The sequence below is a fragment of the Halococcus salifodinae DSM 8989 genome, assembly GCF_000336935.1.
GTDB lineage: Archaea > Halobacteriota > Halobacteria > Halobacteriales > Halococcaceae > Halococcus > Halococcus salifodinae.
Genome location: NZ_AOME01000015.1, coordinates 1 through 112,613, shown reverse-complemented (window position 1 = coordinate 112,613; position 112,613 = coordinate 1). Strand labels below are relative to the sequence as shown.

Below are 112,613 nucleotides of genomic sequence, written 5' to 3'. Positions count from 1 at the left end.
GCGCGACGAGTCGATCCCCACTGAAGAGCTGATCGAGCTGTACGATTCGCATGGAATCCAGCCCGACATGGTCGCCGAGATCGCCCGCGAGAAGGGTGCCGCAGTATCGGTGCCCGACGACTTCTACAGCCTCGTGGCCGCACGTCACGGGGAGGAAGGCGTGGACGAGGCCATCGAAGCGGGAGTCGACGAGCGGATCGCCGATCTCCCCGAGACCGAACAGCTCTACTACGACGATCAGGAGCGCACGGAGTTCGAGGCGATGGTGCTCGACACCTTCGAACGCGACGACGGCTACGACGTGGTGCTCGATCGGACCCTCTTCTACCCGGAGGGTGGCGGTCAGCCCGCCGACATCGGGTCACTGTCGACCGACGATGTAACGGTGGAAGTCGAGGACGTCCAGCGTGAGGGCGACGTGATCGTCCACCATGCCGACGCGAACCCCGGCACCGGCGAGTTCGTCCGCGGCCGCATCGATGGCGGGCGACGGCGACAGTTGATGCGCAACCACACCGCGACCCACATCGTGATCCACGCCGCGCGTCAGATACTCGGCGAGCACATCCGTCAGGCCGGCGCGCAGAAGGGTGTCGAGCGCTCGCGGATCGATGTCCGCCATTACGACCGGATCGACCGCGAGCAGGCGAAGGCGATCGAACACCGTGCCAACGCGCTCGTCCGCGAGAACGTCTCGGTCACAGCGGAGTGGCCCGACCGCCACGACGCCGAGGACGAGCACGGGTTCGACCTCTACCAGGGCGGGATCCCGCCGGGCGAGCGCATCCGGTTGATCCACGTCGCCGACGACGTCCAAGCCTGCGGGGGGACCCACGTCGCTCGGACGGGCGACATCGGCACGATCAAGCTCCTGAATACCGAACGGGTTCAGGACGGCGTCGAGCGGCTCGCGTTCGCGGCGGGCGAAGCGGCGATCGAAGCGACTCAGGACACCGAGGACGCGCTCTCGGGTGCGGCCGAGGCCTTCGACGTCACGCCGAGTGAGGTGCCCGAGACCGCCGACCGCTTCTTCACCGAGTGGAAGGAGCGCGGCAAGCGCATCGAGGACCTCGAAGCCCAGCTCGCGGAGGCGCGCGCAGCTGGCGGTGTCGGCGAGGAGGTCGACCTCGGGGACGCGACGGCCGTGATTCAACGGATGGACGCCTCGCCCGACGAACTCCAGGCGACCGCGACCGCGATCGTCGAGGGCGGCGATGTCGCCGTCGTCGGGAGTGCGGCCGACGGCGCACAGTTCGTCGTCGCCGTTCCGGACGGGGTCGGGATCGATGCTGGCGACGTCGTCGGCGAGCTGGCTGCACGGGTCGGCGGCGGCGGTGGCGGCCCGCCGGATTTCGCCCAGGGCGGCGGGCCACAGGCCGGGGAGTTGGACGCGACGCTCGAGGCGGCTCCCGACGTGCTTCGCCAGGTGCTGAACGCCTGAGCGGTTGAAATCGAGTTTCTCTGTGATCGAGCACGCGTCCAGTGGTGACACCGTCTCGGCCGCTCGTCGATCTCAGTATCGCTCTTCCAGGGGCGCTGCTCAGCGATATCGGGGCCGGAGGAAGGCCGCAGATCGGCCGATAAATCGTTTATCGCGATAGAAAATCTCTGTGACGGCCGTCCTGAGGTTCGGCACTCGTATTTCTGGGGAACACCCAGCCGAACAGGTCAGATGATCGAATACACTGAATAGGTCGGTGTGGCCGCTCCATTCGGCAGATCGTTCTACTGTTATGGGCCGAGGACGCTCTGTTCACCGGTATGTCGAAGTCAGAATGGGAATCGACGGCGAAACGGCCGTGAAAGTCGCCGCGTAACGCGCTTTTCGTTCTCACTGTGCTGTTCGTGGCTCGCGCATACGAGACGGTTCAATCCGAACGTCAGAGCAGGCTTCGTGCGGGCTGGCCGAGGGATTGCTACGAGCGATCACCGTCGTATTCCGAAAAAATTCAGCAGAACCGCCACACGTCCGTTGCTCGCTCGAAGTTCACCCTCAGACGCCGATACCGGTAGCGATGAGTCGGATTCCGATGACGACCAGCAACACCAACACGAATCCGTCGACGTATCGCTCCGGCAGCAGGTGGCGGATCCGTTGGCCGCTCGCCACGCCAACGAGTCCGACGAGTGCCACACCGACCGACAGCCACACGAGCGCTCCCGAGCCGTAGAGGTCAAGCAGCCATGCCGCGCCGACGCGAATCGACGAAATCCCGAGGAAGATCAGGGCGAGCACACCCACGAAGATCGATCGCCTGAGGTCGAGGCTATCGAGATAGGCAACCATCGAGACGCCGACGTTACTCGCCCCGAAGATCAGTCCGCTACCGAAGCCGATTCCGATCTGGGCGTTCGGGTACTGTTCGAAGGCGTTCGATGTGACGTATCCCTTGCCCGGAATCGGGACCGCGTCCTGCGTGAACACGACGTAGCCCACCGTGAACACGCCGAGCGCAAGCGTGAGCAGCGCGGTCGGAATCCACTGGAGGATGGCCATCCCGACGACGGTTCCAACGGCGGCCGCCACGATGAACGGCGTAAATCGACGCCCGCAGGTCCGCAACTGTTCGCGGCTGAGCTCACGCACGAGGGGGATGTTCGAAACGAACACGGGGATGATCATGAGAACGACGGCCTGCTGTGGTTCGAGGACGGCTGCCGATCCGACCGTTCCGATGAGCGCATAGCCGAACCCGGTCACGCCGGTAACGGCGCCGGCGAAGAACACGACGATCGCGATGAGAACGAGGACGTCCGTCGAAAAGCCGAGCACCATGTCGCTACAGCGTTCCTGCTCGGTCGTTCACCGATCGACCACGGAGAGAAACAGCAGAACGCTCGTGAATCATCGGTTGTAGTGCGGTGTCACTGATTGGATCGTGCTTCGGTCGAAAACCCGGACGCTGCGTGTGTTCCGTCACAGAACGGTTGGTCTGTGAACCGCCACAGCGACACGGAACGGTGTCGGTGTCCCGAACCGTCGAGTCGGCGTCCGCGGCGATCCACGGCGACTCGTCGGGGTCGAACACCGCGAGTAACCCACGGACGCACTCTCCAGCGAGAATCCATTGCTGCACGTCGTAGCTGCCCTCGGTTGCCTCGCCGGAGTACTGGTAGATGTCTTCGTTCATCGTGGATTCGCCTCGGTTGGTAACTTTACTCATGGCGTCGAGATGTCTTAACAGTGAGGACATTTCGTCCGCCATACCGCTGCAAACAGCGCCCTATCGCTGCAAGTAGCGCCACATCGCGCGTTTGTCCGTGTGAAGGACAACGGAAACCGAACGCAATGGGGGTCGAGTCTCGCCTTTCGTCGTCCGAGAGAGAGCCTATCGAACGGGCTACTGACGACGGGTCGTCCGCTTCGTGTCTACCGAAGCCGAAAAGCACACCAACGGAAGGATACGCAGCGCAGAACGGCCGCAGTGAGAGCAGTGTTCCACGAGAACACGTCCTCGAACACCAAACGCTTAGTTCCACTGTGAACATCGTCCGGCAATGGCCGACACAGACGACCCTGATCCGGAGGCAGTTCGAGATGCCATCGAACGGTCCAGAAGCGGTGCCCCGGCCGCCGGGGCGGTCGTTCGCGATCGGTTTTCCACGGACGAAGTTTTCCAGCGAATCATCGCCGAAGCCGACGAGGAGGTCACTTCCGGCAGGCGTGAACTCTTCTTCAGCGCGCTCGCCGCCGGCTTCGCCATCACCATCACGTTCTTGCTCTATTCGTCGATGACGGCGTCCACCGACAATGACCCGGTGTTGAGCGCTCTACTGTATCCTCTCGGATTCGTCTACATCATCATCGGCGGCTACCAACTCTACACGGAGAACACGCTTCCTCCTGTTGCGTTAACCCTCGAACGGCTGGCCAGTGTTCCGACACTGCTGCGCCACTGGCTCATCGTCCTCGCCGGCAACTTCACCGGGGGTGCGCTCGGTGCGGCCGCACTCACGTGGGGCGGCGTGTTCTCACCCGAAGCGGCGCAGGCGGCCTTCGACCACGCCCAGCACGGCATCGAGACGCCAGTGTGGGCGCTGTTTTTCAAAGCCGTCTTCGCCGGGCTGATCGTCGCCGGCGTCGTCTGGATCGTGTACGCCTCGCGCGATACGATCTCACGGCTCGTGGTCGTGTACATGGCCTTTCTCGCGATCCCGCTGGGCGACCTCTTTCACGTGGTCGTCTCGTTCACCGAGATGCTGTATCTGGTGTTTGCGGGTGATCTCGGTCTCGTCGTCGGAATGACGCAGTTCGTCATTCCAGTGCTGCTCGGCAACACCCTCGGCGGCATCGTGTTGGTGACCGTCGTCAACTACTTCCAGACGACCGAACACCGCCTCGAATCCGCCCGGTTCGAGGGCGCGGGCCGCCAGCTCTCGATACGGGAGTGGGCGCTCGGCGGTTTCGCCGGTCGTTCGTACGTCCCGATCCTCGATACCGCGGAAGGGACCGTGCCCGATGACGCCTCCTACCGTGTACTGGTCCCGATCGGCAACCCGCGCACCGAGTCCGGAACCGTCGAGCTCGCGTGCAGCCTCGCCAGCGAGCGCGCGCCCGCAACCGTTCACGCCGTTCACATCGTCCAGACGCCACAGGCGTCGATGAGCTACGATCGCGACCAGCACGAACGCATCGTCGCCGACTCCGACGAACGAATGGAATACGTGCGCGAGACCGCGGAGTCGTACGACGTCCCCTGTGAGACCTCGACGATCGTCTCCCACCGCTCGTACGAGGAGATCTTCGACACCGCGGCGCGCGACCACGCGAACCTCGTGGTGATGGGCTGGGGGACCGACCGGCCGTGGGGAGCCGCTCGCACGGAGCGCCCGCTCGACGAACTGACCGGCCAGCTCTCCAGTGATGTCCTCGTTCTCAAGGATCGGGGCCACGACGCCTCACGGGTTCTCTTGCCGACCGCGGGCGGGCCGCCATCCGATCTGAGCGCCGAGGTCGCGCGAGCGCTCCGCTCGGCCGTCGGTTCGGAGATCACGCTGCTCCACGTCGTCGACGGTCCTGACGAGCGCGAGGCGGGCGAGGAGTTCCTGGAGGACTGGGCTGCGGACCACGACCTCACCGACGCCGTGCTCACGGTCGATGATTCCGGCGACGTCGAGGGTGCAATCGGCCGTGCGGCCGTGGACCACTCGCTCGTTCTCATAGGGGCGACCGAGGAAGGGTTGCTCTCGCGGCTCGTGACCGACTCACTGTACTTCGACGTCATCGACGAGGTCGATTGCTCGGTGTTGCTCACCGAGCGGCCGGGCGGCCGTACCGTTCTCGAACGGCTGCTCGGGCGGACGTGACTGGTGTCCCAAACGCCGTCGAAATCGGTCCGAAAGTCTCTATTTGCTGCTGGATCGGTGGCTGCGTCCGCGCTGGGCACGAGCGGAGGTAACGAACGTCGGACACCGTAGTCGCTGGACTCAGTCGAGTGCGGACTCCGGCGATCGCCCGCGGAGCATGGCTCGGAACATCGCTTCGAAGCGAGCGTTGTCGAAGGACTCCACGACGGTCGTCCGCGGTTCGCCGTCCGTCACGTCGTTCTCGTCGACCACCGAGTACCCGCGCGTGAGGCCGTCGCGATCGTCGACCTCGACGTGATACCTGCCGGCCTCCACAACGAGCGACGGCTCGATGACGGCTGCCATCATCCCGGAGTCGGGCTGTGTAGTCGTGTCCTCGCCGAACGATTCCCGGTTGAACGCTCGTACCGACGTCGCTACTTCGCCGAAGAACTCACCGAGGTCGGTGTCGATCCCCGCCGTGAACTCGTCGAGTGTGTCGCCGTCGAAGGCGGTTTCCCGAACGGTGACACCCCAGTCGAACAGCGTCATATCCAGTTCGTCGACGACCATCTTTGCGGCGTGAGGATCCACCCAGAAGTTGTACTCGGCAGCCGGCGTGACGTTCCCACAGCAGTTCGCGTTACCACCCATCACCCAGACATCGTCGAGGAGATCACCGAGCTTGGGTTCCTTCTGGAGCGCCAAGGCGACGTTCGTCAGCGGCGCAATACAGACGAGCGTCAGTTCCCCGGGATTCGCGCGGGCCTGTTCGACGATGAAGTCGGGACCATACTGGTCACCCGATGGAATCCCGGTGTCCGGGAAGCGCTCGCCGCCGAGACCGCCTTCGCCGTGAATGTAGTCCGCGTAGTCGTGGGTGGCGAGCAGGGGTTCGGTGGCCCCCTCGTAGACGGTAACGTCGTCAGCGACTCCCGCGAGATCGAGCGTGTATTTGGCGTTCTCGACTTGATGTTCGAATTCGACGTTTCCCGCACAGATGGTGATACCCTCGACATCGAGGCGTTCGGAGGCAGCGGCGAGCAACAACGCTTGCGTGTCGTCACCAGCAGTGTCGGTGTCGACGATGACGCGACGCGTCTGTTCGGTCATGCGTCCACTACCGACGAACTCGGCAAATAGATGACGACGAGTGGTTCTCAGATCACCCGAGAATAGCGATCTCTTGTGCCTGCCGATATTTTTCAATTCTCCCGTCGCTCTGGACACCGATAGCTGGAGTTTTGATACGGACTTTCCGTGGATCGATAAACAAAAGAGATCATCCGGAGCCAGCAGGGCCCACCACGTGGTAGATCGTGGAACCGATGCTATCCGGTTGGATCGTGCGAAAAGTGTGATAGTCCTGGGAGGATTCGAACCTCCGTCGTGAGCCCCAGAAGCTCACATGATTGGCCACTACACCACAGGACTGCAATCACCCGTTGGAATCGTCTCTACTTATCCCTGTTGGAAGCGTCTCGTGCTGAAACCGGATCGGGGATCGTGTAGTGCCGTTTGCGGTGGCAGTTCGCACAGAGTATCTCGCACTTTTCGATCTCCGCCAAGAGTCGTTCCTTCGAGTAGCCGTACGATATCATGCTGCTGATCGTCATTTCCTTTCGTTCCGTGTCGGTGTGATGGAAGTCGAGACACGCGGGATCGTCCTCGACGCAGCGGACACACCCGCCGTCTGCTCGTTTGTACTCGTGGGCCCACGCACGGAGTTCGGCTCGTCTGTCGAGCGTCCGCTCCGTGTTCCAGTCGACGTTCCGATAGTGCCATCGTTGATCGACGGAGAGACTCGCCCACGTGACGTTCTTCGGCAGCGTCACGTCGTCGGGTTTCGGTCCGGCTCGTGATCCCGTGGAAACGTACGTTTCGAGCCCGGCTGCTGCTTTCGCCGTGTTCCATCCGTTCATGACCCGGATGATCGTTGCCGAAGCGGGCGTCAGTCCGAGCTCCTCGTACGCCGCTTTCGTCGGCGACTCACCGAGTCGTTCGGCCGCACGCTGCAGTGCGTCGAGGCATTCGGTCTCGGTCGTTCGCATGGATCGTCTGCTTCGTGATCGGCAATGAACGTGCGGCCATATCGAGAACAGCGAGAACCGTACTCACCGGAGCGCCCGGTTCGCAAGGCCCGCCCGGTCTCGGCCGAGTTATCGATCCTCATGGACCGATGTGTACTTCCGGACGAGGCGTGGAGGGCGGGTATGTACGTCGGACGGTTCGTCGTCGTCGGTCCCGACATCGGCGCGTATCGGGTCTCCTCGCGGTCGTTCCCCGACCGGAAGATCGTCGACCGCGACGGCAGCCTCACCGTGGTTCCGACCGCCGCGGCCGACGAGACCGACAACCCCTACGTCTCGTACAACTGCGTGCGCTCGACCGACCGCGGAGCCGTGCTCGGCAACGGCTCGCACGTCGATCCGATCGCCGAGAAACTCGCCCGGGGCTACCCACCGCGCGACGCGCTCTGTCTCGCCTTGCTCGCGCTCGACTTCGAGAAGGACGACTACGACACCCCACGGATCGCCGGGATCGTCGGTGGGTCGGCGGACGGACGGGCATCCAGCGGGGCGGTCGACGGCGGGAGCTACATCGGGATCGTCCGCCGAGACGGGATCACCGTCGAAGAAGTCACCGAGCCGACGCTGGTGGCGACCTACGAGAAGGATCGGCCGGAGGCGGTGGCGTTCGATGCTGCGGATGCCGGCGGAACCGAGGACGATGCGGAGGCTGCGACGGCGCGCGCCACAGCGGCGGCGCGAGCGGTCTACGAGTGCGAGTTCGAACACCGGGTCTGTGCGGCCGGCGTCGCACGCGCTGAAGCGGGGTTCGCGACCGCCATCGAGAACGGCGACGGGTGATCGGTACCGAGAGCCGCGTTTGAAGTCGCTGGGGGTCAACGGTCGCAGTATGCAGGTCGGTGTCGTCTCCGATATCCACGCGAACCGGGTGGCGCTCGACGCGGTGTTCGAGGACATGCCGCCGGTCGATGGGCTGGTCTGTGCGGGCGACGTGGTCGGGTACAACCCGTGGCCCGGCGACTGCGTCGATCGGGTGCGCGAGCGCGAGATCCCCACCGTGATGGGGAACCACGACCGCGCGGTGGCGAGCGGAACCGCGTTCGCGTTCAACGGAATGGCCCGCGCGGGCGTCGAATACGCGCGCGAAGCGCTCATCGACGACCAGCAGGACTGGCTCGACTCGCTGCCCGACGAGCGCACCGTGTTCGATGGCCAGGTGAAGATCGTCCACGGCCATCCCGACGATCCCGACCGCTACACGTATCCCGATCTGTTCGGGGCTGAGCTACTCGACGACGAGGACGTGCTCGTGCTGGGCCACACACACGTCCAACACCACGAAACCTACGACGCGGGGATCGTCATGAACCCGGGCAGCGTCGGCCAGCCCCGCGACGGCGATCCGCGGGCGGCCTACGCGATTCTCGATCTCGACGAACTGACTGTGGAGGAACGCCGGGTCGGGTACGAAATCGAGCGCGTCGAGCGCGCGGTGACGGAATCAGGGTTGCCCGAGGAGATCGGGACGCGGCTCAGGAAGGGACGCTGAACGTCTCCTGGATGGCCGACAGCGTGTCCTCACGGTCGTCCCAGTCGACGAACACCGCGACCGAGGTCGCGCTCGTGATCACGTCGTTGGCCGTGATGTGTCGATCGGCGAGCGACGCGGTCATCTCGTGGACGATGCCGGTATGGGTCGGGAGGTCGCCACCGGTGACGCGGATCGCCGCACTCTCCTCGCCGACGGTCACGCTCGACAGCGCGCCCTCCTCGATCACGGTCTCGTGGAGGACGGTCTCGGCCGTGGCGGCGTCGTCGGTGTAGACGTAGAAGGTGATCGAATCGAGCCCGCTCGCCACTGCGTCGATGTTGATGTCGGCTTCGGCGAGCGCGCCCGAGAGCTGGGTCATGATCCCCTGCCGATTGCGGATCGCGCGGCCCGCGACCGTGAGACACGCGAGCGGCGTCTCCTGGAGGTCGATCAGGGTCTCGAAAGTGCCCTCGATGTTCGTCCCGCCCTGGAGGAGATCGCCGTGCTGGTAGTGGACCACCCGGACACCCAGTTCGGCGTCCTTGTAGTTGAGCGCGCTCGGCGCGATCACCTCCGCGCCGCGGAAGGAGAGGTTTCTGAGTTCGTCGACGCTGATCTTCCCGACGTTTCTCGCCCCCTCGACGACACGGGGATCGCCGGTCATCACGCCCTCCACATCAGTAACGATCACGACCTCGTCGGCGTCCATGTAGTTGCCGAGCATCACCGCGGAGGTGTCACTCCCGCCGCGGCCGAGGGTGGTGACCGAGCCCGCGCGGTCTTCCGCGAGGAAGCCAGCGATGACCGGAACGACGCCGCCCAGTTGGTCCGCGAGAGCCTGGGCGCGACGGGTGGTCTCCTCGACGTCGACCTCGCCGCGCGAGTCGGTGACCACCGGCCAGTCGTCGCTACCTGGTTCGAGGAACACCGCGTCGACCCCGCGGGCGGCGAGGGCGGCCTTCACCATCCGTGCGGAGGTGCGCTCGCCCATGCTCACGATCTCGGCCCTGTCGGCCTCGTCGGCGTCGAACTGGATCTCCCGGAGGAGGAAATCCGTCGTGGAGCCCATCGCGCTGACCACGACCGCGATCTCGTGGCCGGCCTCGACCGCGGCGGCCACCGAGTCGGCCGCACGGTTCACCCGGTCGCCGCTGCCGAGGCTCGTCCCCCCGAACTTGGCTACGACGCGCATCGACATCCCTCGTGGCAGTCAGTCGGCTTCGTGCGAGATTGGCACATGATCGGCGGGTAGTTCTGGCTGGGGATAACTGCTTCCATCCCACGCGTTGGCGCGGGCGGGAGTCCGGAATCGACCAACACGGGCGAGTGAGGTTTACGTCTCCCAGCCCAGGGCGGAGTATGGAGGTGCGCGAGGCCGTCGAGGCCGACGCCGGACGCCTGGCCACGCTGGCGGATGCGCCGGCCGATACGATGCGGAACCTCGTCCACGACCGGACGGTTCGGGTCGCCGACGAAGGCAGCGAGATCGTCGGGTTCGTCAGTTTCGACGCCCGCCGCGACACCGTTCACGTGACCCAGCTCGACGGCACCACCGAAGTGGCGGCACGACTGCTCGACGAGCCGGCGCGGTTTGCACGTGTCGAAGGGATGGCCGCCGAGCTCCTGGTCGAGGAGTCGCGGGACGAACTCCAGCGCGCCGCGGCGGCCGCTGGCTTCGAGCGCGCCGGCTCCGGACCACGGTTCGAGGGCGCGCCGACCGTCCGATTTCGACTCGAACCGTAGTTCGCCGGGCTCGATATCACGAGGGCGAGGCGGACGGCAGTCGGATCGACAAAAGGAACGACGGCCGGATCAACCAAGCGAACGACGGCCGGATCAACCAAGTGCCCGTGAGCGCTACGGGTCGGCACTGAAGCGACTCATCATGAACGAAGGCGAATTTCCAGGTCATTGGGGATGGATCGGTTTGGAACAGAGCGACCTACAGACGCCGGAGGAGATGGTGTGGAGCGACGAAGAGGTGTTGGAGCCAACTCAGCAACTGGACGGGTTCGAGAACCCCCAAGGAATACAGATCATCCAGAAAAAGCGCCGCCATCGGTCGGCCAGCGGCTCGGTGTTGGACCAGCACTGGATCGACATCGTCGACGCTGCCACCGCCGATCGGGAACTACTGTTCACTACGGCCGAGATCGATCCCCGAGAGTTGAACAGGCTCACTCGGGAGTACATGACGCTCGTCGACGGGCTTCGTCGGAGCGACTGAAAGGGTTTCTCAGAATGTCTCCCATATCCTGAATTTGTTGCAAGAAATCACGTATGCGTTTCAGAGTCATGGGAGTTGTCGTGCAACACACTCGATCGAAGTATTTTTGTTATATTTAGGAGTATGATTCGGGGTGACGAACCATCTGCAGCGAGCGTGGCGACGATATCGGTCGATACCGATCGTGTATCGCATCGCCGTCGCGTTCGTCCTCGGTTCGATCGTCGGACTTGCGGTCGGGTCACCGGCCCAGCGCCTCCAGCCGCTCGGTGACCTGTTCGTTCGACTTCTCGAAATGATAATCATTCCGATCATCATTTTCACACTGCTGATGGCAGCCCGAGAGCTGTCCCCAGCAAACCTCGGAAAGATCGGCGGACAGGTCGTGCTCCTCTATTTCGCCACGACAGCTATCGCCATCGCTCTCGGGTTGGGCGTGAGCAACCTCATCGAACCCGGGTCGAGCGTGACGCTCACGAGCGGTAGCGTGAACACAGAGCAAGCGCCGCCGCTCGGCGAACAGCTGTTCAGTATCGTCCCGTCGAATCCGATCTCCGCGATGGCAGAAGGGAACATCCTCGCCATCATCTTCTTTACCTTGGTGTTCGGTCTCGGGATGACGATGGTGAGAGCGGAGGCCGAACCGGATTCCTCCGTTCGGAACGGCATCGACACGCTGTTCGAGACGGCCGAAGCGGGTGCGGAAGTGATGTTCAAGGTCGTCTGGGGCATCATGGAGTACGGTGTGATCGGCGTGTTCGCCTTGATGGCGTCGCTGTTCGGCGAAATCGGACTGGAGGCCCTCAGAGCGTACGCTCTGCTGGCGTTCAGCCTCGCCCTCGCCATCGGCCTCCAGATATCGATCGTCTACCTCCTCGTCATCATCCGCGGGTTGGTCGGTGCGTCGCCGCTCGCATTTCTCCGCGGTATCAAGGAAGCAATGGTGACGGCGCTCAGCATCCGTTCGTCCAGTGGAACACTCCCCGTCTCGATGTCCAACGCCGACGAGAACCTCCGTGTCGACGACGGAGTGTACAGCTTTTCGTTGCCGCTCGGTGCCACCATCAACATGGACGGAACGGCGATGTATCTCGGTATCGTCGCCGTCTTCGCGGCGAACATCGCCGGCGTGTCGCTGACGCTCGGCCAGCAGTTCTCGATTCTGGCCACCGCCCTCCTCGCCAGTATCGGCACTGCGGGCGTTCCGAGCGCGAGCCTCGTGATGATGACCGCCGTGTTGACGCAGGTCGGCCTCCCGCTCGAAGTCATTGCGATGATCGCAGGGATCGATCCCCTGCTCGATCGTCTCCGCACGATGAACAACGTCGTCGGGGATCTGGCGGTGAGTACGGTCGTCGGGAAATGGAACGACGCTCTCGACCTCACGTCCGGCGTCTGGGTCGATGACCCCGGCGAGGGCGGTAGCGTTCCGAGCGAAACGCCGACCGACTGATACGGAATCGTCACTCTGACACAGAGTCGTCAGTCGGCTCGTCCATCGAACACAGCACGCCGAAGAAGCCATCGTCGTCGTATCTATCGAGGCGAAAGTCGAGATGGGGCTGCGGTGGCGTCTCGGTACTGGCCACGGCTCAGAACTTCTGGATCGTCAGGTCGAGCGTATCGAGATCGAGGATCGGCGCGTAGCCCACGTCAGGATCGATGTTGACGCTTTTCTGGAAGCTGGTCTGTTCCTGCCAGCAGCCCGAGTTGATCGCGAGCACGTTGTGGTACTTGCCGTAGCCGAGTTTGTGGACGTGGCCGGTGTGGAAGACGTCGGGGATCTCCTCGATCACGAGGTAGTCGCGTTCTTCGGGGGCAAGCCGGGTGTGACCGCCGTACTGGGGGGCGATGTGGCGCTTTTTCAGGAGTTGGTACATCGCCTTGTGGGGTTCGTCGTAGTTGGCCTTCTCCTCGGGGAGTTCGGCGATCACTTCGTCGAGGCTGACGCCGTGGTACATCAAGATTGTGACGCCTTCGATCGTGACCGTCGAGGGATTGCCCGAAAAGTGCGCGTCGTGGACACTCATGATCTCCCGGAGCTCCTCGTCGAAGCCTGGCTGGGGCTCGGCGAGCCGGACGGCGTCGTGGTTGCCCGGGGTGAGGAGGATCTCCATGTCACCGGGCACCTCCTTCAGCCGTTCGGAGAAGGCCTCGTACTGCTCGTAGATGTCGACGATGTCGAGCTCCTCGTCCTGGTTCGGGTAGACACCCACCCCCTCGACCATGTCGCCCGCGACGAGGAGGTACTCGACCGCCGCCGCGTCCTCGGTGTGGAGCCAGTCGGCGAACGCCGACCACGCGTCGGCCGCGAACTCCTGGCTGCCGACGTGGACGTCCGAAATGAGGGCCGCACGGACGTGGCGGTCGGCGGTCGAGGGGCGATAGGTCCGAGGAACGTCGGGGAAATGGAGTTCGTCGACGAACAGGATGCCGCCGTCGCCCGCGAGCGTTCCCTCGACTGCGACGAGCTCGTCGAGCAGGAGTTCGTCGACGACGCTCGCGATCTCGCGGTCTTTGAGAACGAGACAGGGAAACGTTCCGGTGGTGTCTTCGAGCTCGACTAGCCAGTGGCCGTTCGCAGTCGAGCGGATGTCGGCGATCATCCCCACGATCGCGGCGTCGCTCCCGCCGGCCATCGCGTCGACCGCCTCGGTCGGCCGGTGGTTGACCCGCGAGCGCAGGAGACCCGAGAGGCGCTCGTACCGATCCCGGAAGGTCGCGACGAAGTCGGCGTACTCGCCCGTTCCGGTGCTCCGACCGGTGATGTCTCCCTGCACGTCGAGCGAGCGCAGTTCCGGGTCGGCCGAGCGCTCGATCGTCTCCTTTTCTCCTTCTACTGTCCCACCAGTCGACCCCTTCGTTTCGACTGGAGAGTCGGTCGTTCCGTCAGTTCCATGTGAGAGAGTTCCACTCGAAACAGAGGGGTTGGCAGTCGACGTATCGGGTGTATTATCCGGATCAGCGGGAGGATCCGAGGATTCGAGGGCTGCGACAGCGGTCTCGACGTCCTCGGCCGAGAGGATGAGCGTGTCGTCCGAGACGGTCTCGGTCGCCCGCTCGATCGCGCGGTCGGGATCGTCCGCGCGCGCAAGGAGCGTCACGGCCTCGCGCTCGGCGTTGTAGCCCCGGCTGGCGAGTTCGCTCACGACCCGGACCGGCGTCGGACGCGGCACGGGGAAGGGTTTCGCCGGACGGAGCAAAAGCGTAGCGGACGGAAACGGTCGTCGGCGAAACCGCCGTGGACGGTTCGCGACCGACGGGATGGTCCATGATGGATGAGTATGGAAGACAAAGTTGAAGCGACCGCCGGGAATACAGAGGGCAATGGGTTCCGGCGACGGCTCCGATTCGTGGTCAGATCAAGACGGTTGGGAGACCGCCGCCGACGACGGTGAAACAGAACGCGGAGCGGACGGTAAACGCGAGCACGGAGGCGAACGAAGACACGGAGGGAATGGTGAGGAAGGGGACGGGAGTGGAGACGAAGGAGGGGTGATCGCGCGTGCGCGGTGGCTCGCGACGACCGACCACGAGGCGGTGGCGTTCGTCCGGGAGGTGGCGTCGAGCCTCGCGATCGTGGCGGCCATCGGTCTCCTCCTGTTCGCCGTCAGCGGACTGTGGCCGCCGATGGTCGCGATCGAGAGTCCGAGTATGACGCCGAACCTCAAAACCGGCGATCTCGTGTTCGTGATGGAAGAACACCGCTTCGCCGGCGGGGCGGCACAGGCCGGGACGGGTGTAGTCGGCTACCGTGCTGGGGAGCAGGCGGGCTACAAGGAGTTCAACAAGTACGGCGACGTCATCGTGTACGAACGGGACGGCAACGCGGACGTGACACCGATCATCCATCGCGCTCACTTCTGGGTGAACGACGGCGAGAACTGGTACGACAAGGCCAATCGAGAGTATCTCGGCGGTGCGGGGAGCTGCGAGGCGTTGACCAACTGTCCGGCACCACACGATGGCTTCATCACGAAAGGCGACAACAACGGACAGTACGATCAGGTGGGTGGTGGGTTCATGGGACCGATCAGCGCGCCGGTCAAGCCGTCGTGGATCACCGGCACTGCGGAGTTCCGTATCCCGTGGCTCGGCGAGATCCGACTGCTGTTCGGGATGGTGAGCACGGGCGCGAGTGCGCTCGCAGAAACGGCAACGACAGCAACGACGGCAGCGGCGGCCGGTTTCCCGATCGTCGGTGCGCTCGCTGGCGTCGGAATATTCCAGGCTGCGCGATGATCGTTTGATCGGGACTGCCGCGTCGGCGAACTAGCTGTCGAAGCGCGCCTGGACGAACGGCTGGACGTCCTCGATGTCACCGAGTCGTGAGTCGCTGGTGAGAACGGCTTCCGTTTCGTCGATCGGCACTGAGAGGTTCATCTCTTTGGTGCGACCGTATCGACCCTTCGAGACGACCACCGCGTTGACGATCCCGAGCATGTCGAGTTCGGAGATGAGGTCGGTGACGCGGCGCTGAGTGAGGACGTCGGCGTCGATCTCGTCGCAGAGTCGGCGGTAGATGTTGTACACCTCGCCGGTGTTGATGTTCTGTGCGCCGTTGCGTTCGAGGAGGATCACCGCGAACAGGACGACTTTCGACTGTGTGGGGAGCGTGCGGACGACTTCGACGACACGATCGATCTCGATTTTCTCCTGGGCCTGCCTGACGTGATCCTCGCCGACGCGCTCGGTCTGGCCCCGTTCTGCGAGTTCGCCCGCCGTTCGGAGGAGGTCGAGCGCGCGCCGGGCATCGCCGTGTTCCTGGGCGGCGAACGCCGCACAGAGCGGGATGACGTCCTCAGTGAGGGAGTCGGGTTCGAAGGCGATGTCCGCGCGCGCAGCGAGGATGTCTCGAAGCTGTGTCGCGTCGTAGGGCGGGAAGACGATCTCCTCCTCGCCGAGACTCGATTTGACGCGAGGATCGAGGAACTCGGTGAACTTGAGATCGTTCGAGATCCCCATGATCGACACCCGTGAGTTGTCGAGCTCGGAGTTCATCCGCGAGAGGTTGTAGAGGGTGTCGTCGCCGGATTTCTCGACGAGCTTGTCGATCTCGTCGAGCATGATGACCACGACCCGTTCGTGGTAATCGACCGCGTCGAAGAAGGTCGAGTAGACGCGATCGGTCGGCCAGCCCGTCATCGGGACGGGTTCGAACGCGTCGAGATCGGCTTCGAGTTCATCGATTCGGTTCTCGACCGCGGCGATCGAGTCGAAGTCAGCTTCGTCGGCGAAATGAGCGCTTTCGTCGCCGTCGGCGTTCGCTGCATCCTCGGTTTCCCCGGTTTCCCCGGTTTCCTCGACGTTCCCGGCAGTGTCAGTGCTCTCGACAGCGTCAGTACCTTCGGCGATGTCGGTACTCTCAGTGGTGTCGGTACTCTCGTCGGTGGTGTCATCGAGGGTTGCCTGGCCGCCGGTCGCGCGCTCTTTCAGCCCACGGAGGCTGGCGAGGCGTGATTCGATGTAGCGCTCGTTGGCTTCGATGAACGTGTTCGCGAGCTGGGCGAGCACGCGGTACTGGGTGTCAGTGACCTCACAGTTGATGTACTCGACCTCGCAGGGCACGTCGTACTTCTGGGAGGTGGTTTCGAGCTCGTTGCTCACGAACTTCGCGCTCGCGGTCTTCCCGGTCCCAGTCTTGCCGTAGATCAGGATGTTCGAGGGAGTCTCCCCACGGAGCGCGCCGACGAGGATGGTCGCCATATCGTTGATCTGATCCTGACGATGGGGGAGCTGATCGGGCGTGTACGAAGGCCGGAGCACGTCCTTGTTCTCGAAGATAGGCTCGCCGCTGAGGAGGTCGTCGAACAGCCCCCCTTGAGGAGTGTCGGACTCCGAGGGATCGACCGCCGCGGACTCGTCTGCGTTCGCTGTCCGGGTCGAATCGGTCGAATCGGTCGAATCGGTCGAATCGGGCGAATCAGTCGAGTTCGATGGATCAGCCGAATCGGCTAGATCGGACGGGTCACCGTCGAGATCGTCGATCGAGAGCTCATCGAGATCGATCCCGGTATCGGCGGACGGAGCGCTATCTTCGGCGTCCCCCTCGTCGCGATCGTTCGGCGTGGTGTCGTTTCCTCCCATGTTCGGCCTCGGCTCACCCCCTTCTTTCGGATGGAGGAAACGTCACGCGCCGCCGGAGAGTGACGTTTTCCACCGATAGAAGCCGTTTCGACCGGCCTGAGCAGCCAAAGCACTGCCAGCCCGCACGTGAGTGGTCCAGCGGAACCAGAGGTGGGGAGTACATTAGTCTTTTTGGTTGCTGGAGTTCGGCCGGTCAAAGAGGTCAACGTTCCACAAGATGTGCTGTTGCACGAAACGATAGTGGCCGATAGTAGCGATGTTTCTATCGTACCAACCGATTCGTGTTGGATCCACGAACAACGTCGAGAGCGTTTCCGTCACCTGAGGCTGTACGGTTCACCCCACGACTCGATCCCTTTTCATCAAACGGTTGGTCGATTCGTGCGACTTGGTGGATGGCGAGTTGGCCAACACCCCCACCCCTTCGTTTCAGGTGGAGCGCGAGAATAAGGGGTGGAGGGACTCAGCATCCACCTAGAAAGAGGTGGATTTAATACAGATGAATACGAACTACACCCGAGGGGTTGAGAAAGATGAAGTTCGTTACAACGACTAGAACACTAGACGTCTAGGCTGTCAGTTATTCGAACACTCTACCGGTTTCACCCGCCTACATCTATATAGACACCTGCAGAACTACCTCTTCGATCCTATCGTTCGTCCGTTGTCCGTATCTCCTCAGCGGTGGATCTCATTTCACATCCGGTCCTTTGCCTCTTTCCACCCGAAACGAAGGGGTGGGGGTCGCCCACTTCCAAGACCGATAGAAACCCACTCCGAAAACAAAACCTGTTTTGTCACGACGATCTAGTCAGTAGATTGACTGCTGAACCGCACGTGGGTTGTAGCAGCACGCTCTGTCCGATCGTCGTGAACGACGAGTCCCTCGGTCTCTCGTCGAATAGCAAGTCTGATACGCGTCTGACGTGGTTTTAAGTGTATGCGCCGATGCTGTCCGTTCACGATTCGTCCGGCTCGCGAGGGGTGAGATATCAGGATGGGACTGCTTACGGGACTCAGAAACAGCATTGCACGGATGACATCGAGCCTCTTTGCGGGGGGTGAGCAGCAGCGCCGAATCGGGATCTACGGACCACCGAACGCCGGCAAGACGACGCTCGCGAACCGGATCGCGCGCGACTGGACCGGCGACGCGGTCGGCCCGGAGAGTCACATTCCCCACGAAACCAGGCGCGCCCGCCGGAAGGAGGACATCGAGATCGAGCGCAACGGGAAGTCCGTCTCGATCGATATCGTGGACACTCCCGGGGTAGCGACGAAGGTCGACTACACCGAGTTCCTCGAACACGATATGGAGGAGGACGACGCCGTTCGCCGGTCGCGCGAGGCGACCGAAGGCGTCGCGGAGGCGATGCACTGGCTCCGCGAGGACGTCGACGGCGTGATCTACGTACTCGACGCGGCCGAAGATCCCTTCACCCAAGTTAACACGATGCTGGTGGGGATCATCGAGAGCCAGGATCTTCCTGTACTGATCTTCGCCAACAAGATCGACCTCGACGAGGCGAGCGTCCAGCGCATCAACAACGCTTTCCCCCAGCACGAGACGGTGCCGCTCTCGGCGCTCGAAGGTGACAACATGGACGAGGTGTACGACAAGATCGCGGAGTACTTCGGCTGATGTCCGAAGCACACGACGATCCCGGCACTGACGGCGACGGTGGGGGCAACGATGCCGACACCGACGTCGACGCCGAAAACGATGGCGGCAACACTGGGGACGGGAGCGGCGTCCAGATCGACATGATCAGCGGCGAACGGATGGACGGACTGACGAGCATGGAGAAGATCCGGCTGATCCTCGATGGCGTCCACGAGGGAAACATCGTTATTCTGGAGGAGGGCCTCGATCCCGACGAGGAGTCGAAGCTCATCGAAGTGACGATGACCGAGATCAGTCCCGACGAGTTCACCGGTATCGAGATCGAGACGTATCCGGGCACGGAACAGCAGCAAACCGGTGGGTTCTTCGATCGGCTGTTCGGTCGGGAATCACGCACCAAGCTCACCGTCATCGGACCGGCCAACCGACTCGAAACGCTCCACAAAGACGAAACCCTGATCAGCACGCTCGTCACCCGCCGATGAGAGCATGATCGCACCCCTTCGTTTCTAATGCCCCACCAGTGTACGGAGTGCGGTCACGTCTTTCCCGACGGCTCGAAGGAGATGCTGTCCGGCTGTCCGGACTGTGGCGGGAACAAGTTTCAGTTTCGGCCCGCGAGCGATGCACGCGACACCCGGAGCGATTCGGATCCGTCGACTGAGTCGGATCATTCCAGTGAATCGGACTCCTCCACCGAACCCGGAACAACAGCCAGCGACACGTCAGCAACGCTATCTTCGTCTCCAGATTCATCCGGTTCCGAACCGTCTCCAACTGAGCCCGAGTCATCCGCAACCGACACGGAGTCGTCCCCGCCCGAGGACACGGCTCCATCGGCGTCCACGACCGAAACCAGCGACGGAACCGACGCTGGACCAGCCACCGACTCCTCGTCGGATCACGACGATTCTCCACCTGAAACGATGGGGGATGACGAAGTTCGTTCCGAGCAGACTGATCCGACCGAGTCCGACGACTCGGAGATGGCGTCGCTCCGGCGAGAGCTCAACGATCAGTTCGAGAGCATCAAGATCCTCGAACCGGGCCAGTACGAGCTCAACCTGATGGAGCTCTACAACCGCGAGGAGCGCATCATTGCCCTACAGGAGGACGGCCAGTACGTCATCGACGTGCCCGATACGTGGCTGGGTGACGACGACTCCTGAAGAAACGACGAACTCACCGTAACACCGGAATCGTCGCGAAACCCGATTTCAGGCGCTCCGGCGCTCGCGTGCCTTCCGTCGGAGGTTGCCGTAGCCGCATTTTCGACAGTTCTTGGCTCGGGTAGCGTTGCGCGCGTTACACCGCATGCAGATCTGCTTCGCGAGAATGCGTTCTTCCGCCTGCTCGAATCGTGCCATGGACGAGGCTGGCACGCGGCGGGTTTAACGGTTGTGAGTCACGCTCATTCCACAGCGAGAGTGTGGGCCGCGTTCACTCCGCCGCGAGGTACTCCTCTTGAACCGCGACGACCCCACTCGAATCCTCACAGTCGGCGTACCGCCGGAGCGGTTCGTCGTTGAGTTCGAGGAAGGTGTGCCCCCATCGGAACTTCGCGAGCAGCCGCTCGGCGTGCTCGCGATCGCCGAGGATACAGCATGCGCCCGCGAGCGCCTCGACCGTCGTGAGTTGAAACGGCGTGCCGTAGTTCACGGGGTTCGCCGCGACGAGAAAGGGGAGCGCACGATGCTTCCCCCGGATCGTAAACTGCTCCTCGCGGGCGGTCTCCCACGAGCAATCGAGCGCGATCACCCGCTCCGTGCGATCGGCGGGCGAGAGCGCGCGCTCGGCGTGAGGGTTCAACACCACGCCGGGCGGCGTCGCGCGCGCCGATCGGTGGAGTTCGGCGAGATCGAAGCGCGCGAGCTTCCGGGCGGTGCATTTGTCGGGATCGTCGTCGCCCTCGTACCGAACGTGTACCTCCACGGGAAACGGTAGGCGACGGACGATCAAAAGCGGCCCGCGTTCGGAAGAACGAAAGAACGGATCTGGTTGACTGCCTCGGTTAGCTGATCGTCTCGTACTGGTCGGCGAGCTTGTCGGCCGCCTGACCGAGCTGTTCGCGCTCGTACTCCGAGAGGTCCCAGTCGACGACCTCGGCTCCGTCGCTCGTGAGCTTCAGCGGGACCCCCAGCCCCACGTCGTCGTGACCGTACTCGCCGTCGAGCACGAGCGAGCCCGGAATCACAGCGCCAGTATCCCGAAGAATCGATTCGACCACGTGGCCCACGCCGGTCGCCGGCCCCCACTGGGTCGCGCCCTTGCGCTCGATGACGTTCATCGCGCTCTCCTGGAGACTCTCCAAGATGTCCGTGCGCTCGTCGTCCGAAAAGTCGGGATCACGGCCGTCGACGCGCACCTTCGAGAACACGGGCACCTGGGCGTCGCCGTGCTCGCCGATGATCGACGCCTCGACGTTGCCGACCTGGGTGTCGAAGCGCTCTCCGAGCACGTACCGAAAGCGCGCGGAGTCGAGCCGCCCACCGAATCCGATCACGTGCTCTCTGGGCCGATCGCCGGTCTCGTAGAGGTGGCGATTCAGGAGGTCCACCGGGTTCGAGGTCGTGACCGAGACGAACTCGTCGTTGTGTTCGGCGAGCGACGAGCCGATGTCCTCCATGATCGGCGCGTTGTCCTCGCCGAGATCGAGCCGGGTCTGGCCCGGTTGGCGTGGGATTCCCGCGGTGATGACCACCACGTCCGAGCCGGCGGTGTCCTCGTAGGTGCCCTGGCGAACGGTGGTGTTCGTGTCGTAGGCCACGCCGTGGTTGACGTCGGCCGCCTGGCCGATCGTGGTGTCCTCCTGATCCGGGATATCGACGAACACGAGTTCGTCGGCGATGCCACGCAGCGCGATGTTGTACCCTGCGGCCGCACCGACCGTTCCCGCCGCGCCGACCACGCTGACTTTCACCATAACACCGTGCATCACCCGCGGCACGGGTTAAAACGCTTCGACCCACCTTTTTACTTCCCCCGTTCGCGCGCTTCGCGCGCTCAGGGTCCTCGCAAAAATCTGGACCAAAAACACCCGCTCACTCGCTGTCTTCTCGCGGGCCGAGGGCCCGCTCGAACGGTCAGCGGCGCGTAGCGCCGCTCGACGCTCGCTCGCGGTAGAACTGCTGGCGCTCTCCGCGACCACAACCGCACAGCACCGCCGAAGCCCTCGACCGCTCGTTTCACTCGCGGCCTCGCCCTTCATCCACCAGGACCGCCACCGCCTGCCACCGTCCCACCCCACACCGCTCCGCCCCGCCACCGCGACCGCCGGCCGGCGGCCGCGGAGCACGCCACCCGTCACGATTCCATCGACAGCGGCTGCACTGGACACGTCGATAGTCGACGACACCGAACGAGGGATCATTCGCCCCGAGCGAGCGCGTCAAGTGGCTTCGGCCCCTCCATCGTTCAATGAGTGACACCCAGTCCGGCCCGCTCCAGCCCGACCGTCCCGGGAAGGACCGTCCGTTTCGGGTGGACGCGCCGTTCGATCCCGCGGGCGACCAGCCCGACGCCATCGCACAGCTCGCCGAGGGGTTCGAGAACGGGATGGACGAACAGACCTTGCTCGGGGTCACGGGCTCCGGGAAAACGAACACCGTCTCGTGGACGATCGAGGAGATCCAGAAACCCACCCTCGTGATCGCCCACAACAAAACCCTCGCGGCCCAGCTCTACGAGGAGTTTCGGAATCTCTTCCCCGACAACGCCGTCGAGTATTTCGTCTCTTATTACGATTACTACCAGCCCGAAGCGTACGTCGAGCAGACCGACAAGTACATCGAGAAGGACGCCTCGATCAACGACGAGATCGACCGACTCCGCCACTCCGCGACCCGATCCCTCCTGACTCGCGACGACGTGATCGTGGTCGCCTCCGTCTCCGCCATCTACGGCCTCGGTGACCCCGCGAACTACGAGGAGATGAGCCTCCGCCTCGAAGTGGGCCAGACGATCGATCGCGACGAACTCCTCGGCCGACTCGTCGATCTGAACTACGAGCGCAACGACGTCGACTTCACGCAGGGCACCTTCCGAGTACGGGGCGACACCGTCGAGATCTTCCCGATGTACGGCCGGTACGCCGTCCGGGTGGAGTTTTGGGGCGACGAGATCGATCGCCTCACCAAGCTCGACCCCCTCGAAGGCGACGTCAAAGGCGAAGAGCCAGCCTCGCTCGTCCACCCTGCCGAACACTACTCGATCCCCGAGGACCGCCTCGAAAACGCCATCGGCGAGATCGAGGACCTGCTGGACGAACGCGTCTCCTACTTCGAGCGCCAGGGCGACCTCGTGGCGGCCCAGCGCATCGAGGAGCGCACCACCTTCGACCTCGAAATGCTCGAAGAGACCGGCTACTGCTCCGGGATCGAGAATTATTCCGTCCATCTCTCCAACCGCGAGCCCGGCGACGCGCCCTCGACACTCCTCGATTACTTCCCCGAGGACTTCCTCACCGTACTCGACGAGTCCCACCAGACCGTGCCCCAGATCCGGGGTCAGTTCGCGGGCGACAAATCCAGAAAGGACTCCTTAGTCGGCAACGGCTTCCGCCTCCCGACGGCCTACGACAACCGCCCGTTGCGCTATCCAGAGTTCGAAGAACGCACGGGCCAGACCCTCTATGTGAGCGCGACGCCCAGCGAGTACGAGCGCGAACACTCGGACCAGATCGTCGAACAGATCGTCCGCCCCACCCACCTCGTCGACCCCAGCGTCGAGATATCGCCGGTCGACGGCCAGATCGACGACCTCCTCGACCGGATCGACGACCGCGTCGAGCGCGACGAACGCATCCTCGTCACCACGCTCACCAAGCGGATGGCCGAGGACCTCACCGAGTACCTCGAAGAGTCGGGCGTCGCGGTCGAGTACATGCACGACGAGACCGACACCCTCGAACGCCACGAGCTCGTTCGCGGTCTCCGGCTCGGGGAGTTCGACGTGCTCGTGGGGATCAACCTCCTCCGAGAGGGCCTCGACATCCCTGAAGTATCCTTAGTGGCGATCCTCGACGCCGACCAAGAGGGGTTCCTCCGCTCGGAGACCACTCTCGTCCAGACGATGGGGCGGGCCGCCAGAAACGTCGCCGGCGAGGTCGTGCTCTACGCCGACGACGTGACCGATTCGATGCAGTCCGCCATCGACGAAACCCAGCGCCGCCGAGAGATCCAGCAGGAGTACAACGACGAGCACGGCTTCGAGCCCCGGACCATCGAGAAGGAGGTCGGCGAGACCAACCTGCCGGGATCGAAGACTGACACTGGCGGGACGGCGGACCTCGAACCCGACGACGCCGACGCGGCTGCGGAACTGATCGAGGACCTCGAAGACCGGATGAACGAGGCGGCCGAGAACCTCGAATTCGAGCTCGCGGCCGACATCCGCGACCGAGTACGGGAAATCCGCACCGAGTTCGATCTCGCGACCGAGGACGGCGTCCCACCCGAGGAGGGCGTGCCGCCGGAACCGGAACTTTAATTCACGCGTTTTCTCCGGCCGTGCCGGCAGCGCCCTCGCGCTCGCTTCCGTTCGGCGGTTCCGTTTCACCCACCAGCTTGCCTGTAGCGGCCTGGTCGCGCGCCATCGCGATTCCGAAGAACAGCCCCGTCCAGCCGACGCCGAGCACGAGCAACTCAAGCGCGAGTCGCAGCCCGCCCGAGACGGGAAGGGACGCACTCACCCCAACGAACGCAGCGATCATCACGAATGCAGTTGCTGCTCCGTTCCAGCGAACTGCCTGCCAATCGTCGCCGTAAATCAGTCCGGGCATGGTGGATCCATACTCGACCAAGAGCCGCGTCCCAACGGTGTAGACGAGCGCGAGCGTGAAAGCGAGAGTCAGATCGCTGACGAGCCACGCGAACGTCCCGCCCCCGACGCCGATCCCGACGACGGCCGCGAGAACCCACGCACGGAACCGATTCATGTCGGCTGTTGTACTGTTTGAGTGATAACTGTTCGGTGTCGGTAGCTATCGCCGGTTTGCACTGATCACAGTCCTCGTGTGCTACTCTCGGCCTGCAGTCGTCTTTCGTCCGCCAGCGCCGGGCTCTCTGTCGCCCTCAGAGTCGCGCGCGGAGCGTCGTCGCGGTTTTCTCGCCGACGCCGGTGACCGCCTGCAGCTCCTCGGCGGAGGCCGCACGCACCCCGTCGACGCTGCCGAAGCGCCGGAGCAGCCGCCGCCTGGTCTGCGGGCCGACTCCGGGAACGTCGTCGAGCACGGTCGAGACCTCGTCACGGACGGTTTGATGATACTGAACCGCGAACCGGTGGGCCTCGTCGCGCACCCGCTGGAGCAGGTGGCGTTCGGGCGCGTCGTCGGGCCACTCGAACGAGCCATCCGGAGTGACGACGCGCTCTTCGGCCTTCGCCAGCCCGATCGCCGGCACGTCCCAGCCCACGTCGGAGAGCGCGTCGCGTGCGGCGTTCAACTGCCCCTCGCCGCCGTCGATGAGCAGGAGGTCCGGGTCCGGGCGTTCGTCACGGCCCTCCACCGCTCGGCGGGCGCGCCACGCGACGAGCGCGCACATGTTGGCGTAGTCGTCGTTTGCGTCGTCGAGTTTCTTCCGGCGGTAGTCGGCCTTCTCGGGATCGCCGTCGAGAAAGGTGACGTCGCTCCCCACCGCAGCCCGGCCCTGTGCGTGGCTCACGTCGAACCCCTCGATCCGGTTCGCACTGTCGAGCCCGAGCGCGTCGGCGAGTGCGGCGGTGCCGTCCGCCCGCCCCCGTCCGCGACGGGCGTTCTTGAGCGCGAGTTCCACGAGGGTCGCTTCGCGTCCCGCACCCGGAACCCGCACCGCGACCGCCTCACTGTCGAGCCACGCGTCGAGTTCGTCGTCGTCGAACCGTTCGGGCAGCAGGAGCGCGTCGGGCAGCGACCGCTCGGCGTAGTACTGGACGATGAAGGCCGCGAGCACGCCACCGATCTCGCCGGTGTCGTCGTCGGGCACCGAGAGCGTGTGGCGGTCGCGCTCGACGAGCTGGCCGTCCTCGCTGTGGAGGCGGGCGACGGTCGCACGATCACCCTCGATCACCGCGCCGAGCACGTCGACCCACTGCTCGTCGGCCGCCGCCGCCACCGCCGCACCACCACCGTCGTGAAACGATTCGACGACATCGAGCTTGTCACGACAGTTCGCGGCCCGCTCGAAGTTCTGCTCCTCCGTGGCGCGGTCCATCTCTCGGCGGAGTGGATCGGCGAGGACGCCCGTACTTCCCTCCAAGAACCCTTCGACCGATTCGACGTCTCCGATGTACTCTCCCCTACTGATCTCGCCGGTGCACGGCGCGGTGCAGAGGCCGATGTCGTGGTCGAGACACGGTCGATCCCGTCCCGCGAATTTATGCTCCGAACAGCCACGGACTCCGTAGGTCTCCCGGAGCGCCTTCACGACCGTCTCGACCCGGCCGCGTTCGGTATAGGGACCGAACGCCGTCGCGCCGGGTTCGGGATCGCGGGTGATCTCGATCCGGGGGAACTCGTGGTCGGTGAGCTGCACGAGGGGGTAGGATTTGTCGTCCTTCAGCCGGACGTTGTACCGCGGCTGGTGGCGTTTGATCAGGTTCGCCTCCAGAAGGAGCGCCTGTGTCTCGGTGTCGGTCACCGCCGGCTCGATCTCGACGCTCCGCTCGACCATCCGTTCGATCCGGCGCGAACGCGGGTCGGCGTACGATCGCACCCGAGCACGGAGATCGACCGCCTTCCCCACGTAGAGCGTCGCGTCGTCGTCACGGAACTGGTAGACTCCCGGCTCGCGCGGAAGGTCGTTTGCACGCTCGCGAACGCTCGCCCCGTCCATCGCGTGAACGAAGGGTCGTGACGCGCTTCAGTCTGACGCGTTCTCCTCTGGGGGTTCCTCGTGTGGCGACCGCGCGGCTTCCGGCCCGTGGCCGTCGAGGCTGACGATGTTCTCGCGACCGATCGAGAGCTTCTCGACGGTGCCCTCGTCGTTCATCGAGGAGAGCAGCCGGCTGACCTTCGCCTTCGACCAGTCGGTCTCCTCGACGATCCGTGTCTGCTTCATCCGTCCGCCATGCTCTCGGAGGAGTCCCTGCACCCGATCCTCGTCGGTCAGCGGCTCCGGCGCTGGCTCGGGTGTCGGCTCCGGTTCCGGTTCGTCGGGAGCCACGCCGTCTCCACCGTCCGGGTCCGATGGACCTCCGTTTTCGACGGCCGCCCTCCCGTCACGGTCGCGCCACCACCGCCGAAAGCGCGTCCCGCCGACGACGATCAGCCCGCCGACGAGGACGACGAGCCCCACGAGCCAGATCGGCGTCAGCCCGCTCGTCGGGTTGGTACGAAGGAGATTCAGCTCGGTGCCATCCGAGAGCCAGTCGCCGTCGGTGTCGGTGGCCGAGGGGTCACTGCCGACTTCCAGCTCCTCGCCGTCACGGACGCCATCACCGTCGGTGTCGGGGTTCTGGGGGTTCGTGCCGTACCGGTTCACCTCCGGACCGTCGTTCAGGCCGTCGCTGTCCATGTCGGGGTTCGAGAGGTTGTACCCCTGCTCGACCTCCTGCTGGTTCGACAGCCCGTCCGCGTCGACGTCACCCGTCCGGGTGATGACCGTCACCGGGACCGTCTTCCGATCGAGCAGCGTCGTGTTGTACTGATTCGAGAGGCCCTGGAGTTCGACCACCAGTCCCTGCTCGCCGGTGACGTTCGACGGCCACGTGACGTTGGTAAACTCGCTCGTGCCGTTGGTTTCCGGCGAGAGCGGCTTGCGGTCGCAGTCGACGAGCTCCTGGGGTGGTGCGTCCGCGCGCTCGTAACCGAGACAGACGCGATAGTTCGTGAATTCGGGCGAGTCCTGGAAGGTCGCGCTTACGTCGATGGGGTCGTCCTGCCAGACGTAGTTCGAGTCGTTGCCGGCGGCCGAACCGGTGACGACGCCGCTGCCGGTCACGCTCACGTCACCGATCCCGCCAGCGGACGCCGACTGTCCGCCGACCGGAAGGCCGGTGCCGACGAGCACCACCAGGCAGAGCACACCCACCATCACGCGTGCGCGATCGCTCATCCCTCGTCCGTTGTCGTCACGCGGTCGGTATTACTCTTTGCGTCCGCGATGCGCTCCTCCCACCGGAGCGCGAAGCGAGACGCTGGCGAGTCGTGCTTAATAAAAATTCGCGCGCCACGGCGGCGCGTGTGGGAGTATCCGAGTGGGTGGACGGACGTCGGCCGATTAGGCTTCGGTCGTCGTCATGTTGCCGGACATGTTGCCCGACATGTTGCCGTCCATCTCGGTCGTCATGTTGCCGGACATGTTACCGTCCATCTCGGTCGTCATGTTGCCGGACATGTTACCGTCCATCTCCGTCTCGTTACCCATCATCTCGGTGGTTTCCTCCATTTCGGTCCCCTCCATCTCGGTGGTTTCCTCCATGTCAGTCTCCTCCATCTCGGTCTCCTCTTCCATCGCGGTGGTTTCCTCTTCCATCGCCGCGGTGGTCTCTTCGCCTGCTTCCGTCGCGTTGCTTCCGTTCGTGCCGTTCTCGCCACCGCTGCCGCCCATACAGCCGGCGAACAGCAGCATTGCGGCGACGAGTCCGACCGCCAGAACGCGCTTCGACGGGAGCCGTGTCCCGAGCGCGTCGAGTTTGCTTGTCATGGTTTCGGCACTCGATACGGAGACACGGGGAGAGCATAAATCACCCCAGCCGTTGCGCACTGTTCCGTATCGTTACGGGTCGTTGGCTATTTTCGACCATGAAAAATACGAAAATACACTCCGCAGCGCTTCCTTTCACGCCGACTCGTCCGAGTGTCCGGTGATCCCCTGCGCTGACGACGTCCTTCACACTGGTTCGAGTATCGCGTCACGGTTTGTGTGACGCCCCGTTCGTCGTCGCCGGCGAAACGCCCACACGAATCCGAACACCGCGATTCCCCGCTGTCTGTGCCGCTACGACTTCGTTCCATCGACGTTGCTGTCGTCTACCGATCCACCGGGCGATCGGCGATCGTTCGTCCGCTGTCACCGGTCCCAGGCCCCGTCCAGCCGACTGTTTCAGCGGTGAAACGGTACGTAATACGATAGTAATGGCGTGTTACAGGGCTGAAACCGAGCGAACTCGTCCGAATTTCCCGAACAACGGGCAGTGTCAGCGTTCGACACCCTGCTCGGCGAGAAGCGTCTCGAACTCGGCTTCGGTGAGTTCGGGGACGTCCTCGGCGGCGGCGTCGTCGCGCTTTCGCTGGCCGGGGTCGTCGCCGATCACGAGATAATCCGTATTGGACGAGACGCTACCCGTACTCCGCGCGCCGTGGCGTTCGACGCGCTCGGTTGCCTCCTCCCGGGTCATGGTCGAGAGTCCCCCCGTAAACACGAACGTCAGCCCGTCGAGTTCGTCGCTCGTGTCGGCTTCGATCGGCTGTGGTTCGACACCACGCCTGCGCAGCCCGTCGATGGTCTCCCGGTTCCGTTCGTTATCGAGGAACGCCCGGATCTCGCTTGCGACCCGCGGCCCGACGTCGGGGACTTCGCGGAGGGCGTCCTCGTCCGCACTCAACAGAGCATCGAGATCGCCGAACTCGCGCGCGAGGTTCGACGCCGTCGTCGATCCTACTTCCGGCACTCCGAGCGCGGTAATGAAGTCGGAGAGCGGGGGGTCGGTCGAGGCGTCGAGTTCGTCACGGAGGTTTGCAGCACTCGTCTCACCCCAGCCGTCGAGCTGGCCGAGATCGGCCACCCGTAGGTCGTAGAGGTCCGGGAGCGACGCGACTAGCCCGGCGTCGATGAGCTGTTCGACGCGCTCTGCGCCGAGCCCCTCGATGTCGAGGCCTTCGCGGCTGGCGTAGTGCTCGACCGCGCGCTGGAGCTGGGCGGGACAGGAGACACCCCCCGTGCAGAACGCGAGCGGTCCGTCGCGCTCGATCGCGCTGTCACAGATCGGACAGCGATCCGGAAACGCGAAGGTCCCTTCGCCGCCGTCCTCGACGACCTCCGAGACGTAGGGGATGACGTCGCCCGCGCGCTTGAGGCGCACCTCGTCGCCGACGTTCACGCCGAGCTCCTCGATCTCACCCGGGTTGTGGAGGGTCGCGCGCGAGACTTCCACTCCGCCGACTTCGACGGGTTCGAGCAGTGCGACCGGCGTTGCCCGTCCCGTGCGACCGATCTGCACCGTAATGTCGGCGACTCGTGTGACCTCGGTCCGAGCGGGAAACTTGTAGGCGTAGGCCCATCGTGGCGCGCGCGATGTCGTTCCGAGGCGCTCACAGGCTGCGAGGTCGTTGACCGAGAACACGGCCCCGTCGATCTCGTAGTCGAGCCCCTCACGATCCTCCCCCAGCCGGTCGCGGTACTCGATGGCATCTTCGATCCCGTCGACGACCGCGACTCGTTCGGTGACGCGGAGCCCCCACTCGGGGAGTTTCGCGTACTGTTCTTCGTGGGTGTCGAACGCGTAGCTCGCATCGAGAACCCCGAAAAAGAAACACGCGAGCGGGCGTTCGGCCGTGATCTTCGGGTCGAGCTGGCGGAGCGTCCCGGCGGCGGCGTTTCGGGGGTTCGCGAAGGGGTCGTCGCCGCGTTCGACCCGCTCGCGGTTGTGGGCGGTGAAGGCCTCGCGCGGCATATAGATCTCGCCGCGCACGGCCAGATAGTCGGGAAAATCTCCCCGAAGGCGCTGTGGCACCGACCCGATCGTGCGGACGTTCGCGGTCACGTCGTCGCCCTCGTACCCATCGCCCCGCGTCGCGGCGCGCTCGTACACGCCGTTTTCGTACACGATTTCGATCGAGAGCCCGTCGAACTTCGGTTCGCAGACGTACTCGACCGTGATGTCGGCGGGATCGTTCTCCCCGTCGCTTTCGTCGCCCTCGCTGTCGAAATCAGCGAGCGAGCGCTGGCCCCCGCCGCTACTGGCGAGTTCACGTCGAACCCGCTCGTCGAACTCCCGGACGTCGTCGGGGTCACCGCTGGAGTCGATCGAGAGCATCGGCGCGACGTGGTCCACAGTATGGAGTTCGTCGAGCGGCTCGCCACCGACCCGTCGTGTGGGACTGTTCTCGGTCGGGAGGTCGAAGGCGTCTTCGAGGGCCTCCAACCGGGAAAACAGCGCGTCGTAGGTCCGATCGCCGATCACGGGATCGCTCTCGACGTAGTAGCGGTGGTCGTGATACCGGAGCGCGGCGCGGAGCTGTCCGGCCTGCTCGCGCGCCGTCTCTTCGTTCAACTCCTCGACCGGTGCAAACTCCGCGTCGGGATCCTCGATGTAGGGGTTGTCGGCGTCCGCAGCCGTGGCGTCCGGGGCTGCCATTGGTTCGGCTACCCCCGCACTCCGCTTATGCTGTTCGTCTCGCTGTGACCTCGTTACGTGAAAACCGGCGCTGACCGTTGGATCGCACAGTTGGCGATCTGTGGTCGCGGTTCATACTTATCCTTCCAGCCCTCCGGCTCCGCAAGGACTGTACGAGAACCTGAAATTATTGCCAAATGGGAAACCATATGCGACGATGGCTCTCGAACGATTCTATGGCCGGTGTAGATCCTGATGAGGAACAGGCACGAGCATGGTGGAACGCTTGGTCAGAGTCGTTCCAGAGCGAAGGCGGTCACTCGATTGCAATAGCGTTTGGTCCGGGTGCCTCAGAGGAAGACGACTTGGGGCTGCTCGGAAACGTATCGGGTACTGACACAGTTGAACTTGGGTGTGGTGGTGCTCAGTTCGGTATTGCTCTTGCTCAGCAGGGAGCGAATGTTACGGGTGTAGACATCTCTGAAGAACAACTCAGCTATGCTCAGGGACTCGCCGAGGAGCACGATGTTGACGTCAACTTCATCCACAATAGTGTAACAGACTTATCGGACATCTCTGGTGGGACGTTTGACCTTGCAGTCTCAGCTTTCGCATTTCAATGGGTTGAGGATCTGGGAGCCTGCTTCTCTGAAGCAGCACGAGTCCTAAGAGACGGAGGAACGCTGGTTTTTAGCGTGGATCATCCGTACTACAAGATCATTGACCCAGAATCCCATGAGTTCAAGAAGAGTTACTTTGATGACTCTCCTCGTCGAGCATACAGCGACTCATTCGACGCTGAAATGGTGGTTTACTCGCGGGGGGTTGGAGAAACGGTTCAATTACTGAATGACGCTGGGTTCAGTGTCGAAGCAATCCGAGAACCGGGGTACGAGAATCCCGAGGAATATGAAGCAGAGTATGGAAGTTTCAAGCCAGAACTCATGGCCAAGGTTCCACCGACAATCGTCTATTCCGCTCGAATATGACTCACCACTGTGACCTCATTTGGTGTGTGATAGAACTGTCTGGGTTCGGAAACAACCCCGACACCCAACCCTGTCAGTAGGCACTTGGTTTCTGACAGGGTGTCAGCAACGTCGGTTCCCTTTGTAACCGAGGAGGCGTCAGCAAGAGGGCTCATCGCGGGTCAATAATCAGGTGGGTTTCGTCGGTGTTGATATGCGATCGGTCGTCGTCGGTTTTCTGGGCTGGTCCCCAGATATTCGTCGTCCGGCTGCGAAATTTTCCGATGCACAGGTCCCGAAACGGAACGGTGATGGCAAGATAGCGTGATACCGGCGAGGTTTATGTGAGCCGAGACGGACACTCGGGTATGACCGACGACGAGTTCCTGCTGCTCAATCCCGGGCCAGTGCCCGTGACCGATGCAGTCCGCGAGGCGATGGACGCGCCGATGGTCTCACACCGCTCGGCCGACTTCGAGGCGGTGTACGAGCGCGCACAGGACGGCCTCGATTACGTCTTCGAACACTCGACGCCACAGGAACAGTCGACCAGTGCCGGCGGGACCAGTCTCGTGCTCAACGGAACGGCGACGATGGGGATGGAGGCCGCCGTCGCCAATCTCGCTGGCGAGGACTGCGAGGTCGTCGCGCTCGTCAACGGCAAGTTCGGCCGACGTTTCGCACGGATCGCCGAGCGGTACGCGTCAGTCACGCGAGTCGAGGTCGAGTGGGGCGACTCGCTCGATCCCGATTCGGTCGCCGAGGCCGTCACCGACGACACCGACCTCGTGACGATGGTCCATAACGAGACCAGCACCGGCATCCTGAACCCCGTTCCCGAGGTGGGCGAGATCGCCGCCGCCCACGACGCCCGGTTCGTCGTCGACGGCGTGACCTCGATCGGGGGCGACGTCTTCCGGATCGACGACTGGAACGTCGACATGGCCATCACCGACTCCCAGAAAGCACTCGCCGCACCGCCCGGCGTCAGCGCGATGTACGTGACCGATCGCGTCGTCGAGCATATCGACGGCGAGCGCGCCCCCTTCTACGCCGATCTCGACTGGCATCTCCGGAAGGCCGAGAGCCATCAGACTCCCTTCACGAGCGCCGTCCCGCTCTTTCGGGCGCTCGCGGTGGCGGTCGAGGAAATCGAGTCAGAGGGGATGGAGGCCCGTATCGAACGCCATCGCCAGCAGGCAGCCGCCTTCCGATCGGGATTCGCCGCGATGGGCCTGGAGGGGTTCCCTACGCTCGACGACGCAAGCACTCACTCGAACACCGTGACAGCGATCTCGCTGCCCGCAGCGGTTCGCGATCACCCCGAAGAGTTCTTCGCTGCGGTCGACGAGCGCAACGTCTCGATCAGCGGCGGCCAGGCTCACCTCGGTGGCGACATCTTCCGAGTGAGCAATATGGGCCATCTCACGGACGAACAGGTGCTTCGCGGGGTTCGAACTGTGGGCGAGGCGTTCACCGATGTCGGCGTCGATGTCGATCTCGAAGCGGGGCTCGACGACGCCCGCACACAGCTCGACTGACTGCCGGCTGCCGATCGGTCGATGAGCGGCCCGACGATCGTCGATTACTCCTCGGAGTGCTCCTCGACCTCGATCTCGGTCCAGTCGGCGTCCGCCGACGGCCCTGCGTTGGCTCCATCGAGACCAGCGTCCTCGACCATCGCACCGATCTCGTCGGCGAGCCCGGCGACGTTGCCGGTGGCAATCAGTCCTCGAACCCGTTCGACGGCTGCGTCGGCGTCGCCGTGTTCGACCAGCGCTACCGCGGCCGCCTCACCCGCTCGGCCGCCGACTTCGGTGCCGGCGGTCTCGGTCATGATCCGGCCGAGCAGTCCGGAGTTGTTCACGCCCTTTGCGGCCGCACGACCGATGAGTTTACCGAGCGTTCGACCGAGCCGCTCGTACTCGACGGCGTCGTCGAGCGCTGCTCCCTCGGCGAGTGCGTCGATATCGAGCGCCTCCATGATGTCTTCGAGCACGTCGCTCGCGAAATACGCCGCGAGACCACGCTCGATCGCTTCCTCGGGTGTGTCGTCGGACATGCTGATCGTCCTTTTTCCAGGGCTCCTGCCGAATAGGGTTGTGGTTGGCAGGAGCAAGGCCGCCGCGAACAGCCGACCGACGACTCGACGGATCGGGGACCGGCGACACTTGCCGTAACTCGTGGTTATAGATACCCGTAGATATATGCACCACATACATGACCGACGACGAGCAGCGAGGCTTCGGGACACGATGTGTCCATGCTGGGCAAGCGTCGGATCCGGCGACGGGATCGCGCGCGCCGCCGCTGTACCAGACCACCTCCTACACCTTCGACGACGCCGACCGCGCCGCCGATCTCTATGCGCTCGAAGCGGAGGGCGACGTCTACTCCCGGATCTCGAATCCCACGGTCGCCACGCTCGAACGCCGCCTCGCCGACCTCGAAGGCGGCGTGGGCGCGCTCTGCACCGCGTCGGGGATGGCCGCGCTCGACGCCGCGACCTTCCTGCTCTGCGAGGCGGGCGACAACGTCGTGAGCGCCGCCTCGATCTACGGCGGCACCCACGCCTACCTCAGCCACACCGCTGCGCGCCGTGGGATCGAGGCCCGGTTCGTCGACACGCTCGATCCCGCGGCGTACGACGAGGCGATCGACGAAAACACCGCCTACGTCCACTGCGAGACCATCGGCAACCCCTCGCTAGTGACGCCCGACCTCGAAGCTGTCGCCGCCGTCGCCCACGACAACGACGTTCCCTTCTTCGTCGACAACACCTTCGCCACGCCTGCACTCTGCCGCCCCCTCGAACACGGCGCGGACCTCGTCTGGGAGTCGACCACGAAGTGGCTCCACGGCTCCGGCACGACGATCGGCGGCGCGCTGATCGACGGCGGGTCGTTCCCGTGGGGCGAGCACTCCGAGAAGTACCCCGAAATCGCTGGCGACAACCCCGCATTCCACGGCCTGAACTTCGCCGAGGAGTTCGGCGACCGCGCGTTCACCGCGGCCGCCCGCCAGCGTGCGATCCGGAGCCTCGGCGACCAGCAGTCACCGTTCGATGCGTGGGTCACGCTTCAGGGGCTCGAAACCCTCGATCTCCGGATGGAACGCCACTCTGCGAACGCCCACGGAGTCGCCGAGTTTCTCACAAGCCACGACGAGGTCTCGTGGGTCGCCTACCCCGGCCTCGACGATCACGAGACTCACGACACCGCCAGCGAATACTTGGAGGGAGGATTCGGCGGCATGATCGCGTTCGGACTGGAGGGCGGGTACGAGGCCGGCAAGCGCCTCTGTGAGGACACCGACCTCGCGAGCTTCCTTGCGAACGTCGGCGACGCGAAGACGCTGGTGATCCATCCCGCGAGCACCACCCACGCCCAGCTCTCGGCCGAACAGCAGCGCGCCTCGGGCGTGACGCCCGATCTCGTCCGGCTCTCGGTGGGTATCGAGGACGAGGCGGACATCGTGGCGGATCTCGACGGGGCGATACCATGACTCAAGCGACGCGCGACACCCGGTCGATCGGCGCGTTCGAGTTCGAGTGCGGCGAGTCGCTTTCGGACCTCGAACTCGCCTACGAGACCTACGGCGAGTTCACCGGCGACAACGCGGTGCTCGTCTGTCACGCGCTCACCGGCAGCGCCCACGTCGCCAGCGGCCCGCGCGGGGAGAAATCGAGCCCCCGATCGGGGCCCGATGGCCAGCACGGGGACGCGGCGGGCCAGGCCCGCGCGTGGTGGGACGCGATCGTCGGACCTGGAAAAGCGATCGACACGACTGAGTACTTCGCCGTCTGCGTGAACGTCCCCGGTTCGTGTTACGGCTCGACGGGACCGGCCTCGACCGACCCCGAAACCGGCGAGCCCTACGGAACCGACTTCCCGCCGGTCACCGTGACCGACTGGACCCGCGCCCAGCGCCGGCTGCTCGACGAACTCGGCGTTTCCCGGCTCCACGCCGTCGTCGGCGGCTCCGTGGGTGGGATGAACGTCCTCGAATGGGTGAAACGCTACCCCGAGCGCGTCGAGCGCGCGATCCCGGTGGCGACTGCCGCGCGGCTCGATTCCCAGTGCGTCGCCATCGACGGGATCGCCCGGCGGGCGATCACCACCGATCCGAACTGGGCGGGCGGCGACTACTACGGCGGCCCCGAGCCCGACGACGGCCTCGCAATCGCGCGCCAACTCGGCCACGTGATGTACCTCTCGAAGGAGTCGATGGAAGCGAAGTTCGGCCGGCGCGCCGCGGGCCGGGACGCCGCCCGCGACGCCTTCCCTGCCGATCCGGCCGCTGGCTTCTTCCCCTACCGCGACGTCGAGTCGTACCTCGATTACAACGCCGACACGTTCGTCGATCGCTTCGACGCCAACAGCTACCTGTATCTCACACGCGCGATGGACGAGTACGACCTCGCGGCGGGCCACGCGTCCGACGCCGACGCACTCGCGGGCTTCGACGGCGAAGTACTCTGTCTCTCCTTTACCGGTGACTGGCATTTCACCACGGACCAGGCCGCAGCCCTCGCCGACGCGTTCCGGACTACGGGCGTCGAGACCGCCCACCACGTGATCGACTCCGACCACGGCCACGACGCCTTCCTCGTCGAACCCGAGAACGTCGGCCCGCCGATCGCCGACTTCCTCGCCGATGGTGTCGCCGGCCGAGCGGTGACCGACGCGCGCGCCGACACCGACGGCGACACCGAGTTCGCACCCGTCCACGCCAGCCTGTTCGGCGACTGAATCCGGTTCGACCCCCCCACCGACCTCCATCCGATCAGTCATCAGGCGCGGGGAACAAACCTAAATATGATCTGTGAGAACACTTCACCGATGAGAACTGAGGTCGGCGGGTTCTGTGATATGCTCCTCGCCGTTTCATCGCTTTCTATTGTTGGTGTAGGACTTCTCAGCTACGCGACTATCGGTGGGCCAGAATACATCAGTTCTGCAGAGATGGTTTTCTATGCGGTAATCGGAACACTTCTCTTATCGACTCGATTTTCGGAGCGGGTGCAACGCCACGTTCGCTCGGTTCGTCAAAACCGATACATACAGACCGCTATGGCAATCTTCCTGTTCGCAATTGCGGGATTCTTGTTCGTGATCGGTGGTCATCTGATCGTATTGCTCTTCGGAGTTGCCTTTGCCGTAGCAGGAATCGAAGCGGTCTATAATATGTATCGCTACGGCGGGAGCGCCGACAACGTTCCTATACCGGAGTGATCAGATCAGGGATCGCCAGTACGGATTACTCGGGCGTAGCCGACAGTTGCTGCCCACTCACATTTCGGGGAGCACACCCCGTCTTTCGAGAAGTTCCTGCAGTTCGTCCATCGACGCCACGACCTCGTCACAGTGCGGTTCGACGGCGGGTTTCGGTTCGTAGCCCACCGCGAACCCCGCGACTTCGAGCATCGGGAGGTCGTTCGCACCGTCGCCGACCGCCACCGTGTCGTCGAGTGTGAGGCCGGCGTTGTTCGCGACCGCCTGGAGCGCATCGTCTTTCGTCCCCTCGATCAGCGGTCCCTCGACCTCGCCGGTGAGGTCGCCCTCGTCGTCGAAAACGAGCTGATTGGCGACGATGGTGTCGACCGGGAGATCGTTCCGCGCGAGCGCGCTCTCGACTCCGCGGCCGAACCCGCCGGTGACGATCGCCGTGACCACGCCCGCGTCGTTCAGCGCGCGAACGGTCTCGATGGTTCCGGGTCGTAGCTCGACCTGTTCGAAGGCCGTCTCGACCGCGTCCGCCGAGAGCCCCTCGAGCAGGCCGACCCGCTCGCGGAGGCTCTCCGCGTAGCCGATCTCGTCGTTCATCGCACGCTCGGTGATCGCCTCCATCTCGTCGGCGACGCCGCGCTGTGCACCGAGCAGGACCGTCATCTCCGAGTCCGAGAGCGTGCCGTCGAAGTCGAACGCGACGAGTTTCATGAGGAGGCCTTCGGCGCGCGACGTTTCAACTTATCCGAATCCGGTGATCGCCGAGCTAGTGCGGACGAATCACTCTTCTTCGTGGGCGATGGCGAACGTCCGCGCGCTCGCTCGATCAGTTTCGAGGAGCTCCATCGCTTCCGCAGCGGGTCTGAACGTGACGGTGCCGGCGTACGGCATCGCGTACACACCGGTCACCAGCTCCCGGGCGTCACCGGTCACCTCGACGGTGATCGAGCCGTCACGATTGGCGAGATCACTGCGATCGATGCCGTACCAGACCGCTCCGCCGTCGGCTGTCGATACCGCCGTGCTCGCTTCGCTCAGCGGTTTTCGTCCGTCGTCACCGACCAGACCGAGTTCCTCGATACTTCCTGACTCGCTCCCGTCTTCGGTCGTCGTCTCGGTGGACACCCAGAGGTCGAAGTAGTCGTCGGGGTCGAACCTGTCGCGTGATTCGAGCCGTCCCAATCGCTCGCGCTGTGTGCGGTGATCGGGGAAGACGAGCTCGTCGAGTGGGCGTTGTGGTTCACCGAGTTCCACGCCGAACCGTCGCGAATCGCCGGCTGCGAGCCGTGTGTTCACGCGTTCGTGGCCTACTCCGAACTCGTGGACGTCCGTTCGCGAGCCGTAGAGCTCCGTCGCTGCCGGCTCCGCGAGATAGGTGCTCACGTCTTCGGGCATCGCCAGCACGGCGTCGAGACGCGCGCCGTCGCTGTCGGAGGCGGTTTCGACGGCGACTTCGAGGCTGCCGTCCCGATCGAAGCGCTCGCGCGAGAGGCCCCGGAAGATCGACACCTGATCGCTCCCGTCGCCGTACGGGTAGTCACCGTCGACGTATCCGTCGAAATCCCCGACGAACTGCCACTCGCCCGCCCGGGTTCGCAACGAGAGTCGGTGTTCGTAGAAGTCGAATTCGGAGCCGGCGAGCCAGAGATCGAATCGGCGCTCGGACGCACCCCGACCACCGGCCATATCGCTATCGCGTTTCGCCCGAAGCGCGGCGTAGGCGTACTGGTAGCGGTCGCGAGCGAACGTCAGCGTGCTGGCGCGTGGCCCGTCGCGTGCCGCCGGTCCGACGTTCGGAACGAAGGGGTCGAACCCGTGTTTCGTTTCCTTGTACGCCGTTCTCGCGTACCAGCCGACGCCCTCCGCACCGGCTCCGAGCGCCGCCCGGAGATCCATCCACATCGCCTGTCGGCTCGGGGTGTACTGGGGGTTGATCGTGTGGGGCTCGCCGAGGTAGCTGACCGGCCGATCGTCGGTCAGCTCCCGAGCGTTCGTGACGAGACTCCGAACCGCGGCGTTCGCGGGGCCGGGACCCACGTCTTTGGCGTACCAGCCTCGGTAGAAGTCGGTGAACGTGAAATCGGGCAGCGCGCCCCGGGATTTCAGGTCCGCCGTGAGCGTCTCGAACGTCTCCGGCTGTTTCCCGTCCACGATGTACGGGAAATGGACGAAGATCCCGACGTCGACGTTCGGCGCAACGTTCTCGACGCGTCGTTTCTGCGCGGCGAAGATCCGGGGGCCGAGGCGTTCGAGATTCTCGACGGCGCGATCGTTCCACGTCCCGTCCTCGTTCCACCGCCCGCCGACGGGAGCCTCCTGCCAGAGCACGATCCGCCCCGTTGGGAAAAAGTCCCGATAGCGACGGACGACGGCTTCGAGCCCGTCGAGGTGGCGGCGGCGCTTCGCCCCATCACCGACGAACTCGCTCGGCGTGAGTTGTTTGAGAACGCCGACGTTCAGCCACACCTCGGTGCCGTGGCGGGCGGCCGCAGCCAGGGGTTTTTCGAGTGCCGGAAGATCGTCGGCGTCGGCATCCGCCTTCGCGATCACCACCACGAGATCGTGACGCGCGGCGAACGCGAAGAGGTTCTCGCGCACGCGCTCGTCCCGCCAGATCTTCTGCTCGGCCCAGACGAAATCCGGACCCGCAGGCGCGGATTCGGTGGCCGTCGTTTGCCTCCGCCGCGCGCTGCTGGTCTCCTGGCCGGTTTCGGCCGTATCGCTCGGACTATCCGTCGCGGCTCCGTCTCGATCGCTCTCGCCGGAACACCCCGCGAGCCCGATCATCCCGGCCGCCGCGGCCGCGTCGAGGAACCGCCGACGTCTCATCGGTGGGAGATGGGCGAGGATCCGAATAAGCGCTCGGGTGCAGCCGTGCTGGCTCGCTTTCCTGTTCCGCCGACGGCGCGACCGCTACGAACCATCGTTCGACGGTCGCTGTCTGTCGTCGTCGTTTCTTCCAGAAGGTTCACAACACGATCGATCGTGATTCCGATATGTCCGAAACCGACTCGTCGTCACGGTTCGGGATCGATTCGATCTCGTCGTCGACGGTCGTCACACTCACTGGGTCGATACTCGGTGTTGCGGGAGCCTACATCACTCAAGCGTGGGCTGGCGGTTCGTTCCTGGCGTTCGGTGCGCTGCTGGGCGTGGGTGTCGGGATCCCGACGCTCTACCGCGAGTGGGACATCCAGCTGTCGATCGGACCGGCGTTCGTCTGGGCGGTCGTCGCCAGCACGATCGGCTATGGGTTCTACGCGCTCGTCTTCGTGTTGTTGACTCGGTTCGGCGTGGACGGGGGTCTCGGCGACGTTCTCGCTGGCGGCGCGACGGTCGCACTCGGCATCGCGTTCTCGTTGTACCGCAACTGAGCCGTTCGAGTCACCACTGGCCGGCGATTTGTGCCCGGGAAGCAAAGGTTATGCCCGCCGCGTCGTTCGCCCCGATATGAAAGTACTCGTCACCGATCCCATCGCGGAGCCAGGTCTCGACCGGCTGCGCGAGGCCGGTCACACCGTCGAGACGGCCTACGACGTCACTGGCGACGCGCTCCACGCAGCGGTCGCCGACGCGAACGCCCTCGTCGTCCGATCGGGCACCGACGTCACCGAGGAACTGTTCGCGACCGCCGAGGAGTTGGTGATCGTCGGCCGGGCAGGGATCGGGGTCGACAACATCGACATCGATGCCGCGACCGAGGCCGGCGTGATCGTCGCCAACGCTCCCGAGGGCAACGTCCGGGCGGCCGCCGAGCACACCGTCGCGATGACGTTCGCGGCCGCGCGATCGATCCCCCAGGCCCACGCTCGACTCAAAACCGGCGAGTGGGCCAAAAGCGACTATCTCGGCACTGAGCTCAACGGCGCGACGCTCGGGATCGTCGGGTTCGGTCGGGTCGGTCAGGAGGTCGCAAAGAAGCTCGACGGGCTCGGGATGAACCTCGTGGCGTACGATCCGTACATCTCGGAGGAGCGCGCCGCCAATTTGGGGGCAGAGCTCGTTGAACTCGACGAGTGTCTCGCGAGCGCGGACGTCCTCACCCTCCACACGCCGCTCACGCCCGAGACCGAGAACCTGATCGCCGAGGACGAACTCGCGGCGCTCGACGGCGGTTACCTCATCAACTGCGCACGGGGCGGCGTCGTCGACGAGGCGGTACTCGCTGCCGCAGTGGAGGACGGACCGCTCGCGGGCGCGGCGATCGACGTCTACGCTGAGGAACCCCTCTCGTCGGACAGCCCCCTCCTGGATGTGGAGGACGTGATCGTCACCCCCCACCTCGGTGCGAGCACCCACGCCGCCCAGGAGAACGTCGCGACCTCGATCGCCGATCAGGTGCTCGCCGCGTTCGAGTCGAAACCGGTGATGAACGCGCTCAACGCCCCCTCGATGGACGCGAGCGCGTTCCCCCGGGTTCGGCCGTACCTCGACATCGCCTCGACCGCCGGCAAGATCGCGACCCAACTCCTCGACGGGCGGATCGAGACGATCGAGGTAACCTACGAGGGCGACATCGCAAGCGAGGAGGTCGATCTCGTCACCGCGAGCGCCCTCGAAGGGGTGTTCGAACCGCTCGAATGGCAGGTCAACGCGGTCAACGCCCCGCGAATCGCCGAGGAGCGCGGGATCGAGGTCGTCGAATCGAAGACCCGCACGGCCGAAGACTTCCAGAGCCTCGTCACCGTCACCGTCACCAACGGCGACACGGAGATCGGCGTCTGTGGCACCCTGTTCGCCGGCGAGGACCCCCGGATCGTCCGGATCGACGGGTTCCGTGTCGACGCGATCCCCGCCGGCCACATGCTGGTCGCGCGCAACGACGACGAGCCGGGCCTGATCGGCTTCATCGGCACCGTGTTGGGCGATGCGGACATCAACATCGCGGGGATGTTCAACGCCCGCCAGGTCATCGGCGGCGAGGCGATGACGGTGTACAATCTCGACGAGCCGGTTTCCGAGGAGCTCCAGAACCGGCTGGAGGACGACGATCGCGTGATCGAGACGCGGTACATCGCGCTGAACGGAACGGAGTAAGGGAATCGTATCCGAGCGCCTGCGTTACTCGCGGGCGAGCTTCTCGTAGGTCTCGGCGTGGATCTCGCGGTTGATCTCCGCGAGCCGAAGGATCGCTTCGCGCCGCTCGGTTTCCGAGTCGGCGTTTTTGACCTGCTTGCGGAGCCGCGCTCGCTCCTCCCGGTAGTCGTTTTCGGTGGACTGTGCCATTCTATTCACCTGTACTACGTCACCGCTGGTCTTTATTCTTCAGCCGCGTGGGAATGCTCGCGGTAGTAGTCGATGACCGCAGCATATCGACGTTCGACTGATCGGCCGCGAGCAGGCGCATGAGGTGTGATACCCTCTTGTAACTCGACTCACACCATCACAGATACGCGAGCAACGCGGGTGAAAGCCAGAAGAGGGCGTGTGCGAAACTCGGAACGACGAGGTTCCCGGTTCTCTCGTAGACACTTCCGAAAAGCAGGCCAGTAGCGAACATCACCGCAGCGAGTCCGAGAAAGTTTCCTCCGTAGCCACGATACAGCGCGAACCCGACGTGCATTCCGGCGAAGAGCCCGGCTGCAAGCACTACAGCCGTTATCACGGAGAACGACGATTTGAGGCGTCCCTGTATGATACCCCTGAACAGCAGTTCCTCGGCCGGTGCAGTTATCAGAAACCACCAGACGAAGACGACGACCCACGCGACTGGATCGGTAGTGAGTGCGGGAGTGAGGAACCACGTACTGTCGGGCGCGCTCACGACAGCGATAAGAGCACACAACAGCACCAGCCAGCCGAAATCATGGAGGGACGGGAAACGAAATCGGAGAGAGCGACGTGGCGTGTCTCGACGGATGAGGTAGCCGACTGCGACGAGCAAAAAGCCAATCTGAACCTGTGCAAACTGGATTATTCGGACGAGAACTGTTCCCTGTAGATCGAGAGTGCGGGCAACAGTCCCGATCACAGCCACACTAACGAGTGCTGCCGCAACCGCAGCGATCGTCAATCCGATAGCCGTACCGACGGCGTACGCCTGTGAGAGCGATGGTAGATCGGGACGTATCGACTGATAGTCTCTCATCTCGTCTGTTGTTCATACCTTCCAGTTTCACTCGCCACGCAGGTGATCGAGCACCGCATCGGTGTCGTTCGGCACTGGCTCCGGCTCCGTCCCGGCTGCGGCCGCGGCGTCGGGATCCTTCAGGAGATGGCCGGTCGTCAGGCAGACCACGTCCTCGTCGCTCTCGACGACGCCCGCCTCGCGGAGCTTTCGGAGGCCGGCGACGCTCGCCGCAGAGGCAGGTTCGACCCCGACGCCCTCGCTCGCGAGCGCGCGCTGGGCGTCGGTGATCTCGTCGTCCGCAACGGCGACCGCCGTCCCGCCGGTCTTCCGGATGCCAGGCAGCGCCTTCCGGGCGTTCACGGGGTTGCCGATCCGGATCGCCGTGGCGCGGGTCTCGACCGACTCCCAGCGCTCGATGTCCGCGGCCCCTTCCTCGATCGCCTCGACCATCGGCGCGGCCCCCGCGGCCTGGACGCCGGTGAGCTTCGGCACGTCCTCGGCATCGAGCGCTCCGCTCGCGACGAGTTCGCGGAAGGCTTTGTAGAGCGCTGCGGTGTTGCCCGCGTTCCCCACCGGCAAAACGATCCGATCGGGATACCGGCCGTAGTCGGCCTGGTACCGTTCGAGAATCTCGAACCCGATCGTCTTCTGGCCCTCCAGTCGGAAGGGGTTGAGCGAGTTGAGGAGGTAGGCCTCGCCGCGGTCGGCGAGTTCGGCGACGATATCGAGACACGCATCGAAGTTACCGTCGACTTCGAGGATTCGTGCGCCGTGGAGGCTCGCCTGGGCGACCTTCCCCGCCGCGACCTTTCCTGCTGGGAGGAGCACGAGCGTCTGCATCCCGCCGCGACCGCCGTAGGCCGCGAGCGCCGCGCTGGTGTTGCCGGTCGAGGCGCACGCCAGGCGGCCGACACCCAGTTCAGCAGCGACCCGGACCCCGACGGTCATCCCGCGGTCCTTGAAACTCCCCGTCGGGTTCATCCCCTCGTGTTTGATCCGCAGCGTCCGGGTGCCGATCTCGTCTTCGAGCCGTGGGACGGCGTGGAGTGGCGTGTCGCCTTCCGGGAGCGACACGCCGCTCTCGAAGGGCAGCGACGCGGCGTAGCGCCAGACGCCGCGACCCTCCTCGGCGAACGTCTCGAAGGTGGGATACTCGGCGTAGCGCGCTTCGAGGAGCCCACTACAGTCGGGACATCGGTAGATCGGTGCGTCGAACGGGGCGTGGACCGCACCGCACTCGATACACGCGAGCCACGTGCCGTCGGCCGCGACGTCGGGCGTTGGCTCGTCGCGCGCAAGCGTGAGATCGGTCATCACGCGACGGGACTGCCCGGGCGGGCAAAAGTGGGCCGGTCCGTGAGGTTCGTACAGTCCAGATGAATGGTATTTGGTGGCGAGACACTCGAAAGCACGCCACTTACCCGTCCGAAATCCCTGTCTCGGGTATGGACGACGCGCGGACGACGCGCCGGGCGTATCTCGGTGCGCTCGGGACGGCACTCGCCGCCGGGCTCGCCGGCTGTGGGGGCGCACTCGGCGATCAAACGACGACCAACTCGACGACTGCTTCCTCGACGACCCGCTCGACGCCCGCCGAAACCACGGCCGACGGCCCGGCGAACGCGACTGCCGCCACCGCGGACGCGAACGCGACCGGCGACACCGCGACCGCCACCGACGGCAACGCGACCGCCGGCGACACACCGAGCCCGTACACGCGCGTCTACCGCCAGACGGTCGGCTCGGTCGTGCTGGTCAGCGTGACTGGTGGGATAGGTGGGGGCGGCCAGGGATCGGGGTTCGTCTTCCGGAACGGCTACGTCGTGACGAACGCTCACGTCGTCAGCAACGCCTCGACGGTCGAGGTGCGCTTCTCGGAGGGTGAGTGGCGTTCGGCGTCGGTCGTCGGCACCGATCCGTCGAGCGATCTCGCCGTTCTCGACGTCCGGACCCCGCCCGACCACGCGACACCGCTCCCGCTGGTCGAGGACCAGCCCGCCATCGGAACCGAGGTGGTCGCGATCGGCAATCCATACGGACTCGAAGGATCGGTCACGTCGGGACTCGTCAGCGGCGTGAATCGGTCGATCCCCGCGCCGAACGGCTACACGATCCCCGACGGCATTCAGACTGGGGCTCCGGTCAACCCCGGTAACTCGGGCGGGCCGCTCGTGAACCTCGACGGCGAGGTCGTGGGCGTCATCAACTCCGGCGGCGGCGACAACCTCGCCTTCGCCATCTCGGCCGCGCTCGTCGACCGTGTGGTGCCCGCACTCATCCAGAACGGCGAGTACGACCACGCCTACATGGGCGTGCGGTTGGAGCCGGTCACACCGCGAACCGCCGAGCAAGTGGGTCTCGATCGACCTCGGGGTGTGGTCATCACCCGTGACCCCTCCGGCGACGGACCGTCGGCCGGTGTACTCCGGCGCGGTGACGTCATCGTGGGACTCGGTGGCCAGCGGATCGACACCCTTCAGGGACTCTCGTCGTATCTCGCGCTTCAGGCGTCACCCGGTGATACGATCGACGTCACCGTGCTCCGCAACGGCGAGCGACGAACCCTCTCGCTCACGCTCGGCAGTCGTCCCGAACAGCCGGGTGCAGCCACACAGTCGACGACCACCCCGTGAGCGCTCCTCGCGGACGATTACACCATCTCCTCGCCGAACTCGTCGATCCGCGAGTGGACGTACGCCGTCCACTCGTCGAGCGTGTCGTGCATCAGCTCCTTGGCCTCCGGCAGCGGCGTCGCGGTGTACTGATAGACGTGCCCGCCGCCGTCGAGGAGTCGCCGCCCCCGCTCTGCGAGCCCCTTCTCGCGGAGCGTCGATAGTGATCGATTGACGTTCGAGCGATCCCGCTCCAGCTCCGTGGCCAACTCCTCGACGGTACTGTCCGGCTGATCGAGCAGCGTTCGGTAGGTCCGCGTCTCGTGGCGCTGGATGTCGAACACACAGACCATCACTTCCTCGAACCCCGGTTCAGAATCGAGCATGAGATCGCGAAACCGCTGGGGGCTGGGGTCGGCCTCGGTCATGGTCCCGATTCGACCGCCCGGAGCATAAACCTCGGCCCTCGGTCGTGTGTGGTCCACGCCATTGCGTGCTGGCTGTCAACGCGCAGCGCGGTTATGTCGCTTCGTAGTGTATCACCTCGCGCATGAGCCAAGAAACTCGATCCGAAACGGCGACGACGACCAGCACCGGGCTCGCCGACTGGCAGGCGGGTATCGTCGGTGGCCTCGTCGGTGGCGCGGCCATGGGCGCGATGATCACGATGATGATGCAGCCGGTGATCGAGGTGGCGATCCCGGCGCTGTACGCCCTTGCGCCCCCACCGAACGGGCTCGCGGGCTGGGTCGTCCACATGGCCCACAGCGCGATCCTCGGCGTGGTGTTCGCTGCCGTCGCGACCGGCACCGGCGTCGGGCGGGGTGTCGGCCGGTCGGCGGTGGTCGGCCTCGTCTACGGGGTCGTGCTCTGGGTGGTGCTCGCGGCGGTCGTGATGCCGCTCTGGCTCGGTGCGGTGGGCTTTGCGGGCGCGCCACCGTTCCCGAACTTCGCGCTGCCGGGGAGCCTGCCAGGACACGCCGTCTACGGCCTGCTCCTCGGCGTCGTCTACGCGGCGCTCCGCTGAACCGTCCGAAACGAACTTCGATTTTTCGCCAGCCGTCAGAACGACGACGCCACCGTCACTTCATCGTCACGTAGGTCAGGAAAACGAGCGCGACCGCCTGGAACGCCCGCATCGCCGCGATTACCTGCTGGACGCCCGGGTCCATCGCGTACAGACTTCGCATGGTGAAGAAGTAGTAGAGCGAGACGCCGTTCTCGACGAGCAACACCGCGCCGAAGGCGACCAGTCCGAGCACCAGCGGCGTCCGGAACGTCCGGTAGTTGTTGAGCCACACTGCCGTGAGCGCGAGTAGCATCACGATGCTCACGCCGGAGAGCAAACTGGCGATCGTCATCGTGTCGCTCATCAGGATGGTAGGGAGGGTTGTCATCCGTCGGTCTCCACGTGTTTCGCTATGCGTTCGAACTCATCACGGTTTCGTTCGAACTGGTCGGTGAGGAAGAACAGCGCGGCGTAGTCCTCGTTGCTTCGTTCGACGACGTCGTGATCACAGAGCATATCGAGGTGGTGGCGAGCGGTGGTGTAGGCGATGTCCAACTCCTCGGCGAGACGGTTTGCGTTTTTCGGCCGCTCGGCGAGCGCCCGGACGACGCGGACGCGGTTCACGCCGCCACGCGTCGCCGTAAAGAGATACCACAGCGCCTTCTCCATCTTCGCTCTCGAACCCACTCTCGCGCCCTGGGGATATATGTTGGGCCCCCGTTTCGAGCACGAGACATCGCTCGCCGTGGCAAAAAACGCGGAGCACCCTGAAACCGGCGTCCACATCGCGTTCACTGGGGCGTGATCGTTACCTCGAGGATCTCGCTGGCGTCGGGGATGTCGAAGTCGGGGTGGCGCTCTGCGGCCAACTGTATCGATTCGTCTTCCTTGGGGCCGACGTCCATCGCCTCGGGGTCCTGGACGGGCTTCTGGTCGGGACCGGTGCCCGGCGCGGTGTCGGCCTCGGTGCCGGCGTCGTAGACCGCGATGTGGTCGGTCACGCTGCCAGAAATCGGCTCCTCACCGTTGAACAGCGAGAGCCCCTCGAACCCGTAAAACCAGTCGTTCGACTGGACGAACATCGTCTCCATCGTGAACTGATCGCCCGGTGCGGCGCTGAAGCCGAACTCGACGGACTCGCCCGGACCGAGTGCAGGCGTCTCCAGCGAGCCGCCTGGCGAGGGAGCGACGCCGCTATCGGTGGTGTTCTCGGCGCTCGCCACCGTCTGGGCCAACGTCATCGGGAACCCGTCCTCGGCGACGATCTCGGTTCCCTCGTTGGCATCCTCGCCCGGAACGAACGCGGGGTTCTCGCCGCCGGAGTACACCGCCCAGACGGGCGGCGAGAGCGGCACGACGCCGTCCGCCCGATCGACGTCGAGCGTGCCTGGCGTCGAGACGTTTGCGACGGTCGCGGTGAACATCCGCCCACCGCCACCGTCCGCGCCGGCGACGAACTGGTTGGCGATCGGGAGCACCTGGTCCATCGAGCGCGCGGGATTGAACGCGTCGGGGGCTGGTCGCTGGAGGTGGAGTAGCTGGAAGTACGTCTGGTGTTCGGCCTCCACGCTGTGGATCGAGAGCGCCGGCGGGATCAGGTCGGGGTTCGAGAGCAGCGGTGCCGCGCCCGCGTACGCCGAGACGCCGACGGCTTCGAGCCGGTCGGCGATCGCGACGAACTCCTCCATCGTGTCGTAGGAGAACTCGTACTCGGCGGGTTCGACGGGCGTGCCGCCGAGATCGCCGATCGTCTGTGTCAGCGCCTCGACGTGGGCCTCCTCGTGATCGCGGACGTCCTGGATCTGCTGGTACACCGAGTACCGCAGCGTCGGTCGCGCGAAGTACTTCGCGACGTCCGTGTTCTCGACCTCGCTCTCCGAATGGCTGTCGAGAAAGTCGTTGTAGAACGCGGCTTCGAGGTGTTCCAGCGACAGCGCGTAGTTGAGAACGTCGATGTCGCTGACGTCTCCGCTTCCACCTCCGCTACCGTTACCGCCGTCACCCTCGTGACCCTCGGCTGCCGCCGTTCCGCCGAGCGCCGACAAGGCCAACACGCCGCCGCCCACTGTCGCCGCGTCGGTCATGAACGATCGCCGCGAGGGGAGATACTCGCTTGCGTCCCCCAGTACGGAGGAACTGTCGGTGCGTTCGGTGTCGTCTGGTTCGTTACTCATTGGTCTCGTGTGCGGTGACGCACGAGTCCGAGTGCCACACCTGGATAAATAGTAATTTTTCCAAGTGCTGGTCGAGTCCCGCGTAACTCTCTCGAAATTTCCCGTTCGTATGTGTCGCTATCTGGGTAGTAGCGGCAAACGTCTCCCGTACGATTCCGCCCTCACGGGCGTCGTTTCGGTCTCACAGCGCGTCGAGGAGGAACGCGAGGAGTCCTTTCTGGGCGTGGAGTCGGTTTTCGGCTTGCTGCCACACCGCCGCTCGATCGCTTTCGAGCACGTTCTCGGTGATCTCCTCGCCCCGGTGGGCGGGCAGGCAGTGGAGCACGGTCGCGTCCTCCGGGAGGAGGTTGGCGTTCATCTGGAACCCACTCTCTTCGAACGTGGCGAGTTTCGTCTCGCGCTCGGCTTCCTCGCCCATGCTCACCCAGACATCGGTGTAGACCGCGTCCGCACCGGCGACCGCTGCTTCCGGGTCGGTCGTCACGTCGGGTGCGGTCCCGATCGTTGCGGCGCGATCGAGCACGCCGGGATCGATGCCGTGCTCCGGGGGCGTCGCCACCGTGAGGTCGATCCCGGCGAGCGCACACCCCAGAACGAACGACTGCGCGACGTTGTTGCCGTCGCCGACCCACGCCACCCGCGCGTCGAACCCCACCGTCTCGCGGAGCGTCAGCAGATCCGCGAGGGTCTGACAGGGGTGGGCGTCGTCGGTCAGTCCGTTGACGATCGGCACATCGGCGTAAGCCGCGAGCTCCTCTAAATCCGCGTGATCGAACAGCCGGACCATCGCGCAGTCGACGTATCCCGAGAGGGTTCGGGCGGTGTCCTTGAGAGGTTCGCGCTCGCCGAGCCCGATGTCGTCCGGACCCAAGAAGATCGCGTGGCCGCCGAGCTGGGTCATCCCGGTCTCGAAGGAGATCCTGGTACGAGCGCTCGGCTTCTCGAACACCATTCCGAGGGTCCGCCGTTCGAGCAGGGGATGTGGCTCGTCGTGTTCCACCTGTGTCTTGAGCTCGGCAGCGGTGTCGAGCACCGTTTCGAGTTCGTCGGCCGAGAGATCGTCGATGTCGGTGAAATGACGTGTCATGCGCTGCCTCCGAGCCGTTCGGCGACGTCTTCGAGCACTCTCGTCGAGCGGTCGAACTCGTCGAGCGAGAGGCGCTCGTCGGGTGCGTGGTCGAGGTCCGAATCGCCTGGTCCGTAGGTCGCCATCGGACAGTCCCACGTCTGGTAGATGTTCATGTCGCTCGTGCCCGTCTTGCGGAGCAGGCGCGGCTCGCCGTCCGCCCGCCGGATCGCACCGCGGAACGTCCGTGCGACCGGGTTCCGTGGGGAAGTCATGACCGGCGAGACTTCGTCGTACCACCGCACGGTGCCGCCGTTCAGTTCGCCGTCGGCGGCCTCACGGACTTCCTCGACGGTGAGGCTCGGTGGTACGCGGAACTGGACGTCCATCGTCGCCTCGACGGAGAGCCCATCGTCGCTCGTTCCGCCGTGGACCTCGATGGGTTTGGGCGTCACGCGCTCGAACACGGGTGTCCACTCGTCGCGGTCATCGGCCACCGTATCCCGCACCCGCTCCCACCAGTCGATCGCGTCCTCGATCGCGCTGTTCTCCGGCCGAGAGGTGTGGCCGGACTCGCTCGTGGCAACGTAGGTGCCTGCGAGTAGCCCGCGATACCCGAGCGTGATCCCGTTCCAGCCCGAGGGTTCGCCGTTCACGACCGCGTCGGGCGCGTCGCGGGTCTCGACGAGGTGGCGCGCGCCGCTCGAATCGACCTCCTCGCCGACGACGCCCGCGAAGCTCACTCCGGTGCGGACGGCGGCGACCGTCATCGCAGCCAGGGGCCCGGTTGCATCGACGCTGCCCCGGCCCCAGAGCACCTCGCTTCCATCGCGCTCGTCCTCACCTGGTTCGATCCGTACCGGGATATCGCCAGGCACGGTGTCGATGTGGGAGGTCAGGAGGAGGGAGTCGTCGGCGGGCGCACGGACGTTGCCGACCTCGTCGACGAACACTTCGCGTCCGTGATCCTCGAAGAACGTGACGAGCCGCTCGGCGCACGCTGTCTCCTCACCGGTCGGTGAGGGGGTTTCGACGAGTTCGACGAGCAGATCGCGCGCCGCGCTCGCCGAGACGCCCGTGAGCGCTTCGCTCATTCCGACCGCCCCCCGAGCACGTCCGCGAAGGCGTCAACGATCCGATCTGCCTGGCTCTCGTCGAGAATCAGTGGCGGCAGCAGCCGGACCACCGACCGGCCGGCAGGGAGCGCGAGGATCCGATGATCGAGCGCGAGATCCCGGAGCACACGGTTCGAACCGCGCTTGACCTCGATCCCGATCATCAGCCCCTCGCCGCGCACGTCACGAACCCGATCGCCGAGTGCGGCGTCGAGTTCGTCCGCGAGATACCCGCCGACAGCGGCTGCGTTGGCCGGCACGTCCTCTTCCACGAGCGTCGAAACGGTGGCGTCGATCGCGGCGCTCACCACCGGCCCGCCGCTGAAGGTGGCGTTGTGCGAGCCGTGATCCTCGGCGATCCAGTCGGCGCACAGCGCGGTTCCTGCGGGAAGGCCGTTTGCGAGCCCCTTCGCGGTCGTGAGGACGTCGGGAACGACGCCCGCGCGTTCGCACGCCCAGAGCGTGCCGGTGCGCCCCATCCCCGTTTGCACCTCGTCGAGGATCAGCGCTGCACCCGCCGCCTCGGTGTGTTCGCGCGCCGCCGCGAGATACCCCTCGGTGGGGAGGTTGATCCCGCCCTCGCCCTGGAGGGGTTCGAGGATCACCGCTGCGGTCTCGTCGTCGACCGCCTCCGTGAGCGCGTCGCTGTCGCCATACGGAACGAACTCGACGTCGCCGATCAGGGGTTCGTACGGGTCGCGGTACTCGCTCTCCCACGTGGTTGCGAGCGCGCCCATCGTCCGGCCGTGGAACCCCTGCATCGTGGCGACGATCTTCGAGTTTCCAGTCGCGCTCCGCGCGAACTTCAGCGCCGCCTCGTTCGCCTCCGTCCCGGAGTTACAGAGCCAGACGTTCTCCAACCCGTCGGGTGCGGCGGCTTCGAGCGCTGCGTGCGCCCGGTCGCGCGCGTCGACGGGATAGGACGCCTGGACGAACGTCAGCCGCTCGGCCTGGTCGGTGATCGCCGCGGTCACGTCGGGATGGGAGTGCCCGAGCGGCGCGCAGGCATAGCTCGCCCCGCAGTCGAGGTACTCCGTGCCGTCCGCGTCGTAGAGATGGACGCCGTCTCCCTCGTGGAGCCTGATCGGTTTCTCGTTGTGGACGAACCCGCTCATGCGTCGACCTCCGCTTCGGCTTCGATCGCTGCTGGCGCGAAGTGCGTCCCGTCGCCGTCGAGCGCCGCGAGCACGGGATCGTCGGCGTTCGCATCGGCCACGACGACCGACGCCGCACCGCCGTCGAGCGCCTCCGTCGCCGCCATCACCTTCTTGCGCATGAACCCCTCGGCGGCCGACTCCACCCGTGCGAGCTCGTCAGGCGTTTTCGCCTGTCCGATCAGCGTTTCGGGATCGTCGGGATCGGCGAGCACGCCTGGTACGTCGGTCAGCACCACCAGCGTCGCGCCGAGCGCGCCGGCGACCGCTGCGGCCGCCCGGTCGGCGTCGGCGTTCACGGGGGTGCCATCGTCGGCCAGCATCGGGACCGTGACGACGGGCGTGTACCCGTCGTCGAGCAACCCGGTGAGGAGATCGGCGTTCACCGACGTGATTTTCCCCGAGTGCTCGCCCCGGCGGATCTTCGTCTTGCCGTTCTCGACGACCTTGACGGCCGATTTCCGGGGGCCGGTCAGGAGCCCGCCATCGACGCCCGACAGTCCCACGGCGTCCACACCGGCCTTCCGAAGCGATGCCGTGAGGTCGGTGTTGAGTTTGCCTGGCAGGACCATCTCGAACGTCTCCATCGTGCGCTCGTCGGTGAATCGTCCGACGACGCCCTGGGGCGTCTCGACGTACTCCGGCTCTTCGCCCAACCGTTCGAGCGTCTCGTCGACCGCCGTCGACCCACCGTGGACGACCACACAGCCCTCGCCCTCTCTTGTGAGCGCCGCGACGTCTTCGATCGTTCCCTCTGGATCGACCGCCCGCGCGCCGCCGACCTTCACGACCGTCGTCATGGTCAGGGTGCCCCCACTGGATGGAGTCCCTGAAAGTCGAGCCCTGCGCGCTCGTCGAACCCGCGGGCGACGTTCGCGGCGTGGATCGCCTGGCCCGCCGATCCCTTCATCATGTTGTCGATCGCGGCGAACACCACGATCCTCTCATTATTCGAATCGAGTTCGAACCCGACCTCGGCGTAGTTCGACCCTGCGACCGCCTTCGGTTCGGGGTAGCGATACACGCCCGAACCACCGGCCACGAGGCGGACGAACGGCTCGTCGTCGTAAGCCTCGCGGTAGGCACTCCAGAGGTCGCCCGTCGACACCGGCTCGCTCGGGAAGACGTGACAGGTCGCGGCCGCGCCGCGGATCATGTCGACCGCGTGGGCCGAAAACGCCGTCTCGCAGCCGAACTCCTGCTCGATCTCGGCCTCGTGGCGGTGGCCCGTTGGGGCGTAGGGCCGCACGACCCCCGAGCGCTCGGCGTGGGAAGACGCCTTTCCACCGCCTGCTCCACCCTCCGACGAACCGACTTTCACGTCGACCACGATCCGCTCGTCACCCGCGAGGGTCCCGCTGTCGAACAGCGGACCGAGCCCGAGGATGGCGGCGGTCGCGTTGCAGCCGCCCGCCGCGATCAGCGACGCACCCGTGAGTTCGTCGCGGTGGCGTTCGGGGAGTGCGTACGTCGACTCGTCGAGCAGTTCAGGCCGGCTGTGGCCGTCGTACCACTCGTCGTACTGTTCCTCACTGTCGAGTCGGAAGTCCGCCGAGAGATCGACGATCGTGTCCGCCGCGTCCCGAAACGCGTCGATGTGCTCCATCGACACGCCGTGGGGCGTCGCGGCGAACAGCACGTCCACCTCGTCGAGATCGCTGGGCTCGCTGAACCGCAGATCGAGCTCCCGATGGTTGGGGTGGACCGATCCCACGGTCTTGTTCGCGTACTCGCGGCTGGTGGCCTGGACGATCTCGAACTCGGGATGGCCCCGCAGGAGCCGGAGGAGTTCGCCGCCGGTGAACCCGCTCGCGCCGACGACCGACGCGGTGTGGGTCATGGTGCCGCGACCGCAGTTTCGTTTGTGGTCTCCGCTTTCTCTTCGAGCCAGTCGACCACCTTCGCTGGTACGTCGCCGTTGGCGACGCCGTCGAGTGCCTTGAATTCGACCGTGTGGTTCACCTCGTGGACGGTGTAGGAGTGTTCGGCGTCGGGATCGTCGGTCTCCATCAGGTCGACTCCCAAGAGACCGCCACCCACGGCGTCGCTCGCGCGCGCGACGAGCTCGCGGGCCTCGCTATCGAGGTCGAACTCCTCGGTGTCGGCCCCTTTCGCCGCGTTGGTGAGCCAGTGGTCCGACGAGCGCACCATCGCTCCCACGGGCTCGCCGTCAGTAGCCACGACCCGGATGTCGCGGCCGGGCTTCGCGACGAACTCCTGGACGTAGAACACCTTGTGCTCGTAGTGCCCGAGGGTCGACTTGTGTTCCAAGATCGCTTCCGCCGCGCTCCGGGAGTCGATCTTCGCCAGCAGCCGCCCCCACGAGCCGATCACGGGTTTCACCACACAGGGATACCCGAACCGCTCGATCGATTCCATCGCGCTCTCCTTCGTGAAGGCGACCTCCGTCCGGGGCGTCGGCACGCCGGCCCCCGCGAGCGCGAGGCTGCACTCGGCCTTGTCCGCACACACCGCCGCAGTGTCCGGATCGTTCACGACCGGGATGCCGTACGCGGCGAGGAAGCGGGTCGCATAGCGGCTCCGGCTGGTTGCGAGACACCGATCCACGACGAGATCCACGTCGGCGAACGCCGCTGGCGGCTCGGTGAGATCGAAGCGCTGGTCGCGGACGTCGATCTTCGTCACCTCGTGGCCGCGCTCCCGGAGCTCACCGAGCAGGAGCTTCTCGTCGTGACGGATCCGAGAGTAGAGGACGCCTATTTCCACTCTTACTCCCCCCAGTCCTCTTCGAGCTCGGGGGCCGTCTCGAGGACCGGTGGGGTGGTGTCGATGACTTCGAGCTCGGCTCCGCAGGTTCCACAGTCGATGATCTCTCCGACTTCTGCGTCGTCGTGCAGGGACACCTCGCCCCCGCATTCGGGACAGTTCGCCATGTGCCACCCTCACCCGTGTATCCGCTTAAACCCTTCGAACTTGTTTGATATTTTACAAAACGTACTGTGGCCTCTCGGGGTCGAAATCGGGCAGTTCGAGCGTTTCGTCGTCGCCGACGAGATGAATTCGTCCCCCTCGCGGGGGCGGTCGCTCAACGATACTGACTCACCTCCCGTTCGAGCACTGCGGCGGCGGCGTCGAGCCGATCGCGCCGCTCGTCGTGGCGGTCGGTATCGTCCTCGATTTTCGCCCACGCCTCGTCGAGCGCCGCCGCGACTGCCTCGGGTGCGGGACCGCCGACCGAGTCGCGGCTCGCCACGCTCGCCGCGGGATCGAGCGCGTCTTCGATCGCCTCGCGCTCGACGACCGCCGAGAGCGGTTCGTCGAGTGCCGCGTCGGCGGCCGCTTCGATGGCGGCGTAGTCTCCGTCGTTTTCGGCAGCCTGGGCCAAAATTTCGTGGGCCGTGCGGAACGGTACTCCATTGGCCGCGAGCAGGTCGGCGACGCCGGTCGCAGTTGCAAACCCGTCGCCGGCCGCCGCGTCGAGCGCGTCCTCGTTCCACGTCGCGGTCGCGACCGCGCCCGCGGCCACCTCGGTTGCAGGGGCGACCGCATCGACGGCGGCCCACGCGTGGGGCGTCGCCTCCTGGAGGTCGCGGTTGTACGCCCGGGGCAGCCCCTTCAGCGTGGTCAGGAGGCCGTTCAGTCCCGCGCTCGCGTTCCCGGCCGCCGCGCGGACGAGTTCGAGCGTATCGGGGTTTTTCTTCTGGGGCATGATCGAAGAGGTCGAGGCGTAGTCGTCGTGAATTTCCACATACTCGTCCGCCGCGAACTCGATCAGGTCGGTCGCAAGCCCCGAGAGCGTGAGTGAGCAAGCTGACAACGCGCTCGCCGCCTCGACGAGGAAATCTCGGGTCGAGACCGCGTCCATCGAGTTGTTGAGTACGGAATCGAACCCCAGCAGGTCGGCGGTCCGCTCGCGATCGATGTCGAACGGCGTGCCCGCAAAGGCCGCCGCACCGAGCGGCGAGCGGTTCGTCCGGTCGTAGGCCGCGAGCAACCGATCCGTGTCGCGTTCGAGCGCTTGGGCGTACGAGCACAGGAAGTGTGCAACGGTGGTCGGCTGGGCTGCCTGGCGGTGCGTGTAGCCAGGCATCAGCGTCTCGACGTGCTCGCGTGCCGCCTCGACGAGCGCCTCGCGGAGCACGAGCGTCGCGTCGATGGCGTCGAGCAGCTCCTCGCGCAGCCGATACCGGATGCACGTCGCCACCTCGTCGTTCCGACTCCGGGCGGTGTGCATCCGGCCGCCCGCCTCGCCGACACGCTCGATCACCGCGGTTTCGATCGCGGCGTGGACGTCCTCGCCGTCGAGCGCGTCGTAGTCCGTCGCTTCGACGTCGGCGAGCCCATCGAGGATCGCGCCTGCGCTCGCCTCGTCGATGATGCCCTGTTCGGCGAGCATCACCACGTGGGCGCGGTCGACCGCGAGATCGGGTTCAAAGAGCCGCTCGTCGTGATCCATCGAGGAGAGGAACGCGCGGGCGGGGCCGCCGCTGAACCGATCGCGCCGGACCACGTCGCTCTCCTCTCCGTTCATCTCACTCGTCTCCGTTTTCGTCGTCCGCCGTCGCTCCGTTCTCGCTCTCGGCCGTCGTCCCGCCGTCGGCGACCGCTTCTGCCGTCGCGTTCGCGTCGTCGATGACGCTTCCCGCGAGGCGCGATTGGAAGCCGTGGTACTTCGCGACGCCCGTGGCGTCGGCCTGCTCGATTCCGCCGCCGACGTCCGCGGTGTTGAACGAGGCTGCCGACGCGGAGTACACGCCGTACTCGCTCTCGCGACCGACCGGGCGGGCCTGACCACCTTCGAGTTTCACGGTGACGGTGCCGGTGACGCGCTCCTGGGTCGACGCGATGAACCCTTCCAAGGCGTCGACCAGCGGCGCGGCGAGCAGTCCCTCGTAGGCTTTCTCTGCCCACTCGTGATCGATCTGTTTCTTGAAACTCCGCTCTTCTTTGGTGAGGACGAGCGATTCGAGCGCCTCGTGGGCGTTGAGGAGAACCGTCGCTGCGGGGTGTTCGTAGTTCTCCCTCACTTTCAGCCCGAGCATCCGGTCTTCCATCACGTCGGTCCGGCCGACGCCGTGTGCGCCCGCGACTTCGTTGAGGTGCTCGATCAGTGCGATCGGTTCCATCGACTCGCCATCGAGCGCGATCGGATAGCCGTCTTCGAACTCGATGTCGAGCAGTTCGATTTCTTTCCCGGGTGGCTGGGTCCAGTCGTAGATGTCCTCTGGGGGAACGTAACTCGGCTCTTCGAGATCGCTCCCTTCGACCGAGCGACTCCAGAGATTCGTATCGATGCTCCACGCGCCGCCGTCGCCGCCCTCCACGGGGAGATCGCGCTCGGCGGCGTACTCCTGCTCGAACTCGCGGGTGAGTCCGAGCTCGCGGACGGGCGCGATCACGTCGAGATCGGAGCCACGCCACACGGTTTCGAACCGGAGCTGATCGTTGCCCTTCCCGGTGCAGCCGTGGGCGAGCGCCGCACAGTCCTGAGCGAGCGCGACGTCGAGGATCGCCTGGGCGATCACGGGCCGTGCGAGCGCCGTTCCCAGGGGGTAGCCCTGATAGGTGGCGTTCGCGCGAACCGAGTCGAAACAGGTTGCGGCGAACGCCTCGCGCGCGTCGACCACGTGGTGTTCGAGACCGAGCGCGGTCGCGGTTTCCTCGGCTTCGGCGAACTCGCCTTCGGGCTGGCCGACGTCGACGGTGACGCCGATCACCTCGTCGAAGCCGTACTCTTCTTTCAGGAGCGGGACGCAGACGGTGGTATCGAGCCCGCCGGAGAAGGCGAGCGCGACGCGATCGGTCGATTGCTGTGTGGATTCGGTTGGGGGTGTCATGGTGTCGTCGTTGTTCGGTGTCGTCGTAAATTCGCCCAGCGGAACCCTTCGGGTGGGGGGCTGAGGAGCGAAACGAGTCGGAGAAATGAGTTTGTGCGGGCCTAACGGCCCGGTCGTCGCGGTCGAAGCGAGAGGGACGCGCCGGCAGCGCGGGGCGAGCCGGTGCGGCGGGTCCTCGTCATGTACCTGTAGCTGGGGCGGCGGGGATATTAAACCCTTCTGGGACGGCAACGATTGCACCACTCACTCCGTGCGACCACGCCACGTGACCGTCATCGTCATCACGCCGGCGCGCCGAGCGTGGTCGTGTACAGCCTCAACGTCCCGATTCCCGGCGGGATCGAACGTCTCGCCGCCACTCTCCACCCCCGCCTCGTCGGGTTCGATCGGGTCCGCGAGCGCCACACGCTCGTGTGCAAGCGTTTCGAGGCCGACGACCTCGCGCCGGATCGACTGTTCGAACGGGTGCGCCGTGCACTCGCCGGCGCACCAGCCGTCGAGGCACGTGCGACGGGAATCGACTGGTTCGAGACCCCGGTTCGTGGGCCTGGCCCAGTGGCGTACGTCGCGATCGAGAGCCCCGGTCTCCACGACATCCATCGACGGCTCGTCGCGGCGTTCGACCCGATCCCCGACCTCGAAGGCGACGAGTACGTTCCCCACGTGACCCTCGCCCGCGGCGGCTCCACGGACCGCGCTCGCGACCTCGCGGCCGTCGAGGTCGAACCGATCGAGTGGACGATCTCGGAGCTGGTGCTTCACGACGCACGACACGAAGAACAGGTCAGAACGCTGCCGCTCCCCAGTCACTGACAGCGGCTCGTCGAACGGTTAGGAGTGCCGTCGATACCCGCGAAAAGCCCTATCGCCAGTCCGGAAGCGATGCTGCCCCGTCGAGCGCCATCGCAACCCACGCGTCGTCGCGGGAGATGTCGGCGATGACGAACCGCTCCACACTGCCGTCATCGTCGACCGAGGCCATGATGTCGTCAGCCACGACGGGTGCCGCCGCGGCGGTCGCATCCGGCGTCATACTATGTGAGTACATACCACCGGAATATAAACGCGTCGAACCGATGCTATCGGAACACGTTTTCCCGGTCGACTAATCGTCGTAGAACCGATCGAACGGTCGCTGTTCGATGCCGTTCACTCGATCGCTAATGCGTGACAAGGAGCTGCCCGACGACGCCGTTTCAGCGATCACGCTTCGCCGGTTTCAGATCCTGATGCCGAACACCGTCTCCATGGCGAACGACGCGCCGAGCACGAGCAGACTTCCGACGAACAGCTTCGCGGCGAGCGAGAGCCGGTCGTCGGGGTCGAGTTCGTACCGTCGCAACGGCGGGATCGACTGAACGAACGCCTGGAATCTGGTTTCGTCGTCGCTCGATACGCGTCGCGCCTCGTCGTCATCGTCGTCGTCGTCCTTCCAGGCTCCTTTCGGACGCATTCCGATCGCACCGAGCCCGAACAGCAAGAATCCGATCACGAACAGGAGATACTTGCTCCCGCCCCAACCGGCCCCGAACGCGAAGCTCACGACCGTCGCGACACAGACGAGGACGATCGCGATCGTGAGGCCGTAGAGACAGAGATCGAGCAGCTTGAGCAGCAGTACCGGTGGCTGGTCGCGCCTCGTCGCCCCCTCGCCCGGCCTCTGACGAGGGTGGTCGTCGTTCATCGATCGCCGACGGAGTGTCCCTCGAAGAACGCCGCGGGGCTGTCGTGCTCGGGTTTGTGTCGGTGACAGAGGCTCTGGCGACCCGCCTCGCTGACCTCGTGGTGGGTCGGTGCTTCGAGGTCACACTCGCTGCCGAACGTGTCGCGCAGATGTTCGCGTGCGTCGCTCTCGCTCCCCTCGTGGGCGAGTTCGGCGGCGCGATCGAGCTCGGTTTGGACGCCCGGGGGAACGTCGACATCGTCGAACGTCTCGGCCTCGGCCTCGTCGAGATCCGAAAAGCGCGTCTCCATTCCGAGTAGCTCCTTCGCGCGTTCCGAAAGCGATCGATCGGTGCGCGCCCGCTCACGGAGGACCTCGCGGAACACTTCGATGCGTTCCCAGACGTCGTCGTCGATGTCGGCGTACTCCTCGGGCCGGATCTTCGCCGGACACCGCGTGGTGAACGGACACCCCTCCGGCGGATTGCGCGGGCTGGGCGGCGTCCCGCGGAGCGTGATCCGGTCTTCCATCCTCGTCGTCGGATCGGTGTCCGGGATCGCCGACAGCAGCGAGTGGGTGTAGGGGTTCGCCGGATCGGCGAACAGCTCATCGGCCGGCCCGATCTCCATGACGTTGCCGAGATACATCACTGCGACCCGATCACAGATGTGCCGTACCACCGAGAGATCGTGGGCGATGAACAGGTAGGTGAGCCCGAGATCGTCCTGGAGATCCTCCAGGAGATTGAGAATCTTCGCCTGCACCGACGCGTCGAGCGCGCTCACGGGCTCGTCGAGCACCACGAAGTCGGGTTCGAGCGCGAGCGCGCGGGCGATCCCGATCCGCTGGCGCTGGCCGCCGGAGAACTGGTGAGGGTACCGATAGTAGTGTTGCTGTTGGAGCCCGACGGTTTCGAGCAGCTCCTGCACCCGTTGGCGGCGCTCGCGGCGCGTGCCACGGGCGTGGACGTCGAGCGGCTCGCGGATGATCTCGCCGACGGTCATCCGGTCGTTGAGGCTCGAATCGGGGTCCTGAAACACCATCTGGGCGTTCGATCGCCACTCCTTGAGATCGCCGCCCGACAGCGTCGTGATGTCGGTGCCGTCGTAGCTGACGTCGCCGGCGGTGGCGGTTTCGAGCCGAACGAGCGTCCGGCCGAGCGTGGTTTTCCCACAGCCCGACTCCCCGACCAGCCCGAGCGTCTCGCCGCGACGGATGTCGAACGTGACGTCGTCGACGGCCTTGACCGGATCGCCGCCGAGGATACCGCCGCTCTCGTAGTAGGTCTTCAGCCCGTCGATCTCGACGAGGGCGTCCGAGCGCTGCCGTTCGTCGGTCGCGGTGATCTCCTGGCTCATCGTCGTGCCTCCGTTCGGTTGGCTTCGTCGTCCGTGTCCCCGCGTCCGCGGCGCTCGTGGAGGTCGACTGCGTCCTCGCGCGAGCGGTCGTCGGGGTACAGCAGACAGGCCGTGGTGTGATCGGTCGCGGCCTCGGTGACCGAGACCGACTCTGGATGAACCTGGGTACAGGCGTCGAACTGTTCGGGACACCGGGGCGCGAACCGACAGTCGGTCGCTGGCTGGTTCGGGGTCGGAACGTCGCCCTCGATGGTCGTGAGCCGATCGGCACCCGGATTTCGACCGGGAATGCTTTCGAGAAGCCCTCGGGTGTAGGGGTGGGCGGGATCGGTGAACAGCGTCTCTGCCGGTGCGGTCTCGACGATCTCGCCGGCGTACATCACGTTCACGCGGTCGGAGATCTCCGAGATCACCCCCATGTCGTGAGTGATGAACACGATCCCGAGATCGCGTTCGCGCTGGATGTCGTCGAGGAGATCGAGGATCTGAGCCTGGATCGTGACGTCGAGTGCGGTGGTGGGCTCGTCACAGATCAGCACCTCGGGATCACAAGCTAAGGCCACCGCGATCACGATCCGTTGGCGCTGGCCGCCGGAGAACTGGTGGGGGTACTCCCGCAGCGCCATCCTGGCGTCGGGGATCCCGACGGCTTCGAGCAGCTCCGCGGCTTCGTCGGTCACGCTGCGCCCGCTCATATCTCGGTGGAGCTTGAGCGCCTCCTTGATCTGGTTGCCCACGGTGTAGACGGGATTGAGGCTGCTCAGTGGGTCCTGGAAGATCATGGCGATGTCGCCGCCACGGGTCCGTTTGACGACTTTCTGAGGCGCACGTGCGAGGTCGACGTAGCCGCGGGTTCCGTTCGTCCCCTCGTCGTCGTCGAGGACGATACAGCCATCGCCCTCGGGCTCGCCGTCGCCGTCACGGTACGTGACTTCGCCGGCAAACTGGTCGGCGAGCCGTTCGACGGTTTCGGGGTTGTGGTACTTGATCGAACTCCCATCCAGGACACGGCCGGGGGACTCGATCAGTCCCATGATCGAGCGCGCGGTGACGCTCTTGCCCGAACCGCTCTCGCCGACGATCCCGACGGTTTCGCCCCGCCGGAGGTCGAAGCTCGCGCCGTCGACGGCGTAGATCGTCTCCTTGTCGGTGAAAAACGCCGTCCGGAGTTCCTCGACCGAAAGGACGGTCTCCCCGTCCCCGCGCGTCGATCGCCTCGCCTGGTGCTGACTCATCCGCCACCTCCGGCGGCGGCAGCGCCACCTTCGGTGCTCCCTTCGCTCTCGGGATCGATCGCGTCGCGGATCCCGTCACCGAGCGCGTTGAACCCGGTCACGACCAGCACGATCGCGAGCCCCGGGATGATCGAGATGTGCCACGAGACCGTCGGAACGTACTGCTGGCCGAGATTGACGAGTCGGCCCCATTCGGGCGTCGGTGCGGTGATGCCGAGCCCGAGATACGACAGTGCAGCCGTGGTGATGATGATCCCGCCAAGCCCGAGTGACGCGTAGATCAGGAGATAGCTCACGACGTACGGCGCGATATGCTTTCTCATTAGCGTGAACGGTGCCTGACCGTAGCTCTTCGCGGCGTCGATCCACTCGTTCTCCACAGTTTGAAACGCGGGACCACGGATCGTCCGCCAGTAGCCCGGCCAGAAGAACAGGCCGAAGATGAACACGAGGAGGAGCGCGCCGTTGTAGACGTTGGCGATCCACGTGTCGCTGAGCACGACCGAAAGCATGATCAGCAACAGCAAGAACGGTATCGACGCGAACGCGTCGCTGGCGACGACGGTCACGAGATCCGCGAGTCCCTTGTAGTACGCCGTTATCAGACCGAGCACGAGCGCGATCCCGCCAGCGAGCAGCGTCGAACTCAGCGCGATGAACAGCGATATCCGTGCCCCATATACTAAGAACGTGAACATGTCCTTGCCGTTCGTGATCGTTCCTGCGGGGTGGAACCGATCGTACTCGTCGTAACTCCACAGTCCGTAGTTCTCGTCAGGGGTCCCTTGTGACTGTGAGGCGAGGTTCGCCGTGCCGACCGAGGCGGTCGCGACTTCGCCCACCTCGTCGTCGTAGTACGTCACCTCGTGGCTGTACGGATCGACGATGTTGCTTTCGAGTGTCGTCGGACCGAGTGCTGGGGCGAACATCGCAAACATCACGAACGCGAACACCACGACGAAGCCGAACTGCCCCCAGCGGTGGTCGCGAAGCCGGTCGATCCGGTCGTCGGTCGGCGTCCAGTCGGCGAACCGGTAGTTCCGGCGGAACGTGAGATAGCCGTACCAGAGCCACCCGAGCCATGCAAACGCGTACGCGTAGATGAGGACGACCCGCACCGTCCACGCGGCCGCCGCTGAGAGGCCGAGGAACGTCCCCTCCCAACTGCCGTTCGGGAGTTGGTAGCCCTGGTTCGAGATCAGCTCACGCGAGAGCAGCGTCGGGAGGTCGACCGCACCGATACCCGGGATGGCTCCCGTGATGAGATGCACTATCGCACCGAACTCGGGTGCGAGCAACACGAGCGCACCGAACACCCACACCAACGCCGGCCGTGGATTCGATCGGATCCGGCTTCCGATTCCTTCGTCTTCTTGGGTAAGTTTCTGACTCATTGTTATTCTTCGAAGCTGACTCGCGGGTCGATGACCGTGTAGAGGAAGTCCTGAGTGATGTTGATGACGACGTACAGCAGCACGAAGATGAACGTCAGCGCCGCTGCGAGCGGGACATCACCCTGGATGATCGCCTGGAACGACAGCTGTCCGATCCCGCTGATCGAGAACACCTCCTCGACGATGATCGAGCCGCCGATGAGGAGACCCGCTTCCGCAGTGATCACCGGCACCAGCGGGATCAGCGCGTTCCGGAACATGTGCTTCCAGACGAGTAGTCGGTCGCTCACGCCTTTCGCTCGTGCCATCTCGACGTAGTTCGAGTTCTTGGTCTCCAACATCGCGGTGCGGCCGATCCTGAGTTCGTTCCCGAGTGATGCCGAACCGAGAACGAACGCCGCCGGGAGGATCCGCTTGAACGCTGCGAGGAACTGCGTCCACCACTCTCCCGGGTTCGTGATCGCGCCGAGCGGATCCGAGAGGAAGCCGAGCGGTGGCGCGCCGATCAGCTGTGGTGTGTCCACGAGGAACGTTTTCCAGTTGAAACCGAACAGATACTGCTCCGAGTTCGACAGCCCCAACAACAGGATGACCGCGAGCCAGAAGTTGGGTGCCGCACGCCAGACGATGCCGCCAAGCGAAACGAGGTAATCACTCCACGAGTTCGGGTGCAGCCCCGCGTGGAAGCCGAGCGGGATCCCGATGAACAGCGGGAGCAGGATCGCCCAGAAACCGAGCCAGATCGTCCGTGGGACTCGGTGGGCGATGACGTCGACGATGGACGTGTTCGGATTGATGACCCACGACTGACCGAAGTCGAACGTGAGCATCCGTCCGAGGAAATCGAAGTACTGTGCCCAGAGCGGCTGGTTGAGACCGAGCTGCTGTTCGATCTGTCTGATCTGTGCCGCGTCCGCACTCGGGCCGACGATCGCCACTGCGGGGTTGATCGGGCCGGCGTACAGGATGAGGTAGGTCAGTGACGTGCCGAAGATCACGACCGGTATCATCAGCCCGATCCGCTTTGCGAAGTAGGTGAGTCTACTCATCGTTCTTTCGTCGAATCATGTCTCGTCGGGTGTGTCGTCTGGTCATGTAACTACTACCGCCGATCCGGCCACTCGCTGGCGACGTGTGTCGTGGGGTGACCTGCTCGCATCATGTGTCTGATTGCCACTCGTTGGGACTGTTTCGGTAAGGTCGTTTCGGCTATCTCGGCCGAAGCGTCGGTTCACCGGCGAATCAACGGGAGACGCCGATATCGACGGCCGTCCCGTCGTGTTCAGCTCTGACGCTCGCCGATCTGCACGGTGTTGTGCTTCGCGCGCGAGCCGCCCATCGCGCCGATGCGATCCTTGTAGACCCACGGGTACTCCATGTGCTGGGTAACCGAGTGATAGATCGGCAGCATCGGGACGCCCTCCCACGTGGCTTCGAGCATCGAGACGGCACCCTCGTTGCGTGCCTGCTGGCCCGCTTCGGGCTCCGGATTGTTCTGGATCTTCTCCCACGCACTCGCCGCCTGATTGGCGGGATCGCTGTCCGTCCAGTTGAACCCGCTCAGGTTGTCGTCGGCCGACGTGTCGGTCGATGGCGGGTAGAGGAGCTTCAGGAAGTTCCCTGCGGCCGGCCAGTCCGCGATCCAGCCGAGGGTGTATCCCTCGGTGTTCCCGGAGCGGGACTGCTCGACCAGCGTCGAGAACGGGGTCTGTTTGATGCTCATCCGGATGTGCGCGCTCCGGAGCTTGTCACGGAGCAGGTTCAGGATGGTGGCCCAGGTCGAAGACACGTAGGCCGTCATCGTGAACTCGTACGGGTTGTCCGGCCCGTGACCGTTCTCTTCCATGAGCTGACGAGCCTGGTCGATCGCGGTCTCTCCAGGTGCGTACGGGTAGTCCTGAGCGTGCTGCTCGTACGCCGACCGACCGCCGGGGTAGATCTTCGGCGGCACGAAGTGGGACGCCGCTTTCTGGGGCCGCTTGAAGATGTTCTCGACGATCTCCTGATTGTTGTTCGTGTACGCGATCGCCTGGCGGACGTACTGGGGAACGGCGCTGCAGTTGAACCCGATGTAGAAGCATCCCAGCTCCTCGGTCCGGTAGAAGTCCGCGGAGAGACCGTTTTCGAGCTGGTACGTTCCGGTGGCGTAGCCCGCCTCGTTCTCGCCTTCTTTCGTTTCGTTGCTCGCGTTGTACTGCGCGGTCGGCACCACGGGATGGTCCGCGTTGCGGTTCGTGACGCTGTAGGCGTACAGCGCGTTGCTCTTGGAGATGATCTGCCAGTGCGAACCCGCGGTCATCGGGCCTTCGCCGTGGTAGTCGTCACGGGCGGTAACCGAGGCTTCGGTGCCGCTGTTGTAGCTTTCGAGGGTGTACGGCCCTGCACCGATGGGGTTCGACGACGAAAACTCCTGGTAAGCCATTGTGCCGTCGTAGTCCGGCACGTCGCCCACGATGTTCTCGGGCATCGCCGAGAAGGCGGAGTACGCCATGATCTCCAGCGCCGCGGGGTTCGCTTCGGACAGCTCCATGGTGACCGTCCGTTCGTCCTCGGCGCTCACGCCGAGCGACCCTGGCTGGTAGTTCCCCTCGCCGTCGGTTTCGTGGGTCACCGCGAGATCGCCGAGGATGAAGCCCGACCGTCGGGTGTGCTCCGAACCGGCGAGGCGCTCGAACGAGTAGACGATGTCCGAGGCCGTCACCGTGTCACCGTTGCTGAACGTCGCGCCTTCCTTCAACGTGAACGTGTACGTTGTCTCGCTGTTCGAGGTCTCGTACTCCGACACGAGGAGGTTCTCGACGTTGATCTTCCCCGACGGGTAGTTCGTCAGCGCGTCGAAGACGTTCTGAATTACCCGCCCGGATTCCGTGTCGGTCGCCGCGACCGGGTCGAAGGTGGTCATCGTCCCAGCGGTGAGCTCGTACGTTCTGTCGGTCTTCCCTGGACCCTCCTCGGTGGTCTGCTGGCCCGACTGGTTGCCGCTGCCCCCGCTTGCGTTGCCGCCCGATGCGTCCCCTTCGGTCCCAGCGGGTGTGCTCTCGTTTCCGCTGCCACCGCCACCACTGCCGTTACCGTCACTTCCGTTGTCGCCACCACCGCCGCCCGAACAGCCTGCGAGGGCCGCTGCGGCGGCCGCGCCACCGGTTGCTTGGAGGAAACGACGGCGTGACAGATCGGATTCGTCCATAGTCCAACGTGAGGTTCGGGTGCGACGTGATAAGCTTTGTCGTTACCGATGGATTAATATGGCAAATTCGGTCCACAGTCGCGGGTCAAACACCGGAATCGCCATGAGGAATGTCTGCACTCACCGTGAGTGTGACTCGACACCGTATGCTTGTTCCAGCCGAGCAATGGGTTTTACCACGTGGCTGCCTCAGCCACCACTATGCCCGAGATCGATCCCGACACCGACCGGACCGAGGCGTTCGACGCCGACACCGCTGCGCTCAAGGACGCGTGGGCGGCGACGCGCGAGGACATGGACGCGCTCGCCGCCGAGTACGACGAGGAGGGATGGAACACGCTCACGATTTCGGCCGGTGACACCGCGCCCGAACCGCCCGACGCCGGTGACGAGGACCGGTTCGGTCTGGCCCACGTGATCCCGGACAACCGGGCCGAGGCGTTCACCGAGGCGCACGCCGCTGGCGAGTTCCCGCGATACGACGTGTTCCGGAACGAGGCTGCCGGTCGAGTGTTCGTCGTGACCGTCCTCCTCGATCCGGCCAGCGAAACCGCCATCCTGCTCGCCGGGACGTTCGAGCGCCACCTCTCGGCGGAGCTCGCACAAGCGGCGAGCGAGGCCGACGAGATGTACACCCACGTCCAGACGCTCGACGGCACGCAGTTGGGATCGTTCCGTCACGACGATCCCGAGAAGTTCTTCCCGGGAGCCGACGCCGTTCCACGGGACGACTGAACACGAAAGTGTAACGACTTAGTAGGCGGGCGGCCCAGTGGGTTCATCATGAACGTCGCCGATGTGATGACGCCCCGCGACGCACTCGTCACCGTTTCGTTGCCGGGCACGCGCGACGACGCGCTCGAATACCTCCAGGAACGCGAGTTCTCCTCGGTCCCCGTCGTGAAAGACGAGGACGGTGAGGAGACGTTTCGGGGGCTCGTCTCGCGCCAGACGCTGATCGAACGTCCCGACGAGGACCAGCTCGCGCTTCTCGCCGAGAACGGCCCCACCACGACTGCTGACACGTCGATCGAGGACGCCGCTCGCCTCATGGTCACCGAGGGCGCGCGCCGGGTGCCCGTCGTCGACGGCCGGCTTGAAGGGATCGTCACCATCACCGACGTGATCCGCGCGATCGCCGAGGACGAAGTCGCGGGCGACACCGAGGTCGGCGAGCTCGCCTCTCGAACCGTGAACGCGGTCTACGTCGACACGCCGCTCACGGTGGCCGAACGCGAGATCTCCTACGCCGACGTTCCCTACGCGGTGGTGCTCGGCGACGACACCGAGATGTGTGGCGTCCTCACCGAGGTCGACATCCTCGACGTCGCACGCATCGTCGAGGGCGAGGCCGAAACCGGCGAATCGATCGCGAACCAGGACGACGAGTGGATGTGGGAGGGGATCAAGGCGGTCGGCAACCGCTATCTCCCGACCCGGAACGTCGAGATCCCCGCCGAACCCGTCCGGGAGTTCATGACGGGCGACGTCGTCACCGTCGGGAAGACCCAGCCCGCACGCGAGGTCGCCCAGGCGATGCTCACCCACGACATCGAGCAGATCCCGCTGGTGAGCGGCGGCGAACTCGTCGGCGTGGTCCGGGACGCGAACCTGCTGGAGAACCTGTATGACCGATCCTGACGCCACCGACACGACCCGCGATTCCAGCGGGGCAGCGGACGAGCGGACGGCCTCCGGGGCCGCCGACGCCGGGACGGTGGTCGAGCTCGCGAAGCGTCGCGGGTTTTTCTTCCCGGCGAACGAGGCGTACGGCGGCACCAGCGGCTTCTACACCTACGGTCCCGAGGGTGCGGCGCTGAAGCGCAACCTCGAAGCCGCGTGGCGCGATCGGTTCGTGACCCGTGAGGGCCACATGGAGATCGACTCTCCCACTGTGACGCCCGAAGCGGTGTTCGAGGCCTCCGGCCACCTCGACACGTTCGACGACATGATCGTGGAATGTCCCGAGTGCGGGGCGACTCACCGTGCCGACCATCTCGTCGAGGACAACACTGACATCGAGGAGGCAGAGAGTCTGGGAACCGAGCGCGTCGCCGAAATCATCGCCGAGCACGACATCGCGTGTCCGTCGTGCGGCACGGTTCTGGCGGGCGAGTCGGTCGAACCGTTCAACCTGATGTTCGAGACCTCGATCGGTCCCGGCTCGTCGTCGCGTGGCTACCTCCGTCCCGAGACCGCCCAGGGGATGTTCGTGGAGTTCCCCCGGCTCGCGGAGTACGCCCGCAACCAGCTCCCCTTCGGCGTCGCCCAGATCGGTCGGGGCTACCGCAACGAGATCAGCCCCCGGCGGTCGCTGATCCGGGTCCGGGAGTTCACGATGGCCGAGCTCGAACATTTCGTCGACCCCGAATCCGACGACCCCCCGATCGAGCGGGTCGAGGACATCTCGGTCCCGCTGTACTCGGCGGCCGCTCAAGAAGGCGAGGACGACGGCGACGCCGACGACGGCAACGGCGGCGTCGAGTGGACGACGATCGGCGAGGCGCTCGCCGACGGAACGATCACGAGCGAGTGGGTGGCGTACTATCTCGGAATCGCCAGGAAGTGGTACGACCGGATGGGCATCGACATGGATCGATTCCGCTACCGCCAGCACCTGCCTGGCGAACTCTCCCACTACGCTTCGGACTGCTGGGACGCCGAGGCGGAGATCGACGGCAACTGGATCGAGATCACCGGGTTCGCCGATCGGGGCGCGTACGACCTCTCGAAACACGACGCCCACTCCGACGAGGACTACTCGGTGTTCGAGGCCTACGACGAACCCCGGACCACCGAACGCCCGACGGTCGACCCCGACATGAGCGTGCTCGGGCCGGAGTTCGGGGGATTGGCTGGCGATGTCGCCGACGAACTCGCGTCGCTCGCCGCACGCGATCCCTCGGCGTTCGAGGGGAGCGAGGTCACGGTCGAAGTCGACGGTGAGACCCACTCCGTGCCGACCGAGGCGACCGGATTTGCAGTTCGTGAGGAGACGGAAACCGGCGAGCACGTCACTCCCCACGTCATCGAGCCGGCCTTTGGCATCGGGCGCGTACTCTACACCGTGCTCGATCACGCCTACCGCGAGGACGAGGTCGAAGGAGAATCGCGGAGCTACCTCGCCCTGCCCGACGAGCTCGCACCCACGTTCGTCGGCGTGTTCCCACTGATGGACAAGGATGGTTTGGGCGAGCGCGCGCGGGCGATTGCGGCCGACCTGCGTGAAGCGGGGCTCGCGGTGACCTACGACGACTCGGGCAACATCGGCCGGCGATACCGCCGTCAGGACGAGGTCGGGACGCCCTACTGCGTCACGATCGATTACGAGTCGCTAGAAGAGGAGACGGTGACGGTACGCGAACGCGACTCCACAGGCCAGCAGCGGGTCGCGATCGAGGAGCTGCCGTCCCGGCTCGCGGCGCTCCGGGCGGGCGATTCTTTCGAGAGCTGATGAGCGAGGTCGGACGGCGCGCGGTCCACGTCAGCGGCACCCTTCTCCCGGTGGCGTATCTCGCTGATTTCGTGACGTATCGGCAGTTCCGGTGGCTGATTCTCGCCGGGGCTGTCGTCGCGCTCTGTCTCGAAGCCATAAGACTACTCGTCGGCCTCGACTGGCGACTGTACGACGCGCTCACGCGTGAGTACGAACAGGACAACATCGCGGGCTACGCGCTCTACATGATCGGCGCGACCGCGGTCGCGTTCGCGTTCGAACCACGGGTCGCGCTCCCCGCCATCCTGATGCTGACGATCGCGGACCCGATCAGCGGCCTGCTCGGATCTGGCGAGCTCCGGACCGCGAAGGAAGCGTCGGTGCTCGCGATCACTTTTCTGATCTGTTTCGCCATCGCGATCCCGTTCGTTCCGGCCGTGCCCGCCGTTTTGGGGGGGATCGCCGCGACGATCGCCGACGGCGTGAAGCCCGTCGTCCGGGGGTACGTGATCGACGACAACCTCACGATCCCGATCGCCGCGGCGGCGGCGATCGAGGCCGGCCTCGTCGTGGGTATCGAAGGGCCACAGCTGTTCCTCTGATCGACCATCCCTACTCATAAGTCGTCGATACAGCCTCTCACGAGTGATGTTTCAGTATCAGGCACGGACCACGCTAGGGGAGTGTTCTCGTCCGATCCATTGCTCACGCTGGATAGCTCTCCTAAAAGGGCTCTGCTGCGTCGAAAAATCGTGGCGGTCGATAATCCGCCCGCGTCGTTAGCTCGTCTGGTCGACGACGATGTAGGTGCGTTGGTAGTCCTGAGCGACGCCGGGTTCGTTGAAGTCGAAGGTGAGTGCTTGTTGTGACCCCGCCGCGACCGATGCTGGCTTCGTCATCTTGGCGACGACGTTATCGGACGAGTCGAGGATCTGAACGGTGACATCCGCCTCGTGAGGGTTGTCGGCGTCGGTGTTCTCCGCGGTCAGCCGAACGACCATCCGGTCTTCACTGTAGACGGAGGTATCCTGGCTCTTGATGTTGAGATCCGATGACGCCGTGTCTGCGCCGAAGAGCGATATCTTCTCCGTGTTCAGGTTGGTGAAGGTCAGTGCTGCGGCGACGCCCGTGCCGCCGATCACGAGACCGACGATGAGGGCGATGACGAGAGCGTTTCTGCCGGTGGTTCGGTTGATGGGGGTATCCATCGTACACAGATTTCATTCGCTCTAGTAAATATCAGTATCGATATTATATATTACGAGCTAACACTCGCAATATAGTTTTTGGACATTCAAATAAATGTACTTTAGTATTTCTGTTCGTCTTATGACTATCGCCAGCAGCCGACACCGCCGGAGTGTGTCGATCAGTTCCAGCCCGGTACGCGAACGCTTAACCCCAGTGGTGCACAACCGCGCTCCAATGGCGACGACCGGCGAGGAGTCCGTCGAGCGCCCGCTCGTGGCTTCGGATGTCCTCGAACGCCGGCAGTATCAGGTCGAACTCGCGCGCGAGGCCGCGCGCGGGCACACGCTTGTCTGTCTTCCCACTGGACTCGGGAAGACCACCGTGAGCCTGCTCGTGACGGCGAATCGACTCCACGAGGTGGGTGGAACGGCACTCTTACTCGCGCCGACCAAGCCCCTCGTGACCCAGCACGCCGAGTTCTACCGCGAGGCCCTCACGATCCCCGACGAGGAGATCGTCGTGTTCACCGGCGAGGTCCGCCCCGACGACCGAGAAGAACTCTTCGAGCGCGCACGCGTGGTGATCGCCACCCCCCAGGTGATCGAGAACGATCTCATCGGCGGCCGGATCGATCTCGATTCTACGACCCATCTCACCTTCGACGAGTGTCACCGCGCGTCGGGCGAGTACGCTTACAACTACATCGCCGAGCGCTATCACGCCGACAGCGAGGCTCCCTTGGTGACCGGGATGAGTGCCTCGCCGGGCGGCGACGAGGAGGCGATCCGGTCGGTCTGTGAAAACCTCGGGCTCGCGACCGTGACGGTGATGACCGAAGACGACGCCGACGTCGCGGAGTACACCCACCGCACCGACGTCGAGTGGGAGCGCGTGACTCTGCCCGACGAGATCCTCGCGATCCGCGACGCCCTCGTGGCGGTGATCGAGGACCGGCTCGAAGGGCTGAAGGAACTCGGCGTGACGCGTTCGACCAGCGCAGACATCTCCCAGCGCGACCTCAACCGAATTCGGAGCGAGCTCCAGCAGCTGATCGACAACGACCAGTCCGAGGGCTACGAGGGAATGTCGATCCACGCCGAGGTGATGAAGCTCCGCCGAGCGGTCACGCTCGCCGAGACTCAGAGCGTGGAGTCGCTTCGCCGATATTTCGAGCGCCAGCGCAACGCCGCCCGCTCCTCGGGGGCGTCGAAGGCCGCCCAGCGGTTCGCCTCCGAGGCCAAGGTGAGGGACGCGATGGATCAGGCAGAGCGCTTCGACGACCTCCACCCGAAGTTCCGCCGGGCACGTATCCTGCTCGCCCAAACCCTCGGGATCGAGGACGGTGAGCGCGTCATCGTGTTCACCGAGTCCCGCGACACCGCCGAGACCCTGACCGACTTCCTCGGCGAGCACTTCAGCACCCGGAAGTTCGTGGGCCAGGGCGACAAGGAGGGATCCGACGGGATGACGCAGAAGGAGCAACAGGAAACTCTGGACGAGTTTCGGGCGGGCGAGTTCGAAGTCCTCGTCTCGACCTCGGTGGCCGAGGAGGGCCTCGACGTCCCCGAGGTCGACCTCGTGCTCTTCTACGAGCCAGTCCCAACCGCGATCCGATCGATCCAGCGCAAGGGCCGGACCGGTCGCCAGACGGAGGGGCGGGTGATGGTGTTGCTCGCCGAGGACACCCGCGACGAGGCGTACTTCTGGAAGTCCCGCCACGAGGAGTCTCGAATGGAGGATGAGCTCGAAACGCTGAAAAGCACCGCCGGAGCCATCGAGTCCGACCTCGCCCAGTCGGCTCTCGGTTCGTTCGAGAGCAGCGACGCGACGGTGACTGGCGAATCCGCCACGACGGACGATGACGCAGCCGCGAACGCGGCCGCGGGTGACGGCGGGCAGTCGGGCCTTGCGTCGTTCGCGACGCCAGAGGAGGTCGCCGCCGAGGACGGGACTGCCGAGTCGGCCACTCCGGACGACGCGGACGAGGAAGACGAAGCGGGCGTCGTGGCGACAGCTGCCGCTGACGCCGAGGAGAGCACGGAGATCGTGATCGACCAGCGCGAACTCGACTCGTCGATCGCGCGCGACCTCTCGACACGCGAGGGGGCCGAAACCAGATTGGAGACGCTCGCGGTCGGCGACTACGTGCTCTCGGACCGGGTGGTCGTCGAGCGCAAGTCGGTCGCGGACTTCCTCGACACGTTGACCGGTGGGGACAGGTCACTGTTCGAGCAGGTCGGCGACGCGTCGCGTCACTACGCCAGGCCCGTGGTCGTGATCGAGGGTGAGGACCTCTACGGCGAACGCAACGTCCATCCGAACGCGATCCGCGGCGCGCTCGCCTCCCTCGCTGTTGACTTCGGCGCGAGCGTGCTCCGAACGACCGACGAGGCCGACACCGCCGACCTCCTCGCCGTGATCGCCGGGCGGGAACAGGAAGTGGCCGACCGCGAGGTCAGCGTCCACGGCGAGAAAGGTGCGAAGACGCTGGCCGAACAGCAGGAGTACGTCGTGAGTGCGATCGCGGACATCGGGCCGGTCACCGCGCGCGCGCTGCTCGACGCGTTCGGGACGGTCGAGGGCGTGATGATCGCGAACGAGGACGATCTCCGCGAGGTGTCCGGGATCGGTGAGGTCACCGCCGAGCGGATCCGCGAGGTCGTCGGCAGCGACTACGAGCCGTGATGAGCGGGCGCGTACCACGAAGTTTCCCTCCGCAAGAATAATTACACTAACCAAAGTAATTGGGGATGATGAACTCGCGAGGACGCCGCCATCTCCTCTTTTTCGCCGGCATCGTGGCGCTCACGACGGCGGTGGTCGTCGGCCTCGCGGCCTTTCGCTACGAGTTCGTGCTCCGGGAGGTCGTGGCGTCGCCACCCCCGAGCGGTCATTTCGCCGTTTACGCCGACTTTCCGCCGGCCGAACAGCGGCTGATCGAAGGGGCCATCGACGGCAACCGGTACGTTTTCCAGGGACAGGCCAAGCTCCCGAAAACCCCTACAATACCGTACACCGGACAGTTGACGGTCAGATACGACGGTCAGTCGTATCTGTTCAATCGTCGGATGTTCTTCGCCGCCGGTACCCGTGCAGGAGTGGCGACCATCGCCCTCGTCGTGGGAGGACTCCTCTCTGTCGCGATAGCGGTTCGTCGCGACATGCGGGTCAGGCGCTGAAAACAATCGGGAACGCTACCGCTTCGGCGGCATCCACTCGTCTCTCTCGCTCTCCACGGCAGAAATTCGGCGGACTCGCTACCACTCGAATCCGGTTTCCGTTACCGTCGTGCGTTCCGCACGGCTTCGAGCGCCTCGGCGGCCTCGTGTGTGGCGGCGAGATGTTCGCGTGCTCGTCCGAGATCGTCGATGTTCTCGGCGGCGCTCGCGAGCCGATGGAGCGTGCCCGAGAGCGACGCCTCGGTCGCCGCGAGGTCGCCCGCGCTCTCGGTGTCGCGCCGATCGGTCCCCGCGTTCGCCGCGTCGCCGTGTGACTGTGGCGATGGCGCACGTCGGCCATCGGTCGGCGTCGCCGCCGGCTGTCCCGCCGCCGCAGTCGTCTCTCGGGGTTGCGACTCCACGGCGCGATCGGATTCGACAGCCCTCTCGTCGCGAGGATCGTCGACGGGGATCTGTCGGCTCTCGTCCGCCGGTTCGTTTTCGGCTCCCGTCGCTCCGCCGGCGGCCGGCGCGTCGTCCGCGGCGGCCGTCGCGTCGGTAGCGGTCTCGCCGTTTTCGGCGCGCTGGCACGTCGAGCAGAACGTCTGTCCCTCGTAGCGAAAGAGCGGGTTTCCGCAGGTGTCGCAGTGGCTGTTGGTCATCGTCGCGCCCTGGAGGAGGAGTTCGCTCATCTGCTCGGTCGTCTCGCGTTTCTCCTCGTCCTCGGCGAACCGCTCGCGGAGTTTCTCGCGCTCGGCTTCCTTGTCGAAGTCGCTCATACCCACTGAAAGGCACCGAGATTCAAAAAGGACTGTGGGTCAATCCCGTGTGGACTGACCGGCGGTAGTAGTGATAACAGTGCGGTAGCGGTGCGGTCGCGGACCGTCCGAGCGGGTAAGCCCCCGAGCGCGCGACCGTAGTAAACGGTGATTTAACAGACGGGCTTCGGGTTCACGCCCATCGATTCGAGCCGTTCGGTGTACTCGTCGTAGGCGGTCTGGATCGCGTCGCCGGCGGCCTCCTCGGCACGCGCCCACTCGTCGTCGGTCTCACAGACGTCGCCGAGGAGGTCTTTGCCGCGTTCGAGCTGGGCGTCGACGTCGTCGCCGAGGTCGCGGAAGAGCTGTGCGCCGCTCGTGTCGGCCTGGCCGACGAAGAAGCCGACGAGCTGTTCTTTCGACTTCTCGGCTGCGATGGTGCGGCCGACGAACGCGCCCGCACGACCGGCGGTGTCGTTGAGGCCGCGAAGGTACTCGTGGATGGCCGGCGTCTCGTCCGGCTCGTGGTCGCCGTCGAGGCGCTGTGTGACCTGGCCGTAATGGTCGTCCTCCTCGCTGGCGGTGGTGGCGAATGCTTCCTGGGCGGCATCGCTGCCCTCGCTGTCGGCCCACTCCTCGAACGTCTCATGGGCGTGGAACTCGCTGTCGGCGGCCGCGCGGAGCACCGGCGCGGACTCCATTGCGCCCTCGGTGTCGGCGTACAGCGACTTCGAGGAGCCGAGCCGCGAGAGCGCGGTTCGGTTGTCCTCGCGAACGCTATCGACGAACTGGCTCGGATCCATATGCGCTCACAGACGCGCAGGCGGTTTGTACCCATCGCCCTCTCCCGAGCACGAACGACATCGATCGTTCGAAGCGGCTGCTATCGGTTACTGAAAAACGGTGGATGGTTGCTGTGGCGTGGGTTGCCCGACGGCTCCCCGCTCCGCTACGAGGCGGAGTTCGCTGCGCTCACTCCGCCTCGCCAGTCTCGATCGGGGCGTTCACCAGATTCCCCCACTCGGTCCACGAGCCGTCGTAGTTCACGACGTTGTCGTAGCCGAGCAGTTCGTGCAGCGCGAACCACGCGATCGAGGAGCGCTCGCCGATCCGGCAGTACGCGACGACTTCCTGGTCGTCGGTCACGCCGTCGGACTCGTAGAGCTCACGCAGATCGTCGGCGGTCTTGAACGTCCCGTCGTCGTTGACCGTCGCGGCCCACGAGATGTTCGACGCGCCGGGGATGTGGCCGCCGCGCTGGGCGGTCTCCTGGAGTCCGGGCGGCGCGAGGATCTCGCCCTTGAACTCCTCGGGCGAGCGAACGTCGACGAGCGGAACGCCCCGCTCCATCGCGTTCTCGACGTCGGTGCGGTAGGCCCGAATCCCCTCGTAGGGACCGCTCGCGGCGTAGTCCTGGCTCGAAAAGTCGGGGGTCTCGGTCGTGGTCGGGTAGTCGTTCGCCAGCCAGTAGTCCCGGCCACCGTTCATCAGCTTCACGTCGTCGTGGCCGTAGTACTTGAACTGCCAGTAGGTGTACGCCGCGAACCAGTTCGAGTTGTCGCCGTAGAGAACTACTGTACTATCCTCCGTGAGTCCGTGCTCGCCCATCACGTCCGCGAAGGCCTCCTTCGAGAGGACGTCGCGTCGGGTCTGGTCCTGAAGTTGGGTCTCCCAGTTCAGCCCGATCGCACCCGGTGCGTGGGCCTCGTCGTACGCCTCCGTGTCGACGTCGACCTCGATCAGCCGGTATGCGGGGTCGTCGTCCTGAAACTCGTCCAAGTGCTCCTCGACCCAGTCGGCCGAAACGAGCACGTCATTTGCGTAGTCACTCATGACCACTCGTCGTTTCGATCCGGGGGCATATATTACCGATACTCTCGGCAGATCACGTCACCATCACCCATGTACCAGAAAATTTTGCTGGTTCAGACTGGGGACGAGCGCGGTAAGCCAGGTCGATCGAGCTCCGATGACGACCGATAGATGCGAGTTGCCGAGTGACGTGCCACGAACAAGAATTTTTTGCTGGTATCTCCGAGTGTCGATCAGCGGATGAGCTACTTCGTATCGATCTCCGCGGTTCGCCCTCGCCCTGCTCCGCGGCTCACGTTCGTTCGCCGCTTCGATTCGAGGGTTCCTTCGCTACGCTCAGTCGCCCTCGTCTGTCTCTATCGGCGCACGAACCAGATTCCCCCACTCGGTCCACGAGCCGTCGTAGTTCCGGACGTCGTCGTAGCCCAGCAGGTCATGGAGCGCGAACCACTCGATCGAGGAGCGCTCGCCGACCCGGCAGTAGGTGATGATCGACTCGTCGCCTTCGACGCCGTGATCGGCGTAGAGCTCGCGGAGTTCGTCGGCGGACCTGAACGTCCCGTCGTCGTTCAGGACTTCGGCGACCGGGACGTTCGACGCGCCGGGGATGTGGCCACCGCGCTGGGCGGTCTCCTGGAGCCCCTCGGGCGCGATCTTCTCGCCGGTGAACTCCGCGGGTGAGCGCACGTCGACCATCGGGATGCCGGTTTCGAGCGCCTCGTCGACCTCGCGCTTGTATGCCCGGATGTTGTCGTAGGGGCCGCCGGCGGCGTACTCGGTGGGCGAGAACTCGGGCACCTCGTCGGTCAACGGGTAGTCGTTGTGTACCCAGTAGTCCTTCCCACCGTCGAGCACGCGCGCGTCATCGTGGCCGAAGTATTTGAACTCCCAGTAGGCGAAGAGGGCGAACCAGTTGGCGATGTGGCCGTCGCCGTAGAACACTACTGTGGAACCGTCCGCGATGCCGTGGCTTCCGCAGAGCGCCTCGAACCCCTCCTGATCGAGGATGTCGCGCTCGGTTTCGTCCGAGAGATCCTCGTCCCACTGGAGTCCGATCGCGCCGGCGATGTGGCCCTCGTCGTACCGCGACGGGAAATCGTCGTCCTCGGGCGACTCGGGGCTGTTGACTTCGACGAGTCGGTACTCCGGATCGTCGTTCTGAATGTCGTCGAGGTGGTCTTCCACCCAGTCGGCCGAAACCAGGACATCGTTTGCATACTCACTCATGATCCGTCCGCGCTTCGTCGACCGAGCACAAAGCGTTCCTGCTTGAATAGGTAGTATCGCTCGTGGAACGGTCCGCTCGCACCCTCCAACTAGTTCCTTCGTTGTACTCCGCCGTCAGCAGCGGTGTCGAACCGTGGTCACGTGGGATGGTTGGGTTCAAGCCACCGCATCGAGTAGCAAAGCCATGTCCGATGTCGTGGTATCCGCCGAGTGGCTCGACGAGTGCGAGGACGTGCGGATCGTCGACGTGCGCGACGAGTGGGAGTTCGAGGGGATCGGCCACGTGCCCGGTGCGGTCAACATCCCCTTCGATTCGTTCCGGGCTCCCGACGGCGACGAGGGAATGCTGCCCGGCGAAGAGGTCTTCGCCGACCTCCTCGGCGAGGCGGGGATCGAGCGCGACGACGAGATCGTGGCGTACGACGACACCCACGGCGTGTTCGCCGCCCGATTTCTCGTCACGGCCGAGTGCTATGGCCACGACCGCGACAAGCTCCACCTCCTCGATGGGGACTACAGTGCGTGGGGTCGTGGCCACGAGACGATCACCGAACCGACCACGACCGAGCCCGTCGAGTACGCCCTCGAACGACCCGATGACACCGTACTGATCGATCGTGAAGCGATCACCGCAGCGGTCGACGACGGCGATGGACTGCTGGTCGACACTCGTGAGGCGTGGGAGTACGACGAAGGTCACATTCCCGGCGCGATCCAGCTCGACTGGCGCGAGTTCGTCGACGACGAGACGCGAGGTCTCAAGGAGCGAGCGGCGATCGAGGAGATTCTCGACGATCACGGTATCGCCCGCGACCGCCGAGTGATCCTCTACTGCAACACCGCCCGTCGGATCAGTCACACCTACCTCGTCCTGCGGCATCTCGGCTTCGAGGATCTCGGATTCTACGAGGGGAGTCTGACCGAGTGGGAGCAAGCGGGTGGGACGGTCGAGACGAGCGAGGACGACTGAGCGCAGCGAGGAAGCCCTCGAATCGGAGCGGCGAACGAATGTGAGCCGCGGAGACAGCGTAGTCGACCGATCGATACTGGTGGTACCGAGAATGGTTTGCGATCCGCCGGATCAACACGCATATGCAAACACGCGGTGAATGGGTTCCCAATGAGCACTATCGCGAACATCGAGATTCCGGCCGACGAGTTCGCTCTCTACGACACACTCGTCGCGGTGCCCGATCTGGAACTCGACGTCGAACGCGTCGTGGCCCACGACGACGAACGCGTCATGCCGTTCATCTGGGTATCGAGCGACCACATGGACGACGTGGAACGGGCGTTCGAGAACGATTCGAGCATCGAGAACCTCGAACTCCTCTCCGATCTCGGTGAGGAACGGCTCTACCGGATGGACTGGACCACACAGATCGAGGTGGTGGTCCAGATCCTCGTCGAGTCGGACGCGACGGTGCTCGACGCCTTCGGGACGGATGGCCGGTGGGAGTTCCGGATCCTGTTCCCCGAGCGCGAGGCGCTGTCGGCGACCCACGAGTTCTGCGAGGCGGAGGGGCTCACGATGGACATCCGGAACATCTACGAGATGGACGCGGATCGCCACGGTCGGTTCGGGCTCAGCGAGCCCCAACACGAGACCCTCGTCGCGGCGTTCGAGCATGGCCACTACGAAGTGCCTCGGGACATCACCCTCGACGATCTCGCCACCGAACTCGATATCTCTCACCAGGCGCTCTCCGAGCGGTTCCGGCGGGCGTACAGCACGCTGGTCGAGAACACCCTCATCGTCGGTGTCGGCGACGAGGAGTGACGGAGTCGGCAGCAGACAGGGGTGGTTCTCCCGTCGCTTGCAACTGCTGGACTGGGATTTAGGCGTGTTCGGGCCGAAGGTGCGACGATGACACGATGCGTGGTCTGCGGAACGGACGTGCATCGAGACGACGCACCGGAGCGAACGAACCACGACGGCGAGACGTACTACTTCGACGCCACGGAGTGCAAAGAAGCGTTCGAGGACGATCCCGAACAGTACGCGTAAATCGCAGACAGTCGTCTCGTCGCGTGGGCCGCGATCGCGGCCGTCCCCGTCGAGATGTCAGGGCACGACGCCGACGGTCAGCAGCGTTCCGTGGGTCCGGTAGCGTTCGACCATCGCCGTGCGGGTGTCGAACTCGTCGGTCGGGAACTCCTCGTCCGGCGGGATCTCGATCTCGCGGTCGGGGATCGTGTCCTGGCTGGCGACGTGAAAGCCCGCCTCGCGGAACGCGTCGCGGTACTCGGCCATCTCCCACCGAGTCATCGCCACGCCGACGTTCTCCTCCCAGCCGACGGTGTGGACGCTCTCTTCGAAGTAGTTCACCGCACAGTAGAAGGTGCCGCCCGGCCGGAGCACGCGCCGGAGTTCGCGGAGTGCGGCGCGGGGATCGTTCGCGTAGTAGAACGCCTCCATCGTGACGGCGTGATCGAGGCTGTCGTCGGCAAAGGGGAGGTGTTCGAAGTCACCGACAAGGAAGCCGACCACGGGATCGTCGGTGTACGAGGCGGCGTTTGTGACCATCTCGGGTGCGCCGTCGAGACCGTAGCTCCGCACGTCGGCGGTCTCGCGGAGTGCGCGCCCGGCGTAGCCGCTGCCACAGCCCAGATCGAGCACTCGGTCGCCGGCCTCGACGGGGATGCGGGCGAGGACGTGCTTTGCGGTGTGCCAGTGGCGTTCCTCCATCCCGCGGTCACGGCCCTCGGCGGCCCACGCGTCGAACTCTTCTCTGACGCTCATACCGGGACGAGGGAGGCGACCGTGAAAACCGGTTCGACGGGCCGATCGTTCGGCGGTCGTTCATGGACCGGAACGGGAGGACGCTCGCAATCGTCGAAACTGGGTCCGAGGTCCGCCTCGCCCGCGAGATAGCGCAGGCGTCTTGTTTCCCCGCTGCGAGCGATCGGTATGCCGAGATGGCGACCCCAGTTCCAGGTGGCGGACATCGCCCAGCAGGTCGTCGGCGGCTTCCTGCTCGCCGGGCCGTTCGTGGTCACCGAGGAGGTCTGGACGCTCGCGACCGAGATGGGCTGGCTCCACGGACTCGCCACCGCCGCGCTCGTGTTCGCCATCGGTTACGGCGCGCTCTACGGAGCCGACGCCGACCGTGACCCCGAGCGTGAGCGCGATGTGGTGGGGATCCCGGTCCGATTCGTCTCGTTGATGGGCGTCGCCTTCGGATCGGTCACGATACTCGCGCTCGTGTTCGGCGCGCCGGCGACGTTTCTCGCGGACCTGCCGGCGATGGAGCGCTTCGGCGTGACGATCCGGGCGATCACCGTTGGAGCGATCTTCAGCGTCGTGGGTGCGGCCACCGCGGACAGCGTGTACTGAACCGGCGTGTTTTGCGGGAACCGGATCCCGGACACCCATTCGAAGTGGCCGAGCGGGCCGCGGGGTCGCAGGGATTAAGACGACTCCCGTCCCGGTTCGGCGCATGGATTACGCGCTCACCGTCGAAGACACGCCGGACACCATTCCATCCGGAACCGGAATCCTTCTCTGTCATCCGAGCACCGGCGAAACCGACCGGATCGATACCGACTTCCTGAGCACCGACACCGACCGCTTTCTCGTGATCTCGACCCGAACCACCGCGCGCGAGGTCGAGCAGAAGCTCGAACACTACGCGGTCGATCGATCGAAGGCGACCATCCTCGACGCGCTCAGCGTCGAACGGGGCTACTCGCGGCGCTCGGGCGACGACGTCCACTACGTCGCCTCGCCGGACGACCTCGACGCGATCGTCGAGAGCACTCGCGAGTTCCTCGCGACGACCGACGGCAAGCGCCGGGTCAGCGTCGACTCGATCACCGAGATGGCGTACTACGCCGACGAAGATCGTGCTCGCGAGGCGGTCGAAGCCCTGCTCGATCTGCTCGACGAACACGACGCGGTCGGACTCTTCCACCTCGCGGAGGAGGTCCACGACGAGAGTATCGTCGACGGCTACCGCGACCTGTTCGACGGCGTGATCTCGCTCGACCCGGACGACAACGTAACCGGCGAGTTCTGACGGCCCCGGCGGTATTCACGTCGCTCTGGACGGACTGTTGCTGACCGACGGAGAACTGGATCTGTGAGTAAATTCCGACATGCCATGACAAAGGATAACATTGTGTAAAACAATCCTTATCAATTTCGGGGATAAACCGAATATTGCCATGTCACAGCACAACAGGCGAACGTTCCTCCGACTGACCGGCACGGCGATCGGCGCTGCAACGCTCGGTGCAGGCACCGCGACGGCGACCACCTCGGATTCGCGCTTTTTCATCAACCTCCGCGACGTCGATCGCTCGGCGATCCCTGATGATGTCGAGATCATCCACGATCTCTCGCAGGCCGACGTTCTCGTTGCTCGTGGCGACCAAGACCGTGTGAACGGCACGACGGTCGCCGACCGCGTTATCGATCGAGGAGACGACCGCACAGGTGCCGTCAAATCCCGGGACGGACCGACGACTGACGGCAAGGGATCGAGCCACAACCACGACGGCCCACCGAAAAACAGCGAGCTTCAGTGGGACAAGCGCGAACAGGGCGTCAGCAACGAACTGACCGACAAACCGGGTGGCGGCAAGTCCATCCACGACACGACGACCGGTGCGGGCACCCGTGTCGCTGTCGTCGACTCCGGCGTCTACGACGCCCACCCCGATCTCGCGGACGTCGTCAACGACGAACTCTCCGAGAACGTCACCCAGGACGAGTACGACTGGCGGCCCAACGGTGCGGGCAGTCACGGAACGCACGTCGCCGGCACCATCGCGGCAACCAACAGCAACGACGGTCCCGACGGCGGCGTTCTCGGGACGGCTCCGGACACTGAAATCGTCTCCTACCGGATGTTCTCGGGCGAGGAAGGGAAACAGGGCGACGGCTACGCCGCGTGGATGAAAGCCGCCGAAGCGGACTGTGACGTCATCAACTACAGTGTCGGCATCCCCGCACCGTACGTCTACGTCGACGAGTACCCATACCTGACGGAGGAGTTGCGCATCGCCGAACAGATCGCGGCGTACGTCCGCTCACAGGGAACGGTCATCGTCAACTCCGCGGGCAACGACTCACTCAACATGTCTCCGGAGAACACCCTCAGCATCCCCACGGAGGCCGAGGGCGTCTTCGGCGTCGCCGCGACCGGTCCCATCGGCATGGGCTGGGGCGGCAAACACAGCGACAACGAGGCGAAGTGGCTCACGGGCAACCGACTGGAGGATCCGACGGATTCCCCGGCGTTCTACACCAACTACGGGAACGCCGTCGACGTGAGTGCCGCGGGTGGCGACGCCGACCGCGACGCACTCGACAGGATTCCCGAAGCGGAACGTGACCTCGTCTACTCGACCATCGTGAAGACGACCTACGAGGACGGACCGGACGACGACGAGGACGATCCTGTTAACAGGCCGAGTGAAATCATCGACACGGAGCCGGGGTACGGCTGGAAAGCGGGCACCTCGATGGCCGCTCCGCAGGTCGCGGGTGCGGCCGCGCTCGTGCGCTCGCTGCGACCCGACGCCAGCGTCGAAGAGGTCGAATCGCTCATCCAGGACACCGCGGGCAGCGCGCCCGGCGGCGAAACCTACCACGGAGCCGGTCACCTCGATCTGAAACGGCTCGTCAAGCGCGCAGAGTAACGGCTACAGTTCCGCTCGACTCTCGATCGCGTACTCCGGGCCGTACTCGCGATAGGCCTTGGTAGCGAGAGCGTGTTTTACACCGTTGCAGGCGAGTTCTGACGACCGCTCGGATCAGCGCGGGGACGACTCTCACCTCAAGGCATTTGTTCCCGGATCGTGTGGCTGGAATTGATGGGGGAGTTTCGGACGAAAGGCGGCCGCTGTGTGGTGGAACACGGTGAAGTACGCCTCGAATCTCTCGGCCTCGGTGGTCGGCTCGGGCGGCGCTACGAGAACCTCAAACTCGCCCACCGACAGCGGTACGACCGAGGAGTGCTCCGTTTCGGGTTCGTTCTATTGATGGGTGTCTGCAGCGTCGGACAGTTTCTGTATGCAGTGATGTTCGGTAACGAGTGGTTCGCAGTGCTGGGAATCGCCGGTGCGGCTGGATTCCTCGTGGTCGTGTATGGCTACTTTCTGGTCCGCAAACTCTTCAGACGGTGGTTTCGTGGCTATACGGACGAGCGAACGATCCCGGTTCGTGCCATCGAATCGATCGACCCGCGGCCGAAACGCCCGTTCCGAGCGCCACACGTCGTCATTCACTACAACGAGTACGGCACGGAAGCGAAACGCTACGTTAACGTCTGTGCTCAGACACCGCTCGCCGAGGAGGAGTTCGAGACGGCGAAAGCGGTGCTCATGGACGAACACGACCTCCCGATCACCACGGCGTGAGCCATTCCGGTCATCGCGATATGAGCGCCTGGTCGCTGCGGCGTGTCACTCGTCGAGCTTCTCGAAGGTCTTCGTGGTCCACTCGACCGCGTACTCCGAGCCGTACTCACGATAGGCCTTGGTGTCGAGCGCGCCGAACGGCGTCGGGAGGTCGAGGTCGTGTTTGATCCCGCTGCAGGCGAGTTCCGCGGCCGCCGCGAATGACGTGTCACCGGTGGCGATCTCGTTCGAGAGGTCGGCAAGCCGTGGTTCGAGGCGTTCGCCAGCGTCGGCCCACGCGTCGTGGAGCGAGGGGTGATCGTCGCGCCACGCCGTGAAGGTCTCGCGGGTGTGGAGGCCGCAATAGGCGTCGTAGAGCGCGGCAGCGAGCTGGTAGGTGTCTGCGGGGCCGAGCGGCGTCGCGGCAGCGAGGTCGGAATACGAGGCCTCGAAAAAGCCGAGGAAGTGCTCCGGGAGGCCGAGACCCGCCTCGACGAGCGCGTCGGCGAGCAGGAAGTCGACGAACGCGTCGGGCGAGCCACGGAGACGGGGTTTGACGAGGATCGTCGGCGGCCTCGTCTGGGTGGTCCACGCGATCCCGCCGTCGCCGGGCATCCCGATCGTGAACGCGTCGCCGGCGTAGCGTTCGAGTGCGTCGGGAGCGTCCGGCGGGAGCCACTCGTCCGGGTAGCTGTGCGGATCGAGTCCGTCGACGAGCGGTCCGAGGGACTCCGCGACCGCGGGATCGAGCGTCTCGAAATCGCGCTCACAGTCGAGGACGAGCGCATCGGGCGTGTGTTCGTCCCGAACGGAGGCGAGCTCGTCCGTGAGGGCCCGCTGCTCGAACATGGCGGCTACGTGAGCGCGAGCGCGAGGATGACGCCCACCGCGAGCAGTGCCGAGACCCCGACCGTTCCCACCACGACCTTCGTTGCCTGACTCATGGCCACCTCTTCTCAGGGCGGTGTGTTAAGTGCTTCAATTGCCCGTCCCGCCCAGCCAGGACACGGCCATCGTGACGCGCCTCACGGTGCGACTGCGGTTGCGGGATCTCGTCCGCGGTGCGATCACTCCGGATACTTCGGCTCGCGCCGTTCCGCCCGAGAGAGTGCGGTCTCGATCACGTCGCGCACGTCGCCGTGGAACTCGCCGCCGTGGCCGGCGTACATGTGCTCGACGCTCTCGGGGAGCCGATCCAGGATCCGCTCGATACTCTCGATGAGCTCCTCGCGGGACTGGCCCGCCATGTCCGTGCGTCCGAAGCTCCCGCCCTCGAACGCGCCGTCGTCGTGGACCACGACGTCGCCCGAGAGGATCGTCGATTCCGAGACGAACGCGACGTGGTCGTCGGCGTGGCCGGGTGTATGGATCACCGCGAACTCCTCGTCGCCGATCCCGACCACGTCGCCGTCGTCGAGCGCGCCCGTGCGCCGCGGGTGGTCGGCGTAGGCCAGGAGTTCGGGATCGAATTCATCGAGCACGGCATCGAGCGCGCCGACGTGATCGCCGTGCTGGTGGGTCAGGTACACGGCGTCGAGGTCGTCGACGTGCTCGGCGATCACGTCCACGACGCCGTCCATCGTCCCGGCGTCGATCAGCACAGTCCGCTCGCCGTCGACGAGATATGCGTTGCAGGTGAACGTCTCGGCACCCTCGGTGACGGTGATCGCGTCCATGATTCGTCCTTGGCTGCCGGCGGCTTGAGTGTGCTGGCAACGCTCTCATACACTTACAAATGTTTTTTCCGTGGGGATTCCCTTAGTGGTGTGTATGGGCTTTGGGAGCTACGATGAATCCGAGCAGGGGAACCAGGAGTACGACACCGACTACGAGGACGGGGACGGCGACCTCAAAACCGAAGAGAACGACCACACCGGCGAGGTGAGCTTCGAGTTCGGCGAGTCGAACGACAAACTCCTCGACCGACTCCAGGACATCAAAGAGGAGTAGATGAAGACCGGGGTTCGCGCCCTCGGCGTCGCCGAATCGTTCCGCCCCGACGCCGCACGGAGCACCCTCGCTGGCGCGGTGGTCCGAGCCGACCGCGTCGCTGACGGGTTCGTCTTCGGCTCGTGTACCGTGGGCGGCACCGACGCCACCGAGACCGTCGTCGCTCTCGCCGATCGCCTCGACCGCGCAGACGTCGCCTACCTGTTTTTCGCCGGCATCGCGCCCGCGTGGTACAATCTCCTCGCTCTCCAACCTCTCCACGCTGCCGTCGACCGTCCCGTGCTCTCGATCTCGTTCGAGACGAGCTCCGGCCTCGAATCCGCGCTCCACGAGGCGTTTTCGGGGGAGGCGCTCGAATCACGCCTCGACACCTACCGCGCCCAGCCGCCGCGTCGTCGACTGTCGGTGAACGACGAGACGGTGTTCGTCCGGAGTGTCGGTCTGGCAGACGAGGAGGCCGGCGATGTCGTCCGCGCGTTCACACCGGAAGGCGGCCGGCCCGAGCCGCTGCGGGTCGCCCGGCTGGCCGCCCGCGCTGCCGACGCGTGGCGGGCAATGGATGGGAGCGATTTCGACACGGCAAACTGATGTGGGTACCGTTCTCTGGGAGAGCGCTACCAGAACCGAACCCGATACAAGTGAGAACCGCAGGCCACACCCTCCCCAGCCGACTCCCTCACTCGCTTCGCTCACTCCGTTCGCTCTGCTCGTTCAGTCACCCACCGTCAGAGCAAAGCTCTGACGAGCCTGCACTCGCTTCGCTCGTGCAGACCTCGCACGCGAGTCGCGCCTTCGGCGTCTGCTCGCGGGCGATTCGCGCCCGCTCGCACGGCCTGCGGGACCGAAGGTCCCGCACTGCTCCCACGCGCCAACCGCATTCATCGTGGGCCTCTATCGTGACGATCGCCCGGAAGCCGGACGGTTAAGACGACCGCCGGCGAACCCGGCGTGTGAGCGACGATACGGGCCAGATGGACGGGCTGGCAGTGGTCGAGTGCGAGCGCTGCCCCGAACTCTGCGAGTCGCGCAGCCGGATCGTCAACGGAACGGGCCCCGACGACGCGGACCTGCTGTTCGTGGGCGAGGCACCGGGCGAACACGAGGACGACGGCGGCGAGCCGTTCGTCGGCCGGAGCGGAACCGTCCTCGACGACGCGCTCCGCGAACACGCCCTCGAACGCGAGGCCGTCCGGATCACCAACTGTGTCCGGTGTCGACCGCCGGAGAACCGCGACCCCCACAAAGGGGAGCTCGCGAACTGTCGGGGGTATCTCGAACGCGAGATCAGTCGTGTGAATCCCGAACTCGTGGTCACGCTCGGGAAAGTCCCCACCGAACACCTTCTCGAACGCGACGCCGCGGTCACGAAGGAGGCGGGCACCATCGAGGACGCGCGCCTCGACGGGACACCCCATCGCGTCCTGATCTGTGTCCACCCCGCGGCGACGCTGTACGATGCGAGCCAGCAGGAAACGTTCGAGTCGACGATCGCGACGGCCGCCGAGATCGCCGGCGTGACCGAGAACGACGGCAGCGGCCAGTCGCGTCTCGACGGGTTCTGACCCGGCCACTCACCGAGTCACGGGAAACACGTCCGCGGGGAGTCCCTCGCGAACCCCGCTGACGGCGTCTTTAGGGGTGGCGAGATCGAACGACGGCAGTGTGTGAACCGGCACGCCAGTCATGCATTCGAGTTCGGCCTGGTTCGTTCGCTCGGCGATCGTCTCGCCGGCGTACTCGTTCAGGACGACGGCGTGGGTCTCGACGCCGCGCGCCGCGAGCGAGGTCGGGGTTCTCGAAGGCGTCGGGGGCGTACGAGTGCCGCTCGCCGACGGTCGGGAGGTGATCGATCNGGCACTCGTACGCCCCCGACGCCTTCGAGAACCCCGACCTCGCTCGCGGCGAGCGCTCGCTCGCAGCCCTCGCGGATCGCAGCGTACGAAAGCTCCGCCCCCACTTGCTCGGCGGCAACGCGCGGCGCGAGTGGCGGTTCGAGTCGTTCGATGCAGATCGCGGCGTCGTCGGTCCCGCACGCTTCGGCGACGAACTCCGTATCGTCGTCCGGCGGATAGCCGGTCTGGACCGGCTTGACCGCGCGCGCAGCTACACCTTCTTCACGGAGCCAGCCGACGAGCCCGCTGGTCACGATCGTCTTCCCCACGCCCGTATCGGTCCCGACGACCGCGAATGTCTCCCTCGTGGACGTCTCACTCATCCAGGACTCCAGCGGCGTGCCCCGCCGCGCGGAACGCCGTCAGGCAGCGCTCGATCTCGGCATCGGTGTGGGTTGCCATCGGCGCGACGCGGATTCGACTGGTTCCCTCGGGCACCGTCGGCGGGCGGATCGCGGGCGCGACGATCCCGCGCTCGGCGAGTTCCTCCCCGAGTGCCACCGCTTCGCCCCGGTCACCGACGACCACCGGCAGGATCTGGGTCTCGCCGAGCACGCGATACCCCATCCCGTCGAGTCCGTCGCGGAGTCGTTCGACGACCGTCCAGAGCCGTTCGCGACGCTCATCCTCGCGGGCGATCGCGAGCGCCTCGCGCGCCGCGCCCGCCGCCGGTGGTGCGAGGCCGGTCGAGAACACGAACGAGCGCGCGGCGTTCGCGAGGTGTTCGATCAGCGCCTCGCTCCCGGCGACGTACCCGCCCTGGCTCGCGAGCGCCTTCGAGAGCGTCCCCATCTGAACCTGCACTCGGTCGCCGAGCCCCTCGCGCCCGACGATCCCCGCACCGTCGGCGTAGAGCCCAGTGGCGTGGGCCTCGTCGACCATCACCCACGCGCCGTGGCGCTCGGCGGCGTCACAGACCGCCGCGAGCGGGGCGACGTCACCGTCCATGCTGAACACCGAATCGGTCACCACCAGCCACGACTCGTCTTCCTCTGCCTGCTCGTCTCGCTCGGCCATCGCCGCGGCGAGCGCGTTGGCGTCGGCGTGATCGTAGATCACCGTCTCCGCACGCGCGAGCCGACAGCCGTCCACGATGCTCGCGTGGTTCAGCTCGTCGGAGAAGATCACGTCGGGCGCGAGCGCGGCGATCGTCCCCACGTTGGCGGCGTAGCCCGACGAGAAGACCAGCGCGCGCTCGGTCTCTTTGGTGGCGGCGATGTCGCGTTCGAGCGCGCGATGGATCGGTGTATCGCCGGTGACGAGTCGGCTCGCGCCAGCGCCAGTTCCCACTTTTCTGGCCGCGTTGGCAGCAGCGCGCTGCACACGCTCGTCGTCGGCCAGCCCGAGGTAGTTGTTCGACGCGAGGATCACCTGTTCGTCGCCCTCGAACTCCGGTGGATCGCCGCTCGGATCGGCGGCCACGCGACTCCGCGCCGCGACCCGCTCGGTCGGCGTGAGCTCTCGCCGCAAGCCACGCTGCTCGCGCGCGTCGAGGCGCTCTCGGAGGGCGAAACCGTGTCCCGAATCCTGGTGGTGGTCCTCGACGGTCTCCGTCCGGCTCGCGGCGCTCGCGTCCTGCTCGGCCATCAGAACCCTGGCATCAGGTCGGCGGGACCGAACACGCCGTACTCGCCCGCCCGGTTGCGCCGCACGCCCGCCTTCAGGTAGCCGAGCGCAGGGCCGTTGACGTTCGCCGCCATGCTGGTCTCGTCGCCGAGTTCGAAGGTGTTGGTCGCACGCTCGCCGTCGAACGTTTTGCCAGTCACGGAGACGGTCGTCGTCGTGGGTTTCTCGTCGTTTCGCACGTCGAGCACCCCGCCGACAGTCACGTTCTCGGCGTCACAGATTCCCGCGCGCTCCAGAAGGACGTCGTCGGCGTGTTCCATGTCCTCGAACTCGATCACGCCGTCGTGCTCGTCGACGATCGCCTCGATCTCGCCGTCCGAGAGGTCACGCGCGCTCTCGATGTCGTAGCCAGGCAGGTGGGCGATGTCCTCGCGGACTGTGCCACGATTGTCTTCGTAGCCCGATTTCAGTCCGACGCCCCAGTGAATGTCGACCGACTCGACCTCGACGAACGACTGGGCGGCGAGCGCCGCCGCACCAGTGAGAAAGCCAGGTGTCGCGCCCGCGCCGCAGACGAACGTGATCCCCGACTCCTCGAAGGTCTCGGCGCGCTCGTCGAGCAGTCCGATCACGCGCGAGCGCTTCAGTACGTCTACGAGTACGCCCTCGTAGCCCGCCGCGGCGAACTCCGAGGCAACTTCTGGGATGAAGTCGTGTTCGAGGTTCGGGAGCGCGATCAACACCGCGTCGATCGCGTCGCTCTCCGCGATGGTGTCCGCGATCGGCGTCTCGGTGGGGCGGGCCTGTGCCGACGCGACCACGCCCGCCTGGTCGCCGTGTTGCTTGACCGCCGCCGCGCCGCCATCCGTCTGCGGCTCGCGGCTCCCGTCGGTCGCCGCTCGCCCGTCCGCGGCCTCCCGCCGGTCGGCCGCGCTCGCAACGTTCCCTTCCGTCGCAGCGAGGAGTTCGTCGACGTCGAGGCCATCGTGATCGACCGCGATGCCGTGGCGGTCACACGCCGCCACGGGCTTCAGCCCCTGCTTGGCCTGGGATACTTCGAGCGCTCGTCGGCCGATACCACCTGTTCCGAGTACCGCGAATCTGATGTCGTCCATGTCTGTCTGTTCGTGTGCCATCGTCAGTCGTCGCTCGCGTTGCTCGTGGCCGTCCCCGCCGCGGTCTCCACCGGAGAATCGTCCCGTCCGCGAGCCTTCACGTCGGCGGGGTCGAACTCGTTCGCTTCCATGTTCGGCTCCAGTCCGGCGCGCTCGATCGTCTCGATGTCTTCGCCTGGCGACTGGCCAGCGGTCGTGAGATAGTCGCCCGTGAGCACGCCGTCCGCACCCGCCTCGAACGGGAGGTGCTGCTCGTCCTCTCTGAGGTTGACCTCGCGCCCACCGGTCAGTCGGACCCGCGCCTCGGGGTGGAGCAGCCGGTAAATCGCGATCGTCTCGATCAGCTCCGCCGTCGAGATGTCGGCGTGGTCGGCGTCGCCGAGCGGCGTCCCTTCGACGGGGTTCAGGACGTTCACCGGGAGTGAGGACACCCCGATCTCCTGCAACTCGATCGCGGCCTCGACTCGATCCGTGGACGTCTCGCCCATTCCGAGAATCACGCCGGCACACAGGTCCATCCCGGCCTCCTTGGCGACCCGGAGGGTGTGCAGCCGATCCTCGAAGTCGTGAGTATTCACGATCTCGTCGAAGTACCGGCGCGAGGTCTCGATGTTGTGGTTGTAGTGATTGAGTCCCTCTTCGACGAGGATCGCGGCCTCCTCCTCGGTGAGGAGGCCGAGCGAGGCGTCGACCTCCACCGCGGTCTCGTCGCGCACGAGCCGGATGGCCCGAATCACGTCGTCCCACTCCTCGGGGCGGCGTTCCTTCGAGACGCCCTTCTCCGCCACCACGATCCCGAAGCGCTGTGCGCCGTCGCGTTCGGCGCGGTTGGCGGCTTCGAGGACCTCCTCTGGGTCGAGGAAGCCGTAGGTGTCGATCCCGGTGTCGAAGTGGGTCGACTGCGCGCAGAAGCCACAGTCTTCGGCGCAGTCGCCCGCCTTCGCGTTCACGATCGAGCACGCGTCGACCGTGCCGTCGCCGAACTCCGCTCGAACGAAGTCGGCGGCGGCGGCGAGTTCGTCGACCGGCTGGGCGAGCAGCGCCACGCCGTCCGTCCGGTCGAGGCGCTCGCCGTCGAGAACACGCCCCACCGCGTCGTCGATCGTCGCGTTTCCAGTCTCGTAAACCACAAAGGGATCAACAGTTGACGGGATCATAGTCCTTGCGGGCGATGGTTGCAGCCGGTCGTCGACGCCGCCGCGACGGAAAGCGACTTAGCCCGTCCCTTGGTACGCGCCGACATGAGCGAAACGCAGACCCAGCGGACCACGGCGTCGGTGGTCGTGGTCGACTACGGCCTCGGCAACCTCCGGAGCGCGACCCGCGGCCTCGAACGCGCGGGGGCCGACGTGGAGATCACCGACGATCCAGACGCGTTCGCGGCCGCGGACGGGATCGTGCTGCCGGGCGTCGGCGCGTTTCGGGAAGGCGTCGAGAACGCCGGCCCCTATCGGGAGGCACTGCTCGACGCTGCCGACGCAGGGACGCCGGTGTTCGGCATCTGTCTCGGGATGCAGATGCTCCTCACCACGAGTGAGGAGGCCGAACGCGCGGGTGAAGGCGACGTCGAGGGGCTCGATCTGATCCCCGGCCGGAACGTCCGGTTCGAGGGCGATCTGAAAGTCCCCCACATGGGCTGGAACGAGCTCGCGATCGAGCGCGACCACCCGCTCGTCGAAGGGGTGGATAGCGTGGCGTCGAAGACGCCACGGACAGACGGAACCGCCGCCGGCGGTTCCGTCGATGGAGAGTACGCCTACTTCGTTCACTCCTACTACGCCGAGCCCGACGACGAGAGCGCGGTCGTCGCCCGCACGGAGTACGGCGTCGACTTCCCGTCGGTTGTGGCCAACGACTCGGGTACCGTGTTCGGCACGCAGTTCCACCCCGAGAAGAGCGGCGAGACCGGGCTGCAGATTTTGCGGAACTTCGTCGATCTCTGCGCCGAATAACGCGGCTGGCCAACGCGTCGCCCGTCTGTCCGTTGCGAAAGAACCTTTGTGCGATGCGCGTGCAGACCGTGCAATGGCAAGCAACAGGTCCGTCGTGATCGCTGCCCTGATCGCCAACGGCGCGATCGCGATCCTCAAGTTCGCCGGCTTTCTCCTCACCGGGAGCGCGGCGATGCTTTCCGAAACCTACCACTCGATCTCCGATACGGGCAATCAGATCTTCCTCCTCATCGGGATCCGGTACGGTGGCAAGGAGGCCAGCCGCGACCACCCCTTTGGCTACGGCAAGGCACAGTTCTTCTACAGTTTCCTCGTGAGCGTCCTCCTCTTCGGGATCGCGGGCTGGGAGAGCGCGAAACACGGCTACAACGCCATCGTGAACCCCCACGCCGCGGAGGTGGGGCAGGCGTCGCTCCCCGTGATCGGCTCGTTTCCCGGCGTCTGGGTCAACTACGTGGTGCTCATCGGCGCGATCCTCTTCGAGGGGTACGCGCTCAAGAAGGCCAACGACGAGATGACTCGCCAGATCGACGAACACGGCTGGAGCGGGTACCGCGAGGCGTTCAGGAAGACGAGCGACGTGACCACGCTGACGGCGCTGACCGAGGACACCATCGCCATGGCCGGTGCGGGAATCGCGCTGTTCGGGGTGTTCCTTTCGCGCACAACCGGCAATCCGCTCTACGACGCGGTGGCCGCGCTCCTGATCGGACTCATGCTGATGGGGTTTGCGATCGCGCTCGCGTGGGAGAACAAGCGCCTCCTGCTCGGCGAGAGTCTGCCGGCCGACGAGGAGCGCAAGCTCCGTGAACTGATTGTCGGCTGGGACGGCGTCGACGAAATCGTCGACTTTCGAACGGTGTACTTCGGCCCCGAACAGCTCCTCGTGACCGCTGACGTCGCGCTCGACGCGAACCTCGAAACCGAGGCCATCGACGACTCCATCACCGAGATCGAGAACGCCCTGATGGAGACCCAACCCCAGGTGCGGAAGGTCTATATCGAACCCGAGGTCTGATCGAGGACCGCGAACGCCGTTCGACCCGACCACTTCCGCCGCGCCACACGAACCCTTTTGTCCGAACGCGCCGGAAAACCGACTACTGTGGCCGCCGACTCGTCTCCCTCGCTGCGATTCTTCCCGTACGAGTCCCCCTACGAGAACCAGGACGCGGCGATCGAACGCATCCACGACGCGCTCGGCGACGAACGCGACGTCCTCTTCGAGGGGGCCTGCGGAACCGGCAAAACCCTCTCGGCGCTCGTGCCTGCCCTCGAATTCGCCCGCGAGCACGACAAGACGGTGGTCATCACCACCAACGTCCACCAGCAGATGCGCCAGTTCGTCGCCGACGCCCGCGCGATCAACGACCACGAACCCCTCAAGGCCGCGGTGTTCAAGGGCAAGGCCGCGATGTGTCACATCGACGTCGACTACGAGGAGTGCCAGGTGCTCCGGGACAGCACGAAAGAGCTCGTCGACGCCGAGGAAGATCTCGCGGAGCTCGAAGCCCGCGAGGACGACCTCCTCGCGGCGAGCCAGTCGGGCGACGGCGACGCCACCGAGGCGCGAAGCACGGTGATGGACGAACTGGAGCACGTCGAGAGCGAGGTCGACGATCTCCAGGGGGAGTCGATCTGCGAGCACTACTACAACAACCTCACCGCCGACACCGACGCCTTCTACGCGTGGCTCGGGAGTGACGTCCGCACTCCGGAGGAGATCTACGAGTACGCCGAGCAGGAGGATCTCTGTGGGTACGAACTCCTCAAGGAGGGGATGGAGGCGATGGATCTCGTGGTCTGTAACTACCACCACCTGCTCGATCCCGCGATCCGCGAACAGTTCTTCCGGTGGCTCGGCCGCGATCCCGAGGACGTCATCACCGTGTTCGACGAGGCCCACAACGTCGAGAGCGCGGCACGCGAACACGCTACTCGTACGCTGACCGAGACCACGCTCGATTCCGCGCTCGCCGAGCTTGACGACGCGGGCGATCCGCGAGCGGACCAGGCGAAAAACGTCGTCGAGGCGTTCCGGCGCGCGCTCGTCGCGACCTACGACGAGAAACTAGGCTTTGGCGGTGCGGAACGCGTCGGCGAGGACTGGGAGGACCTCGCGATCGCCAACTCCGAGGGCCGCGACGATCTCACGCTCGCCTTTCTCGACGCCTACACCGGCCAGGGGATCGAAAGCGACGTGGAGGCCGGACTCGCGCTCGGGGCGGCGCTCGACCGGGAGTACGACCGGGCGTACCGCAACGGCGAGACCCAGGTCCGAAAGGAGTGCCAGACACTCCAAACCCTGCGGTTCGTCGAGTCGTGGCTCGCCGACGGGAGTGAGCGCGCCGAGGGCGCGCGATCCTCGTCGGGCGAGCGAAGTCAGTCCGACGGTGCCTCTGGAGGGCGGCATCCCGTGGTGTCGGTGCGCGAGGGGCCCGATGGCGTCTACGGCCGTGCGGAATCGTTCGCGTCGATCCCGCGTGACGTGACCGAACCGCTCTTTTCGAGCCTCCACGCGAGCGTGCTGATGAGCGCGACGCTCCGTCCGTTCGGGGTCCTCGAAGACGTGCTCGGCCTCGACGACCCGGTAACGATGGCGTACGGGCTCACGTTTCCTGAAGCCAACCGCCGGACGTTCGCGGTCGATACGCCAGCGCTGTTCGCGAGCGAGCGCGACGATCCCGGGGTCCAGGAGTCGGTCGCCGGCACGGTGGATGACGCCATTCGCTTCACGCCTGGCAACACGCTCCTCTTTTTCCCGAGCTACGCCGAGGCCGAGCGGTATCACGATCGAATCGCTGCCGGAACCGCAGCGTCGACGTATCTCGACGAACCAGGCGAGTCGGTCGAATCGCTCCGCGAGCGGTTCGCGGCGGACGGCAACGGCGCGCTCTTTACCTCGCTGTGGGGCACGCTCACTGAGGGTGTGAGCTTCGACGGCGACGACGCCCATACGGTCCTCGTGGTCGGGGTGCCCTACCCGCATCTCGACGACCGACTCGAAGCGGTCGAGGACGCCTACGACGCCGCGTTCGAGGACAGCTCGGGCTGGGAGTATGCCGTCGAGATCCCCACGATCCGGAAGACGCGTCAGGCACTCGGCCGGGTGCTGCGCTCGCCCGAGGAGATCGGCGTCCGCGCACTGCTCGATGCGCGCTACACCCAGCGCGGCCACGAGGAGATGGGGAAGTACAGCGTGCGCGGGACGTTCCCGGACGAGGAGCGCGCCGAACTCGTCGACGTTGCCCCCGGGAAACTCAAATACGCGATGCTGAACTTCTACACCGATCACGACGCCTACGACGACCCGCCGACGCCCTAACGCAGCGAACTTCTCGCCACCTGTCGGTTCACCGAACCATCCTGCCTTTCGTTGATTTGTACCGTCCGTACCGTTCTTAGCGACAGCTTCATGCAGATATGTAAAGCACGCTTTACTGTATGGCGAGCTTTACGGAACTCCGCTTTACGCAACGACCATGACAGAGACACCACCGATCCAGAGGGGACAGCGGTACAATCGAATCGTCGTCGCGGTGTTCGCAGTGGGGGTTCTGAGTCTCTTCGTTGGCATGGCCCTCGACCGGCACGTCGTGGGGCTCGTCGTGTACTCGGCCACTGGCCTCTCCGGGGTCGCGGCACTGCTGTATCTGCGGTTCGCAAGCCCGGTCAGACTGGCGGACGAACGCCAGCAACGGCTTCACGAACGCGCCAGCGGCGCGCTCGTGACGCTGGTCGCGATGGTCGGCCTCCCGGTGGTGATCGGTCTGTACCTGTTCGATGCGACCAGGCACTACGCCATCTCGCCGTTCCTCTGGGGCGCTATCTCCGCATTCAGTGGGCTTTACCTGCTGTGGGGCAGTATCTACGCCATCCTCCGGTATCGCGGATGAAAAACGACCTCCGCCAGCGGCGGGAAACGGACGGGTCGAGCCAGGCCGATCTCGCGGCGGCGGTCGACGTCACCCGACAGACGATCAACGCCATCGAACGCGACCGGTACGACCCCTCGATCGAACTGGCGTTCAAGCTCGCCGCTCACTTCGATTGCCGAATTGAGGAGTTGTTCGAGCCGGAGTTGGATGGTGCGGGACGGAATCAGGAGGGGTGACACCCCCGGTATCCGACTGCTTACAACAACGGTGTCGTCTCGCTGACGACCACGCCGATACCGAGAAGGACCGCGATCGCGCCGCCGGCAAGCCAGAGTCGGTAGCTGGTGCTGAGTCGGTCGGTCAGCGCATCCTCGGCGAGGTCGGAAACGATGAACGTTCCGTCGTCGACCGGTGTCACGACCGCCTCGTCCGGATGGAGCGGTGTGGTCGCGCCCTCGGCGGCTCGTGCGTGGCCGAGCAGGTAGATCCCGTCGCCCGGGCCGAGCGCTTGCTCCGAGTAGCGACGGTCGCCGTGGGCCTTGCCGACGTCGACGACGTTGGTGATCGACCCGGACTGCTCGGGGAGATCGTGCTCGCGCTCGAACGTCTCGATATGCTCGGGCGGTTCGTCGTCCACACCGACGTTCTCGACGACGGGGAACTCCTCCCACTCTCGGATCACATCGTCGTCCCGATCTTCGATCGCTACTCGAACCTGATCGGTCCCATCGCTGAGCCGAAACGGCGTCGAGTCGATTCCCGAGCCAACCGTCCGCCAGTTGCTGCGGTCTCCGCTCTCGTTCCACTCCTCGACTTCCCATGCGGCGAGGACGGTGTCGTCCGCTCGTCCGATGGGAGAGACGAACCCATCTCCGTCCGCGGTTCCGTCGATCTCGCCCGTGAGTTCGACCGGTCCTTCGCTGTCGATGTGCCGGACGTCGGTCGTCGGTGTTTCGGTGATCAGACGGTGGTGTTTGCGCTTTCGCCAGCCCGTGAGACACGCCCCGAGTCCGACCACCGAGGCGAAGAGACCGACTCCGACGACGACGAGATCGACCATACGCAATCGAGATCACGACCGTGATACAATAGTTCCTCGGCTGGCTGATCGATCGTTGCCACGGCTCCTCCGAGGTCAAGGTTTTTGCCGCCGCCGCGCGACCGCATGGATATGGACTACCGGGAACTCGACGGGGGTCGCGAGTTCGTCGCTGGGCTGGATCACGGCGCGGACTGGCGCGCGGAGATCGAGGCGCTCGCTGCCGATGCTGGCGTCGATGCGGGCTTTTTCTTCGGGCTCGGCGCAGTGCAGGACGCCGAACTCTACTTCTACGACCAAGACGTGAAAGAGTACGACGCGATCGAGTTCGACGAACCGCTCGAAGTCGCGGCCTGCGTCGGTAACGTCTCGTGGCTCTCGGGTGATCGTTTCGCCCACACTCATGCAGTCTGCTCGCGCGAGGACGGCTCGACGATCGCGGGCCACCTGAACGCTGGAACGGTGTTCGCCGGCGAAATATACCTCCGGGAGTTCGACGCCCACCTCGAACGCGAGCACGACGAGACGACTGATCTCGATCNATCATCTCGAAGCGATGCAAGCTCTCGTGTCTGCGGATCAGTTCGATGCGTTCGTCGATACGTTGAAGGACATGGCCGACCGCGTGGAGAACATCCTCGGGATCGAGGGCGTCGCCGATCGGGTGCGTGAACTCGAAGGCGAGATGAGCCGGGAGGAGGCCGCCCTCGAACTCGCCACGGACTTCGCTGAGGGCCGCGTCGGCGATTACGAGACCGACGCCGGCAAGATCGAGGGTGCGGTCCGGACCGCAGTCGCGCTCCTCACCGAGGGCGTGGTCGCCGCCCCGATCGAGGGTATCGATCGGGTCGAACTCGCCGCAAATCCCGACGGCTCGGAGTTCGTCCGGGTGTTCTACGCCGGACCGATCCGCTCGGCCGGTGGGACCGCTCAGGCGCTCTCTGTACTCGTCGCGGACTACACCCGCGCACTGCTCGGTCTCGCCGAATACGAGGCCCGTGAGGAGGAAGTCGAACGCTACGCCGAGGAGGTCGACCTCTACGGCTCCGAAACTGGCCTCCAGTACTCCCCGAAAGACGCCGAGACGAAGTTCATCGCCCGGAACTCGCCGGTGATGCTCGACGGCGAGGCCACCGGCCAGGAAGAGGTCTCGGGCTTTCGCGACCTCGAACGGGTGGGGACGAACAACCCACGCGGCGGGATGTGTCTCGTGCTCGCTGAAGGGATCGCCCAGAAGGCCCCGAAGATCGAGCGCTACACGACCGATCTCGACGAGGTGGACTGGCCGTGGCTCGACGACCTGATCGCCGGCACTGTCGGAAAGACCGACGACGGCGACGCCGACGCTACCGAAGACCCCGACGAAGTCGACGACGGCGACGAAACCGACGACGAACCGGAGTCGGCTGCCGACGAGGATTCAGAACCCGACGGTCCGCTCAGGCCCGAGCCCTCGACGAAGTTCCTCCGGGACCTGATCGCCGGCCGGCCGGTGTTCGGCCACCCGAGCGAGGCCGGCGGGTTCCGGCTGCGGTACGGCCGCGCGCGCAACCACGGCTTCGCGACCGCGGGCGTCCATCCGGCGACGATGCATCTCGTCGACGACTTCCTCGCGACCGGCACCCAGTTGAAGACCGAACGGCCAGGCAAGGCCGCCGGCGTCGTCCCCGTCGACTCGATCGAGGGGCCCACCGTCAGACTGGCGAACGGCGACGTCCGCCGGATCGACGACCCCGAGACCGCGCTCGAACTCAGAAACGGGGTCGAGGCCATCCTCGATCTCGGCGAGTACCTCGTCAACTACGGGGAGTTCGTCGAGAACAATCACCCGCTCGCACCCGCCTCCTACACCCACGACTGGTGGATCCAGGAGTTCGACGCGACCGACGCGAACGTCCAAGCGCTCGCGGACTCGACGCGGGTCGACCTCGAACACCCCTCCTCTGAAGAAGCGATCGAGTGGGCGATCGAGTTCGACGCCCCGCTCCACCCCGAGTACACCTACTGCTGGCACGACATCTCGGTCGAGCAGTTCACAACGCTCGCCGATGCGGTCGCGGCGGGAGAACTCGTCGACGGCGAGCTGGCGCTCGAACCCGCGCCCGAAGTCCGTGACGCGCTCGAAGACCTACTCGTTCCGCACAATCAGGCCGCCGACGCACTCCGCGTCGCCGAGTACCAGGCGCTCGTCCGATCCCTCGGATTCGACGAGAACTGTGATCGGACGTGGGACGCTCTCTCCGAGGGGGCGCGCGCGTGGTCGAACGCGATGAAGGCCGCCCGCGAGGTCGCACCGTTCGCGCTCCGCGAACGCGCCCCCACCCGGATCGGTGGCCGGATGGGGCGGCCGGAAAAATCCGAGCAGCGCGAACTCTCGCCCGCGGTCCACACCCTGTTTCCGATCGGCGAGGCCGGCGGCAACCAGCGCGACGTGAGCAAAGCGGCCGAGTACGTCCACGACGACGTCGGGGAGCGCGGTGTCGTCCCGGTGCAGGTCGGCCGGCGTGAGTGCGTCGACTGCGGCGAGCAGAGCTACGAGACCAGATGCCCCGACTGCGGCGGCGTCACCGAGCCGCGCTACGAGTGTCGCGACTGCGAGATCGCGGTCGAACCCGACGAGTCGGGGCGGGCCGAGTGCCCGCGCTGCGGCAGTGAGGCAACCCCGACCGAGTGGCGCACGGTCGACATCCGCGAGGAGTTCCACGACGCGCTCGACGCGGTCGGTGAGCGCGAGAGCGCCTTCGACATGGTGAAAGGCGTGAAGGGGTTGACCTCGAAGCTCAAAACGCCCGAACCGATGGAGAAGGGCGTCCTGCGCGCGAAACACGGCGTTTCGTCGTTCAAGGACGGCACAGTCAGGTACGACATGACCGACCTTCCGGTGACGAGCGTCCGTCCTGCCGAACTCGACGTCTCGGTCGATCAGTTCCGCGAGCTCGGCTACCACGAAGACATCGACGGCCAGCCGCTCCATCATGCCGACCAGCTGGTCGAACTCCGGGTTCAGGACGTCGTGCTCTCGAACGGTGCGGCCGAGCATCTCCTCCGAACGGCGGATTTCGTCGACGACCTCTTGGAGAAATACTACGGCCTCGATACTTTCTACGACTTCGACGATCGCGACGACCTCGTGGGCGAACTCGTTTTCGGGATGGCCCCCCACACCTCGGCGGCGGTCGTTGGGCGGGTCGTCGGCTTCACGAGCGCCGCCGTTGGCTACGCTCATCCGTACTTTCACGCCTCGAAGCGACGCAATTGTGACGGCGACGAGGATTGTGTCATGCTGTTGATGGACGGGCTGTTGAACTTCTCGAAGGAGTACCTGCCCGACAAGCGGGGTGGGCGGATGGACGCGCCGCTGGTGATGTCCTCACGGATCGATCCCGCCGAAATCGACGACGAGGCGCACAACATGGACGTGGTCGAGCGCTACCCCCGCGAGTTCTACGAGTCGACCCTCGAGATGGCGGATCCCGGAAGCGTCGACATCGAGATCGCCGAGGAAAGTATCGGCACCGACACGGAGTACACTGGCTTTCGCCACACCCACGACACCTCGAACCTCGCGCTCGGGCCGTCGCTGTCGGCGTACAAGACCCTGGGCGCGATGACCGAGAAGATGGACGCCCAGCTCGAACTCGCCAGAAAGCTCCGCGCCGTCGATGAGACCGACGTCGCCGAGCGCATCATCGAGTACCACTTCCTCCCCGACCTCATCGGCAATCTCAGAGCGTTCTCGCGCCAGGAGACCCGGTGTCTCGACTGCGGTACCAAGTACCGCCGGATGCCGCTCACGGGCGAGTGCCGGGAGTGCGGCGGCGGCGTGAACTTGACTGTCCACGAGGGATCGGTGAAGAAGTACATCGACACCGCCACTCGGGTCGCCGAAGAGTACGGTACTCGCGACTACACCAAACAGCGCCTCGAAGTGCTCGATCGAACCTTGGAGAGTGTTTTCGAAAATGATAAGAACAAGCAGAGCGGGATTGCCGATTTCATGTAAACGAACCTTTTTACTTCGGGGGTTCGCGCTCGCTCACTTCGTTCGCTCGCGCTCAACCCCTCGCAAAAACGTTCATGAAAAACACCCGCTTGTTCGCGCTCCGCGCTCACTCGCGGTAGAACTGCTGGCGCTTTCCGCACTGCCACCGCTGACCGCAAACCGCAACCGCACCGTAGAGAAGCCCTCGGTCGCTCCGCTCCCTCGCCCTTCATCCGCCAGGCCCGCACCACCCCGCAACCGCACAGCACTGCCGAACCCCCTGACACCCGGGGCGGACTCGTTCTTTCGAGCCGTCGGTACAACCAGCGCAAGTGTTTATTACCGCTGCTGCCCAAGTCTATGGGCATGAGTGACATGGGTGAAGAACACGTCAGAGCGTCCGACGGCCGGCGGCTGCGCTTCGAGCAGACGGTGTACGACGAGCACGGCGAGGAGTTGGGAACGATCCGCGGGTTCGACGACGACGGGTTTTACGTGACGGCGGAGGAGGGTATCGTCCCGCTCGAAACCGAACACTCCCGAGGTGCCACGCCAGGCGCGGGCGAGATGGACCTCATGTGGCGATGTTGGGAGTGTGGCGAGGTCGGCAAGATCGACGACATCCCCGAGGAATGCCCGTCCTGCGGCGCACCGAAGGAAGACATCTATTACTGGACCGAGGATTAGCTCCATCGAATGGAGATCGTCGTCTTCGGTGCCGGCAGCCTCGGCAGCCTCGTCGGCGGCCTGTGCGCCCGCGAGCACCGCGTAACTCTCGTCGGACGCGATCCTCACATCCGGGCAGTCCGCGATTCTGGCCTCCACGTCGGCGGTGCGTTCGATTTCACCGTCCGTCCGGCCGCACGTACTGATCCACCTCCTGCTGCCGACCTCGCGCTGGTGACGGTCAAGGCGTTCGACACCGACGATGCTGCCCGCGCGCTCGCCGACTGTGACCTCGACACCGTCTGCTCGCTCCAGAACGGTCTCGGCAACGAGGAAGCCCTCGCCACGCATCTCGACGGCGTTCTCGCGGGAACCTGCACCTACGGCGCGCGATTCGTCGAACCGGGCCGCATCGACTGTACCGGGATCGGCGAGGTCGCGCTCGGCACACCCGACGGCGGTCGCTCGGCACGGGCCGAGCGGGTCGGCCGCGCGCTCCGAGCGGCGGGGATCGAGACCACCGTCGCCGACGACATGCCCCGCCGGCTCTGGAAGAAGCTCGCGGTCAACGCGGGTATCAACCCCACGACCGCGCTCGCACGGGTCGAAAACGGTGCGCTCGCCGCCGATCCACTCCACGGAATCGCCTGCGAGGCTGCCCGTGAGACCGCTCGTGTCGCGCGCGAGCAGGGGATCGATCTCGGGGACGGCGAAGCCGCCGCGGCGCTCGACGCGGTCGTCGGGGCCACTGCCGCGAACTCCTCCTCGATGCTGCAGGACGTGCGTGCGGGCCGGCGGACCGAGATCGACGCGATCAGCGGGGCCGTCGTTGACCGCGCCAGTAGTCCTGTGCCGGTAAGCCAAACACTCGCTGGGCTGGTTCGAGCCTGGGAAACCGCCGAGCGGTAGTCCCGCTCGCCCCGATCGCTTCGATCACTCGATATATCCCAAATCTTCGAGGCGCTGCTTCGCGTCGTCGCCCATCCCCGAGAGCACCGCGTCGTCCTCGACATCGGTCCACGCCTCGCGGTCGGTCTCGAACTCACTGAGGGCGGTTTCGAGGTCTTCGATCACGGGGTCGTCGGTATCGCGGACGTTCTCGGTCTCGCCGGGGTCCTCGTCGAGCCGGTAGGCCTCGTCCGCGATCCGCTCGTTGTGGATGTACTTGCCCGCAGGCCGGCGAGCCGCCCGCATCCGGGAGTAAAACCGCGAGTTCTTCGGGAGGTCGATCCCCGCGTCGCTCGCTTTCCCCTCCAGTTGGTTGAGCTCGACCACCGGGCGGTAGTACTCCACGAACGCGTTCGGCTCGTCGCGGAACCCCTCACCGAGCAGCGACCGCTCGGGATCGAGCGGCACGCCCTCCCCCTCCGCCCCGGCGTGATCGAGCACGGTGTGGTACAGGTCGATGAGTTCGACCTGCTCGTCGTACCGGCCCGGATCGAGGTCGGGATGTTTGACCATGAGCGGGACGTTCACGATCGGGTCGTACACGCCGAACTCGTGGCCGTAGAGGTCGTGTTCGCCGTGGAGTTCGCCGTGATCGGCACAGACCACTACGAGAGTGTCCTCCCACTCGCCGTTCGCCCGCATCCACGAGAATAACCTGTGGAGCTGGTCGTCGACGTGGTGGATCTCGGCGTCGTACAGTCCACCGATTGCCTCCCACTCGTCGTCGTCGATGTCGCGCGCGCCGGCGTTGTACTCCTTCGAGTTCTGGCAGACAGCGGTGGAGTCGACACCGGGGGCGAATTTTTCTCGGTGTTCGTCGGGCGGGTGGTAGGGGAGGTGGGCGTCCATCAGATTGACGAACGAAAAGTACGGCTCGTCGGTCCCGTCGATGAACTCGATCGTCTGATCGATCACTGCGGGCGTCTTCGAGTCCGCGCCGCCGCCGCTCGCGAGGTGTTCGTGGATCGCGTTGCCGACGCCGACGAGCCAGTCCGCGACCTGCCGGAGGCGCTCGCTGTCGTTCATCGTCTTCCACGCCCGCGCGAGCGGCCCCGAGAGGAACTCGCCGGGCATCACTTCGAAGAAGTTGTCTTGACGATCGAACCCGTCGGTGAGGTGGGTGTAGGGGGTGATCCACGCGTTCGAGGAGTAACACGAGCTCGTGTGGGTGGCCGAAAGCGACTCGGCGAGGGTCGTGGCGTCTTCGAGATACGGGTTTTCTTGGGTCGCGCCGTGATCGCCGGGATACAGTCCCGTGAACATCGAGGCGTGGACGGGAAGCGTCCACGGCGCTGGCGCGACTGCCTGCTCGAAGACGGCGGCCTCCTCGGCGAACCGTTCGAGTCCGGGCGTTGTCTCGCGGTCGTAGCCATAGCAGGAGAGGTGGTCCTTCCGGACCGTGTCCATGACGACGAACAGGACGTTCCGGTTCGACGCGCGATCGCTCATACATACCCGTCGCCGTCCCCGCGCATAAATACACGCCGTTCGCGCGTCGCCATCGGATGAACGAGAGCGGTGTCAGCACACCGATGGCTCCGTTCGTTCTCTCGATCGGGACCGACGTGGCACCCGCAAACACGGCGCTTAACATTCTATGTGGAGTATCCGTGGCCATGTTGGCACAGACGGTCGCGACGACCGAGATCGACCTGCTTATCGTGTTCATGATCGCCGCCGGTGTCGGCATCTTCGTCGCGAAGGTCGGTCGGTTTCCCTACACCATCGCGCTCCTGATCGCGGGCTTTGGGATCTCCGTGATTCAGACCGTGACCGGGATCGATCTGTTCCCCTTCGAGCTCTCACACGATCTCATTCTGCTGGCGCTCCTGCCGCCGCTGCTGTTCGAGGGGGCGGCGACGACCGATATCAACTCGTTCCGAGCGAACCTCGTCCCGATCCTCGCGATGGCCGTTCCCGGCCTCGTGGTTTCGGTGCTCGCGCTCGGGTTCGTCGGCCAGCTCGCGTTCGGGTTCCCGCTGTTGATCTCGCTGTTGTTCGCTGCGATGATCCTGCCGACCGATCCGGTGAGCGTGCTCGCGCTGTTCAAGGAGCTCGGCGCGCCCGAGCGGCTCTCCACGCTGGTCGAGGGTGAGAGCCTGCTGAACGACGGGGTCGGCGTCGTGATCTTCACCGCGCTGCTCGCGCTCGCCGAGGAAGCACAGCAGTCCGGCACGCCGGCTGCGGAGCTGTTGACACCCTCTCGGATCGGGTCGACCGTGCTCGACATCGCGATCTCGAGCGGTGGTGGACTCGTCGTCGGGCTCGTCGCCGGCTACGCCGTCTACCGCGTGATGGTCAACCTGGACGAGCACATGACCGAGATCGTGCTCACCCTCATCTTGACCTACGGAAGCTTTCTGCTGGCCGAACACTACTTCCACGTCTCGGGCGTGATCGCGACGGTCGTTGCGGGGCTGCTCATCGGCAACCGTGGCGCGGAGCACGCGATGAGTCCCCAGACCAAGCTCTCGGTGTTCAACACGCTCGAAACGGCTGCGTTCATCACCAACACGTTCATTTTCGTCGCGATCGGCGCGACCACGCCGGTTCGGAACCTCGTCCAGTACGCGGGTCCGATCCTGATCGCGATCCCGCTCGTCCTGGCCGCGCGCGCCGTGGCGGTCTACCCGCTCACCGCGATCGCGAACCAGGTCACCGACCGGAAGGTCCCCCTGAACTACCAGCACGTGATGCTCTGGGGCGGCCTCCACGGCTCGATCCCGATCGCGCTCGCACTGGGGCTGGATGCGTCCGGCCTCGGGGGACCGCTGGTGACTAAGCTGAAGGCGATGGTGTTCGGGGTCGCCGCGTTCAGCCTCGTGGTCCAGGGACTCTCGATGGCGGGACTGCTCGATCGGCTCGGTATCGTCACCCAGTCGGACGACGAACGCCTCTACGAACTCCTCAGCGGCCGCGAACGGGCGACCGACGCTGCGCTCGAAGCCGCCAAAAACCTCCACCGGCGTGGGGACATCCCGGGCAACGTCTACGAGGACTTCACCGCGGAGTACGAGCGCGAGCAGGACGACCTCCACGAGGCGATCTCACAGCTGATGCGGGAGAACCCCGAACTCCGGCGCGAGGAGCTGCTGGTCGGCGAACGCCGACTGCTCCAACGCGAGAAGGGCGCGATCCAGGACGCGATGCGCGACGGCGTCATCGCCGACGACATCGGCGATCGACTGCTCGAAGAGGTCGATCTCAAGCTCGATCGTGTCAACGACGGTCGTAGCACGGTCGACGAACGCGAGGAGAACTACGAGGAGTTCTGGCGAACCCAGGCCAACGAGTTCGGGCTCGACGTCGACCCTCGGCGCGAAGGCGCGGACGACTGACTCGGCCGGGTTGCGACGCTCTCCGTCGTGCCGTGAAAAACGATCGATGGCGAATCGGGGAACGCGCTCGGCGGTCTCAGAACGGGGCTTCGGGTCCTTCGTCGTCGTCACCGCCGCCCTCGCCGGGGAAGGATGGACTCATCCCGCCGCCGCCGAAGCCGGCGTCGCCCGCGCCGCCGCCGTCCATCCCGGTCGAGGCGTTGACCTGCTCGATCTCGGGGATCTCCTTGACCATCCGGCTCTTGATCGCCTGGATCGTCATCGGCGAGATCCCACAGCCCGAGCAGGCACCGCCGAGCGCGACCGTGACCTCGCCGGTCTCGCGGTCGAGGTCCTGAATCGCGGCGCTGCCGCCGTGCATCTGGATCTGGGGGAAGTTCCGGCGCAGGAAGTTCGAGATCTCCTCGCGCAGGTCGTCGTCGCTCCCCTGTGTTTCCGTGCTCATGATCGTGTTTCACGGTACGGTGGCTGTCTTCTTAGGCTTTTGGACTCCCGTCATCGAGCCCAAAAACCGCCATGAGCTCCGTTTCGAGCGTCTCGACGTACTCCGCGAGAACGCGGTCGAGTTTCTCCTCGTCGACCACCACGCCGGTAACGCGCTTGGCGGGATCGTCGGGGAGATCGATCCTGAATCCCCCGTTTCCATCGGTTTCGCCGTTCCCGTCGGCCGCGTCGTAGAACGGCTCGCTCTCGTTCAGCACCTGCTGGTCGATCGCGTGGACGAGATTGGAGTCGTAGCGCTCGCCCATCTGCTCGAAGGCGTTTCGATATGCGGTCTGGAGTTCGGGGAAGTAGTGCTCGTACTTGTCCTCGAACTTTGCGGGACTGAACTCGGTCATGGTCGGTTCGTCGGGCGGGACGGACTAAAGCCAGGCGATCGGTGGGCTGAGTCGCGCTCATGTCCGACGACTCACCCTCTGCGTTCCACAATCGATTTGTGACCCGTGGATGACCGATCGGTATGGATCCGCGCGTCCGCGAGCACGCTGACGTTCTCGTCGAACACTGCTGTGACGTGACTGCCGATGACAACGTCCTGATTCACGCCCCGCCGGCGGCCGAGGATCTCGTGGTCGCGCTCTACGAACGCCTCGGCGAGCGCGGCGCACGACCCGCGCTCCACTGGTCGAGCGGGCGAGCCGGACGGGCGTACGCCCGGGCGATGGACCCCGACGAGTACCGCACCGCCGACCACACGCTCGCCGAGATGGAAGAAACCGATGTCGTGTTCATGATCGGCGGATCGCGAAACACCGCCGAAACCAGCGACGTGGCTCCCGAGATGAGCGCCGCACGGGGCCGGGCCCACGAACCGATCTTCAAGGAACGCCTCGACAAACAGTGGGTCATCACCCAGCATCCGACGGCTGGCAACGCACAGAAAGCCGAAATGAGCACCGAAGCCTACGAGGAGTTCGTCTACCGCGCGGTGAACAAAGACTGGGACGCCCAGCGCGAACTCCAGGCACAGATGGTCGAGATCCTCGATCCCGCCGAGGAGGTCCGGATCGTCTCGGGCGAGACCACCGACATCACGATGTCGATCGACGGGATGGACGCCGCGAACGACGACGGCGAGATGAACATGCCCGGCGGCGAGGCGTTCACCGTCCCGGTACCAGACTCGGTCGCTGGCGAAGTCCGCTTCGACAAGCCGCTCCTCCGGAGCGGTCGGGAGATCGAGGACGCCTTCCTCCGGTTCGAGGGCGGGAGGGTGGTCGACCACAGCGCCGAAAAGAACGAGGAGCTGCTGACGTCGATCCTCGACACCGACGAGGGTGCGCGCCGGCTGGGCGAACTCGGGATCGGGATGAACCGCGACATCGATCAGTTCACGTACAACATGCTGTTCGACGAGAAGATGGGCGACACCGTCCACATGGCAGTCGGGGACGCCATTGGCGAGTGCGTCCCCGAAGACGCCGAGAAAAACGAGAGCGCTCAGCACGTCGACATGATCGTGGACATGAGCGAGGATTCGCGAATCGAAGTCGACGGCACGGTTGTCCAGCGCGACGGAACCTTCCGGTTCGAAGACGGCTTCGAGGGATAACGATCGTCGAGGATGGGGATACTGGGAAAATCGCTCTCAAAACTGCCGCTGACCTGACTCAAACGAGAACCACAACCACAACCGCACCGCAACCACAACCGCACCGCAACCGCAACCGCAACCACACCGCGACAGCCACATACCTCCCCAACCGACTGCGCTCCTCGCTCCCTTCGGTCGCTGCGGTGCTCATCTCTCGCGCGAATCGCGCACTTCGTGCGCTCCCGCGCGCCGACCGTGCCAGTTTCGGTCGAAGATATCGCCCCGGCCGAGTCCTTCGAGTGGTTGAATTTCAATAGTCGAAATCCGGGTTCCGAAAACGGTTTGCACGGTCCAGACGGGGTTCGCGTATGGACCCCCGCATCCGTGAGCACGCCCAGCTCGTCGCCGACGCCGTCGACCTCTCGGCGGGCGACGACTTCGTGATCAAATCCGAACCCCCGGCCGACGACCTCGTTACTGCGCTCTACGAGATCGCCGGCGAGCGGGGTGCGAACCCGCTCGCGATCCGGACGAATCGGAGCGGCCGGGCGATCCGGGCGTATCTCCAGGCGGCAGACGAGTCCGGCGTCGAGTTCGAGACGCCGGGCCACCAGCAGGCGTTGATCGAGGACGCCGACTGCCACGCCGTCATTCGAGCCCACCAGAACGTGACCGAACTCGGCGACGTCGCCAGTGAGACCAACGCGGCCTACGAAAGCGCCCACAGCCCGATCCTCGACGAGCGTCTCGGCGATCGCTGGACGCTGACTCAGTATCCGACTCCCGCGAACGCCCAGCTCGCCGAGATGAGCACCGAGGCCTACGAGAACTTCGTCTACGACGCCATCCTGAAGGACTGGGACGAACAGGAACGATTCCAGGCACAGATGGTCGAGATCCTCGACCCCGCCGAGGAGGTCCGGATCGTCTCGGGCGAGGGTACTGATGTACGGATGTCGGTCGCGGGCAACCACACGATCAACGACACGAACACCAACAACCTCCCCGGCGGCGAGGTGTTCACCGCACCCGTTCCCGACTCCGTTGAGGGAGAGGTTCACTTCGACAAGCCGGTCTACCGCCGCGGCAGCGAGATCACCGACGTCCGGCTGACCTTCGAGGACGGGAGGGTGGTCGAATACAGCGCCGAGAAGAACGAGGATCTCCTGACGTCGATCCTCGACACCGACGAGGGCGCGCGCCGGCTGGGCGAGCTCGGGATCGGGATGAACCGCGACATCACCGAGTACACCTACAACATGCTGTTCGACGAGAAGATGGGCGACACCGTCCACATGGCGGTCGGACGGGCCTACGAGGCGAACGTCGGCGAGGAGAACGAACAGAACGAGAGCGCCCAGCACGTCGACATGATCGTGGACATGGGCGAGGATTCGCGGATCGAAGTCGACGGCGAGATCGTCCAGCGCGACGGAACCTTCCGGTTCGAGGACGGATTCGAGGAGTAGCGCCCGTTAGAACCCCTCGACGTGCGGCCGCAGGTCGAGTTCGAGCGTCCACGCACTCTCGTCTTGCTCGACGAGATGCCAGTAGCTCTCGGCGATGGCGTCGGGATCGAGGTACTCCTCCGAACTCTGGACCTCGCGTTCGGGCGGTCGGATGCCGCCGTCGATGACGACGTGGGCGACGTGGATGCCCTCGGGGCCGAGGTCGCGCGCCATCGACTCGGCCATCCCCCGGACCGCGAACTTGCCCGCCGAGAACGCGAGCGCGCCGTCGTTGCCTCGTACTGAGGAGGTCGCACCGGTGAAGATCACCGTGCCGCCGTCCTCGTCGAGCATGTCCTCGACGGCCTCCTGCGAGCAAAGAAAGCCACCGCGCGCGCCGACCGCGAGCGCCTGGTCGAACTCCTCTACTGAGAGGTCTCGTAGCCCCTTCCATGCGCCGCCGCTGGCGTGGTTCACGAGTACGTCCACGGGGCCGAATGCCTCACGGACGGTCTCGAAGCCCTCTGCGACCGCCTCCGGATCGGTGATGTCGGTCGGCACCGCGAGCGCGTTCCCGGCTGTTTCGTCGAGTTCGTCGGCGAGCTCCTCGACGAATTCCTCTGAGCGAGCGAACAGCCCGATCTTGCAGCCCTCCGCCCCGAACTTCCGGGCGATCGACGTGCCGAGGCCCGGGCCGACGCCCGCAATAACGACTGTGCGTGTCATACTCGAACCAGCAGGCGAGCGGACAAAACCGTTTGGCGGCTGGCGGTGTGGTGGCGGTGCCTGGCGGATGAAGGGCGAGGGAACGAACGGAGTGAGTGACCGAGGGCTCGGGCGGTGCTGTGCGGTTGCGGGGCGGCGCGGAGAGCGCCAACAATTCTACCGCGAGCGACCGCAGGGAGCGAGCGGGCTGACGACTGACCGAAGGGAAGGAGGAGGCTTTTGGTCCAGATTTTGCCAGCGGAGCGAGCGCTAGCGAGCGGAGCGCAGCAAAAGGTGGACGGGCACGACGGGATTTGAACCACGGTCGTTCCACTCGCTTCGCTCGTTTCACTCCCTGATTCAAATCCCGCGTCCGTCGTTCGTCACGCCTCGCTGTCGCTCGGCGATGACTCACGGGCACGACGGGATTTGAACCCGCGACCGTTTGGTTAGAAGCCAAACGCTCTTTCCGGACTGAGCTACGTGCCCCGCTCGGGGATTCGCGCCGTCAGTGAAAAGCAGTCGGGTCTGGTGCGGAACGCTTACCCCCGTCTCCGGCCAACCGGCGCTCAATGGGAGTCATCGGAATCGTCGGGCTGCCGGGCAGCGGCAAGAGCGAGGCCGCGACCGTCGCCCGCGAGGCGGGGGTGCCCGTCGTGACGATGGGCGACGTCATTCGACGCGAGTGTCGCGATCGTGACCTCGATCCCGCGACACACCACGGCGAGGTGGCGAGTGCGCTTCGTGAGGAGGGGGGACTGGAAGCGATCGCCGAGCGTTCGCTGCCGATCATCGAGGACGCACTCGACGACGCCGACACCGTCCTGGTCGACGGCATCCGCTCCGACGTTGAGGCAACACGTTTCGAGACGGCGTTCGGTGAGGCGTTCACGCTCGTGGCGATCGAGGCCCCCTTCGAAATCAGAGCCGAGCGGATCGACGCCCGGGGGCGCGACACCCCGGCCGCGGCGGGCGGCGAGAGCCTCGAAGCGCGCGACGAGCGCGAACGTGGGTTCGGGATGGACGACGCGATCGCGGACGCCGATCTCCGGATCGCGAACATCCACTCGCTCGACACGTTCCACGAGCGGATTCAGGCGCTAC

General features: G+C 65.3%; 108 protein-coding genes, 2 tRNA genes and 2 pseudogenes (1 of these 112 running past the window's edge). 51 read left to right on the top strand and 61 right to left on the bottom strand.

Going from position 1 to position 112,613, the window contains the following annotated elements; translation table 11 throughout:
- On the top strand, positions 1–1,441 hold the 3' portion of the coding sequence (gene alaS, locus C450_RS03535; protein ID WP_005040086.1) for an alanine--tRNA ligase. The gene continues 1,337 nt to the left of window position 1, outside the view; only the last 1,441 of its 2,778 coding nucleotides appear in the window; its start codon lies beyond the left edge, outside the window; it ends in the stop codon at positions 1,439–1,441.
- A 552-nt stretch (positions 1,442–1,993) separates the two neighbouring features.
- On the opposite strand, the gene C450_RS03530 is transcribed toward alaS, so the two are convergent.
- Both C450_RS03530 and C450_RS03525 read right to left on the bottom strand, forming a co-directional pair.
- Entirely contained in the window at positions 1,994–2,776 is a 783-nt protein-coding gene (locus C450_RS03530) for a sulfite exporter TauE/SafE family protein (RefSeq protein WP_005040084.1), read from the bottom strand.
- A gap of 4 nt (positions 2,777–2,780) precedes the next feature.
- Positions 2,781–3,131 carry a (4Fe-4S)-binding protein gene (locus C450_RS03525; RefSeq protein ID WP_005040082.1) on the bottom strand — a complete coding sequence of 117 codons (351 nt, stop codon included), beginning with the start codon at positions 3,129–3,131 and terminating at the stop codon, positions 2,781–2,783.
- Between the two features lie 367 nt (positions 3,132–3,498).
- Between C450_RS03525 and C450_RS03520 the strand changes: the two genes are divergently transcribed.
- Positions 3,499–5,307, top strand: a complete 1,809-nt coding sequence (locus C450_RS03520) for a formate/nitrite transporter family protein (protein WP_005040080.1) — start codon at positions 3,499–3,501, stop codon at positions 5,305–5,307.
- A 120-nt stretch (positions 5,308–5,427) separates the two neighbouring features.
- On the opposite strand, the gene C450_RS03515 is transcribed toward C450_RS03520, so the two are convergent.
- The 3 genes from C450_RS03515 to C450_RS03505 form a co-directional block, all read right to left on the bottom strand.
- Positions 5,428–6,399, bottom strand: a complete 972-nt coding sequence (locus C450_RS03515; RefSeq protein WP_005040078.1) for a nucleoside hydrolase — start codon at positions 6,397–6,399, stop codon at positions 5,428–5,430.
- A gap of 248 nt (positions 6,400–6,647) precedes the next feature.
- A tRNA-Gln gene (locus C450_RS03510) sits at positions 6,648–6,720 on the bottom strand.
- Between the two features lie 23 nt (positions 6,721–6,743).
- Positions 6,744–7,337 (bottom strand): homing endonuclease associated repeat-containing protein, encoded by a 594-nt coding sequence (locus C450_RS03505; RefSeq protein WP_005040077.1) that lies wholly within the window; start codon positions 7,335–7,337, stop codon positions 6,744–6,746.
- Positions 7,338–7,499: 162 nt separating this feature from the next.
- On the opposite strand from C450_RS03505, the gene C450_RS03500 reads away from it, so the two are divergent.
- Positions 7,500–8,156 carry an IMP cyclohydrolase gene (locus tag C450_RS03500; protein WP_049909807.1) on the top strand — a complete coding sequence of 219 codons (657 nt, stop codon included), beginning with the start codon at positions 7,500–7,502 and terminating at the stop codon, positions 8,154–8,156.
- A gap of 49 nt (positions 8,157–8,205) precedes the next feature.
- Positions 8,206–8,865 (top strand): metallophosphoesterase family protein, encoded by a 660-nt coding sequence (locus C450_RS03495; protein WP_005040072.1) that lies wholly within the window; start codon positions 8,206–8,208, stop codon positions 8,863–8,865.
- Here C450_RS03495 and C450_RS03490 read toward each other — a convergent pair.
- On the bottom strand, positions 8,849–10,039 hold the full coding sequence (locus tag C450_RS03490) for an aspartate kinase (RefSeq protein WP_005040070.1): 1,191 nt from the start codon (positions 10,037–10,039) through the stop codon (positions 8,849–8,851). The genes C450_RS03495 and C450_RS03490 overlap by 17 nt on opposite strands.
- A gap of 167 nt (positions 10,040–10,206) precedes the next feature.
- Between C450_RS03490 and C450_RS03485 the strand changes: the two genes are divergently transcribed.
- The 3 genes from C450_RS03485 (at position 10,207) to C450_RS03475 (ending at position 12,527) form a co-directional block, all read left to right on the top strand.
- A complete protein-coding gene (locus tag C450_RS03485) occupies positions 10,207–10,590 on the top strand; it encodes a hypothetical protein (RefSeq protein ID WP_005040067.1) in 384 nt (127 codons plus the stop codon).
- Positions 10,591–10,774: 184 nt separating this feature from the next.
- On the top strand, positions 10,775–11,074 hold the full coding sequence (locus tag C450_RS03480) for a hypothetical protein (protein ID WP_241430245.1): 300 nt from the start codon (positions 10,775–10,777) through the stop codon (positions 11,072–11,074).
- A gap of 184 nt (positions 11,075–11,258) precedes the next feature.
- Entirely contained in the window at positions 11,259–12,527 is a 1,269-nt protein-coding gene (locus C450_RS03475) for a dicarboxylate/amino acid:cation symporter (protein ID WP_005040063.1), read from the top strand.
- Positions 12,528–12,666: 139 nt separating this feature from the next.
- On the opposite strand, the gene C450_RS03470 is transcribed toward C450_RS03475, so the two are convergent.
- Entirely contained in the window at positions 12,667–14,250 is a 1,584-nt protein-coding gene (locus C450_RS03470) for a DNA-directed DNA polymerase II small subunit (RefSeq protein ID WP_005040062.1), read from the bottom strand.
- A 151-nt stretch (positions 14,251–14,401) separates the two neighbouring features.
- On the opposite strand from C450_RS03470, the gene C450_RS03465 reads away from it, so the two are divergent.
- Positions 14,402–15,316, top strand: coding sequence for a S26 family signal peptidase (locus C450_RS03465; protein ID WP_005040060.1), 915 nt, complete (start codon positions 14,402–14,404; stop codon positions 15,314–15,316).
- A gap of 30 nt (positions 15,317–15,346) precedes the next feature.
- On the opposite strand, the gene C450_RS03460 is transcribed toward C450_RS03465, so the two are convergent.
- Positions 15,347–17,161, bottom strand: coding sequence for a Cdc6/Cdc18 family protein (locus tag C450_RS03460; protein ID WP_005040057.1), 1,815 nt, complete (start codon positions 17,159–17,161; stop codon positions 15,347–15,349).
- A 997-nt stretch (positions 17,162–18,158) separates the two neighbouring features.
- On the opposite strand from C450_RS03460, the gene C450_RS03455 reads away from it, so the two are divergent.
- From C450_RS03455 to C450_RS03445, 3 genes are read left to right on the top strand one after another with little or no spacing between them, the layout of a single operon-like run.
- A complete protein-coding gene (locus tag C450_RS03455) occupies positions 18,159–18,803 on the top strand; it encodes an Era-like GTP-binding protein (RefSeq protein ID WP_005040055.1) in 645 nt (214 codons plus the stop codon).
- Positions 18,803–19,270, top strand: a complete 468-nt coding sequence (locus C450_RS03450; protein ID WP_005040053.1) for a DUF2073 domain-containing protein — start codon at positions 18,803–18,805, stop codon at positions 19,268–19,270. The genes C450_RS03455 and C450_RS03450 overlap by 1 nt, the downstream gene beginning before the upstream one ends.
- Before the next feature lie 27 nt (positions 19,271–19,297).
- Positions 19,298–19,954, top strand: a complete 657-nt coding sequence (locus C450_RS03445; protein ID WP_005040051.1) for an OapC/ArvC family zinc-ribbon domain-containing protein — start codon at positions 19,298–19,300, stop codon at positions 19,952–19,954.
- Positions 19,955–20,002: 48 nt separating this feature from the next.
- On the opposite strand, the gene C450_RS20535 is transcribed toward C450_RS03445, so the two are convergent.
- The 3 genes from C450_RS20535 to mdh form a co-directional block, all read right to left on the bottom strand.
- A complete protein-coding gene (locus tag C450_RS20535; protein WP_005040050.1) occupies positions 20,003–20,152 on the bottom strand; it encodes a 50S ribosomal protein L40e in 150 nt (49 codons plus the stop codon).
- Between the two features lie 73 nt (positions 20,153–20,225).
- Positions 20,226–20,717 (bottom strand): DUF367 family protein, encoded by a 492-nt coding sequence (locus tag C450_RS03440; RefSeq protein WP_005040047.1) that lies wholly within the window; start codon positions 20,715–20,717, stop codon positions 20,226–20,228.
- 79 nt (positions 20,718–20,796) lie between these two features.
- On the bottom strand, positions 20,797–21,708 hold the full coding sequence (gene mdh, locus C450_RS03435) for a malate dehydrogenase (RefSeq protein ID WP_005040044.1): 912 nt from the start codon (positions 21,706–21,708) through the stop codon (positions 20,797–20,799).
- Between the two features lie 494 nt (positions 21,709–22,202).
- Between mdh and uvrB the strand changes: the two genes are divergently transcribed.
- Positions 22,203–24,272: an excinuclease ABC subunit UvrB gene (uvrB, locus tag C450_RS03425; RefSeq protein WP_005040041.1), complete on the top strand. Its 2,070-nt coding sequence runs from the start codon at positions 22,203–22,205 to the stop codon at positions 24,270–24,272.
- A 1-nt stretch (position 24,273) separates the two neighbouring features.
- Here the strand turns inward: uvrB and C450_RS03420 are convergent, their stop codons facing one another.
- The 5 genes from C450_RS03420 to ligA all read right to left on the bottom strand — a co-directional run bounded on the left by C450_RS03420 (position 24,274) and on the right by ligA (position 31,058).
- Positions 24,274–24,720: a hypothetical protein gene (locus C450_RS03420; protein ID WP_005040039.1), complete on the bottom strand. Its 447-nt coding sequence runs from the start codon at positions 24,718–24,720 to the stop codon at positions 24,274–24,276.
- Positions 24,721–24,856: 136 nt separating this feature from the next.
- Positions 24,857–26,593, bottom strand: a complete 1,737-nt coding sequence (locus C450_RS03415) for an excinuclease ABC subunit C (RefSeq protein ID WP_005040036.1) — start codon at positions 26,591–26,593, stop codon at positions 24,857–24,859.
- 27 nt (positions 26,594–26,620) lie between these two features.
- Positions 26,621–27,814 (bottom strand): helix-turn-helix transcriptional regulator, encoded by a 1,194-nt coding sequence (locus C450_RS03410; RefSeq protein WP_005040034.1) that lies wholly within the window; start codon positions 27,812–27,814, stop codon positions 26,621–26,623.
- Positions 27,815–27,979: 165 nt separating this feature from the next.
- Positions 27,980–28,405, bottom strand: coding sequence for a hypothetical protein (locus tag C450_RS03405; RefSeq protein WP_005040032.1), 426 nt, complete (start codon positions 28,403–28,405; stop codon positions 27,980–27,982).
- Between the two features lie 493 nt (positions 28,406–28,898).
- The gene (gene ligA / locus C450_RS03400; RefSeq protein WP_005040030.1) at positions 28,899–31,058 is read right to left on the bottom strand and encodes an NAD-dependent DNA ligase LigA; all 2,160 of its coding nucleotides are present in this window, start codon (positions 31,056–31,058) and stop codon (positions 28,899–28,901) included.
- A gap of 215 nt (positions 31,059–31,273) precedes the next feature.
- On the opposite strand from ligA, the gene C450_RS03395 reads away from it, so the two are divergent.
- A complete protein-coding gene (locus tag C450_RS03395) occupies positions 31,274–32,026 on the top strand; it encodes a class I SAM-dependent methyltransferase (RefSeq protein ID WP_005040028.1) in 753 nt (250 codons plus the stop codon).
- Between the two features lie 347 nt (positions 32,027–32,373).
- Positions 32,374–33,546, top strand: coding sequence for a pyridoxal-phosphate-dependent aminotransferase family protein (locus C450_RS03390; RefSeq protein WP_005040026.1), 1,173 nt, complete (start codon positions 32,374–32,376; stop codon positions 33,544–33,546).
- Positions 33,547–33,590: 44 nt separating this feature from the next.
- Here the strand turns inward: C450_RS03390 and C450_RS03385 are convergent, their stop codons facing one another.
- The gene (locus C450_RS03385; protein WP_005040024.1) at positions 33,591–34,067 is read right to left on the bottom strand and encodes a hypothetical protein; all 477 of its coding nucleotides are present in this window, start codon (positions 34,065–34,067) and stop codon (positions 33,591–33,593) included.
- 158 nt (positions 34,068–34,225) lie between these two features.
- Between C450_RS03385 and C450_RS03380 the strand changes: the two genes are divergently transcribed.
- The 3 genes from C450_RS03380 to C450_RS03370 all read left to right on the top strand — a co-directional run bounded on the left by C450_RS03380 (position 34,226) and on the right by C450_RS03370 (position 37,239).
- The gene (locus C450_RS03380; protein ID WP_005040021.1) at positions 34,226–35,509 is read left to right on the top strand and encodes an O-acetylhomoserine aminocarboxypropyltransferase/cysteine synthase family protein; all 1,284 of its coding nucleotides are present in this window, start codon (positions 34,226–34,228) and stop codon (positions 35,507–35,509) included.
- On the top strand, positions 35,506–36,756 hold the full coding sequence (metX, locus tag C450_RS03375; RefSeq protein WP_005040018.1) for a homoserine O-acetyltransferase MetX: 1,251 nt from the start codon (positions 35,506–35,508) through the stop codon (positions 36,754–36,756). Before C450_RS03380 ends, metX begins: the two co-directional genes overlap by 4 nt.
- A gap of 90 nt (positions 36,757–36,846) precedes the next feature.
- On the top strand, positions 36,847–37,239 hold the full coding sequence (locus C450_RS03370; protein ID WP_152424390.1) for a hypothetical protein: 393 nt from the start codon (positions 36,847–36,849) through the stop codon (positions 37,237–37,239).
- Positions 37,240–37,296: 57 nt separating this feature from the next.
- On the opposite strand, the gene serB is transcribed toward C450_RS03370, so the two are convergent.
- Together serB and C450_RS03360 are read right to left on the bottom strand one after the other, a co-directional pair.
- Positions 37,297–37,944 (bottom strand): phosphoserine phosphatase SerB, encoded by a 648-nt coding sequence (gene serB / locus C450_RS03365; protein ID WP_005040014.1) that lies wholly within the window; start codon positions 37,942–37,944, stop codon positions 37,297–37,299.
- A gap of 69 nt (positions 37,945–38,013) precedes the next feature.
- On the bottom strand, positions 38,014–40,062 hold the full coding sequence (locus tag C450_RS03360) for a hypothetical protein (RefSeq protein ID WP_005040012.1): 2,049 nt from the start codon (positions 40,060–40,062) through the stop codon (positions 38,014–38,016).
- A gap of 167 nt (positions 40,063–40,229) precedes the next feature.
- Here C450_RS03360 and C450_RS03355 point away from each other — a divergent pair, with 167 nt between their 5' ends.
- Entirely contained in the window at positions 40,230–40,607 is a 378-nt protein-coding gene (locus C450_RS03355; RefSeq protein ID WP_005040009.1) for a hypothetical protein, read from the top strand.
- A gap of 76 nt (positions 40,608–40,683) precedes the next feature.
- On the top strand, positions 40,684–42,270 hold the full coding sequence (gene serA / locus C450_RS03350; protein ID WP_005040007.1) for a phosphoglycerate dehydrogenase: 1,587 nt from the start codon (positions 40,684–40,686) through the stop codon (positions 42,268–42,270).
- A gap of 24 nt (positions 42,271–42,294) precedes the next feature.
- On the opposite strand, the gene C450_RS22285 is transcribed toward serA, so the two are convergent.
- From C450_RS22285 to thrC, 3 genes are all read right to left on the bottom strand, one after another.
- On the bottom strand, positions 42,295–42,459 hold the full coding sequence (locus tag C450_RS22285) for a hypothetical protein (protein WP_169317802.1): 165 nt from the start codon (positions 42,457–42,459) through the stop codon (positions 42,295–42,297).
- Between the two features lie 157 nt (positions 42,460–42,616).
- A complete protein-coding gene (locus C450_RS22000) occupies positions 42,617–42,997 on the bottom strand; it encodes a CPBP family intramembrane glutamic endopeptidase (protein ID WP_161606938.1) in 381 nt (126 codons plus the stop codon).
- A 351-nt stretch (positions 42,998–43,348) separates the two neighbouring features.
- Entirely contained in the window at positions 43,349–44,617 is a 1,269-nt protein-coding gene (thrC, locus tag C450_RS03340; protein WP_005040001.1) for a threonine synthase, read from the bottom strand.
- 131 nt (positions 44,618–44,748) lie between these two features.
- Here thrC and C450_RS03335 point away from each other — a divergent pair, with 131 nt between their 5' ends.
- The gene (locus C450_RS03335) at positions 44,749–45,936 is read left to right on the top strand and encodes a S1C family serine protease (protein ID WP_005039999.1); all 1,188 of its coding nucleotides are present in this window, start codon (positions 44,749–44,751) and stop codon (positions 45,934–45,936) included.
- A 17-nt stretch (positions 45,937–45,953) separates the two neighbouring features.
- Here C450_RS03335 and C450_RS03330 read toward each other — a convergent pair whose 3' ends face one another.
- Positions 45,954–46,343: a helix-turn-helix domain-containing protein gene (locus tag C450_RS03330; RefSeq protein ID WP_005039997.1), complete on the bottom strand. Its 390-nt coding sequence runs from the start codon at positions 46,341–46,343 to the stop codon at positions 45,954–45,956.
- 122 nt (positions 46,344–46,465) lie between these two features.
- On the opposite strand from C450_RS03330, the gene C450_RS03325 reads away from it, so the two are divergent.
- Positions 46,466–46,942, top strand: coding sequence for a hypothetical protein (locus tag C450_RS03325; RefSeq protein ID WP_005039995.1), 477 nt, complete (start codon positions 46,466–46,468; stop codon positions 46,940–46,942).
- A gap of 55 nt (positions 46,943–46,997) precedes the next feature.
- On the opposite strand, the gene C450_RS03320 is transcribed toward C450_RS03325, so the two are convergent.
- The 12 genes from C450_RS03320 to C450_RS03265 form a co-directional block, all read right to left on the bottom strand.
- Positions 46,998–47,312: a hypothetical protein gene (locus tag C450_RS03320; protein ID WP_005039992.1), complete on the bottom strand. Its 315-nt coding sequence runs from the start codon at positions 47,310–47,312 to the stop codon at positions 46,998–47,000.
- Positions 47,309–47,593: a winged helix-turn-helix domain-containing protein gene (locus C450_RS03315; RefSeq protein ID WP_005039990.1), complete on the bottom strand. Its 285-nt coding sequence runs from the start codon at positions 47,591–47,593 to the stop codon at positions 47,309–47,311. Before C450_RS03315 ends, C450_RS03320 begins: the two co-directional genes overlap by 4 nt.
- A gap of 122 nt (positions 47,594–47,715) precedes the next feature.
- Entirely contained in the window at positions 47,716–49,098 is a 1,383-nt protein-coding gene (locus C450_RS03310; protein ID WP_005039988.1) for a ferritin-like domain-containing protein, read from the bottom strand.
- Positions 49,099–49,279: 181 nt separating this feature from the next.
- Positions 49,280–50,185, bottom strand: coding sequence for an ornithine carbamoyltransferase (gene argF, locus C450_RS03305; protein WP_005039986.1), 906 nt, complete (start codon positions 50,183–50,185; stop codon positions 49,280–49,282).
- A complete protein-coding gene (locus C450_RS03300; RefSeq protein WP_005039984.1) occupies positions 50,182–51,258 on the bottom strand; it encodes a [LysW]-lysine hydrolase in 1,077 nt (358 codons plus the stop codon). Before C450_RS03300 ends, argF begins: the two co-directional genes overlap by 4 nt.
- Complete coding sequence (locus C450_RS03295) at positions 51,255–52,394, bottom strand: aspartate aminotransferase family protein (protein ID WP_005039982.1); 1,140 nt, start codon at positions 52,392–52,394, stop codon at positions 51,255–51,257. Before C450_RS03295 ends, C450_RS03300 begins: the two co-directional genes overlap by 4 nt.
- Positions 52,391–53,233, bottom strand: coding sequence for an acetylglutamate/acetylaminoadipate kinase (locus C450_RS03290; RefSeq protein WP_005039980.1), 843 nt, complete (start codon positions 53,231–53,233; stop codon positions 52,391–52,393). The genes C450_RS03295 and C450_RS03290 overlap by 4 nt, the downstream gene beginning before the upstream one ends.
- Positions 53,234–53,235: 2 nt before the next feature.
- Positions 53,236–54,273, bottom strand: a complete 1,038-nt coding sequence (argC, locus tag C450_RS03285; RefSeq protein WP_005039978.1) for an N-acetyl-gamma-glutamyl-phosphate reductase — start codon at positions 54,271–54,273, stop codon at positions 53,236–53,238.
- Positions 54,270–55,160: a lysine biosynthesis protein LysX gene (gene lysX / locus C450_RS03280; protein ID WP_005039976.1), complete on the bottom strand. Its 891-nt coding sequence runs from the start codon at positions 55,158–55,160 to the stop codon at positions 54,270–54,272. The genes argC and lysX overlap by 4 nt, the downstream gene beginning before the upstream one ends.
- Positions 55,161–55,162: 2 nt before the next feature.
- Positions 55,163–55,327 carry a lysine biosynthesis protein LysW gene (gene lysW / locus C450_RS03275; protein ID WP_005039974.1) on the bottom strand — a complete coding sequence of 55 codons (165 nt, stop codon included), beginning with the start codon at positions 55,325–55,327 and terminating at the stop codon, positions 55,163–55,165.
- 152 nt (positions 55,328–55,479) lie between these two features.
- Positions 55,480–56,925, bottom strand: a complete 1,446-nt coding sequence (argH, locus tag C450_RS03270; protein WP_005039972.1) for an argininosuccinate lyase — start codon at positions 56,923–56,925, stop codon at positions 55,480–55,482.
- A gap of 1 nt (position 56,926) precedes the next feature.
- The gene (locus tag C450_RS03265) at positions 56,927–58,231 is read right to left on the bottom strand and encodes an argininosuccinate synthase (protein ID WP_005039969.1); all 1,305 of its coding nucleotides are present in this window, start codon (positions 58,229–58,231) and stop codon (positions 56,927–56,929) included.
- Positions 58,232–58,537: 306 nt separating this feature from the next.
- Between C450_RS03265 and C450_RS03260 the strand changes: the two genes are divergently transcribed.
- On the top strand, positions 58,538–59,044 hold the full coding sequence (locus C450_RS03260) for a 2'-5' RNA ligase family protein (protein ID WP_049909816.1): 507 nt from the start codon (positions 58,538–58,540) through the stop codon (positions 59,042–59,044).
- Positions 59,045–59,093: 49 nt separating this feature from the next.
- Here the strand turns inward: C450_RS03260 and C450_RS22280 are convergent, their stop codons facing one another.
- From C450_RS22280 to C450_RS03230, 7 genes are all read right to left on the bottom strand, one after another.
- Positions 59,094–59,264 (bottom strand): DUF7556 family protein, encoded by a 171-nt coding sequence (locus tag C450_RS22280; RefSeq protein ID WP_005039965.1) that lies wholly within the window; start codon positions 59,262–59,264, stop codon positions 59,094–59,096.
- Between the two features lie 186 nt (positions 59,265–59,450).
- A complete protein-coding gene (locus C450_RS03255; protein ID WP_005039963.1) occupies positions 59,451–59,915 on the bottom strand; it encodes a DUF7555 family protein in 465 nt (154 codons plus the stop codon).
- On the bottom strand, positions 59,912–61,252 hold the full coding sequence (locus C450_RS03250) for an ABC transporter ATP-binding protein (RefSeq protein ID WP_005039961.1): 1,341 nt from the start codon (positions 61,250–61,252) through the stop codon (positions 59,912–59,914). The genes C450_RS03255 and C450_RS03250 overlap by 4 nt, the downstream gene beginning before the upstream one ends.
- Complete coding sequence (locus C450_RS03245; RefSeq protein WP_005039960.1) at positions 61,249–62,487, bottom strand: ABC transporter ATP-binding protein; 1,239 nt, start codon at positions 62,485–62,487, stop codon at positions 61,249–61,251. Before C450_RS03245 ends, C450_RS03250 begins: the two co-directional genes overlap by 4 nt.
- Complete coding sequence (locus tag C450_RS03240) at positions 62,484–63,881, bottom strand: ABC transporter permease (protein ID WP_005039957.1); 1,398 nt, start codon at positions 63,879–63,881, stop codon at positions 62,484–62,486. The genes C450_RS03245 and C450_RS03240 overlap by 4 nt, the downstream gene beginning before the upstream one ends.
- Before the next feature lie 2 nt (positions 63,882–63,883).
- Positions 63,884–64,930, bottom strand: coding sequence for an ABC transporter permease (locus C450_RS03235; protein WP_005039955.1), 1,047 nt, complete (start codon positions 64,928–64,930; stop codon positions 63,884–63,886).
- A 233-nt stretch (positions 64,931–65,163) separates the two neighbouring features.
- The gene (locus tag C450_RS03230; RefSeq protein ID WP_005039953.1) at positions 65,164–67,068 is read right to left on the bottom strand and encodes an ABC transporter substrate-binding protein; all 1,905 of its coding nucleotides are present in this window, start codon (positions 67,066–67,068) and stop codon (positions 65,164–65,166) included.
- Between the two features lie 201 nt (positions 67,069–67,269).
- Here C450_RS03230 and C450_RS03225 point away from each other — a divergent pair, with 201 nt between their 5' ends.
- The 4 genes from C450_RS03225 to C450_RS03210 are packed head-to-tail and all read left to right on the top strand — an operon-like array spanning position 67,270 to position 71,106.
- On the top strand, positions 67,270–67,803 hold the full coding sequence (locus C450_RS03225) for a DUF7529 family protein (RefSeq protein WP_005039951.1): 534 nt from the start codon (positions 67,270–67,272) through the stop codon (positions 67,801–67,803).
- Positions 67,804–67,851: 48 nt separating this feature from the next.
- On the top strand, positions 67,852–68,709 hold the full coding sequence (locus tag C450_RS03220) for a CBS domain-containing protein (RefSeq protein WP_005039949.1): 858 nt from the start codon (positions 67,852–67,854) through the stop codon (positions 68,707–68,709).
- Positions 68,696–70,522 (top strand): glycine--tRNA ligase, encoded by a 1,827-nt coding sequence (glyS, locus tag C450_RS03215; protein ID WP_005039947.1) that lies wholly within the window; start codon positions 68,696–68,698, stop codon positions 70,520–70,522. The genes C450_RS03220 and glyS overlap by 14 nt, the downstream gene beginning before the upstream one ends.
- Complete coding sequence (locus C450_RS03210) at positions 70,522–71,106, top strand: hypothetical protein (protein WP_005039945.1); 585 nt, start codon at positions 70,522–70,524, stop codon at positions 71,104–71,106. The genes glyS and C450_RS03210 overlap by 1 nt, the downstream gene beginning before the upstream one ends.
- A 177-nt stretch (positions 71,107–71,283) precedes the next feature.
- Here the strand turns inward: C450_RS03210 and C450_RS03205 are convergent, their stop codons facing one another.
- Positions 71,284–71,712, bottom strand: coding sequence for a hypothetical protein (locus tag C450_RS03205; RefSeq protein WP_005039943.1), 429 nt, complete (start codon positions 71,710–71,712; stop codon positions 71,284–71,286).
- 217 nt (positions 71,713–71,929) lie between these two features.
- On the opposite strand from C450_RS03205, the gene C450_RS03200 reads away from it, so the two are divergent.
- Positions 71,930–74,380 (top strand): DEAD/DEAH box helicase, encoded by a 2,451-nt coding sequence (locus tag C450_RS03200; protein WP_005039941.1) that lies wholly within the window; start codon positions 71,930–71,932, stop codon positions 74,378–74,380.
- Positions 74,381–74,448: 68 nt separating this feature from the next.
- Positions 74,449–74,874, top strand: coding sequence for a hypothetical protein (locus C450_RS03195; protein WP_152424389.1), 426 nt, complete (start codon positions 74,449–74,451; stop codon positions 74,872–74,874).
- 101 nt (positions 74,875–74,975) lie between these two features.
- Here C450_RS03195 and C450_RS03190 read toward each other — a convergent pair whose 3' ends face one another.
- From C450_RS03190 to C450_RS03175, 4 genes are all read right to left on the bottom strand, one after another.
- Positions 74,976–75,632, bottom strand: a complete 657-nt coding sequence (locus C450_RS03190; RefSeq protein ID WP_005039937.1) for an Sjogren's syndrome/scleroderma autoantigen 1 family protein — start codon at positions 75,630–75,632, stop codon at positions 74,976–74,978.
- A gap of 152 nt (positions 75,633–75,784) precedes the next feature.
- On the bottom strand, positions 75,785–76,414 hold the full coding sequence (locus C450_RS03185) for a hypothetical protein (RefSeq protein WP_005039935.1): 630 nt from the start codon (positions 76,412–76,414) through the stop codon (positions 75,785–75,787).
- A 169-nt stretch (positions 76,415–76,583) separates the two neighbouring features.
- Positions 76,584–77,450 (bottom strand): sulfurtransferase, encoded by an 867-nt coding sequence (locus tag C450_RS03180; RefSeq protein ID WP_193790497.1) that lies wholly within the window; start codon positions 77,448–77,450, stop codon positions 76,584–76,586.
- 309 nt (positions 77,451–77,759) lie between these two features.
- Positions 77,760–78,650: a sulfurtransferase gene (locus C450_RS03175; protein WP_005039930.1), complete on the bottom strand. Its 891-nt coding sequence runs from the start codon at positions 78,648–78,650 to the stop codon at positions 77,760–77,762.
- A gap of 184 nt (positions 78,651–78,834) precedes the next feature.
- Between C450_RS03175 and C450_RS03170 the strand changes: the two genes are divergently transcribed.
- The 3 genes from C450_RS03170 to C450_RS03160 all read left to right on the top strand — a co-directional run bounded on the left by C450_RS03170 (position 78,835) and on the right by C450_RS03160 (position 80,658).
- Positions 78,835–79,620 (top strand): sulfurtransferase, encoded by a 786-nt coding sequence (locus C450_RS03170; RefSeq protein WP_005039928.1) that lies wholly within the window; start codon positions 78,835–78,837, stop codon positions 79,618–79,620.
- Positions 79,621–79,770: 150 nt separating this feature from the next.
- Positions 79,771–80,430 (top strand): helix-turn-helix domain-containing protein, encoded by a 660-nt coding sequence (locus tag C450_RS03165; RefSeq protein WP_005039926.1) that lies wholly within the window; start codon positions 79,771–79,773, stop codon positions 80,428–80,430.
- An 87-nt stretch (positions 80,431–80,517) separates the two neighbouring features.
- Positions 80,518–80,658, top strand: a complete 141-nt coding sequence (locus C450_RS03160; RefSeq protein WP_152424388.1) for a YHS domain-containing protein — start codon at positions 80,518–80,520, stop codon at positions 80,656–80,658.
- 57 nt (positions 80,659–80,715) lie between these two features.
- Here C450_RS03160 and C450_RS03155 read toward each other — a convergent pair whose 3' ends face one another.
- Positions 80,716–81,393 carry a class I SAM-dependent methyltransferase gene (locus C450_RS03155; RefSeq protein WP_005039920.1) on the bottom strand — a complete coding sequence of 226 codons (678 nt, stop codon included), beginning with the start codon at positions 81,391–81,393 and terminating at the stop codon, positions 80,716–80,718.
- A 168-nt stretch (positions 81,394–81,561) separates the two neighbouring features.
- On the opposite strand from C450_RS03155, the gene C450_RS03150 reads away from it, so the two are divergent.
- The 4 genes from C450_RS03150 (at position 81,562) to C450_RS03135 (ending at position 85,016) form a co-directional block, all read left to right on the top strand.
- Entirely contained in the window at positions 81,562–81,987 is a 426-nt protein-coding gene (locus C450_RS03150; protein ID WP_005039919.1) for a DUF2391 family protein, read from the top strand.
- Positions 81,988–82,090: 103 nt separating this feature from the next.
- Positions 82,091–82,669: a DUF7090 family protein gene (locus tag C450_RS03145; RefSeq protein ID WP_005039917.1), complete on the top strand. Its 579-nt coding sequence runs from the start codon at positions 82,091–82,093 to the stop codon at positions 82,667–82,669.
- A gap of 148 nt (positions 82,670–82,817) precedes the next feature.
- A complete protein-coding gene (locus tag C450_RS03140; protein ID WP_005039915.1) occupies positions 82,818–84,296 on the top strand; it encodes a S8 family peptidase in 1,479 nt (492 codons plus the stop codon).
- A 174-nt stretch (positions 84,297–84,470) separates the two neighbouring features.
- On the top strand, positions 84,471–85,016 hold the full coding sequence (locus C450_RS03135; RefSeq protein WP_049909806.1) for a hypothetical protein: 546 nt from the start codon (positions 84,471–84,473) through the stop codon (positions 85,014–85,016).
- 45 nt (positions 85,017–85,061) lie between these two features.
- Here C450_RS03135 and C450_RS03130 read toward each other — a convergent pair whose 3' ends face one another.
- The 3 genes from C450_RS03130 to C450_RS03125 form a co-directional block, all read right to left on the bottom strand.
- The gene (locus tag C450_RS03130) at positions 85,062–85,844 is read right to left on the bottom strand and encodes a DUF7089 family protein (RefSeq protein WP_005039913.1); all 783 of its coding nucleotides are present in this window, start codon (positions 85,842–85,844) and stop codon (positions 85,062–85,064) included.
- A 5-nt stretch (positions 85,845–85,849) separates the two neighbouring features.
- Positions 85,850–85,939, bottom strand: coding sequence for a hypothetical protein (locus C450_RS23640; protein WP_440717320.1), 90 nt, complete (start codon positions 85,937–85,939; stop codon positions 85,850–85,852).
- 123 nt (positions 85,940–86,062) lie between these two features.
- Positions 86,063–86,671 carry an MBL fold metallo-hydrolase gene (locus C450_RS03125; protein ID WP_005039910.1) on the bottom strand — a complete coding sequence of 203 codons (609 nt, stop codon included), beginning with the start codon at positions 86,669–86,671 and terminating at the stop codon, positions 86,063–86,065.
- Positions 86,672–86,765: 94 nt separating this feature from the next.
- Between C450_RS03125 and C450_RS03120 the strand changes: the two genes are divergently transcribed.
- The 3 genes from C450_RS03120 (at position 86,766) to C450_RS03110 (ending at position 88,507) form a co-directional block, all read left to right on the top strand.
- Positions 86,766–86,945, top strand: coding sequence for a DUF5786 family protein (locus C450_RS03120; RefSeq protein ID WP_005039907.1), 180 nt, complete (start codon positions 86,766–86,768; stop codon positions 86,943–86,945).
- Positions 86,946–87,533, top strand: a complete 588-nt coding sequence (locus tag C450_RS03115) for an endonuclease dU (protein ID WP_005039905.1) — start codon at positions 86,946–86,948, stop codon at positions 87,531–87,533.
- A gap of 383 nt (positions 87,534–87,916) precedes the next feature.
- Positions 87,917–88,507 carry a uracil-DNA glycosylase gene (locus C450_RS03110; RefSeq protein ID WP_005039903.1) on the top strand — a complete coding sequence of 197 codons (591 nt, stop codon included), beginning with the start codon at positions 87,917–87,919 and terminating at the stop codon, positions 88,505–88,507.
- Positions 88,508–88,516: 9 nt separating this feature from the next.
- On the opposite strand, the pseudogene bioD reads toward C450_RS03110, so the two are convergent.
- The 4 genes and pseudogenes from bioD to bioB form a co-directional block, all read right to left on the bottom strand.
- Positions 88,517–89,160, bottom strand: a pseudogene (bioD, locus tag C450_RS03105) (ATP-dependent dethiobiotin synthetase BioD).
- A complete protein-coding gene (locus C450_RS03100; RefSeq protein WP_005039896.1) occupies positions 89,153–90,424 on the bottom strand; it encodes an aminotransferase class I/II-fold pyridoxal phosphate-dependent enzyme in 1,272 nt (423 codons plus the stop codon). Before C450_RS03100 ends, bioD begins: the two are co-directional and overlap by 8 nt.
- Complete coding sequence (locus C450_RS03095; protein WP_005039892.1) at positions 90,424–91,518, bottom strand: hypothetical protein; 1,095 nt, start codon at positions 91,516–91,518, stop codon at positions 90,424–90,426. The genes C450_RS03100 and C450_RS03095 overlap by 1 nt, the downstream gene beginning before the upstream one ends.
- Positions 91,519–91,541: 23 nt before the next feature.
- A complete protein-coding gene (gene bioB / locus C450_RS03090; RefSeq protein WP_005039890.1) occupies positions 91,542–92,648 on the bottom strand; it encodes a biotin synthase BioB in 1,107 nt (368 codons plus the stop codon).
- 111 nt (positions 92,649–92,759) lie between these two features.
- Here bioB and hisH point away from each other — a divergent pair, with 111 nt between their 5' ends.
- The 5 genes from hisH (at position 92,760) to C450_RS03065 (ending at position 97,584) form a co-directional block, all read left to right on the top strand.
- Entirely contained in the window at positions 92,760–93,470 is a 711-nt protein-coding gene (hisH, locus tag C450_RS03085) for an imidazole glycerol phosphate synthase subunit HisH (protein WP_049909805.1), read from the top strand.
- Between the two features lie 73 nt (positions 93,471–93,543).
- Positions 93,544–94,488, top strand: coding sequence for a cation diffusion facilitator family transporter (locus tag C450_RS03080; RefSeq protein ID WP_005039885.1), 945 nt, complete (start codon positions 93,544–93,546; stop codon positions 94,486–94,488).
- 87 nt (positions 94,489–94,575) lie between these two features.
- Entirely contained in the window at positions 94,576–96,795 is a 2,220-nt protein-coding gene (locus tag C450_RS03075; RefSeq protein ID WP_005039883.1) for an ATP-dependent DNA helicase, read from the top strand.
- A gap of 157 nt (positions 96,796–96,952) precedes the next feature.
- Positions 96,953–97,366, top strand: a complete 414-nt coding sequence (locus C450_RS03070) for a hypothetical protein (protein ID WP_005039880.1) — start codon at positions 96,953–96,955, stop codon at positions 97,364–97,366.
- Positions 97,363–97,584, top strand: a complete 222-nt coding sequence (locus tag C450_RS03065; protein ID WP_005039877.1) for a helix-turn-helix transcriptional regulator — start codon at positions 97,363–97,365, stop codon at positions 97,582–97,584. The genes C450_RS03070 and C450_RS03065 overlap by 4 nt, the downstream gene beginning before the upstream one ends.
- A 20-nt stretch (positions 97,585–97,604) precedes the next feature.
- Here the strand turns inward: C450_RS03065 and C450_RS03060 are convergent, their stop codons facing one another.
- The gene (locus C450_RS03060) at positions 97,605–98,408 is read right to left on the bottom strand and encodes a GIDE domain-containing protein (RefSeq protein WP_005039875.1); all 804 of its coding nucleotides are present in this window, start codon (positions 98,406–98,408) and stop codon (positions 97,605–97,607) included.
- 111 nt (positions 98,409–98,519) lie between these two features.
- On the opposite strand from C450_RS03060, the pseudogene C450_RS21250 reads away from it, so the two are divergent.
- The 4 genes and pseudogenes from C450_RS21250 to C450_RS03045 all read left to right on the top strand — a co-directional run.
- Positions 98,520–98,927 (top strand): annotated as a pseudogene (locus C450_RS21250) (PPC domain-containing DNA-binding protein); the annotation flags it as partial.
- 16 nt (positions 98,928–98,943) lie between these two features.
- On the top strand, positions 98,944–102,390 hold the full coding sequence (locus tag C450_RS03055; protein WP_049909804.1) for a DNA polymerase II large subunit: 3,447 nt from the start codon (positions 98,944–98,946) through the stop codon (positions 102,388–102,390).
- Positions 102,391–102,735: 345 nt separating this feature from the next.
- Positions 102,736–103,056 carry a DUF7130 family rubredoxin-like protein gene (locus C450_RS03050; RefSeq protein WP_049909813.1) on the top strand — a complete coding sequence of 107 codons (321 nt, stop codon included), beginning with the start codon at positions 102,736–102,738 and terminating at the stop codon, positions 103,054–103,056.
- 9 nt (positions 103,057–103,065) lie between these two features.
- The gene (locus C450_RS03045) at positions 103,066–103,944 is read left to right on the top strand and encodes a ketopantoate reductase family protein (protein ID WP_005039865.1); all 879 of its coding nucleotides are present in this window, start codon (positions 103,066–103,068) and stop codon (positions 103,942–103,944) included.
- Positions 103,945–103,968: 24 nt separating this feature from the next.
- Here C450_RS03045 and C450_RS03040 read toward each other — a convergent pair whose 3' ends face one another.
- Complete coding sequence (locus C450_RS03040; protein ID WP_005039861.1) at positions 103,969–105,432, bottom strand: sulfatase; 1,464 nt, start codon at positions 105,430–105,432, stop codon at positions 103,969–103,971.
- Positions 105,433–105,599: 167 nt separating this feature from the next.
- Here C450_RS03040 and C450_RS03035 point away from each other — a divergent pair, with 167 nt between their 5' ends.
- On the top strand, positions 105,600–107,321 hold the full coding sequence (locus tag C450_RS03035; RefSeq protein WP_049909812.1) for a cation:proton antiporter: 1,722 nt from the start codon (positions 105,600–105,602) through the stop codon (positions 107,319–107,321).
- Between the two features lie 76 nt (positions 107,322–107,397).
- On the opposite strand, the gene C450_RS03030 is transcribed toward C450_RS03035, so the two are convergent.
- Together C450_RS03030 and C450_RS03025 are read right to left on the bottom strand one after the other, a co-directional pair.
- The gene (locus C450_RS03030) at positions 107,398–107,766 is read right to left on the bottom strand and encodes a NifU family protein (protein WP_005039857.1); all 369 of its coding nucleotides are present in this window, start codon (positions 107,764–107,766) and stop codon (positions 107,398–107,400) included.
- Positions 107,767–107,797: 31 nt separating this feature from the next.
- Positions 107,798–108,160 (bottom strand): DUF5783 family protein, encoded by a 363-nt coding sequence (locus tag C450_RS03025; protein ID WP_005039854.1) that lies wholly within the window; start codon positions 108,158–108,160, stop codon positions 107,798–107,800.
- A gap of 122 nt (positions 108,161–108,282) precedes the next feature.
- Between C450_RS03025 and C450_RS03020 the strand changes: the two genes are divergently transcribed.
- Together C450_RS03020 and C450_RS03015 are read left to right on the top strand one after the other, a co-directional pair.
- Complete coding sequence (locus C450_RS03020) at positions 108,283–109,374, top strand: aminopeptidase (RefSeq protein ID WP_005039852.1); 1,092 nt, start codon at positions 108,283–108,285, stop codon at positions 109,372–109,374.
- 350 nt (positions 109,375–109,724) lie between these two features.
- Positions 109,725–110,825: an aminopeptidase gene (locus C450_RS03015; RefSeq protein ID WP_005039850.1), complete on the top strand. Its 1,101-nt coding sequence runs from the start codon at positions 109,725–109,727 to the stop codon at positions 110,823–110,825.
- Positions 110,826–110,831: 6 nt separating this feature from the next.
- Here the strand turns inward: C450_RS03015 and C450_RS03010 are convergent, their stop codons facing one another.
- Together C450_RS03010 and C450_RS03005 are read right to left on the bottom strand one after the other, a co-directional pair.
- Positions 110,832–111,530 (bottom strand): SDR family NAD(P)-dependent oxidoreductase, encoded by a 699-nt coding sequence (locus tag C450_RS03010; RefSeq protein WP_005039848.1) that lies wholly within the window; start codon positions 111,528–111,530, stop codon positions 110,832–110,834.
- A gap of 393 nt (positions 111,531–111,923) precedes the next feature.
- Positions 111,924–111,998, bottom strand: a tRNA-Arg gene (locus C450_RS03005).
- Between the two features lie 83 nt (positions 111,999–112,081).
- Here C450_RS03005 and C450_RS03000 point away from each other — a divergent pair.
- Positions 112,082–112,613 (top strand): AAA family ATPase (locus tag C450_RS03000; protein WP_005039846.1); only part of this gene is annotated, 532 nt, incomplete at its 3' end.

What these genes read in the sequence shown, in the direction of transcription:
- C450_RS03385 (WP_005040024.1), bottom strand. Translation starts at nt 34,067, where the DNA reads ATGTCCGACGACACACCCGAGGAAGCGATCGAGCGTGGTCTCGCGGCG.
- uvrB (WP_005040041.1), top strand. Translation starts at nt 22,203, where the DNA reads ATGAGTGACACCCAGTCCGGCCCGCTCCAGCCCGACCGTCCCGGGAAG.
- C450_RS03505 (WP_005040077.1), bottom strand. Translation starts at nt 7,337, where the DNA reads ATGCGAACGACCGAGACCGAATGCCTCGACGCACTGCAGCGTGCGGCC.
- argF (WP_005039986.1), bottom strand. Translation starts at nt 50,185, where the DNA reads ATGACACGTCATTTCACCGACATCGACGATCTCTCGGCCGACGAACTC.
- C450_RS03070 (WP_005039880.1), top strand. Translation starts at nt 96,953, where the DNA reads ATGACAGAGACACCACCGATCCAGAGGGGACAGCGGTACAATCGAATC.
- C450_RS03300 (WP_005039984.1), bottom strand. Translation starts at nt 51,258, where the DNA reads ATGAGCGAAGCGCTCACGGGCGTCTCGGCGAGCGCGGCGCGCGATCTG.
- C450_RS03065 (WP_005039877.1), top strand. Translation starts at nt 97,363, where the DNA reads ATGAAAAACGACCTCCGCCAGCGGCGGGAAACGGACGGGTCGAGCCAG.
- C450_RS03060 (WP_005039875.1), bottom strand. Translation starts at nt 98,408, where the DNA reads ATGGTCGATCTCGTCGTCGTCGGAGTCGGTCTCTTCGCCTCGGTGGTC.
- C450_RS03140 (WP_005039915.1), top strand. Translation starts at nt 82,818, where the DNA reads ATGTCACAGCACAACAGGCGAACGTTCCTCCGACTGACCGGCACGGCG.
- C450_RS03530 (WP_005040084.1), bottom strand. Translation starts at nt 2,776, where the DNA reads ATGGTGCTCGGCTTTTCGACGGACGTCCTCGTTCTCATCGCGATCGTC.
- C450_RS03235 (WP_005039955.1), bottom strand. Translation starts at nt 64,930, where the DNA reads ATGAGTAGACTCACCTACTTCGCAAAGCGGATCGGGCTGATGATACCG.
- C450_RS03465 (WP_005040060.1), top strand. Translation starts at nt 14,402, where the DNA reads ATGGGTTCCGGCGACGGCTCCGATTCGTGGTCAGATCAAGACGGTTGG.
- C450_RS03020 (WP_005039852.1), top strand. Translation starts at nt 108,283, where the DNA reads ATGGATCCGCGCGTCCGCGAGCACGCTGACGTTCTCGTCGAACACTGC.
- serB (WP_005040014.1), bottom strand. Translation starts at nt 37,944, where the DNA reads ATGAAACTCGTCGCGTTCGACTTCGACGGCACGCTCTCGGACTCGGAG.
- C450_RS03360 (WP_005040012.1), bottom strand. Translation starts at nt 40,062, where the DNA reads ATGAGACGTCGGCGGTTCCTCGACGCGGCCGCGGCGGCCGGGATGATC.
- C450_RS03155 (WP_005039920.1), bottom strand. Translation starts at nt 81,393, where the DNA reads ATGAGCGTCAGAGAAGAGTTCGACGCGTGGGCCGCCGAGGGCCGTGAC.
- C450_RS03100 (WP_005039896.1), bottom strand. Translation starts at nt 90,424, where the DNA reads ATGGCCGAGCAGGACGCGAGCGCCGCGAGCCGGACGGAGACCGTCGAG.
- C450_RS03315 (WP_005039990.1), bottom strand. Translation starts at nt 47,593, where the DNA reads ATGGAGAAGGCGCTGTGGTATCTCTTTACGGCGACGCGTGGCGGCGTG.
- C450_RS03335 (WP_005039999.1), top strand. Translation starts at nt 44,749, where the DNA reads ATGGACGACGCGCGGACGACGCGCCGGGCGTATCTCGGTGCGCTCGGG.
- C450_RS22280 (WP_005039965.1), bottom strand. Translation starts at nt 59,264, where the DNA reads ATGACGCCGGATGCGACCGCCGCGGCGGCACCCGTCGTGGCTGACGAC.
- C450_RS03370 (WP_152424390.1), top strand. Translation starts at nt 36,847, where the DNA reads ATGAGAACTGAGGTCGGCGGGTTCTGTGATATGCTCCTCGCCGTTTCA.
- C450_RS03250 (WP_005039961.1), bottom strand. Translation starts at nt 61,252, where the DNA reads ATGAGCCAGGAGATCACCGCGACCGACGAACGGCAGCGCTCGGACGCC.
- mdh (WP_005040044.1), bottom strand. Translation starts at nt 21,708, where the DNA reads ATGGTGAAAGTCAGCGTGGTCGGCGCGGCGGGAACGGTCGGTGCGGCC.
- C450_RS03420 (WP_005040039.1), bottom strand. Translation starts at nt 24,720, where the DNA reads ATGAATCGGTTCCGTGCGTGGGTTCTCGCGGCCGTCGTCGGGATCGGC.
- hisH (WP_049909805.1), top strand. Translation starts at nt 92,760, where the DNA reads ATGAGCGAAACGCAGACCCAGCGGACCACGGCGTCGGTGGTCGTGGTC.
- ligA (WP_005040030.1), bottom strand. Translation starts at nt 31,058, where the DNA reads ATGGCAGCCCCGGACGCCACGGCTGCGGACGCCGACAACCCCTACATC.
- C450_RS03495 (WP_005040072.1), top strand. Translation starts at nt 8,206, where the DNA reads ATGCAGGTCGGTGTCGTCTCCGATATCCACGCGAACCGGGTGGCGCTC.
- C450_RS03035 (WP_049909812.1), top strand. Translation starts at nt 105,600, where the DNA reads ATGTTGGCACAGACGGTCGCGACGACCGAGATCGACCTGCTTATCGTG.
- C450_RS03410 (WP_005040034.1), bottom strand. Translation starts at nt 27,814, where the DNA reads ATGAGCGATCGCGCACGCGTGATGGTGGGTGTGCTCTGCCTGGTGGTG.
- C450_RS03205 (WP_005039943.1), bottom strand. Translation starts at nt 71,712, where the DNA reads ATGGATACCCCCATCAACCGAACCACCGGCAGAAACGCTCTCGTCATC.
- C450_RS03010 (WP_005039848.1), bottom strand. Translation starts at nt 111,530, where the DNA reads ATGACACGCACAGTCGTTATTGCGGGCGTCGGCCCGGGCCTCGGCACG.
- C450_RS03030 (WP_005039857.1), bottom strand. Translation starts at nt 107,766, where the DNA reads ATGAGCACGGAAACACAGGGGAGCGACGACGACCTGCGCGAGGAGATC.
- C450_RS03390 (WP_005040026.1), top strand. Translation starts at nt 32,374, where the DNA reads ATGACCGACGACGAGTTCCTGCTGCTCAATCCCGGGCCAGTGCCCGTG.
- C450_RS03080 (WP_005039885.1), top strand. Translation starts at nt 93,544, where the DNA reads ATGGCAAGCAACAGGTCCGTCGTGATCGCTGCCCTGATCGCCAACGGC.
- C450_RS03045 (WP_005039865.1), top strand. Translation starts at nt 103,066, where the DNA reads ATGGAGATCGTCGTCTTCGGTGCCGGCAGCCTCGGCAGCCTCGTCGGC.
- C450_RS03200 (WP_005039941.1), top strand. Translation starts at nt 71,930, where the DNA reads ATGGCGACGACCGGCGAGGAGTCCGTCGAGCGCCCGCTCGTGGCTTCG.
- C450_RS03115 (WP_005039905.1), top strand. Translation starts at nt 86,946, where the DNA reads ATGAAGACCGGGGTTCGCGCCCTCGGCGTCGCCGAATCGTTCCGCCCC.
- thrC (WP_005040001.1), bottom strand. Translation starts at nt 44,617, where the DNA reads ATGACCGATCTCACGCTTGCGCGCGACGAGCCAACGCCCGACGTCGCG.
- C450_RS03415 (WP_005040036.1), bottom strand. Translation starts at nt 26,593, where the DNA reads ATGGACGGGGCGAGCGTTCGCGAGCGTGCAAACGACCTTCCGCGCGAG.
- C450_RS03120 (WP_005039907.1), top strand. Translation starts at nt 86,766, where the DNA reads ATGGGCTTTGGGAGCTACGATGAATCCGAGCAGGGGAACCAGGAGTAC.
- C450_RS03290 (WP_005039980.1), bottom strand. Translation starts at nt 53,233, where the DNA reads ATGACGACGGTCGTGAAGGTCGGCGGCGCGCGGGCGGTCGATCCAGAG.
- C450_RS23640 (WP_440717320.1), bottom strand. Translation starts at nt 85,939, where the DNA reads ATGAGTCAGGCAACGAAGGTCGTGGTGGGAACGGTCGGGGTCTCGGCA.
- C450_RS03395 (WP_005040028.1), top strand. Translation starts at nt 31,274, where the DNA reads ATGGCCGGTGTAGATCCTGATGAGGAACAGGCACGAGCATGGTGGAAC.
- C450_RS03110 (WP_005039903.1), top strand. Translation starts at nt 87,917, where the DNA reads ATGGACGGGCTGGCAGTGGTCGAGTGCGAGCGCTGCCCCGAACTCTGC.
- C450_RS03095 (WP_005039892.1), bottom strand. Translation starts at nt 91,518, where the DNA reads ATGGACGACATCAGATTCGCGGTACTCGGAACAGGTGGTATCGGCCGA.
- C450_RS03525 (WP_005040082.1), bottom strand. Translation starts at nt 3,131, where the DNA reads ATGAACGAAGACATCTACCAGTACTCCGGCGAGGCAACCGAGGGCAGC.
- argH (WP_005039972.1), bottom strand. Translation starts at nt 56,925, where the DNA reads ATGAACGGAGAGGAGAGCGACGTGGTCCGGCGCGATCGGTTCAGCGGC.
- C450_RS03450 (WP_005040053.1), top strand. Translation starts at nt 18,803, where the DNA reads ATGTCCGAAGCACACGACGATCCCGGCACTGACGGCGACGGTGGGGGC.
- C450_RS03255 (WP_005039963.1), bottom strand. Translation starts at nt 59,915, where the DNA reads ATGAACGACGACCACCCTCGTCAGAGGCCGGGCGAGGGGGCGACGAGG.
- C450_RS03025 (WP_005039854.1), bottom strand. Translation starts at nt 108,160, where the DNA reads ATGACCGAGTTCAGTCCCGCAAAGTTCGAGGACAAGTACGAGCACTAC.
- C450_RS03050 (WP_049909813.1), top strand. Translation starts at nt 102,736, where the DNA reads ATGAGTGACATGGGTGAAGAACACGTCAGAGCGTCCGACGGCCGGCGG.
- C450_RS03015 (WP_005039850.1), top strand. Translation starts at nt 109,725, where the DNA reads ATGGACCCCCGCATCCGTGAGCACGCCCAGCTCGTCGCCGACGCCGTC.
- C450_RS03515 (WP_005040078.1), bottom strand. Translation starts at nt 6,399, where the DNA reads ATGACCGAACAGACGCGTCGCGTCATCGTCGACACCGACACTGCTGGT.
- lysW (WP_005039974.1), bottom strand. Translation starts at nt 55,327, where the DNA reads ATGGCGAACTGTCCCGAATGCGGGGGCGAGGTGTCCCTGCACGACGAC.
- C450_RS03500 (WP_049909807.1), top strand. Translation starts at nt 7,500, where the DNA reads ATGTACGTCGGACGGTTCGTCGTCGTCGGTCCCGACATCGGCGCGTAT.
- C450_RS03130 (WP_005039913.1), bottom strand. Translation starts at nt 85,844, where the DNA reads ATGTTCGAGCAGCGGGCCCTCACGGACGAGCTCGCCTCCGTTCGGGAC.
- C450_RS20535 (WP_005040050.1), bottom strand. Translation starts at nt 20,152, where the DNA reads ATGGCACGATTCGAGCAGGCGGAAGAACGCATTCTCGCGAAGCAGATC.
- argC (WP_005039978.1), bottom strand. Translation starts at nt 54,273, where the DNA reads ATGACCCACACCGCGTCGGTCGTCGGCGCGAGCGGGTTCACCGGCGGC.
- C450_RS03240 (WP_005039957.1), bottom strand. Translation starts at nt 63,881, where the DNA reads ATGAGTCAGAAACTTACCCAAGAAGACGAAGGAATCGGAAGCCGGATC.
- C450_RS03125 (WP_005039910.1), bottom strand. Translation starts at nt 86,671, where the DNA reads ATGGACGCGATCACCGTCACCGAGGGTGCCGAGACGTTCACCTGCAAC.
- C450_RS03225 (WP_005039951.1), top strand. Translation starts at nt 67,270, where the DNA reads ATGCCCGAGATCGATCCCGACACCGACCGGACCGAGGCGTTCGACGCC.
- C450_RS03185 (WP_005039935.1), bottom strand. Translation starts at nt 76,414, where the DNA reads ATGGATCCGAGCCAGTTCGTCGATAGCGTTCGCGAGGACAACCGAACC.
- C450_RS03160 (WP_152424388.1), top strand. Translation starts at nt 80,518, where the DNA reads ATGACACGATGCGTGGTCTGCGGAACGGACGTGCATCGAGACGACGCA.
- C450_RS03165 (WP_005039926.1), top strand. Translation starts at nt 79,771, where the DNA reads ATGAGCACTATCGCGAACATCGAGATTCCGGCCGACGAGTTCGCTCTC.
- C450_RS03355 (WP_005040009.1), top strand. Translation starts at nt 40,230, where the DNA reads ATGTCCGAAACCGACTCGTCGTCACGGTTCGGGATCGATTCGATCTCG.
- C450_RS03455 (WP_005040055.1), top strand. Translation starts at nt 18,159, where the DNA reads ATGGGACTGCTTACGGGACTCAGAAACAGCATTGCACGGATGACATCG.
- C450_RS03460 (WP_005040057.1), bottom strand. Translation starts at nt 17,161, where the DNA reads ATGGGAGGAAACGACACCACGCCGAACGATCGCGACGAGGGGGACGCC.
- C450_RS03135 (WP_049909806.1), top strand. Translation starts at nt 84,471, where the DNA reads ATGGGGGAGTTTCGGACGAAAGGCGGCCGCTGTGTGGTGGAACACGGT.
- C450_RS03485 (WP_005040067.1), top strand. Translation starts at nt 10,207, where the DNA reads ATGGAGGTGCGCGAGGCCGTCGAGGCCGACGCCGGACGCCTGGCCACG.
- metX (WP_005040018.1), top strand. Translation starts at nt 35,506, where the DNA reads ATGACTCAAGCGACGCGCGACACCCGGTCGATCGGCGCGTTCGAGTTC.
- C450_RS03195 (WP_152424389.1), top strand. Translation starts at nt 74,449, where the DNA reads ATGAACTCGCGAGGACGCCGCCATCTCCTCTTTTTCGCCGGCATCGTG.
- C450_RS03055 (WP_049909804.1), top strand. Translation starts at nt 98,944, where the DNA reads ATGCAAGCTCTCGTGTCTGCGGATCAGTTCGATGCGTTCGTCGATACG.
- C450_RS03320 (WP_005039992.1), bottom strand. Translation starts at nt 47,312, where the DNA reads ATGACAACCCTCCCTACCATCCTGATGAGCGACACGATGACGATCGCC.
- C450_RS03170 (WP_005039928.1), top strand. Translation starts at nt 78,835, where the DNA reads ATGTCCGATGTCGTGGTATCCGCCGAGTGGCTCGACGAGTGCGAGGAC.
- C450_RS03040 (WP_005039861.1), bottom strand. Translation starts at nt 105,432, where the DNA reads ATGAGCGATCGCGCGTCGAACCGGAACGTCCTGTTCGTCGTCATGGAC.
- C450_RS03265 (WP_005039969.1), bottom strand. Translation starts at nt 58,231, where the DNA reads ATGACACCCCCAACCGAATCCACACAGCAATCGACCGATCGCGTCGCG.
- C450_RS03295 (WP_005039982.1), bottom strand. Translation starts at nt 52,394, where the DNA reads ATGAGCGGGTTCGTCCACAACGAGAAACCGATCAGGCTCCACGAGGGA.
- C450_RS03220 (WP_005039949.1), top strand. Translation starts at nt 67,852, where the DNA reads ATGAACGTCGCCGATGTGATGACGCCCCGCGACGCACTCGTCACCGTT.
- C450_RS22285 (WP_169317802.1), bottom strand. Translation starts at nt 42,459, where the DNA reads ATGGCACAGTCCACCGAAAACGACTACCGGGAGGAGCGAGCGCGGCTC.
- C450_RS03310 (WP_005039988.1), bottom strand. Translation starts at nt 49,098, where the DNA reads ATGAGTAACGAACCAGACGACACCGAACGCACCGACAGTTCCTCCGTA.
- C450_RS03175 (WP_005039930.1), bottom strand. Translation starts at nt 78,650, where the DNA reads ATGAGTGAGTATGCAAACGATGTCCTGGTTTCGGCCGACTGGGTGGAA.
- C450_RS03380 (WP_005040021.1), top strand. Translation starts at nt 34,226, where the DNA reads ATGACCGACGACGAGCAGCGAGGCTTCGGGACACGATGTGTCCATGCT.
- C450_RS03210 (WP_005039945.1), top strand. Translation starts at nt 70,522, where the DNA reads ATGAGCGAGGTCGGACGGCGCGCGGTCCACGTCAGCGGCACCCTTCTC.
- C450_RS03145 (WP_005039917.1), top strand. Translation starts at nt 82,091, where the DNA reads ATGGATTACGCGCTCACCGTCGAAGACACGCCGGACACCATTCCATCC.
- C450_RS03520 (WP_005040080.1), top strand. Translation starts at nt 3,499, where the DNA reads ATGGCCGACACAGACGACCCTGATCCGGAGGCAGTTCGAGATGCCATC.
- glyS (WP_005039947.1), top strand. Translation starts at nt 68,696, where the DNA reads ATGACCGATCCTGACGCCACCGACACGACCCGCGATTCCAGCGGGGCA.
- C450_RS03150 (WP_005039919.1), top strand. Translation starts at nt 81,562, where the DNA reads ATGCCGAGATGGCGACCCCAGTTCCAGGTGGCGGACATCGCCCAGCAG.
- serA (WP_005040007.1), top strand. Translation starts at nt 40,684, where the DNA reads ATGAAAGTACTCGTCACCGATCCCATCGCGGAGCCAGGTCTCGACCGG.
- C450_RS03445 (WP_005040051.1), top strand. Translation starts at nt 19,298, where the DNA reads ATGCCCCACCAGTGTACGGAGTGCGGTCACGTCTTTCCCGACGGCTCG.
- C450_RS03190 (WP_005039937.1), bottom strand. Translation starts at nt 75,632, where the DNA reads ATGAGCGACTTCGACAAGGAAGCCGAGCGCGAGAAACTCCGCGAGCGG.
- C450_RS03245 (WP_005039960.1), bottom strand. Translation starts at nt 62,487, where the DNA reads ATGAGTCAGCACCAGGCGAGGCGATCGACGCGCGGGGACGGGGAGACC.
- C450_RS03490 (WP_005040070.1), bottom strand. Translation starts at nt 10,039, where the DNA reads ATGCGCGTCGTAGCCAAGTTCGGGGGGACGAGCCTCGGCAGCGGCGAC.
- C450_RS03325 (WP_005039995.1), top strand. Translation starts at nt 46,466, where the DNA reads ATGAGCCAAGAAACTCGATCCGAAACGGCGACGACGACCAGCACCGGG.
- C450_RS03405 (WP_005040032.1), bottom strand. Translation starts at nt 28,405, where the DNA reads ATGACAAGCAAACTCGACGCGCTCGGGACACGGCTCCCGTCGAAGCGC.
- C450_RS03230 (WP_005039953.1), bottom strand. Translation starts at nt 67,068, where the DNA reads ATGGACGAATCCGATCTGTCACGCCGTCGTTTCCTCCAAGCAACCGGT.
- C450_RS03330 (WP_005039997.1), bottom strand. Translation starts at nt 46,343, where the DNA reads ATGACCGAGGCCGACCCCAGCCCCCAGCGGTTTCGCGATCTCATGCTC.